The organism is Mesorhizobium sp. M6A.T.Cr.TU.014.01.1.1, from assembly GCF_004022765.1.
Classification (GTDB): Bacteria; Pseudomonadota; Alphaproteobacteria; order Rhizobiales; family Rhizobiaceae; genus Mesorhizobium; species Mesorhizobium mediterraneum.
On record NZ_RZPG01000008.1, the window covers coordinates 115,344 to 230,686 of the forward strand.

Sequence of the window (115,343 nt, forward strand, 5' to 3'; positions counted from 1 at the left end):
GGAAGTGAAGTTCATCGACTTCTACCGCTACTGGAGCGTCCCTCTGGAGGACATGCTCGACTTCCTGAAGACGCAGGCGGGATGGGATCGGCCTGCGGATACAGGACGCTCCACGAACTGCCTCATCAACGATGTCGGCATCTACGTTCATAAGAAGCAGCGGGGACATCACAACTACGCCCTTCCCTACAGCTGGGATGTACGTCTCGGCCAGAAAACGCGCGATGAAGCCATTGACGAACTCAACGACGAGTTGGACGTACCCCGCATCAAGGAGATTATGGCCCAAATCGGCTATGTCGAGCCGCCAGCGGCCGAAGACGGCATCACACGACTTGTGGCCTACTATGTCTCGTCGAAACCCCTGACCGTGGCGGACCTGCGCGCCCACCTCGCCGAAGAACTCTTGGAGTCTATGATTCCGACGCACTATGTTCGCCTCGAACGGATGCCGCTCACGTCCAACGGCAAGATCGACCGCTCCGCGCTTCCCGAGCCGACGGCGGAAAACATCCAGCCTGCACAAGACTTCGCCGCCCCCTCGACGGAGACCGAGAAGACGCTGGCCGCGCTGTGGTGCGATCTCCTGAAGGTCGAGTCGATCGGCCGTGACGACAACTTCTTCGGCCTGGGCGGGCACTCGCTCCTAGTGATGCGGGCGGTGTCGCGCATGCGGAAGACCTTCGGCGTCGACGTGCAGCTTCGCAACCTCTTCGAGCGCCCGACAGTGGCCGAACTGGCGGAAGTGATCGACGGAATGCTCTGGGTGGCCGATTCCAGAGCCCCTTCAGTCTCGGAAGGGCCGAGAGAGGAAATCGAACTCTAGCTTACCGGAAGGCCTCCGAATGGCCTTGGGGAACCAGCGTTGTATTGCATAGCAGAGCGGATGAAGATGATGGACAAAGCTTGGGTACCGGCGCGAGGATCGGGGCTGCCTTGGGCGGCGGGGGAGTATGAGCTCTTACGCGACCAGGTGCGCCGGTTCGTCGAGGAGGAGATCAAGCCCCGTGCGGATCGCTGGGAGGAGGACGGGTTCATTCCCCGTCCGATCCTGCGCCGCATGGGCGAACTCGGCTTCTTCGGCATCCGCTACCCGGCCGAGTATGGTGGTGCCGAGATGGACGCGGTCGCATCCACGATTTTCGCCGAGGAGCTCGGGCGCTCGACCTATGGCGGCGTCGCGATCGCGACGCTGGTCCATACCGACATGGCTTCCGTGCATGTCTTTCACGACGGGACCAAAGCCCAGCGGGCCCGCTGGATGCCGGGCATTATCAGCGGCGAGGTGATCACCGCGGTCGCCATAACGGAGCCGGATGCGGGCTCGGACGTGAAGGCCATCCGCACGCGCGCCCGCCGAGAGGGCGACTCTTACGTCCTCGACGGGACGAAGCTCTACATTACGAACGGCGCTCACGCGGATCTCTACTGCGTCGCCGCCAAGACCGATCCCTCGGCAGGAACCCATGGGATCACGATGTTCCTCGTCGAGAAGGGCACGCCAGGCTTCAGCGTCGCCCGCGAGCTGGACAAGCACGGCTGGCGCTCCTCCGATACGGCGGAGCTCGTCTTCGACGGTTGCCGTATCCCCGCCGAGAACGTACTCGGCGCGGAGGGACAGGGCTTCTACTCCATCATGCGCAACTTCCAGAACGAGCGCCTTGTCCTCGCCGGCATGGCGATAGGGGCGGCCGAGGCGGCGATCGATATGACCCTCGCCTGGGTGAAAGCTCGCCGCGCATTCGGGGGTGTCCTATGGGACATGCAGGCGATCCGTGAACGTCTCGCGATGCTCTCTGCGAAGGTGGAGGCAGGCCGCCAGTTTCTCTATGCCACCGCTTGGCGCATGGCGGCGGACGAAGATTGCCTGCGCGAGGTCTCGATGGTGAAGGCCATCTGCGGCGAACTCGTCAACGAGGTCGTGTATACGTGCGTGCAGTTCCACGGCGCTATGGGCCTCATGCGCGAGAGCCCGATCGAGCGCATAGCGCGTGACGCCCGCGTCCTGTCCATCGGCGGCGGCGCGACGGAGGTGATGCTGGAGGTGGTCGCGTCGATGTCGTAAGCCCAATGCGGCAGTGAGGACATCGCTCTGGCGTGGCTGCGTGAAGGGCTCTTCGCACGGCAGGTAGGGCTGGCTGAGGGGATCCTTCGGCTGTTCTTTTTTCCCCCCGCACCGCTCTCAGGCGGCGGCGCTGGAGGGTCGAAATCTACTTTGCCTGTGCTACCTGCGCCCGGGTGCTTCGGTCGCATTTACGGGCCGCAAAGCCCGCTCCTGGCCGCCTCAACCGCCAATTTCGCGCAGCGTGGCCCCCTGGCGGGCTTTCGCCGGATCGAGTTCCCGCTGGTCGCCGGATATTGGCTCACCACGCCGCCCTACCGGTTCCTGCACGGCATCGAACGGGCTCTGCAACGGCTTCCGGCTCGGTTGAGGCGCAATCAGTTGGCCGGCGTCCTGATGGGCATTACGGCAGTCGCCACCAAATAACAGCGCCGGACTTCAGGGTGCGGGCGCGGCCGGGGCCTTCAGGGCCTTGCCCTTCGACCTCACCTGCACTAGGGCGGGACTCTCGTCCAACAGGCGTTCCTTGAGCTTGAGTAGCGGCGACTCCATTAGGTACCAAGAGGTCGCTGGCACCGCGACGCTCAGAACCAGGACGCAGATGCCCTGAGCCCAGATCGGGCCGGATCCCACGCGCTCTATCACGGCGCTCGACTCGAAGATCCTCGGGAAGAACGCATGAGTAAGATAGATGCCGTAGCTGATCTTGCCGATGAAACGGACGAACGCGAACCCGCTGAACCACGCTAGCAGGCCCGGTAGCCCGGCATCGGCCCGCAACACCACCCAGGCAAAGAAGGTCCCCACGCTCGCGTTGAAGGTCACGTGACGAAGGATGCCGTTGCCGTAAAAATACCAGGCCACGGCCTGGAACAGCAGGCAGGCCAGCGCGAGGACGCCAAAGTTCCACCCGGCAACGAGGCGTCGGCCGCCACGCGACGCAGTATAGAACAGAGCGCCGATCAGCACGCCGATGCCCAGGATCTCGAACTTTCCGAAGATCGACAGCTCGAAGGCGAACGGGTCAATCGGCGTCGCTAGGACAGCGTTGCGCAACAGGAATCCGGTCGCGATCAGGAACAGCGCCACCCTCATCGCATTGCGGCCGGAGATGAGCAGCAGCACCGGCAGCATTAGGTAGAACTGCTCCTCCACGGCCAGGGACCAGAACACAAGGAGTGGGCCTCCGGTTGCCGCGAGGTAATTGCTCGTGTAGGTGAGATGCCAGCGAATGGAGTCGTGAACCTCGGGCACGCCCAGTACGAACAGGACCAGCAGGGTCAGATAGTAGGCCGGCATCAGCCGAACCGCGCGGCCGATGTAGAACCTGCGAATGACTTCGCCTGCAGGGGCTTGCTCTAGTCTGAACAGCAAGTTGCGCGTGATCAGGAAGCCACTCAGGACGAAGAACAGTTCGACCCCCAGCGCACCCGCCCCGATTGGGAAGTGCGTTCTGACCCACGGCCCGCCGAAGTGCTCGACGCCGACGAGTCCGATCGCGATGGCCCGTAGGCCATCCAATTGCGGTCGATAACCTTGCGTCATGACCGATATCTCCTCAAAGCCTCAGGTGGCGACGCAACCGGCGGCGCTCCGTGCACAGGGCCGGCGGCAGAATCCAGTTTCATCGCGAAACCCAAAGTCAGGGCCGCACATTCACCCTCGACGCTGACGGCGAGCGTCCAGCCTAGGACCAGGCCTTGAAGTCCGCCAAGCTTCGCCCCCGCGATCGCGGGAGATGTCGTGAAGCCATCCTGTCTCTCCAGTTCGTTTCAATTCGAATTCAATTCGTCATGGCTCGGCAGAGTAGAGCACCGGTCTCCGAAGCTGGGCGGCGCGAGTTAAGTATGGCCGACGGGGCGGGTCGCTACGACCAGGGTTGAAACGCCGAATTTCCGCAAAGGCGTTTTTCCGATCCGTGGCATGAGCCGCCGGTAGGTCGATATCACGCTAGCCGGCAGCCATTGATAAAGCTCGAATACCGGCAGCACATAGTCGACCTTCTGTATCTCGAAACCCGCCGCAGCCACAATATTGCGCAATTCATGGGGCCAGTAGTTCCGTGCCGCCATAACGCGAGCCGACCATGAACTCGGCAGCCAAGGAAGCAGTGGGATAGGGAAACCGAAATTGCGGCCTAGAAGCCGCATCCCATGGCCCTCGAATGGAAACCAGCGATTTGGACTCATCACGACCAGATGACCGCCAGGCCGCAGAACCCGCCGAATTTCGCGCAGCGTGGCCCCCTCGTTGGCGACGTGCTCAAGAACCTCATTCAACAATATCGCATCAACGGACGCATCCGGTAATGGGAAGTCGTCGGTGCAGCAGTGATATTCGATCGTATCTGGCCGCCGATTAAGCTTCTCATCATTCACCAGCTTACGAGCGATGGCCTCGTCGATCCTCGATCGTTCAGGATCGACACCAATGGCTTTCTGGGCACCCGAGGCGACCAGGGCCTCGGTGTAGCCGCCGTCGGCACAGCCGCAGTCGAGCCAGACTCCCTGCAGCAGTCCCAGGTCTCTCAACTTGCCGAGCCTGTATGCAACATTGATTCCGATCGCGGTCGAGCTGCCGGGATGGGGGTAGCGTGGCGCAGTACGCGCGCGCGACAAAGAATTCTTGCTTGTCGCGATGACCCGCAGGCCATCCAATTGTGGTCGATAACGTTGTGCCATGAGCGGTGTCTCCTCAAGTCTCAGATGGTGACGCAACAGACGGCCCTTCGTGCACAGGACCGCCGGCGGAATTCAGCTTCATTGCGAAGGCCAAAACGAGGGCCGCACATGCACCCTCGATGCTTATGGCGAGCGTCCAGCCTAGGACCAGGCCTTGAAGTCCATCAAGCTTCGCCCCCGCGACCACGAAGCACAGCTCCAGTAATCCGCCAAGCATGAACCAGCGAGATGCCTTGCGCATCGTATCGCTCAGCCGCGCCAGCGTGCAGGCATGAAATTTGAGCGTTAATCCCAGCAGGCTAAAGCCGAGAAAGCGCAGGCTCGAACCGGCGATCTCAGGATAGACCGGATTGAAGACCGCAAGGACCTCCTGCGAATAGGTGAAGACGAAGACGGCGCAGACCAGCGAGAAGAGCAATGACGCCATCAGCGACAAAAGGATGTTGTGTCTGGATTGTTTCGGGTTTGCTCTGACCGCGGGGAACAGGGCCGTAGCCATGGCTGCGGGAACGATCGAGGCCATAAATACCACCATCCACAACGATACGAAGGCGGCATTGATGGCGGGCGACAGGAGAATTAGCACAAGGTACGGCATGATGAGGCCCGGGGTCTGCAAGGCCACATCGAGCGTGTAGTGGTCAAAGACCTTGCGTCGAAGCGTATGCAGCAGCGGGAAATCGGGGGGCCCGACGAGGTGACGCGCGCCGCCCCGGGTCAAGAGATCGACGCCGATCCAGGACGCCAGCACACTGGCCACCCAGGTCAGAAGAATCGCGGCATTGGAGTAGTAGCCAGCGGCTGCGGCGGCGGCGATCAGCATCAGCTTGAACGTGGAGAACAGCACTTGCCGGATCATCCTGTCGGTGCTGCGCAAGTTGCCGACGAGCGCCTGATCGACCACCGCGCTGAGAACGGTCAGGCAGCAGCCGAGGACGAACGCAACGCCCACGAACCAACCGTCGATCGGCCCGGTCGAGCTGTTGAGATACGCCTCCCCGAAGACAAACAACAAGGCGAAGCCAACCGCTAGCGCCACCCCGACGGACGCTGCCGCGGCCACGAGGCCGCGCTCCTTGCCCGGGTGCCGAACGATTTCGCCCATCAGCAGGGTCCCGAGCCCGGCCTCCCCCAACAGACCGACGAGCCCCATCACGGACAGGAGGGCAGAGGCCTTGCCGATCACCTCCGGCGGAAATAGCCGGGCGGCGAGCAACCAATAGATTAACCCAAGACCGGCCGCTGCCATCGTTCCGATCGCCAGAGCGCCGGAATTCGTGACGAGCGTGGCGTTCTTTTGAAGCGCCCGGCGCACGCGAACAATGGCCGTCCCGGCGAGGCCTACCGGCATGAAGGCTCTCCCGACCCTTGGTGCACCGCCACCGCGGACCTGCTAGCGGCTGGCCGCATAACGTCCCGGTAGACCTGCTCGATTCGGGTCACAACCGCTCCGGCCTTGAGGCGCCCCACCCTGGCGAGGCTTGTCGCCTCCAGGCGGGCAAGCAGGCTGCGGTCCTCCAGAAGTGTTTGCATCGCGTGAGCCAGGGCATGCGCGTCCCCGGGCGGCACGAGAAGCCCTGTTTCGCCATGATCGACGAGATCAGGCATGCCGCCGACGTCGGATGCAACGACTGCCTTGCCGGACGCCATCGCTTCCATGACCACTGTCGCACAGGCTTCGGGCCCTAGCGATGGCAGCACGCCGAACAGTGAGCGCCGCCATGCATGCATGATGGCGGAATGCGGCCACATGCTGAAGACTCGAACGTTCGGCGGAAATTCGGTTGGCGTGTCGGCGACCCGGCGCCCGATCAGGACCAGCTGCGGCGCCCGCTCCAGGCCGGCATAGGCTTGCAGGAGAACGTCAATGCCCTTGAGGCGCATCATGTCACCGACGAACAGGATGAATCCATCCCCAGGTAGCTCCTCCCGCAGGCAGGGATCTTCCGGGCCAAGCACCCCGACATCGTCGGGCACGAAGTTGGGGATGACCTCATAGGGGGCGCCGCCTTGGGTGAGTCCTGTGTGACGCGCCACCGCGTGGCTCACCGCGATAAAGCGGTCCACCACGCGCCGAGCGGCGAAGCTCGATGCCCAGTTGCTCAAAGTGGTCGCGGCTGCCTTGACGACCCCGTAATGCCCAGTGGCGCAATGTAAGCATTTGGCCGGCGCTGGGCCACTGCAGAGATGAGCGCCCAAGTGCATGAAGTTCTTCTTGGCGCAGACAAGGCCGTAGTCGTGGAGTGTGACCACGAGGCGTGCCCCACTCAGACCTTTGAGCGGCAGGAAGGACGCGTAGATCCAGTTATGGGCGTGGACGATGTCCGGCCTCTCCTGGGCGACCAGCCGCTTCAGGGCTAGCACCAGTTCGGGATCCGGGAAGGGTGGTGCGTGGCGGCGCTCGGGATCGGTGTGGAGGCCTGACAAGCGCTGGAGCGTGCCGCGCAGGCGATGCACGCGGACCGTGCCGTCCAGCTCGGTTTCGGGCGATCCGGGATGCATCAAGGTCCCGACGCTGACATGATGGCCCCGCTGCGCCAACGCCGCGCCGAGGTTGCGGACGTGCCGCTCCTCTCCCCCGATCACCGGAGGATAGAACTGCGACAGCAGCAGGATGCGCATGGTCGAGCCTCGTTTCAGGTGCGCGGTACCAGCGTCGAAACGCTGCGGTAGAGTCGGTTGTCTACCGGTCGATAGAGCCGGGCCTCCGCCTTCTGCGGGGTGGCCAAAACGGGCACCGGGATCTCCCGCGCCCAGGTGTCGCCCGGCGCGATAGTGAGCGATCGGAAGACGGCGAACGGTTGCCCGTCGAGGGTGATTTCCAGGTCGAATCGCTGAGGTTGAGTCTCGGCGCTCCTGATGCCGACGGTGATCCGGCCGGACTCGCCACTGGCCGACGGCAACAGCCAGAACGCGGTGTATTTGAATTCCCGGAAGGCCGCTTCGTCCCGGACGGCCAGCGCATAGGCTCCGGTCGCTACAAGCAGCGCTAGCATGAGCGCGGCCCCCTGCCAGAGCCGGACCCGCGGCAGAGCCGGCCAAGCTGGCAGATCGGGAGTGTCGCGGCGGACGGCGGCCACCAGTGCCGCGGCGGCCGTCACCGTCCAGAACCACAGCGCCCAGCCGAGCGGCGTAAGGAAGCCTGCGGCGTTCAGGGCAAAGCCCCCGGCGATGCCGGCGGCGAGGCTTGCTCCGACCGCGTAGACGAAGTGTTGCAACGCGGAGGTTGTCCTGACGCCAATGGCCCGCAACACCGTGTGGCCCGAGACGAGGAACACCATGGACGCGCCCAGGGCAGTACGGATGAGCAAGCTGTCGCTGACCGCAACGGCCGCCACCGCGGCCCCCGCCCACAGGCACGCGGCCAGAAGGTCCAGCTTGCTACAAATTCTCATGCAATCCCCTCACGTCATAGATGACGATCCAGCCGTTGTCGTAGATGCGGGTGACGCCCTTGACGTCATTGAACTTGAGCAGCGCTGCACCCGAGAGCGGCGCTCCCTGCCGCGCTTCCCACGGCTGGAAGTAAAAGCCGAGCACCGGCGGAGCCGTAGTCAGGCGCAGGTCAATCAGCAGGAAATCGATGTCGCTTCGCGCCAAGGCCCAAAACTCGTAGGGCCCGAATGTCTCGGCCTCGAATATGCGCGAGGGATCGACGCCTTCGACGATGGTGGCCCTGACGTCCTGCCGGCCGTAGCCCGCAAGCAGAAGGCGGTTGATGCGGTCGGTGGTGAAGCGGTTGCCGGCACTGAGCCATTCCTTGGCCCAGCGTGCCGTTTCGATCCCCATCGGCTCGATCGATTCCTGATCCGCGGCCACTCTGTAGCGCCCATGGATGGGATTAATCGAAGAGCTCGTGACGCCGCCCAGGACGATGATCACCAGACCAACGGCCGGTGCGATGCGGCGCCACCCGCGTGGCGTGCGGCCCTGCCAGAAGTGGACGATGCTCACCGCGACGACCAGTCCGACGCCGATGAACATGAACGTTCCCATGCGGTTGCCGACTTCCCATCCGGCAACGGTCAGTCGGAAGGCTACCGAGACTGGGAGCCCGAAGGCCAGCAAGCTGAGGAGCACGAGGCGGCTATCGCGCCAGCGGCGTTCGAGAATGTCCTGGATCGGACGCCAACCGGACCGCGCACCACTCGGCGCTGCCATGGCCAGCGACCGAAAGAATCCCGTTGCCAGTCCGAGGGCCACGAGCAGGAGCGCCAGCAAGGTGGTCAGCCGCATGTAGAGGGCCTTGTCCGGCGTTCCAAGGTGCTCCGACCGCGGAGTGGGCGCGCCCAGGATGTACCCGAGCAATGTGTCGAAGCCGGACTCGATCACCGGGCCGAGGTAGCCTGTGAGAGGGATGCCACGGGCCTGCACCCACAGGGACGGCAGGGCTATGGCGAGGATCGCCGCGAGGCCCACTGCAATGCTGGTCTTGATCCGCAGGGGGTCGTGCCGGCGCAAAGCCTCGAGGGCCGCCAGCGCTCCGAAATAGATGGCGGCGAAGGCGGCCGAGACATGATGCGTGACCGCGAGGCTTGCCAACAGCAAGGCAATCAGCCCGAGCGACTTCAGCCTCGGTCCCCCAACGAGATCCTTGGACGCAGCTTCGACCGCGAAGGTCAGCACGCACAGCACGATGCCGAGGCTCCCGTAGGAGAACGCCGAGTCGAACAGGAAGAAGGTTGAGCTGCCCATATAGGCCAGACAGGCGATGGCCGAGATACGCGGCGATCCGGCGATGCTTTCGAGGAACAGAAACAGGGCACCGATGAACGTGCCCTTGAGGATGGCCAACAAGAGCGTCCCCGCCACAAACAAGGGCAGTCCCGTCAGATCGACTATCGCCGTCGTCAGGATTTCCAGGGCGGGATACGTTGGCCCGATCGGGAAAAGCGGGTTGGACAGGAACAGCCGGCGGGCCGTGATGAGATCCTCGGCCGATATCCAGTGCAAGACCTCGTCGTAACCGCTAAAGCTCGTCGGGGAATAGACTTTCTTGCAGTAGACCAGGGCTTCGGCAAGCAGGAACAGGAGGAACAGGCGCTCACCACGGGCTGTTGTCGGCCAGGCGATGCGAAGGCTGGTCGGAGCGACCAGGAGAACGACACCGGACCAGAAGAGCAGCGGCGCCACGTCATAGCCGCGGCGCCCGGCCGCGTGACCGGCCACGACCAGGAGTAGAGCCGCGGCGGTCGTCAGGCATAGAACCGCGATCCATCCGGAATTGGCGCGTTGCGACGGGGCATCGGCACTGCCGTCGCGAAGGTCGGGACCGACAACGGTCGAGACGAATCGTATCCCGGCCCGGAGCGGGTTGATCCTGGTTCCCGCAGTGAAATGAGCCGGCATCATCAGCCTTATGCCCCAGTCGCAGGAGGCCGCGACATTACGCCGTCGGGGGGCAAGCGGACTCTGGATCGGCTGCTCAGGACGTCACAATAAACATCGCTCAGCGCTTGCGCGCAGGCATCCCAGTCGGGCAGCGCCAAATCCGGGACCTCCCGATGGGCCTCCAGTTCCTCGGCCATGGCGGCGGCCAGCTCTCCCGGATCGGCGTTGCACGGAATCGCCCGGCACAGGCCATTGGCGGCGAGCTCCCGCAGACCGGACGTGTCGCTGACGAGGACCGGACGGCGCAGCGACAGGGCTTCCATCACGGCGACCGGATGGGCTTCGTATTCGCTGAACAGCACGAATAGCGCGGCGCTCGCCAGGAGGTCTGCCATTTTCTGCCGCTCGGATCCGGGGATACCCGCAATGGTGACCCGCTTCTCGAGGCCGAGCGTCGCGACGAGGCGCCGCAATTCTCCCTCGTACGGGCCTGTTCCGACGATGTGCAGTCGCACGTCCGGTACCCGGCGGATCAGTTCGGGCAAGGCCGCGATCGCCCGGTGATGGCCCTTGTAGCGCTCCAGCCTGCCGCCCGAGACGATCAGGTGCGGATCGACCTTGACGCCGGGACTCGCAACTGGCATCGCGGCGCCGTTCGGGATGACGACAAACCGTTCCCGCGGCACGCCCATCCTCACGCTGAAGAAGTCGGCTTCGAATTCGGAGACGCCGATCAGCCGCGCGGCCCGGGCCACCAGCGGCCGGAGCAGCGCGTGCTGTGTGCCGCGCACGGCGTTGCGCAGCCGGGAGGAATGCCCGCCGCTGTGGAAGGTCAGGATGAACGGCAGGTCCCCGCGGACGGCCGCGAGCAGCCCGATCGGCGCCACGAAGCTGCTGTAACCTTGGAAATGGATCAGATCCCAAACCCCGCGCCGGATCGCGGTATAAATGCCGGGCGCAGCATAGAGGTCCAGCTCCCTCGGCCAGGCCCGCACGCGCCGCACGCGCATGCCGCGCACCTCCTCCTCAACCGGCAACTCCCCCGAGGGATCGGTGGTGAGCACGTCGACCGCGTGGCTACGCGCCACCAAGCGGGGACCGACTTCCTGGATGTGAGTTTCGATGCCGCCTATGAGGGGATAGCAGCGGGCGGCAACCATCAGGATTCGCATCAGGTTTGTCCACTGACATCACAGGCTATCGCGCTCCGCCTGTGCTGTGGGTGCACCCTCTCGCGCAGGATGGTCTTGAGGATGCGCCAGCCGTCCGGGATGGCGCGCAGATGGCTCACTCCGCTGATGCGCGGAACCTCGAAACTCGCCACCTCGACGATATTGAGGTGGTTCTTCAAGGCCCGCACGTTGATGAGGGTCTCGATCTCGAACCCGTCGCAATCGCAGTCCAGCGTGGCGACGTGCTTGGTCCAGAAGGCTATGTATCCGTAGCATAGATCGGAGAACCAACCGCCATAGAGCAGCCGCACGAACAGGGTCAGCCCCTTGTTGCCGAACATCCGGAACAGCGACATGTCGTCGGTGCCGGCGCCCTGGATAAAGCGTGAACCCTTGACGAGATCCGCGCCGGCCATCAGCGCACTGACAAAGACGATCGCCTCCTCCGGGACCATGGAGCCGTCAGCGTCCAGCATGACGATGATGTCGCCTGTGGCGGCCAGGAATCCCGCTTGCAGTGCAGCGCCCTTGCCCCGCCGAGGCTCCATCACAACCTTCACGTCCTCTCGCAGGCGGCGCGCGACAGCGACCGTGTCGTCAGTCGAACGACCATCCACGATAATGATCTCATGCGCCCAGTTGGGGATGCGCGGCAGAAGCCAAGGGAGGTTCTCGGCTTCATTGAGCGTCGGGACGACGAAGCTGACCCGGGGCAGAGTCAGCGATCGCCGCAGCGCGAAATTGACCGGGTCAGGCGGCGATGTGGCACCGACGGGGGCGAGAATGCTGGAGAGACCGGCGTTCATGGCAGCGCTTTGAGGTCGTACGATGGGACCCATCCGGGGGGCAAATTGTGCTTCCATGACCCCATGAGCTCCCCGAAAATCCGGTGCTCCACATCGCGCGCACGCAAATGCGCGGCCAGCGACAAGCCGCAGCGGCCAGCTCCAATGACCGCCACATCCACGGATGTGCTTGATCCAACCATATGCGGACTCCCGGCCATAATGAAAGGAAGATGAAATGAAAGAAGATCGGTACTCTTGTCGCCCCCCTAATCTTAGTTTGTTATGCGACGATTACTGATGCAGATCTGAAATGGAAGGACGATAGATGGTTAGGAAAAGAAAATAGATGATTAGCTCTTTTGGGGTATCCCCTCAGGTTATTTCCAGCCATACGACCAGCGCGGATAGTACGGCAGCGGCACCGATCATCTTCAGCAGCTGTGTTGGCAGCATTGCCAAACCCGTTTAGACCTCTGGGCCCACCTTCAACGCCAGCGAGGACATCCATCGACCCGCGGCCGGCACTAGCTCACAAGCGACAATTTCTACCGAGCGAGCCGTGCAGAAGGCAGCGAAGGTCGCCGGCGCGAAGAAATGAAAGTCCAGCGCAACGCTGACATTGCCACTGGCCAGAAGCTGCGAAGTGCAGGAGGGCTCGCTCCTTCACTCGGCCGTGATTTCCGAGCTTATTCTGTGCCCGAGAAGGGTCGAGCGCGCGCGGCCCTTCGCAGGCGGGGTACCTTGCGCTCGACCACCTGGCTACGGGTAGCTAACCCGGACGAGACCGGCCAAGAGAGGGGCTGCCCACGCGGTCCCGAGACCTCACGCGGTCCCGAGACCGGCGCGTCGGGTACCAGCAAACGATACGAGGTCGTGACCTCTCGCAAACCCCGGATATGCCCGAACAGGTCGATCACCTCCAAGCCAGACCGGCGGTTGTAGGTGTGACAACCCAACGCTCCGGACCAAATGCGACCGACCGGGGTCTGGGCAAACTCCGACGCGCCGAGCGCATCGATCTGGCAGAACGTCACCGCGCCGCCATAACCGCGCGCGCAGTCTTGGACCGGGCGTAGCGTGCGTCCGCCGTGTCGGATGACGGCTCCTGCGGGGCGGCTGAGCCTGGCATCAAGCAGGACGGGGTTGGCGGCATGGGGCGTCCAAGACCCGGTCAGGCTCTCGGCACGGTAGAGGCTGAGGACATCCCAGGACGTGGACCTCCAAAGCCTTGGGCTGACGAAAAACCAAAAGCCGCCCTCATGGCAGAGCGGCGTGGTATCGTAGCCCTCAATGCCTTCCATGAGGCAGGCCTCCCGCGTCCACCGGTAAGGGAATTCCACTGCCCTGTAGAGGCTGACATTCCTGGCCGCTCCCGATTCGGGGATCATCCAGATCTGCCCATCCTGCTCGAACACGAACGGGTACGAGAGGTGATGCGGTTCCTCTACGACGATCCGGGATGCGCCGGCTGTCCCGTCCCGGTTCACTGTCACGACCGCAATGCACCCCCGGTTCTTCGAGTAGAGGTACTGTTCGACAAAGATGAAATCCTGCCCCTGGTGCCGGAACGGGAACGGGTCGGCAAGGTAGCTGTCGGCATTTCCGGTGAGCACCCGGAAGGCTGCTTCGCCTTTGTCGAGCAGGCTCGTCGATTCATCGAAGCGCCAGCCAATCCCCCACATCCTGCCGCCCCTCGCCAGGACGTCCAAAAGCCCGATCGCCTTCGATGCAACCGTGCCGGTCGCCCTTGCAACCGCCGAAAGCGCGCCAAACGAAGGCACTGCCATCCGTGGACCGGGGATAAAGGACGCAGCTGAACCGGTTTCCTCGCACAGGGCTTTGAGGATCAGCGGCACAGTGCAGGAAAGGGCGCTGTCGAGCCTCGCTGCCAACACTTCACGGTCTGCACTGGCCGGACGCGCCGTCCACGGCCGCAACGGGCGCGCCGTGTCATGCAGGTCGACGAGAAGATCCTGATGATCCACCCAGGCCGCCACGACTCCGATCTCGCCGGGTGCGCCGTTGAAGACCGGGGTGAGCACGCGCCGCGCCGCCGGGAGCGATTCTGCCCCGCTCAAATCGATCACTACATCCACTTGGTCGGCCGGAGGCGGCGGCAGGCACCGCAGCGCCGCCTCGACGGGGTCGATGGCGCCGTTCCCGCGAACGCCATAGACCAGTCGTTCGAGTTCAAGCAGCAGACGGCAGATTAACGGCAGCGGGCGGGTACCGGCCGCCAAAGCGCAGGAGACTTCGTTGCCGGGCACCTCAGCAAGCGCTTCTGCCAGCCAGAGGTGCCACCGCAGTAGCCGGGACGGGTCGAGACTCAGGCAAATGCGCATTGTTGTTCTCACGGCGGATTTCAAAAGGACGCCAGCCCACAGCTTCGACGAGAACCACAGGCGATCCGCCTACCCTGGACTCCGCCGCGGGCCGGCGAGCCAAAGGCGGCAGATGGAAAGCCGCAGCGCGAGGATAGTTTCCACCTACTGCGGTTGCGGGGACTCGCCATGTGGGGAGCCGAACACTTGATTGGGAGATGCCTGACAGCACGGGTCCATACTCGAGCGGCTGGAAGCGACCAAGCACCACTATGCCCGAACGACGCCGGGCTGTGCGAGGTCAGAGGAGGTAATCCTTCGGGGTTCTTGTGCCGTGCCTCCGGAAACGGTCATGTGGAGGGATGATTATCGAATGGAAACGGGCGAAATACGGACTGCGCAAGGCGTGGTTGTGTGCGCTCGTGTTCGCGTTCGTATCCGTTCCGGCAGTCGCGAGCGCCGCTGACGATCCGTCGGCAACGTCCTTCATCAAGACTTCCGGAACGAACTTTACGTTGGACGGCAGGCCGTTCTTCGTGACCGGCGTAAACAACCACTATCTGACCTACGGGTCGCAGGATGAGGTCACCCGCGTTCTCGACGACGCGGTGGCGATGGGCGCAAATGTGGTCCGCACCTTCCTTCAGCCGGTGATCGGGTCGCTCGACGGAAGTAAGCCTACGATCTGGGATTGGCGGCTTGAAGGCGAAACCAGCAAGCTCGCGGTCAAGGGCACATACCTGCTCCACTGGGATCCGAGTCAAAACAAGATGGCGATCAATGACGGCGCCAACGGCATGCAGAAGGTTGATTTCCTCATCGCCGAGGCCGGCAAGCGACACCTCAGGCTCATCATCGCCTTCCTGGATTTCTGGGCCTACACGGGTGGCGCCCAGCAGATGCGGGCTTGGTATGGGAGCCAAGACGAATCCACGTTTTTCTTTGATGACCCACGCACGAAGCGGGACTACAGGGCCTGGGTCCGCCACGTCGTGCAACGCGTCAACCCGCTCACCGGGCTTGCCTACCGGGACGACCCGACCATCATGGCTTGGGAGCTGATGAACGAAGGCAATGCGCAGCCCGAGGCTTTGCGGTTGGCCTGGACTGGCGAAATGTCGGCCTACTTGAAGTCCCTCGATTCCAATCACCTTGTCAGCTCAGGGAACGCCAACATTCTCGACCCGAAGTTAGCCGATTTGACCATCCCGACTCTCGATTTCGGGACCTGGCACGGCTACCCGCTCTACTACAAGCTGACGATCCAGCAATTCAACGACATGATCACCGAGTTCTGCCAGCTGGCGGCCCGCGCCAAGAAGCCGGTCCTTCTGGAGGAATTCGGCTATGCCCGCTCCAATCGGGACTCCGCCGAGGCTTACGCCATGTGGCTCGATACGCTTACCCGCGATCCCAGTTGCGCCGGCTGGATGGTGTGGCTGCTGGTATCCCGGCAGGACAGCGGACGTTATCCCGTCGACGAACACGAACAGTTCGATATCCGCAACGACGGAAGCGCGATTTGGAACATCCTCAAAGCCGCGACGGCCCGGGCGGCGCAGACCCGCGAGACCCGTCGGGCCTCAGAAACCCTCCAGGAGGCCCGATGACCGAAGCCTCCGTTGTGATCTGCGCGCATACTCTCGACCGCTGGGACGAGTTGAAGCGTGCGGTCGGGTCCGTCCGCGCCCAAACGCATGTCCCACGTGAAATCGTCGTGGTCGTGGACAACAACGAGGCCTTGCTAAAGCGCGCCGCGCGCGAGATTGCCGGCGTCACCGTCCTCGCCAATGCCAGGCAAGCGGGCTTGTCGGGCGGGCGCATGACAGGAGCGGAATACACCACGGCCCCGGTGATCGCCTTCCTCGATGATGACGCTGTCGCCGACCCGCACTGGCTCGAGGAGCTGTTGGAGGCTTATCGGGATCCAGCAGTGTTGGGGGCCGGCGGCCCGGTTGAGCCGCTGTGGCAAGTGCCGCCGCCCTCCTGGTTTCCCGGCGAGTTCCACTGGGTCGTCGGCTGCACCTACGCCGGCATGCACGTGCGGGACGGGCGCATCCGCAACCCGATCGGGGCCAACATGTCGGTGCGGGCCGACGTGCTGCGGCACGCCGGTGGCTTCGCGCCGGATCTCGGGCGCCGCAAGCTCGGGTTCTCCGTCAGCGGCCGCGCAAGGATCGGCGGCAAGGCTGAGAGCTGCGAGGAGACGGAGTTCTGCATCAGGGCCGCCGGTCTATACCCTGGGGGCTATTGGGCGTACCGGCCAGCGGCGCATGTGCTCCACACTGTGCCGGTCCAGCGCACCACGTGGAAATACTTCGTTCACCGCTGTCTGGTCGAGGGCACCGCCAAGGCAGTGTTGACGGGTCGCGCAGGGTCCAAAGACGGTCTTGGAGCCGAATGGCGATACGTCCGGGAGGTGCTGCCGCGCGCCGTGGCGAGCGATCTGAAGGCGGCCATGGGCGGCAAGGTCGGCGCCGCGCGACGGGCCGGAGCGATCATGGCGGGCTTGGCCCTTACTGCGTTCGCCTACGCCACGACGCGCCTCGGCGGGGCCGCCGAAGCTTTGTCACAGCATTTGCTATCGCGGGTCCGAGTCTGGAGAGCATAGCCGTCGCCGATTTAAGCATTGCAGGGAAGCCGGTTTGGCCGATACGGAAAGTCCCCGAGATGGCCTTGTTGACCGGCGGCGCTGGCTCCATCGAGAGCGTCGATCTGCCACCGCAAAGCGAATGGGCCAGCGATTTTCATGCACCCTCACTCCGCACACGGCCCATCGCAGGTAACTCGTAGGAACCAAAATCTCGCTGTTCCACAGCGAGGCTGACTGTTAGAATGTTGTCGCCGGTCGGGACAAGCGATGCCGCATTATCGTGTCTATGTTCTGGACGAACACGGCCAGTTTATGGGCGGGGTCAATCTTACCTGCACAGACGACGATGCGGCGAAAGAGCACGCCAGGCGGTTCGCAGACGGCCACGAGGTGGAGCTTTGGCGACTGGTTGCGCGGTTGAAATTTGACAATCCGCGGGGCCGTCCCGCGGCGACCCAGCGCCCTCGCGCCCTAGGGCCACGTTTCAGCCATTTCAACAAGCCGCTTAAGCGATCGTACTTCGCTTGGATGTTGATGCGGTTGCACGTCTTGACGCTGTTCAGATCTTGAAAGATTCGATCCCGATGCAGGCCCGTTGGCGTTGCGGTGAACGGCCTGTCCGGTGCTGAAGGGCTACGCTCGATAACGGTGCCAGCCTTCCACCTTCGATCATTGAAAGCGGATGGTGCGGACATCGCCGCCGTGCCGCCGGACACTGTTTTCGTAGGATGTCCGGAAGGCTGTCTCGGTGCGGCCGTTCGACACACTTCCTACATTAGAAGGTGTTAATAAGATTTCGCCTAGCCTCATTCTCGCCGCAAATGGCAGTAGGGTCGATTGGGTTACGCACATCGTCCTCAAGTGATCAATTCACGTAGGTACAAGAATTCACGTAGGTACAAGACGGTGTGCGTGAGTAAGTCATGAAGCAGAAAATGCCCGGCATTTTACTTAGTAATGCAGGTGGAACGAAAAAAACGTAACGAACTAAGGGTTTACTGTGCTTATTCTACACGGAAAGCTCGGCGGTACTTCCGCCGGAACGGCTGCGCTCGACTTCAATCCGGCTGCGGCTCGATCCGTTGAACCCCTTGCGCGCGTCGGCAGCGACACCGTTTATGGTTTCAAGGACGAGGGCTTGATGAACATTCCCGTCGACAAAACTCACCTTCGATGGCGAGTTCAACGTTAAGCTCGCTCGACAATAATGTCTGGGGCGAGGACTTCCAAATCTCCGCTACTTTGAAATCCGTTCGCGGTGCCTAGCTGCGAGCTGCGACATGTCGCGCGCCTTGGCGACGCGCGGCGGTGGAATTCCCTGTTTTCAACGCCAAAGAAGGATCACTGAATGGCTCTTTCCGCACCCGCAGGCTTTGCCTCTAGCGACCTCGTCTTCGAGGAAACCTTCTCCGGTACGGCGCTCGACAGCGACTGGCATCCCTACATCACCAGCAATGCCGCCAATGGCTGGCCGTGGAACGACAATGGATCGGGCGGAAGTGGGATGGGCGACCAGTTTAATGCCGAATACAATATGCCGAGCCAAGATACGGTGAGCAACGGGCTGTTGAATCTCACGGCAATCAAACAGCCCGTCAACGGCGTGGCTCAGGGGACGGCACAGACATTCCCTGTCACGTCCGGCGTCGTCAGCAGCTATGGCAACTTCGAATTCAACGGCGGCTATCTTCAGATCAGCATGAAGGCGCCGAGCGGCAACGGCGCATGGCCAGGCCTCTGGATGATGCCCGGCCAAGGCGCGGGCAGCAGCGGCGATAATTTCGAGATCGATATACAGGAGGGTGGATATACCGAAGGTTCGGGGCCGGCAGATCAAGCGTTGAATTGGCACGTTCACACACCGTCGGGGGTGTTCGGCGGTATCACCGACACGGGTGTTGATCTCACAGCCGGCTTCCACACATACGGCCTCGACTGGGAGCCTGGTCAATCGATCACCTGGTATTTGGACGGGAAACAGATCGGGCAAGTGACCAGCGCGCAGGCGCCGATTCCGGATCAACCGATGGAATTGATCTTGAGCAATCAGGTCGCGAATTCGAACGCGGCCGGATGGCATACGACTCTCGATAGCTCGACCCCTTCGTCGATGCAGATGCAGATCGACGAGGTGCAGCTCTATCAAAAGGCAGGCAGCGGCGACACTGTCACGGGCGCGAACGTCACTCCCCCGACCACTGGCACGACCGAGACTGGGACCGAGACTGGGTCTGGGACCGGGACTGTCCCTCCTTCCGGCGGCACCAGCGATGGCACCTTGGACGGCACCAGCGGCGCCGATGTATTCCACGGAACCACCGGTGCCGATACCATGATCGGCCATGGCGGCAACGACGAATACTATGTCGACAATGCCGGCGACAAGGTGGTCGAGTCCTCTGGCCAAGGTCAAGACAGGGTGTGGGCCTCTGTGAGCTATGCGCTCTCAGCCGGCTCGTCGATTGAAGTCCTTGGCACCACGAAGGACGCCGGCACCACGGCAATCAACCTGACCGGCAACGAGTTGGCCCAAACCATCCAGGGCAATGCCGGCGCCAACGTCATCAACGGCGGCGGCGGTACCGATAAGTTGAGCGGCTTTGGCGGCAACGACATTTTCGTCTTCAATAGCGACCTTGGTAACGGCAATGTCGACAGGATTACCGACTTCAACAAATCCCAGGACAAGATCCACCTCGACGACGCCGTTTTTGCCGGGCTTGAGTTGGGCACGCTCACATCCGACGCTTTCTTTACCGGCAAGGCCGCGCATGATAGTTCCGACCATATCGTCTACAACAGTTCGACTGGAGCGCTCTCCTTCGACAGCGACGGGATCGGCGGCGCAGCTCAAACACAGTTCGCCACCCTTTCCTCACATCCCTCGCTCACCGCAGACTCATTCTTTGTGACCTGAAGGAGCTACGAGGGGAAATAACATCCCGCGAGCGGCTGGTTCAAGCTGGGCAGCCGGTCGACCGTGACATTCACGCCGTGCCGCGCGAGATAGGCAGCGGCGTCGGCTCCGGGTTCCGCTCCATGGTCGTCCTCCACCGGATCGACCATGACAAGGTGCACCTCATCGGCGCCTGCCAGCATGTCGACAGACTCGCGGACGGCACGCGATGACTCCAGACGGGCGTCCCATGCAATCAGCACGCATTTCGGCTTCAGTGTCGGCCGCGATCCTTCGGGGATCAACAGCAAAGGCTTTCCCGACGAAAACAATGCGCCTTCGATCCCTTTGCTCTTCAGCGTCTCGTTGGCAAGCAACTCCGCTCCAATAACCGTGATGTCGGCGTAGCGGGCGCGGCGGCCGATGGTGTCGTCAGCCCAGCCGGCTTCCGGATATTCGCTGGAGACGTCGGCCGAAGGCGCCCTGCCGGCGAGAAAAGCCGACACGGCAGCGGCTCGCTTCTTCAACAGATTCTCGTCGGCCTGACGCGCCTCGAGCCAGGCTTCTGAAACCACTGCGGCATACTCTCCGACGGGTGGCGGCGCAGCGATGGCAACGACGAGAACAGCAAGATGCGCGCCGATTTCATTGCACAGGTCGGCGGCAAGTTTGAGATCGTTGTCTCCCGTGCTCGGCCCGATAACGGTAAGTATCGTCCTGAAAGCCATGGCGGCTGCTCCCGATTTTGCGTCAAAGTCCAATCGTCGTAATAGCGAGACGGCTCGGCGCGTTCCTTGCGCTGAGTCAAAGAACGTCGCCGCGCATCATTCGATCCGTATTAACGCGTCCACGTGTGCCGGAACATGCGATCAGCGCCGGGAGAGTCGCACTAGGGAACGCATCCGTGACTTGGCTGGTTATACCCAGACGCTGCGGCAGCAAGGCCCCGATGGCGCGGAATTTCAGCGAACACACTCGTCGGATTCCAAAGGTTCGATACAAACAAAGAGGCATGCGATGATCGTCGAGGATCAGGAATCCGTGACCGCGATTTTGATGGACCCTGCCACATATGGCGAGACCGGGCCGGTCGAAGCGATCGAAACCCACATCTCGCGCATCTTCCTGGTTGGCCAGCGCGCCTACAAGATCAAGCGAGCCGTGAAGCTGCCCTATGTCGACTTCTCGACCCCGGTGCTGCGGCTCGCCGCTTGCGAGAAAGAGGTGGAGCTCAACTCCAAGACCGCGCCCGGCCTCTATCTGGGTGTGCGGCGCATCACGCGAGAGACCGACGGCAAGCTCGCCTTCGACGGAAGCGGCAAACTGGTCGATGCGGCGATCGAGATGGTCCGCTTCGATCAGTCGAAGCTGCTCGATCGAATGGCAGTCGGTGGCGAGCTGACGCCTGCGCTGATGACAGCGGTCGCGTGTATGATCGTGCGCTATCATCGCGAGGCGCCGGAGGTCCACAAGGGCAGCGGATCCTCGAACCTGGCAGGCGTGCTCGCCATAAACGAAGCCGGCTTTGCCACCAGCAATGTTTTCGAACAAGCCGAGATCAAGACATTTACCGGGATTTTCCGCACCGCCCTCGCCCGTCATTGCGAACTGCTCGACCGGCGGGAATCCGCAGGCAAGATCCGGCGATGCCATGGCGATTTGCATCTGCGCAACATCTGTCTCTTCGATGGAGAGCCCCGCCTCTTCGATTGCATCGAATTCAACGACCAGATCGCCAGCATCGATGTGCTCTACGACCTGGCCTTCCTGCTGATGGACCTTTGGCATCGCGGCTTTCCGGAACTCGCCAACCTGGTGGTGAACCGCTATCTCGACGAAGCAGACGACGAGGACGGCTTCATTCTCTTGCCGTTCTTCATGGCGGTGCGGGCTGCCGTGCGCGCGCATGTCACCGCAACCCAGATCGAGGAAGGCGGTGCCGATTCCGGCGGGCTGATTGCCGAAGCCAGATCTTATTTCGAGCTTGCCCGAACACTTCTCCAGGCAAGGCCTCCTCGGCTGATCGCGATCGGCGGCTTGAGTGGTTCCGGCAAGACGGCCGTTGCCGAAGCACTCGCCGCACATGTCGGCGCGCCGCCCGGCGCGCGCATTGTCGAGAGCGACCGCATCCGCAAAGCCATGCATGGGGTGCCAGTCGAGACGAAACTGCCGGACAGGGCTTATCGACCGGAAGTGTCCGACCGCGTCTACCGCGAAATGGCATGGCGCGCCGACTTGATCCTTTCCGAAGGCGGTTCGGTGGTCGCCGATGCCGTCTTTGACAGGCCGGCCGATCGCGACCGCATCGAGAAGGCGGCAAGTGATAGAGGCGTCACTTTCGCCGGATTCTGGCTGGAGGCGGATCCGCTCGTTCTTTGGCAGCGGGTGAGCGAACGCAGGGGCGGTCCTTCCGACGCAACCGTCGACATCTTGTCGCGGCAATTGCAGCGAAATGCCACCCCGCCCGCCTGGCGCAAGGTCGACGCCGATCGAAAGCTCGCCGACATCGCCGCAGAGTTGGCGAGTGTTTCGGACGCGGCAGCTTCTGCGCAGCGTGCTTCACTCAAGACGGCATCCTGACGGCGGCGATCGACTTCAGCAGGTGAATGGCCATGGCGCAGGAAAATCTGGTGGTTTGCGGCAAATGCGGCGGGGTCAATCGCCTGCCGCCGGCACGCAATGCCAGGGACGCGAAATGCGGAAAGTGCGGCTCCAAGCTGTTCTCGGGTCACCCGGCAGACGTCGATGCACCGACTTTCGATCGCCAGGTCACGCGAAGCAGCCTCCCCGTCGTCGTCGACATCTGGGCACCGTGGTGCGGCCCCTGCAAGATGATGGCGCCGGCATATGAAGCGGCAGCAAACGAACTGGAGCCGCATGTTCGCCTGATCAAGCTCAATTCCGACAATGAGCAGGCGGTTGCAACCAGGCTCGGCATTCGCAGCATCCCGACCATGATCCTCTTCCATGGCGGACAGGAGGTTGCGCGCGCATCCGGCGCGATGACGGCGGGGCAGATCGTCAGGTGGGTCCGCGATCACCTGCCGACGGCCGCAGCCTGAAAGCCGCCACGCCATGGCTCCGCTCATCGCCGTGGCCGTATCAGCAAAGGTGCCGACGAAAACCGCTTTAGGCGACTTGACGGCCCACATGCGGAGCGCAGAAGCCATATGATGACCTAAGTACATTCGACCTCGGACTGGCAAATTTTCATATGATGACCTCGCTTTTGCCCTGCGCCGGGAGTATGCAATGTCTCGACCCGGCAAAAGTTTGGAGGACCCATGCAGCAGGCCGAACATCGAACGTCCCGCAGGTCGTTCGTCTCTCAGGTTGCAGATGCGCTGCGCGGGCAGATCGAAGCCGGCTTTTATGCACCTGGCGACAAATTGCCGACAGAACCTGCGCTGATTGACCGGTTCGGGTTCAGCCGCACTGTGGTCCGGGAGGCCATCGCCGCGCTTCGCGCCGACGGGCTGGTGGAATCGCGGCAAGGCGCCGGCGTCTTCGTTCTCGGCCCGAAACCTGTCGACGAGGGATTGAAGCTCTTCACCGACGAAACGAACAAGATCTCGGATATCATCGAAGAGCTCGAGCTTCGCATCGGCATCGAAGTCGAGGCAGCCGGCCTTGCCGCAGCCCGCAGTTCGCCGGCGCAGGAGGCCGAAATCGAGGCCCAGGTCGAAAGATTCGCCGACCTCATGGCGCAAGGGCAACCCACCGACGAGGCGGACTTCCAGTTCCACATGGCGATCGCCACCGCAACGAACAACGCCAGGTTCAAGGCATTCCTCGAACATGTCGGCCGGCGGATGATCCCGCGGGTGAAGTTCAAGACGATGATGGGCGGCGTCGACCCCTTGCCCAATCGCGACCATCCGATTCTGGAGGAGCACAGGGAAATCGCGGATGCGATTCTCGCCCGCGACCCGGAAAAGGCGCGTGAGGCGATGCGCCGCCATCTGGTGACGGGGATAAAGCGCTATCGCGCCCTCACCGTCCGACGCTCGGCAAACCAGGACAAAACCGGCGGTTGACTCGCCCCGATACTCATCATATGAATCTAGATGACATCATATCAATTGTGGGATGAGTTCTTTTGTCGCCAGATGAAATCAAGTCGCGTGTCGCTTCAGGGCTGCTGTCGTTTCCGGTCACACATTTCAACGAGGATTTCAGCCTCAATCTCGAAAGCTATCGCGCGCATGTGGCATGGCTCTCGGGGTTCGGTGCCGCTGCCCTGTTCGCGGCCGGCGGCACGGGCGAGTTCTTCTCCCTGTCGCCGGAAGAGGTCGCCGACGTTACCCGCGCGGCCAAGGATGCCTCGGGAGATGTGCCTATCATCGCCGGCTGTGGCTACGGCACGGCGCTCGCCACGGAAATTGCTCGCCGCGCCGAGGCTGCGGGAGCCGACGGTCTTTTGCTTCTGCCTCATTATCTGATGGAAGCCTCCCAAGAAGGGATATTCCGGCACGTCAAAGCCGTGTGCGAATCCACCGGCCTCGGCGTCATCATCTACAACCGTGCGAACTCGGTCGCCAATGCCGACACGGTTGCTCGCCTTGCCGACGCGTGCCCAAACCTCATCGGCTTCAAGGACGGCACGGGCAAGATCGATCTTGTCCGCCACGTCACCGCCAAACTTGGCGATCGGCTCTGCTACATCGGTGGCATGCCCACGCATGAGCTCTTTGCCGAAGGCTTCAACGGCGCCGGAGTGACGACTTATTCCTCTGCGGTCTTCAACTTCGTGCCGGAATTGGCACAGCGCTTCTACAGGGCCATGCGGACAAACGATCGCGCCGCAATGGAAGAAATCCTGCACAGCTTCTTCTTCCCCTTCGCGGCTTTGCGCGATCGCGAACAAGGTTATCCAGTGTCGATCATCAAGGCAGGCGTCGAGCTCATAGGACGGACCCCCGGCCCGCTCCGTCCGCCGCTGACGGATCTGAAGCCGCAGGAAAAAGACATGCTGCGCGGACTGATCGAGAGGATCGCCGCCTAGTCGCCGGGAGATCGGCAAATTGTCGGGCGAACGGGACGAGGAGGTTCGCCCTGCGCCCGACAGCCAAAACGGAATATCAAAGGGAGGAGAGACATGAATAGAAGCGCTCATACGATTGCAGCTGTCGTATTGATGACTGCTGCCGCGCCATCGGCTGTCGCACAAGATGCGGCGCAGGACATCCGTATCGTCCTGCCGGAGCAGCCGGCCAATCTGGAGCCCTGCGGCACCATCATCACAAATGTCGGCCAGATACTCAGCCAAAACGTCGTTGAATCGTTGACCGTCATCGATCCGATCACCGGACAACCTCAGCCGAAATTGGCGACCGAGTGGACCAGCGTGAACCCGACGACCTGGCGGATCAAGCTGCGCGAGGGCGTGAAGTTCCAGGACGGAACCGAGCTCAACGCGGATGCGGTTGCGTTCTCCATCAACAGGATGATCAGCGGCAAGATCACTTGCAGCAACATAGCGAAGTTCGGCGATGCCAAGCTAACGCTGACGCCGGTCGACGATCTAACCGTCGAGATAAAGTCGGACAGGCCCGAGCCCATCATGCCGACGCTGTTGAGCGTGGTCATGATCGTCTCGCCGAAGACACCGGTCGACAAGGCGGTGAACGATCCGGTCGGGACCGGCCCATTCAAGCTGTCGACCTTTTCCCCGCAAACCGTAGTGCTGGACGCGTTCGATGGCTATTGGGGCAAGAAGCCGGAGATCACGAAGGCAACCTATGTCTGGCGGCCCGAATCCTCGATCAGAGCTGCCATGGTGGAAACCGGGGAAGCTGACCTGACGCCGTCGATTGCCATCCAGGACGCCAGCAATCCGGAGACGGATTTCGCCTACCTGAACTCCGAAACCACCGCGATCCGTATCGATGCCGCCAAGCCGCCGCTCGATGACCTGCGCGTCCGCAAGGCGCTCAACCTCGCGATCGACTGGGAAGGGCTTGCGCAGCTGTTCGGCGACGACGTCAAGCGTGCGTCGCAGATGGTCGTCTCCGGGATCAACGGGCATGACGATGCGCTCGAGCCTTGGCCGTACGATCCGGAAGAGGCGAAAAAGCTCATCGAAGAGGCGCGCGCGGCGGGTGTCGCGGTCGATACCGAGATCAAGCTCATCGGGCGAAACGGCATCTATCCAAACGGCGCGGAAGCGATGGAGGCCATGATGACGATGTGGCAGGATGCCGGCCTCAACGTCAAGCTTACCATGCTCGATGTCGCCGACTGGCTGCGCTATCTGCAAAAGCCTTTCCCGCCGGAGCGCGGCCCCAATCTCCTGCAGATGATGCACGACAACAACAAGGGCGATGCGGCCTTCACGGTTCCGATCTTCTACCGATCGAGCGGGAGCTACTCGACCGTGGCCGATCCGGCGTTCGACAAGGAGATAGACGAGGCCCTGGCTGCGACCGGCGAAGCCCGCACCAACAGCTTCAAGGCGATCTTCGGCAAGGCCCGCAACGAAGTGGTGGCGGACATCCCGATGTTCCACATGATCGGCTATACCCGCGTTGGCACCAGGCTGGAATGGAAGCCCGATATCACCACCAACAGCGAAATACCGCTGGCCAATATCGCTATCAAAAAAGACTGAGTGATACGGGGGCGCTGGGTCCGATCGTGATCCTGCGCCCCTGACCCGTTGCCTCCGTCGATATCCGTCCAAGGGCATCCCAAATGATTACCTATCTTGGACGCCGGGCGTTCCACAGCATCCTGTCGGTCATAGGTCTGTTGACGCTGGTCTTTTTCCTGACACGGCTCACCGGCGACCCTTCCGCCTTGTACCTGCCTCTCGATTCGACTGCGGAAGCTCGGGCCGCGTTCGCGCGGTTGAACGGCCTCGATCAGCCGATCTATTGGCAGTTTCTGGAATATTTGCGCGATCTTCTGCAGCTGGATTTCGGTGAATCGCTACGCCAGAACCGCTCGGCGATGCAGGTCGCGCTTGAGGCGTTCCCGGAAACGCTGAAGCTTGCCGCCGTCGCGATCACGCTGTCGACCGCTTTGGCTATCCTTGTCGGCTCTCTTGCGGCCGCGCGGCCGGGCAGCATGTTCGACCGTGTCGCCAGCCTCGTCTCTCTGGCCGGCGCAAGCGCGCCGGATTTTTGGGTCGCCATCGTCGGCATCCTTGTCTTCGCTGTGGGGCTCGGGCTTTTGCCGACATCCGGCACCGGAACCTGGGCCCATTGGATCATGCCTACCTTCGTGCTGATGCTTCGGCCCTTCGGTCTCCTGGTGCAGGTCGTGCGTGGAACGATGCTGTCCGCGCTTGCCTCTCCATACATCAAGACCGCAAGGGCCAAAGGCCTGCCCCGACAGAAGATCATCTTCGGGCATGCGCTTCGCAACTCGCTGCTGCCCGTCGTCACGGTCGCCGGCGACCTGGCGACCAGTCTCGTCAACGGCGCCGTCGTCGTGGAGTCGATATTCGGCTGGCCCGGCATCGGCAAGCTGATGATCGACTCGATCATCCAGCGCGATTTTGCCGTCGTCCAATCGACGATTCTGGTGACGGCCACCGCCATCTTCATCCTGAACATCGCGATCGATCTGCTCTACGCGGTTCTCGATCCGCGCATCCGGTACTGAGCCATGACGATCATCACCCCCGACATCAAGCCAGCGGCGGTTCCAGGCAGCGGCAGCGTGCTTCTCGCCTATTTGAAGCGCGACAAGCTTGCGCTCGCCGCCGCTATTTTCCTGGCGATCGTCGTGATCGCTGCGGTCCTCGGCCCGTGGCTGGTGGGCGACGCCGCTTCGCGGCTTGGGCTGCGCCAGCGCAACCTCGCCCCCTTCTCGCTGGCCAGCGGCTGGATCTACGTCCTTGGCGCCGATACCCTTGGCCGGCCCATCCTCGCCAGGCTGATTGTCGGCGCGCAGAATACGTTCGGCATTGCCGCGGCGGCGGTATTCGCGTCCATGCTCGTTGGTGGAACACTGGGCCTGATAGCGGGCTATTCGGAGCGCTGGTACAGCCATCTCATTCTGCGCCTGGCCGATGTCGTCATGAGCTTTCCCTCGCTGCTGCTGGCGCTCATCGTGCTCTATACGCTCGGCCCGAGCATTACCAACCTGGTGATCGTTCTCGCCGTCACGCGCATGCCGATCTATCTCAGAACGGCGCGCGCAGAAGTACTGGAGTTGCGCGAGCGCATGTTTGTGAGCGCGGCGCGAGCCATGGGTGCGAAGCCGGCCCGGATCATCGTCCGGCATATCGCACCCCTCGTCCTGCCGACACTGGTGACGATTTCCGCCATTGATTTCGCAACCGTCATTCTCTCGGAATCGGCGCTGAGTTTCCTTGGCCTTGGCATTCAGCCGCCAGACTTTACCTGGGGTGCAATGGTGGCAAACGGCCGCGGCTATCTCGCCACCGCCTGGTGGATCGCATTCTGGCCGGGTCTTGCAATCATGCTGACGACGCTGTCGCTCAACATCCTCTCCAACTGGGCGCGCACCGTCGCTGATCCGCAGCAACGCTGGCGTCTTCAGACATTGCGAAAAGCCGCCCGATGAGCAACGCGACCAATCCCATTCTCAAAGTCGACGGACTGACCGTCGATTTCCTTTCGGACGATGAGCCGGTACGCGCGGTCGACGATGTCTCTTTCCACGTCAGCCGTGGCGAGACTCTCGTGATCCTCGGCGAAAGCGGTTCGGGAAAAAGCGTCAGCACCAGCACGGTGATGGATCTCATCGACTGTCCGCCAGGTGATATCGTGGCCGGCTCCTGCCTCTTCGATGGCGTCGAACTCTCGGGCCTTGGCGCGGAGGCGCGCAGAAGCATCAACGGCAGCAGGATTGCGATGATCTTTCAGGATCCGCTCGCCTACCTGAACCCCGTCTATACGGTGGGGCGCCAGATCGAGGAGGTCTATGAGAGCCACGGCGCGGGAGCCGGCAAGGACGCACGCGCCAAGACGATAGAACTGCTTCGGCGTGTGGGCATTCCAGAGCCGGAAAACCGCGTCGACTTCTATCCACATCAGTTCTCGGGCGGACAACGCCAGCGGGTGATGATCGCCATGGCGATCGCGTTGAAACCGGACATCCTGATCGCCGATGAGCCGACGACCGCTCTGGACGTCAGCGTGCAAGCGCAGATCCTCGATCTGCTGCGCGATCTCCAGCGCGAGACCGGCATGGCATTGATCATGATCACCCACGACCTCGAAGTCGCCTCGTCCATGGCGGACCGGATTATCGTCATGAACGGCGGGAAGGTGGTGGAGACAGGCATCGCCAAGGAGGTCTTCAGCAATCCGCAGCACGCCTACACGCGCCGCCTCATCTCCGCCCTGCCCCACGGCAACGCAGCGGAGGCGCCGAACAGGCGTTCGACGACGATCGCCGGCAAAACCCTGCTCAAGGTGGAACATCTCACCAAGCACTATGTGCTTGCTTCCGGAGCTTTCAGCAGCAAGCGGACGTTCAAGGCGGTGGATGACATAAGCTTCGAGGTCAGGAGAGGCGAAACGCTCGGCATCGTCGGCGAGTCCGGCTCCGGCAAATCGAGCGTCGCACGCATGCTGTTGGGGCTGAACGCGCCAAGCGCGGGCAAGGCCGTCTTCGCCGGCGAGAACATCTTCGAAATGAACGAGAAGCGTCTTATGGCGTTTCGGCGCAAGGTCCAGATGGTGTTCCAGGATCCGTACGGATCGATGAACCCGCGGATGCGCGTTTACTCCATCATTTCCGAACCCTGGGTAATCCACCGCGATATTCTGCCGAAGAACAGGTGGAAGGCTCGAGTGGCAGAGCTCCTGGAATTGGTGGGGCTGTTGCCGGAACACGCCGACCGCTACCCGCACCAGTTTTCCGGCGGCCAGCGACAGCGCATCGCCATTGCGCGCGCGCTCGCGAGCGAGCCGGAACTGATCGTCTGCGACGAGGCGGTTTCGGCGCTCGACGTCTCCATCCAGGCGCAGGTGATCGACCTTCTGGCCGACCTTAGGACGCGGCTTAGACTCTCATATATTTTCATCACACACGACTTGCCGATCGTCCGCCATTTCGCCGACCGGATCATGGTCATGAAAGATGGAAAGATTGTCGAGGAAGGTCAAACCTCGGCGCTGTTCGGGGCGCCTCGCCACGAATATACGCAAAGCCTGTTGCAGGCTGTGCCTAAGCCCAAATGGCTTACGCAAGCTCAATAGCTCTCATCCAAGCCTAGCGCGAGCAAAACCTTGCCGGTGCCACCCCCGCGTCGCGGTGCTCGGGCTCGATGCGAAGGGCGCCTAGAGCGGTTCAGCTTTTGATAGAACCGCTGACCCGCTCTAAGCATTTGTTTTTACGCAATTCCGGACGGAAACCGCTCCGCACTTTTCCTGGAATTGCTCTAGGGCGCTTTCTTCCGGTTCCGCCCCGGCCGGCGCTCGCAGAGCGGCTGGCGCGATCTCCGCGACCGATGGGAACTGTCTCACGTGATCCGCACAGTTTTCCGCCTGACAGCGCCAACCAATAGAAATCACGCCAAGGGATTAATCCGGCCAGCTTTAGGTTGGACCGGGATCATGGCAGCCTTTCCTGATGCTAGTCAGCCCAAACGTGAACAACTTGTCGCCCTTCCCTCTGGGGGTCCTCCAACACTCCCTGCGAGACCCGGGATTGGAAATGAAGGTCAGGGTGACCATCATCCGTTTCGAGCAATGGTTGTTGTAGTAGACACGCGCGGTCTGAATCCCGTTATTCCAGGAATAGTTGGCTTTGGCGCCTGTCTCAGGGCGTCCGGAGCAGTCGATTTTCTTCCGCTCGACAGCCCCAGCTGGAGTTGTGGCGCCCAACATTAGAGCGCCGGCGGCCGCAATGAGGATGCTCATGCCAGCCGTGGTCCGGTTGATTGATTTACCGCGCATTGTGCTGTCCTTTCACTCTTGGTTCACTCTTGGTCGCCCCAAGCAGGCCCTTCAGGGCGCTCAACCCGGGGCGGCGTTGAAGGTTTGCATCGACCAGTCAACGTCGCTCTCGTTATTCTCGACGAACTCGGCTACCTGCCTTGCTGGTCTTGTTGTTCTATCGACGATGAGGGTTGCACGTAGATTTCATGATCGGCGGAAACTGATTGCAATTGAAATACGAAGAAACCCTGGGGGCGCATCGCCGAAAGCGCCGCCGTCCGCGATGCCTACGAGGCAAGGCGCCCGGACGGGACGAGGTCGTTTGCGAATGTGACGTGGCCTTGTGGTGCCCTAGGGAGACTAACGACGCTGTTCTGCGCGCTGCGCCTCGCGCCGGCTTGCCTCAAGCGATGTCGTCGCGAATGCAGGCCTTCAGATGGCCATCTGACGTTGCCCGCAGCGGCGGGACGATGCCGGCACAAGCGTCTATGGCGACCGGGCAACGGGTTCGGAAAACACACCCGGTTGGCGGATTTGCGGGGCTTGGAATGTCGCCCTTCAGCACCTGCCGGCCTTGCTTGGCCAGTGGGTCGAGCGACGGAATAGCCGAGAGCAGCGCGCGCGTGTAGGGGTGCTGCGGCCGGGCATAAAGCGCGGCCGCCGGTGCAACTTCCATAATACGCCCGAGATAGAGAACGATCACCGTGTCGCAGATATATTCGACGACGGCCAGGTCATGCGAAATGAACAGCATGGTCAGGCCGAGCCGGACCTGCAGGTCGCGCAGAAGATTGATGATTTGCGCCTGAATGGAGACATCGAGAGCAGAGACCGGCTCATCGGCGACGATGAATTCGGGTTCGAGCGTAAGCGCGCGGGCGATGCCGATGCGCTGACGCTGCCCGCCTGAAAATTCGTGGGCGTAGCGGTCATAGGCATCGACTGGCAACTCGACCGCAGCAAGTGCTTTCTCCGCCCTCGCCCGCCGCTCGCGCCTGTTGCCGATGCCCTGAATATCCAGGCCTTCGGTCAGGATCTGCCCGATGGTCATGCGCGGCGACAGACTGGCGAACGGATCCTGGAAAATATACTGCATCTTGCGGCGCTGGCGAGCCAGCGGGCCGGCGCTCAACTTAGTGATATCGACGCCGTCAAATCTTATTTCGCCGGACGTCGGCTCGATGAGACGCAGCACCGAGCGGCCGATCGTGGTCTTGCCCGACCCGGATTCGCCGACGAGGCCGACGACCTGGCCGCGCGCAATATCGAAGGAAATATCATCCAGCGCCCTGACGATGGGACCGCGCGAGAACGCCGTCGGCGAAAAATGCTTGGTCAGGTTCCTGACCGAAAGGAAGGGGGCATCCATTGTCAGAGATCCTCCCAGCGCAAACAACGGCTTTTCTGGGTCGGCGTCGCCGCGAACAATGGCGGTACAGCAGCGCGGCAGGCATCGACGGCCAGGGCGCAACGCGGCGCGAAGGAGCAGCCCTTGGGCAGCAGGGCCAGCGACGGAACATTGCCGGCGATGGTCGGAAGTGGCGTTCCCGCTGCCTTCAGCGTGGTGGCCTGGCCAAGCCGCGGCACCGAACGCATCAGCCCGGCGGTGTAGGGATGACGCGGACGGGTGAACACCTCGCTCACCGGACCCGATTCCACGATGCGCCCGGCATACATCACCGCGACCCGGTCGGCGATCTCGGCAACGACGCCGAGATTGTGCGTGACGAACAGAATGCCCATGCCGCGCTGCGCTTGCAGTTCGGCCAGCAGGTCGAGAATCTGGGCCTGGATAGTGACGTCCAGCGCGGTGGTCGGCTCGTCGGCGATCAGCAAGGTCGGATTGCAGGACAGGGCCATGGCGATGGTGGCGCGCTGGCGCATCCCTCCCGACAGCTCATGCGGGTATTGCCGCGCCCGCCGATCGGGATCGGGAATGCCGACCTGAGCCAGCAGCCGCACGGCGTCGGCGGCCGCATCACGATGCGACTTGCCGAGATGGATGCGGATCGGCTCGGCGATCTGTTCGCCGATCGTGTAGACCGGATTGAGGCTGGTCATCGGCTCCTGGAACACCATGCCGATGTCGTTGCCGCGCACCTTGCGCAGCGACTCGGGATCGAGGCCGGTCAGCTCGGTGACAGTGCCATCCCTGCGCCGCAGCGCGATCGAGCCCTCGGCGATGTGTCCGATCTTCTTCGGCAGCAGGCCGATGATCGACAGGCTGGTGACGGATTTGCCCGATCCGGATTCGCCGACGAGCGCGACCGTTTCACCCGATCCGATCGTCAGATCGACGTCCTGCACGGCGGCGATGTCGCGTCCGGCGATACGGAACACGGCCCGCAGACCGGAAATCGAGAGAATCGGAGCGTCCACGGTCAGCGCATCAACCCGACGTCGCGAAGGATGATTTCGACCTTTGCGGTTTCCTCGTCGTTCAAGCTGCGTTGCGGCCGCGCCATGGTGTTGGAGGCGATGATGCCGAGGCTCTTCATCGCTGTCTTGAAGGCGCCTACGCCGGCCGAGCCGGCGCTTGTCCTGCCGAGCGAGATCCAGACGATCTCGAACAGCTTCAACAGCCGCTCCTGTTCCACGCGGGCTTCGACGTGCTGACCCGCCTGCATCAGGTTCCACAGCTTGACGTAGCCGTGCGGATCGACATTGGCGAGGCCCGGCACGACGCCATGCGCGCCCATGGCAAGCACGCTGTCGACCAGGATCTCGGATCCGGTCATGCCGAAGAAATTCGGATCGTTGGCCATGTCCTTGAGCACATAACGCAGATTGCCGTCATCGCCGCTGGAATCCTTGATCCCCGCGATAACCCCCTCGCTGGCAAGGCCGACGGTGGTCTTGCGCTCCAGCTTGACATGGACGCAGACCGGAATGTCGTAGGCGATAATGGGGATGTCGACCGCATCCTTGATATAACGGAAGTGATCGCCGATCTCGGGCTGGCTGGTGCGGGCATAAAAGGGCGCGGTGACCACGACGGCGTCGGCGCCGGCCGATCTGGCTATCTTGGCGTGATTGATGACACGATCGGTCGTCGGGTCGATGACCCCGGCGAAGATCGGAACGCGGCCATTGTTGACCTTGACGGCGTGCTCGATGATGGCCCTGCGGCCGGCCCCGTCATAAAAGACCACCTCGCTGGTCGAGCCGAGCACGAACAGCCCGTGAACGCCGCCGGCGAGCAGGTTCTCGATGGTCCGCGTGAACGACGGGAAGTCGACACTGAAATCGGAATGGAGCGGGGTGACGACAGGTGGCACGACACCGGTAAACAGGGGCATTTTGAAAACCTTCAGGTTCAGTTGAGATCGGAACGGGGATCGAATGCATCGCGCAGGCCGTCGCCGATGAAGTTGATGGCCAGAACGGTGAGCACGAGCACGGCGCCGGGAAACATCCATTGCCAGGGATATTGCTCGAGCACGACGGTGGAGCGGGCGAGATTGAGCATGTTGCCCCAGCTGGCTTCGGGCGGCGCGATGCCGAGGCCGAGGAAAGAGAGGCCGGCTTCGAGCAGAATGGCGTTGGCGATCTGCAAAGTGGCGTAGACGACAAGAATGTCGATGCAATTCGGCAGGCCGTGACGGAACAGGAGATGCGGCAGCCCCGCCCCCATGCCACGGGCGGCGACGACGAAGTCGCGCTCGCGCAGCTCGAGCAGCCGGGCGCGCACCATGCGCGACAGCACCGGCCATGAGAGCAGCGAGATCACCAGGATGGTCGGCGCGATGCCGGTGCCGGCAATCGAAGCGAGCACGAGCAGGAAGATCACCGGCGGCAGCGTCATTGCGAGATCGACGAAGCGCATCACCGTGCCGTCGACAACACGCCCGCCGAAGCTGGCAACGGCGCCGACTAGGAAGCCGATGACGATCGAGATGGCGACCGAGCAGACGGCGACCAGCAGCGAGATCCGCCCGCCTTGCAGCAACCGGGCCATGACGTCGCGGCCGACGCCGTCGCTGCCTAGCCAATGAATGGCCGACGGTCCCTTGTTGATCGCCCTGAGATCGATCGCGTTGGGGCTGAACGGCCACCATAAAGGATAGGTCGAAACCGCCAGCAGGATAGGGATAACGATAAACAGACCGGCGCGCGCCGCACGATTTTCAAAGAAGCGGTCGAGCGCGCGGCGGAGCGGTCCTTTGGTTTGCGGCACAGCTGTCGGATCTGGCGCGGTGATCGTCATCACGACACCTGAATGCGCGGATCGACGACGGCATAGACGATATCGGTCAGGAGATTGACCAGAATGACGCAGATGCCGATTACCAGGGTGGCGCCCATGATGACCGGGTAATCCCTTGTGCCGACGGCGTTGACCAGCAGCAGGCCCATGCCCGGCCAGTTGAACACGCTTTCGAGGAAGATGGCGCCACCGATCGCGATGCCGACCGTCGACCCGATCAGGGTGATGACAGGCAAAAGCGCATTGCGGGTCGCGTGCTTGATGATCACCCAGAATTCGCGCACTCCCTTGGCACGCGCGGTCCGCACATAGTCCTGGTTGAGCACTTCCAGCAGCGACGCGCGCATGTAGCGCATGATCAGCGCGGCGTGTCCGATGGACAGCAGGCAGGCGGGCAGGACGAGATGCGCGAGCACATCCGATACGGAAAACGGCGCGCCGGCGGTCTGCATGCCGCCTGATGGCGCCCAGCGCAGCAACACCGAGAAAAAGTACAGTCCAAGAAGCGCCGTCAGAAAAGCCGGGCTGGAGATGCCAACGAAAGAAACCACTGACAGCGCGATGTCGGGCAGCGCGTTACGGCGGACGGCGCTGAAGATGCCGGCGGAAATGCCGAGCACGATGGCGATTGCCAAGCCCGTGCCCATCAGGAGCGCGGTCGGGCCGATACGATCCATGACCAGCGGCAGCACGGCAACGCCGCTGCGCTGGATCGAATAGCCGAAGTCGCCGCTGAGCGCAGCGCGAAGCCAGGCGAGGTATTGCACGGGAAGCGGCTGGTCGAGCCCAAGCCGGTCACGCAGGACTTCGAGGTCAGAAGCAGACATCGGGCTGGATGGGTTGATATACGCGTCGATTGGATCGCCGGGCGCCAGCCGCAGAAGGATGAAGATGAGGACGCTCAGAGCGACCAGCATCAACAGTCCTGTAGCGCTGCGGCGGGCAATGAAACTCAGCATTGGCTTCCGTGGTGATGGTGAGCGGAGCCGGCATCAGGCCGGCTCCGTGCAAAGGTGGGCCTGGAGTGGCCCGCCAGGCGTTTTTTACTGGATGTCCCAGCGTTCCGGGTGAGCCGCGAAAGGACCGCCGGCAGGCGCCGGCGTCCAGACAAAGTCACGCAGTTTGTTGGAGGCGACGCCATAGCGATTGGCTACCCATAATGTCGCCCAGGGCAGATCCTTGTTCATCACCTTGCAGACTTCCTGCCAGGATTGATCGATCTTGGCCGGGTCGGTCTGGCCGAGCGCGGCGTCCAATGCAGCGCTCAGGTCGTCGAACTCGATGCGCATGGTGTTGAAGCCTGCCGGCGGAATCTGGGACTTGTTGAGACCCGGGCTGATGCCAGCCGGATTTGGACCGTTCTGCAGGCCGGCATAGACCATCGCAAACGCGTTCCAGTCCGGCGTGCCTTCCTTGTAGACGATGCCGTTATAGGTCGGCGTATCGACGACACGCGGCACAACATTGATCCCGACCTCGGCCAGCATCGACTGTATGGCGGCCATCACATTGGCCGCTTGCGGCGAGCCGTAATAGGTCAGCAAGGTGATGGGCTTATCGCCGTTGATCTTGTCCCAGCCCGCCTCAGCAAGCAGCGCCTTGGCCTTTGCCGGATCGTAAGCATAGGTCTCGAGGCCTTCGGGAAGCAGATGCGGCGCGACGTAGCCGCAATTGGCCGGTTTGGCCGCGCCGCCATAGAGGCTCTCGATGATGGCATTGCGATCGATCGCGTACATGATCGCCTGGCGGACGCGAACATCCCTGAAGAGCTCGACCTTCTGGTTGAGCCCGATGTAGTTGACTACATAAGAAGCGCCCTCGATCACCTTGAAATTGCTGTCGCTTTTGAAAGATACCGCGTCGTCGGGCTCGACATAGGTGAACTGGATCTCGCCGGCGCGCAGCGCGGCAACGGCCGCCGCCGGGCTCTCGAAATACCGGTTGATGAGCACGTCGGCCTTCGGCTTGCCGCCGCGATAGTCGTCATCCGCGGCCAGCTCGACATATTGATCGCTGACGTAGCGATTGAATTTGAAGGGGCCGGTGCCGACCGGCGTGGTGGACCACCAGGTGCTTGTGGCCAGCGTTTCCGGTGGCATCGCGGCCAGGGCATGCTCCGGCAGGATCATCACCTGCGAGAGAATGGACAGGAACGAGCCGTTGGGCTTCGACAGTTTGACGACGACGGTGCGGTCGTCCGGCGCGTCGACCGACGCGATATCGCCGAGACGCGCGGCAAACAGACTGCCGGACGCTTTGTTCCTGGCGAGCTCAAGCGTGAACTTGACGTCCTTGGATGTGAACGGCTTGCCGTCGTGCCAGGTCTCTTGGACAAGGTTGAACGTATAGGTCAGTTGGTCGTCGCTGACCCTGTAGCCCTTGGCCAGATCGCCTTCGAGTTCGGTCAGGTCGGCGTTGTAGATGACCAGCGGTTCAAAATAGGTGCTGAGCCAGGTAAAGCCGCCGGTCGCAGCCAGCGGATTGAAGTTCTTGGGAAAGCCGCCGGGGCCGACGTCGAAGCCCCCGGTTATGGTCTTGGCACTCTGTGCCTGGACGCTGGTGGCAAGGCTGATGCCGCCGAGCAGCAGCCCGGTGACGGCCAGATGACGAGCTATGGTCTTGATGCGCATGGTTTCCTCCCTTGGCATTGTCAGGTAGTTTGGCGTTGGGTCAGGTCGCTCGGTTTTTGGCGATGACTTGCTGAATCCCCCTGTAGTGGTCGTCGAGGCGCTGACGCGCCCGGTCGACATCCTTGGCGGCGACGGCCTCGACGATCTCGTGATGGTCGCGCCACGTCGCCAGCGGCGTCGGATTGTCGAGGCTGGTGAAGTTCGAGGCCTTGTTGAACGCCACCCAGAAGATGTCGATCAGCGCACTCAGCATGTGATTGTTCTGACAGCGAAACAGCAGCTGGTGGAATTGCTGGTCCTCTTCGGCAAAGCTCTCTTGGCGCTCGGCGCGCCGCCGCATGCTTTCGGTCAGTTGGCGCAGCGCGGCGATGTCTTCGGCGCTGATCATCTCGATGGTCTTGGCGATGAGGCCAGTTTCAAGGACGCGGCGGATCTCGCGCAGCTCTTCGACGTCGCGCAACGAATCCTGCAGGCCATATGCCAGATTATCCAGCAAGGGCTTGAACGAGAATTCCTTGACGAACACGCCGATGCCGCGACGCGTCTCCAGAATGCCGATCGACTCCAGCGCCTTGATCGCTTCGCGCACCGAGTTGCGGCCGACGCCGAGCCGCTGCGCCAGGAAGGTCTCCGGAGGCAAGGGATCGCCTGCCTTGAGCTTGTTGCTCTGGATGTAGGTCCTGAGGCTCTCCTGCACGCTGACGTGAAGCAGCGGCGGTCGAGCCAACGGTTCGATCGACTTAGATTCCGAGATCGGCTTGGGTTCTGAGATCAACTTGGGTTCCGGCATTTTGCTCCCAGCGCCGCTGCAATTGCGCCCGATGGCGCGTTGCAAAGCGGTCGATGCTTGTAGCATAGCGACTTGTAGGATATCCTGCAAGTGAGAGGATTCGTCACCGAAATGAAGATTGTCCTGGCCGGCTCAAGCCATTGGCACGCCGAAATGCATCTCGACGCCGCACACGCTTGTAGTGCCGAGATTGCCGGCATTTGGGATGAGGACGCGGAGCATGCGCGCGCCTTCGCGACGCGTCATCATTTGCCGTTCATTGCGGATTTCGCGAAAATCCTCTCCAGCCCGCCTGATGTGATCCTGCTGATGGGACATCCTTCGACGGTGCCCGCGCGGGCGCGAGCCGTCATCGAAGCCGGCATACCGCTAATCCTGGAAAAGCCGGCGGCGAGCAGCACTGGAGTGTTGGCCGCGCTGCGCGACCTGGCGAGGCAGCACCGGGCCTTTGTCAGTGTTCCCCTGCCCAACCGCTTTGGGCCGGCCGTCACTGCCTTTGAACGGCTACGCCGGCAAGGCCGCGCCGGTGCGGTTGCGCATTGCCAGTTCCGGCTGGTCAATGGCCCGCCGCAGCGCTACGCGGCCGACGGTGTCGCCTGGGTCGTGGATCCGGCGATCGGTGGCGGCGGCGCGCTGAGGAACCTCGGCATACACGGCATCGACGCCGCGCTCAGCCTGGCAACCGGCGGGCTTGGGCTGAAAGCCGTTTCGATCGAGAACCGCATTCACCGCGCCCCGGTCGAGGACCATGCGCTGCTTGTGCTGGAAGACGCTGCCGGAGCGTTGTTCGTCGTCGAGGCGGGATATACTTTCGCGTCGATGCGCCCCGGCGGCGACTTTGAATGGCGCATCGTCAGTGCGAATGCGACGCTCATCGACTATGGCGACCGCGCCATCTGTGCGACGCTCGACGATGGCGCTATCGTCGACCTGCCGATCGAATTGCCGGCGACGCGCTACCGGCTATGCATGAGCGACACGCTCGACCGGCTGGCTCGAAAAGCGCCGCCGGCGATTTCGATCGATGACTATGTTGCGGCGATGTCGCTGATCGACGCCGCGTATGAAAAGGCAGGACGATGATTGGAATAGGCATTATCGGAGCGGGCGATTTCGGCGGGGCCCATGCAAGGGCAATCAAGGAAGTGCACGGCCTGCGCCTCGTCGCATCGTGCCGCGGGAATAACGATGCCCTGGCCGGCTTCACCAGCGAACACGGTGGTCGCGGCTACACCGACTGGCGCAAGCTGCTGGACGATAAGGATGTCGACGCTGTCCTGATCGCCAGCCCTCACCATCTCCATGCCGAGATGGCCATCGGCGCAGCGGAGGCCGGCAAGCACATCATGCTCGAAAAGCCGATGGCGCCGACGGCGGCAGCCTGCGATGCGATAAACGCCGCCGTGGCCGCCGGCGGCGTCAAGCTGATGGTGGCCCATCTCATGCATTTCGCCCTGCCCTGCATGGCGGCCAGGCAAATGCTGGAGGAAGGAACGCTCGGCCGGCCGCTCATCGGATCGAGCTGGATCATCAAGCTGTGGATGGAGCACAATCGCCGCGACTGGCATCTGCGCAAGGCAACCGGCGGCGGCATGCTGTTGACGGCCGGCATTCATGCGCTCGACCGCCTGGTCTGGCTGATAGATGACGATGTCGTGTCGGTGAGCGCCATGCTCGGCGCCAAGTTCCATGACCAGGAAGCCGACGACACCGCCCTGCTCGGACTGCGTTTCGCCGGCGGCGGGCTCGGCCAGGTGCAGAGCATCGGCTACCGCAATGGCGCGACCAGCTACGCCATGGACCTGGTCTGCGAGCAGGGAACGCTGCGCATCGACATGGACCGCGGCACGATGCTCGGGCGCGATGCGGTCTGGACCGACCTGCCCGGCTCGTTCGAGCCAAACTGGATGCACAACGCGCTGGTGCGCGAATGGACGGCGATGGGCGATGCCCTTGCAAACGACAAGCCGGTGCCGGTCGATGGTGCCTATGGACGCAAGATCATCGGCATCATCGAGGCCGCCTTCTCGTCGAACGAAACCCGGCGCGAGCACGAGATCGCCGGTGCGCGCTGAGCTGGACGACCATCTGACCCATTTGCCTGCACAGGCGCCGCGCGGCGTCTGGGGCGCGGTGATGCTGGCCATCGACGACCGCGGTGCAATCGACTGGGAGGCGACGGAAGAGACGATCGCGCGGCTTTGCGCGGCCGGTGTCGACGGCATCTATTCCAACGGCACGGCCGGCGAGTTCCACTGCCAGACCGAGCCTGAGTTCGATTGGCTTTGCGACCTGGTGGCCGCGTCAGCGGCTCGCGCGCGCCTGCCCTTCCAGATCGGCATCAGCCAGTCCAATCCGCGCGTCGCGCGCGAGCGGCTGACGCGGGCATCGGCGCTCCGCCCGGCGGCGATGCAATTCACCTTGCCTGACTGGTGGCCGCCCAGCGACGATGAGGTCATGCGCTTCGTCGGCGGTCTTTGCGAGACTGCGCCTGACACGCCGCTGGTGCTCTACAATCCACCGCACGCCAAGCGCCGCCTGACACTCGAAGGCATCGCCAGGCTGCGTGCAGCGGTGCCGTCGCTGGCCGGCGCTAAGCTGCCGGGCGGCGACGCCAACTGGTACGCCGACATGCGCCGCGAACTGCCGGGATTTTCGGTCTTCGTGCCCGGCCATACGCTGGCGACGGGATTTGCCCAGGGCGCCCACGGCAGCTATTCCAACGTCGCCTGCCTCAACCCGAAGGGCGCGGTGACGTGGTGGCAGATGATCCGCACGGATGCGGCAGCCGCTGCCAAGGTCGAGACGCGCATACAGGCCTTTCTCGCCACGCACGTTCTGCCTTTTCGCGCTCGTTACGATGTCAGCGATGCGGCGCTCGACAAAGCGATGGCGGCAGCCGGCGGCTGGGCGCCGCTTGGCTCGCGACTGCTCTGGCCTTACAGCTCGGTTCCCGACGAGGCGACCGCGACGCTGGCCGAAGTCGCACGCACGGCCTTCCCCGAATGGTGGGAGTGAGCGGCGGTTAATCGAGTGCGCCTGCCCTGATCCAAAAGGAACAACCATGGCCTTGTTCCGGGTTTGACGCACGGCGGACTCGTGATCATGCTGCACCGATGACAAGAGGTGTACTGCTTGACCTCGCAGGCGTCATCTATGATGGCGAGACCGCCATATCAGGCGGAATCGACGCCGTTGCGCGTTTGCGCCAGGCCGGTTTGGCCGTACGCTTCGTAAGCAATACCACGCGCTCGTCGAAACAAGGGGTTCTCGAACGTCTGGAGGCGATGGGACTCACCGTTACCAAGGCAGATGTTTTCACGCCGGCGCACGCTGCTCGCGAATGGCTGCTTCGCAATGGCCGTGCGCCATACTTGTTGGTTCACCCCGGCCTTGCGCCGGATTTTGACGAGCTACCGGATCGCGACAAGCGCGCCGTCATCGTCGGCGATGCCGGAGACGCCTTCACATATGCGGCGTTGAATGACGCGTTTCGTGAGCTGAGTGCGGGGGCCGAATTGCTGGCCCTTGCCACCAACCGGACGTTTCGGGACGCCGACGGCGGACTCAGCCTCGATGCAGGGCCATTCGTCGCGGCATTGGAATTTGCCTCCCTGAAACGCGCAACTGTCCTCGGCAAGCCCTCGTCGGCATTCTTTCTGTCGGCGCTGGCAAGCATGGACTGTCCGCCGGATCAGGCGATCATGGTCGGCGACGACGCCGAGGCCGATATAGCTGGCGCCCTGCGCGCCGGAGTTTCGGGCGCATTGCTGGTGCGGACAGGCAAATACCGGCAGGGCGATGAAAAACGGTTTGATCCGCGCCCGACCGCAACCGTCGCCGATCTCGCGGCGGCAACCGACTGGATCATTGCGCGCCGAGACTGATTGCGCAGGCTGAACCGGCCGCACAGCGCCCGCAGCCCGGACCTTGTGCTGCGCGGAATGAACGAAGCGCAATTGAATGCTGAGCCACGGAAGGCGGATAACAGCGTGCGCCTCGCTAGAGCAGTTCAGCTTTTGATAGAATCGCTGACCCGCTCTAAGTATTTGTTTTTACGCAATTCCGGACGAAAAACCGCTCCGCGCTTTTCCCGGAATTGCTCTAGGTCATTTGACGCTCCATTTCCACCTCGGCCCCTAGACTTTCGATGTCGCGGAAGATCGAAGCGACAGCCAGCGTGCGCCCTTCGCGCTTGAAGCGGAGCAGGCAATCCTTGGCAAGGATGTCTCCATCGACCACGATCTCGTCCCATTGCGCGGCATGGCCAACGTAGTTGATGGGCACATCATAATGCTGGCTCCAGAAGAACGGCACGGCGACGAATTTCTCGCGATGGCCGAGCATGTTGAGGGCTGCTGTTCGCCCCTGCCTCTCCGCAACCACCCAATGCTCGATCCGAATGTTCTCGCCACTGTGAGGATCTGGCCACCGCGCAATGTCGCCAGCCGCGAAGATGCCTGGTGCGCTCGTCTCCAAAAAGGCGTTCACGACGACACCGCGGTCAAGGATGAGCCCCGCCGTTTCGGCAAGCCCCGTCCGCGGTCGCACGCCGATGCCGACGACGACGAAATCCGCCGCCAACGTATCGCCGCTGCTGAGTTTCACCTTGCTGCCGTCGATGCTGCTCGCGGTGTCCTCGAGATGGAATACGACACCATTCTCCTCATGGAGGGCGCGGATGAAGTCGCCCATTTGCGGCCCCAGGACCCGTTCCATGGGCCGTTTTTCCGGCGCCACGACATGAACTTCGATCTCGCGCGAGCGCAGGGCCGCGGCAACCTCCAGGCCAATGAAACTGGCGCCAAGCACGACGGCGCGGCGCGCAGTCGTGGCTCGCTCGATGATCGCCTTGCAATCTGCGAACGAGCGCAGCGTGTGAACGTGTGGCTGGTCGGCGCCTTGTATGGTCAGGCGAACCGGTTCGGCTCCGGTCGCAAGGAGCAGCCTGTCGTAAGGAGTCCGTGTCCCGTCCGCGAGCACAACTTCGCCAGAACGTGCATCGATGCTGGCGACGTTCGCGTTGAGACGCAGGTCGATGTCGTTCTTCGAGTAAAAGCTGTCTCCGCGGAGCGGAACCCAATCCTCCGGCGCTTTGCCGGCGAGATAGTCCTTGGAAAGATTGGGCCGATCAACGGGCGGCGCTTCGTCGTTGCTGAGCATGACAATGCTACCTTGATAGCGTTCGCGCCGCAGTTTTTCTGCCGCCGCGAAACCGGCCGCGCCGCCACCGACAATGACGATTTTCTCTGGAGCCTGGCCGGAGCCTCCATCGCGCTGCTTCGGTGCCGTCCGCTTGCGCTTTTCTCCCACGAATATCCGATCATCGCGTTGTTCCACCGACCAGCAAGCGAGTGGATTGAAAGCAGGGGCGCGCAAGGCCTCGCCTGTACGCAAATCGAAGCACGCGTGATGCCAAGGACACCGGACGGTGTCTTCCACCACAAGACCGTCGACGAGCGGCCCGCCATAATGTGTGCATGTCGCCCCGATGGCGAAGACCTCGGCCCCGCGGCGCACCAGCAGCACCTGCTCATCGCCGCAATGGCCGAGAAGCTTTCCGCCATCGGAAAGGTCGGATAACGCGATGCCCTCGACCAGATCCGGCCCGTTTGGTTTGGTATGACCTTCAGCCATTTTCCTCTCCCTTGGCGCGATCCGCTGACAAAATCGCCTGTACGCCGAGAAGCGGGAAATCTTCAGGTCACCAGCCTCGGAATACCTTCTGCTTGGCCAGCGCCTTCAGGTTCTCGGACACCGCTTGTGCCCAAACGTCCGGCCGCATCATTCGTTGCCAGTTGGGCAGTACGCGCCGTCGATTCCTGGCGTTTTGGGTTCGCTGCGATCAAGAACATTCGGCGCCTGCTGCCAAATTTGGGGGGGGCGATTCTCATCGGCGGTTTGTCGAAGGTGGCGCTCATCACTCGTTGCCGCGGCTGCAATGGTCGCTTGTCGAACGCATCGCGGACTGAAGAATGACGCCGTCGCGCAGCTTTTTCGCCGGACATGCGTTGTTCATCCTTCAAGCCAAGGAGGCAGCCATGCAGATGAAATCGGAAATCGCCGGCGAGGCCGCCAAGCAGCGCCATATCCAGCGTCGGATCGATGCCAAGGACAAATCGAAATCGAGCGGCAAGCAACAAGGCGCCATGCAGGCCGGAGCACGCAAATATCCCGAGCCGCCCTTTCCTGAGCAGCACCAGCCGAAGCCGGGGCACGAATGGGCGATCGAGCCAGCGCCGCTTTACGATGCGCCATTCTATATCGGATCGAAAAAGCTCGACGGCAAAGTGGCTGTCATTACCGGCGGCGATTCCGGCATCGGCCGCGCAGTGGCCGTGCTCTATGCGCGCGAAGGCGCGGATGTAGCGATCGTCTATCTGTCGGAGGACAAGGATGCCGAAGAGACAAAGAGGGCCGTCGAAGCCGAAGGCCGGCGCTGCATCCTGATCAAGGCTGACGTCAGCGAACGCGACCATTGCCACAATGCGGTGGCTGAAGTGGTGAAGGAATTCGGCCGGATCGACGTGCTGGTCAACAACGCCGCTTTCCAGATCCATTCCAGCGAATTCAGCGAGCTGACCGAAGAGCATTTCGACACAACGCTGAAGACCAACCTCTACGGCTATTTCCACATGGCGCAGGAGGCCGTGCCGCATATGAAGCCCGGCTCGGCGATGATCAACAGCGGCTCCATAACCGGCATCGAGGGCTCAAAGCAACTGGTCGACTATTCGATGACCAAGGGCGGCATTCATGCCTTCACGCGCGCGCTCTCGGGCAATCTTATCGAAAAGGGAATTCGGGTGAATGCCGTGGCGCCGGGCCCGGTATGGACGCCGCTTAACCCGTCGGACAAGCAGGCCGGTGACGTTTCGAAATTTGGCGCAGACACGCCGATGAAACGGCCGGCACAACCGGAGGAGATCGCGCCCGCCTATGTGTTCCTCGCCTCGCCGCACTGCTCGAGCTACATCACCGGCGAGATATTGCCGATCATCGGCGGTTATTGACCGTACGGGCACGCTCCCGCCCACGGCGCATGGCATGTTTGTCGTCCGATCCCTTCAAAAGATGACGGTAGGCGCGGCGACGCCGGAGATGAGGCAATGCCAGAGATGAAGCAATGCCAGAGATGAAAGGTCGACAGCATGTATTTCATGGCCTTGGCGACGGATTATGACGGCACGCTGGCGCATGAGGGGATCGTCTCCGGAAAGACGCTTGTGGCTCTCGAACGGTTCAAGAAAAGTGGTCGCAAACTCATTCTCGTCACAGGAAGAGAACTGCCCGACCTCAAGCGCGTTTTTCCCGATATCGGCCTGTTCGACAAGGTCGTCGCCGAGAATGGGGCGTTGATCTACACGCCTGCCAGCGAGGAAGAACGTGTGATTTCACCGGCACCGGCGCCCAAATTCGTCGCCAAGCTGAAGAAACACGGCGTCAAACCGCTTTCAGTCGGACGGTCGATCGTTGCGACCTGGGAACCACACGAAGCAACAGTTCTTGAGGTCATCAAGAAACTGGGGCTGGAACTGGAAATCATCTTCAACAAGGGCGCGGTGATGATCCTGCCGAGCGGCATCAACAAGGCAACCGGACTGGCCGCCGCCCTCGAGGACCTGCGGCTGTCGCCACACAATGTGGTCGGTATTGGCGATGCTGAAAACGATCATGCCTTCCTGCAGGCCTGCGGCTGCAGCGTCGCTGTCGACAATGCACTTGCGGCGGTCAAGGACACAGCGGACCTTGTGACGCGCGGCGCACGTGGAAAAGGCGTCGAGGAACTGATCGAGAAACTGGTAAAGCGTGATCGGGAACTTGTCCGAAAACGCCGCGACGGCATTCTTCTCGGCTCGGTCGGCGGCGACGAAGTCTATCTGACGCCGACCGACACGGTTCTGATCGCCGGAAGCTCCGGCATCGGCAAATCCACCTTGGCCACCGCGCTGACGGAACGCTTCGTCGAGAACGGCTTTCAGTTCTGCATTTTCGACCCGGAAGGCGATTATGATGGCCTCGAAGGTGCCGTCCGGATAGGCGATGGCTCGAGCGCACCAACAAAGGCACAAGTGCTCGACCTGATCGAGAAGCCGGACACCAGCGTGGTCGTCAATGGGCTGGCATTACGGGTCAATGAGCGACCGGACTTCTTTGCCGATCTGCTCCCCGGCCTTGGCAGTTTCCGCTTCCGTACAGCGAGGCCGCATTGGCTGGTCATCGATGAGGCGCATCATCTTCTGCCCAAGAGACGCGACGACACGCGCGCTGTCCTGTCGTTGGAATTGCCGGGCACCGTCCTGATCACCGTTCACCCGGAAGCGATTTCGACCGATGCCCTGCGTCTGGTCACTGCCGTCATTGCGCTCGGTCCCAAGGCCAAGAATGTCATCAAGGCTTTCTGTCATGAGACGGATATCAAGCCGCCAAAGGATATTCCATCGTCAAAAGGCGAGCGCGTGTTGTTCTGGCGGCCGCAAACCCGCAAGAAAATTGCCATGGTCAAAGCGATTGAGCCGCGCCAGTCGCTCAAGCGTCACAGCCGCAAATATGCAGAGGGTCAACTCGACGAGGCCGGCAGCTTCTATTTTAGAGGTCCCGACAACGCGATGAACCTGCGGGCCCACAACCTGATGATCTTCGCTCAGATCGCCGAAGGCATCGACGACGGGACTTGGGAGCATCACCTGCGCGCCGGCGACTATTCCGAATGGTTTCGCCATCAGATCAGGGACAAGGAGCTGGCGCGCGAAGCCGCCGAGGCAGAGAAGGACGAAATGCTCTCGGCGCAGGAAAGCCGCAAGCACGTTCTGGATGCAGTACGTCGCCGGTATACGGCACCTGCCACCGCCCCGGAGGAATAGGAAGCGAAAGGATCGGCCATGCACATCATTCTCGGAGGCACGGGCCATGTTGGTTCTGCTGCAGCCATGTCGCTGCTACAGCAGGGCGAAGCGGTCACCATCGTAACTCGCGACCCATCGAAAGGCGCTTACTGGACCCAGCGTGGCGCCGAAATCGCGGTGGCGGATGTCCACGACAGCGAGGTCCTTCGTCAGGTCTTTCGTCAAGGCGAGCGGCTGTTTCTGCTCAATCCGTCGGCCGACCCATCGACCGACACCGACGTTGAAGAGCGCAAGACCGTTGCCGCCATCATTGCGGCCCTTGAAGGATCTGGATTGCGAAAGATCGTCGCGCAATCAACCTACGGCGCTCAGCCCGGCGACCGGTGTGGCGACCTGAACATCCTTTACGGGTTGGAGCAGAAACTGCGCACCCAGCCGATCCCTGCCAGCATCATCCGGGCCGCATATTATATGAGCAACTGGGATTCTGCTCTTGAAACTGCGGAGCAGGATGGGGTGGTGAACACCTTTTTTCCGGCGGACTTTAGATTGCCGATGGTGGCCCCGGACGACCTTGGGCGCGCCGCCGCCCGTTTGCTGAAAGAGCCGATCGAGCAGACAGGTACCCACTATGTCGAAGGGCCGGCGCGCTATACTGCGTCTGATGTCGCGGCTTGTCTGAGCGACGAGTTACGAAAAGACATTCAGGTGGTGACGGCACCGCGTGAAAAATGGCAAGAGACCTTTGAGAGCATGGGCTTTTCCAGGGCGGCTGCCGAGTCGTATGCGCGCATGACCGCCCTCACTCTGGACGAGCTTGAACTGCCCGCCAATCCCGAGCGTGGCACTGTTTCCCTGCAACGCTACATTTCCGATTTGCTGGCCCGACGCAATTAGCGCCGCAAGGCAGCGGTGACTATCTCTGTGTTTTCAACCCGTTACCGGAGCAAATTATACTATTAAATTCTCTATTCTGATCGGCAGATCGCGGATACGCCTGCCGGTGGCGTGATACACCGCGCTTGCGACGGCGGCTGCCGTTCCGACATTGCCGAGTTCGCCCAATCCCTTGACGCCGGCCGGGTTGACCGCGTGATCGACTTCCGGGACGAGGATCACCTCAAGCTGCTTTATGTCGGCGTTGACCGGCACCAGATAGTCCTGCAGGTCGCGGTTGACGTAGCGGGCGTGGCGCCGGTCGATTTCGGTCGCCTCGTGCAGGGCCTGACCAATGCCCCAGATCATGCCGCCCATCAACTGGCTGCGCGCGGTGCGCGTATTCATGATGCGGCCGGCGGCAAAGGCGCCGACGATGCGGGGTACCCGGATCTCCCTCGTGTAGCTGTTGATGCGCACTTCAACCAATTCTGCGCCATAGGCGTATTTCACCGAATCCTCGTCCTGATCGCCGCCGTGGAATTCCGCCTGCCCGGCATAGAGCTTCTTCAAGGCCTCCGGCGACGAGCCTTTCGGCGCAAACTCGGCATATTCCTCGAGCGCGCCGATCTGCATCGCGTTGAAGACGTCGGACAGTCTGGCCGACTTGCCGCTATCGGTGACGACGGCCTCCTTTTCCATTTCCAGCTTTGCGTTGCCGGACCCCGCCAGTGGTCCGCCCTCCCCGACAGCCGCGGTGAAGAGTTTTTCGCGAATCGCGTCGCAGGCTTTCAGAACCGCCGAGCAGACACTTGCGGTCGAAATCGAGCCGCCAGAGACCGGCGCCGGCGGCAAGGTGCTGTCGCCCATCTCGACGCTCACCTTGTCGATATCGACGCCAAGCCGTTCGGCCGCCATCTGCCCCGCTACGGTGCGCACGCCGGTGCCGATCTCGTGCGAGCCGGATTGGACACGAACATGGCCGTCGTCGGTCAGGCGGACACGGGCTGCGCAGGGTGCTGCGGCGGTCGGGTAGATGGCGGTCGCACAGCCCATGCCGACCAGCCAGTCGCCATCACGCATCGAGCCTACTGCCGCTTCGCGCTTTGACCAGCCGAAGGCCTCCGCGGCCTGGTCATAGCACTTGATCAGCGATCTGCTGGAGAACGGCTTGCCGCCGATCGGTTCCTTTTCCGGCTCGTTGATGCGGCGGAATTCGACCGGATCCATGCCGAGTTCCACGGCCATTTCGTCCATGGCGTTCTCGAGCGCATAGACGTAGGGCGTCTCTGGCGGCGAACGCATGTAGCCGGGTGTGTTGCGGTCCGCATGGACCAGTGACACGCGCGTGAAAACCGCGCCGTAATTATACATGCGGCTGGTTGCCGAGGTGCCGCCGACGACATAGGGATCGGGTCGCGAGGTCACTTCCCAGCCTTCGTGACCGAAGGCGGTGATGCGGCCGTCCTTGTTCGCGCCGATACGGATGCGGTGACGGGTCTCCGCCCTGTAGGTTTGTGTGTCGTAAGCCTGCATGCGGCTGACCACGCAGCGCACCGGCCGGCCGACCCGGCGGGCCGCGACCGCCACGATCGCCGTGCGGGCGGTCATCGGCCCCTTGGAGCCGAAAGCACCGCCGATATAGGGACTGACGATCCGTACATTGGCCGGGTCGATCTTCAGTTGCCGTGCCAGTTCGGTCTTCCAGCCGGTGACGTTCTGACTTGGCTCGTGCACGGTGAGTTGGTCGCCCTGCCACCACGCCGTCGTGGAAAACAGCTCGATCGGATTGTGGTGCTGGGTCGGCGTCGAGTATTTCTGGTCGATCTTCACCGCAGCCGCAGCATAGGCCGCGTCGAAATCGCCGGCTTTAAGGTTCTCCTTGTACATCGGACTTTTGCCGGCGGCAGGCTCGATCCTGGTTCCCCGGGAATCGAAGCTGGCGCTGGGTGTTTCTTGCGCATAGTCGGCGCGGATCAGCATAGCCGCCTCCGCCGCCGCCTCGAATGTCTCGGCAACCACCAGAGCGATGATCTGGCCGTCATGGAAAATGGTCTTGTCGTGCAGCGGAGCGATCGAGCTTGCGCCGGTATTGCCGAATTCCGGCTTGTCGACCTGGTCCATGTCACCGACGCTGACGATATCGAGGACACCGGGCACCGCACGGGCCCTCTCGAGCCGGAGGGCGGAAATGCTGCCCTTGGCGATGGTGCTGGTGGCAAGCACGCCGTAGGCGACATTCGCGGTCGCAAGGTCGGCCGGGTAACCAGCCTGGCCGGTAACCTTCAGGCGGGCATCGATCCGGGGAACGGGATTTCCCATATTCTCTTTCGGCGTGGGGGCAGCTTGGTTCATGATGGGACCTTCATGTCGCGTGTTTCGAGCAAGGCTCGCACCAGAGTGCGTTTGCCGAGCGGGATCTTGAATGCGTTGTGTTCCCTTGGCTTCGCCTCGGCGAATGCGGCTTCGGCAGCAGCCTCGGCCGCATTGCGATCGAGCAACTTGTCTTGCAATGCCTCTTCAGCCGCCCTTGCACGCCAAGGTATGGTTGCCACGCCGCCAAGCGCTATGCGGGCCTGCCTGACCTTGTCGCCGTCCATATCGAGAGCGACGGCGGCGGAGGCCAGCGCAAACGCATAGGATTCGCGATCGCGTATCTTCAGGAAGCGCGAGCGGCGGCTCCAATCGCGGAAGGGCACATTGATGGCTACGATGACTTCGTCGGCTGCCAGATCTGTTTCTATGTTGGGCGTAACTCCGGGCAGGTGGTGCAGCTTGGCGAAAGGTATCCTGCGCAAGCCCTCCCTCCCCTCGGCTTCGACAACGGCGTCGAGCGCGATCAAGGCCTGGGCGAAATCGCCGTGATAAGTTGCGATACAGGCGTCGCTGGTACCGAGGACCGCATGTTGCCGGTTCAAGCCTTCCATGGCGGCGCAACCGGATCCCGGCTCGCGCTTGTTGCACGGCCAGGACGTCTCGCGAAAATACTCGCACCGCGTCCGCTGCAGCACATTGCCGGCCAGGCTTGCCATGTTGCGGATCTGGCCGCTGGCGGCGAGTTTCAGGCTTTCGGCAAGCAGCGGGCAACGGCGCTTGATCTCGGCCCTGTCTGCCGCCTCGCCCATGCGAACCAGCGCGCCGAAACGGATGGTGTCGTCGCTGATCCTGATCTGCCGCAAGGCTGGTTCGGCCAGACCGTTGAGATCGAGCAGCCGCTCGGGCTGCGCCACGCCAAGCTTCATGTAGTCGGCAAGATTGGTGCCGCCGGCGATGAATTGAGCGTTTGCCTGCGTCGGTGGAACGCGTGCGTTAGCAAAATTCGAGGCTGCGGCGACAGCCGCGGAGACATTGGTCGGTCTTTCGTAGAGGAAGGGGCGCATCTCAGGCCCTCCCTGTCTCGTCTCGCGCCTGGACGATGGCCGCGACAATGTTGGGATAGGCGGCGCACCGGCACAGATTGCCGCTCATATATTCGCGGATTTCGTCTTCCGAACCGGCGTGACCCTCGTTAACGCAGCCGATGGCAGACATGATCTGGCCCGGCGTGCAGTAGCCGCACTGGAAAGCATCGTTGTCGATGAACGCCTGCTGCATTGGGTGCAGGCTCCCGTCGACGGAAGCGATCCCCTCCACGGTCGTGATTTCACGACCTTCATTCATGATGGCGAAGCTCAGGCAGGAAAGCACACGCTTGCCATCGACAAGCACAGTGCAAGCCCCGCACTGGCCGTGGTCACAACCCTTCTTTGTGCCCGTCAGGCCGACATGATCGCGCAGCGCGTCAAGCAGGCTCGTGCGATTGTCGAGGGCGAGATTGTAGGCTTGCCTGTTGATGCGCATCGAAATCGTCGACAGATCGCGCGGCCCGGCCGAACTTGCGGTTGATTGTTCAGCCGCCTTCACCGACTTCGCCAGCAGCGGCGCAGCCGCGGCCGCCGAAACGGATCCGGTCATGAAGCCGCGTCGGCTGAGGACGGGCAATGTGGGTTTGCTGCGGGATTTGGCATCGGACATGGCTGGCTCCAGGCTGGCTGCGTCTCAAGCCGGCCAAACCATCCGCTGAAGCCAAGGTTCCCTCCCTCACGCGCCTGTGATCGCGTCTCCTCCAGACGCGCGGTCCAATCGCCAGCCTCGAACTGGCATTCGGAACTCTCCAGCCGTCATTTCGTTCAAAGTCAGTCGACTGAAAAGACGACAACGCAAAAGCCGACATGGCGTCTGGAGTGAAACCATGAAATCGCAGCTCGTCGCCGAAAGCGCCGGACAAAGGACATTCGTGGTGGTGCTTGATCCTGGCGAGGAAGCGTTCGCAGCGCTTACCTCTTTCGCTGTCGATCAGGACATCGGCGGCGCCTCGCTGACCGCGCTCGGCGCCTTCGAAAGGGCGACTGTCGGCTGGTTCGACCCCAGGGAAAAGACCTATCGGAAAATCCCGGTGCTGGAACAGTGCGAGGTGCTCAGCGCGATCGGCGATGTTGCGATTGGCGACGACGGCAAGCCCAGCCTTCACGTTCACGCAGTGCTCGGGTTGCGCGACGGCAGCACGAAGGGCGGACATCTGCTCGAAGGCATCGTTCAGCCGACACTCGAAGTCACTTTGGTGGAAGCGCCTGGGCATCTGCGCCGCAGGAAGCGCCCGGAACTCGGTATCGCCTTGATCGATCTGGATGCCTGAAGCCGAATGCGGATCAGGCCAGGTCCGCTGAATTGCGATCCGGCCCGATTATCCCTTTTGTTTGACTTGCCTGACGTCCGCGGGCGCCTCGGGTGCGGGCTCCCAGCCGAACACGCTGCGACCGCCGAGCAGATGCGATTGGTCGAACTCTCCGGCAACGATTTCCTTCAGGCTGGGGCCTGTGACATAGCGCTCAACCTGCCGCAATTGATCGTCCAGCCGCTTCAAGGCACCGATTTCTTCGTCGCGGCCGAGCCTGGCCTTGTGGACGGCGGACTTCAGCACGCCGATCGTCTCGTCATAGACCTTCAGCGGCACAGGGAATGGATGCCTGTCCTTGCCGCCATGCGCCAGCGAGAAACGGCCTGGATCGGAAAACCGGCACGGCGCGCCATGCAGAACCTCGGCCACCAGCGCCAGCGCCCGCACCGTGCGCGCGCCGACGCCGGGGACCAGGAGAAGCTCGGAGAAATCGGCAGGGCCACGCTCGGCAGCCGCGGCCATGTTCCCATGAAGACGGCGCATGACGACATCGCTTTCGCGAATGTCGTGGTGTGCCGGCATGACCAGGTGCGGCAGCATCAGCTGGTCGGGCTCCGGCGCGGCAGCCACGTCATGCTCAAGCGCGGCGAATTCCCTCAGGATGCGATCCGGTCCGAGATCCTGCAGCAGCTCCAGCTGTCCCTTGCGCGAAGCGTCGGCGCGGCGGTCGGTCAGGTTGACGATCTCGCCCTGGTTGGCGCCCTCGATGGCGGCATGCGGCTGGTCGACGAAGCTCTTCAGGCCCTCGGACAGCCAGTGATAGCGGCGCGCCACCTTGCTGTCGCCGTTCATGCCCTGCTGCACCACGACCCAGTCGCCGTCATCGGTCACGATGAAGCCGTGCAGATAAAGATCGAAGCCGTCCTGAACAGCGGCACTGTCAACCTTGGCGACGAGCCGGCTGGCCGTTGCCAAGCCTGTTCCGTCGAAGCCGACGCGCTCGCCGATGACGGCAAGCTCGTGCGGGGTCTTACGCGAATGCGCGCCGCGGCCGCCGCACACGTGAACACCGAGCTCGCCCGAGAGCGGAGCCAAACCACGTTTCAAGGCGCCGATGACGCTGGTCGTGATGCCGGATGAATGCCAGTCCATTCCCATGACGGCGCCAAACGACTGGAACCAGAAGGGATGCGCCAACCGGCGCAGCAGCTCCTCGCGACCGTAATGGTGTATGATCGCCTCGCACATGACCGCGCCAAGACGCGTCATGCGGTCGCCGAGCCATTTCGGCACGCGTCCGCCATGAAGTGGAAGGTCTGCGCTTCCCGATCGTTGTGCCAAATCTTGCCTATTCCCGATATACGCCTTGCACTCGACAGATAGGTATCGAAAGCAGCGTGAAGAAGCGATCATGCCCGTTTCGTGCAGCCGATGCTGCCGGCCTTGGTTCCCGGCCCGCTTGGCAATCAGTGTAGCGGTTATCAGGTAGATTCGCTGACGAGATTAAACTTCTCGATTTCGCAGTGCTCACCCACCAGTGTCAACAAATCCGTCGGCGGCGGTCCCTTGTCAGACCGTCTCCAGCTGATGTCGAACGACACCACGGGGCTGTCGCGATCCGGGCGCCGCTCCATTCCAACCAGGCGTGCTCGATAACCGGAAGGCCCGACGATCGTCTCAAGCTCTTCATGATCCGCCGCCCTCCAGGTGAGCGCCAACACAGCGTGGTGTTCGCGCGGTATCACCAGATCGACCCATTTCAACACGAGCAGAATGACCAGCGTCAGCACCGTCCCGGCTGCGCCCAAGGCGTATTGGCCACCCCCGAAAGCCAATCCGATCATCGTCATCATCCACAAGGTGGCTGCCGTGGTGACGCCGCTGACAAGACTGCCCCGGCGAAGAATGGCGCCACCGCCGATGAAGCCGACGCCGGTCAACACGCCCAGGGGAAAGCGCAGAACGTCCATCCGGACGAAGGAATCCGGATCTTTGCCGCCGACCCCCAGCAGAATAGTGGCCTGTGTCATGGCGATCGCGGCGGCCAGCCCGACCAGGATCGTTGTCCTGAGGCCGGCCGCCTGTCCGCGCGCCTCCCGGTCGAGGCCGATCAATGAACCGGCGAGCACGGTCAGAAGCAAGCGCGCGGCGATGTCTTCGTAGGCCGGGATAAGAGACATCGGTAAACCCTGATCGCCGCTGGTGTTTGGATTACGAACTGATCGCAATTCAATTCGGCTTGGGCCATTCGGGTTCCATCGGCGCCGTTTTGCCGGTTACCGATCGGAGGGATTTCCGATCGCCGGATCGCGCCGCCTTGAATATCTTTCCACACGCGGCAGATCGTCGGGAAATTCCACCCACGGCAGCTTCATGTCCCAATAGGCGTGAGCCTGCGGCGCAAAGCGTTCGGGGTGGTCGAAGAAGCCGATCGTCAGATAGAGTTCTTCGGGAAGCCCTTGGTCGAGATAGGCTATGGATGTGCCGCAATCGGCGCAGAAGGTGCGGAGCACGCCTTCAGTCCTTGAGAACGTCTTCGGCGCGCCGGTCAGCAATCTGAATTGCGCCGGTCGATAGCCGACCCAGACGGTCAGCGGGCTCCCTATGGCCTTGCGGCAATCGTCGTCGTGATCGGAGCAAATCCAGAACGGGTCGCCATGCATCTCAGCCGTTATCGAACCGCAAAAACAGGAGCCGGTCTCGATCCTTGTCATCGAACCACCCCTTTCGACGGAAGCGAACGTTGCGGCCGCAGGCTCCGCAAGGTGATCGAATAGCGGTGCGCGGCAACCGGAGGGATGCTGTGCTCCCATTCGGTGCGCGCCGGGCCCGTCATCAGGTAAGCAGACCTTGGCTCGACGATGATGGTCTCGCGATCCCATCTCGTGCCGTTCTTCCGGCGCAGCCGAAAGCTGCATGGCGCAAGAAGGGAAACGCCGGCCACGGCATCGAAATGCGGCTTGTCGCGATGCCATCCGATACCGGCGCCGGGTCGGTACTCGTTGATCAAGACCTGCACGAAAGCGTCGACGGGCAGCCGCGCAAATGCTGCCGCCTTCTCCCTAAGCGGCATCAGAAAAGCCGGGATCGGCGGCGCCGCGACGACTTTGCGTTGGTCGAAATCGTAGCGCAGGCCAAAACCGGCGACGCGCCGGTTTGCGAGGTGGCCATGAAAGTCGAAAGGCTGGAAGGCGAGACTTTCGAGCTGCCGCACCAGCTCAGCCTCTTCCTCCGCCGTGATCAACTCCGGCTGGTAGTGAAATCCCTCCGGCAGATCGTCGAGCGCACGAAAATCGGGCGCGCCAAACAGGTCGCCTTGGCCGGCGATTTCCGGTTGCTTGGTTTTGAGCGGTGGCATCAACCCTAATTGGTGAAGCCGCCCGGTGGCGGCAAGGTCTTGGAGGCGCCGAGCCGGCCGGATCATCGCCTCCTATCTTTACGAGGCGGAACCTGGATCGCCGGGGCGGGTTATTGCCCAGACGCGTCGAGTGTTGGGAAATGCCTTCAACTGCTATCCAAAGCATCAATTACGATCCGGCGACGAGGACCCTCTCCGTATGGTTTGTTCCAAGTGGGAATCGCTACGATTACGACGACGTGCCGCCGCAGACTTACACTGAATTCCGCAAAGCCCCGTCAAAAGGCCGCTTCTTCAACGCGTTCATTCGAGATCGGTATAGCTACCATTTGGTCGAGCAGAGCCGGTCGGGTTGAAACCCGGCGCCCTTGCGTCGAGAATGCATCCGGGAAGAGACGGCTTCCTCGTAGAACCGGTCGGTTGACCGCTTTCATTGCGCCGGCGGCGTACCGGGTTGATCGCCGCCCGTCGACGACTTGGGCGTAGGATCTTTGTCGACCTCGGGACTTTGCTCGACGGTGTTGGTGTTGCTCTGAGTCGGTTCAGTGCTGCTGGTGCTGCCCTGTGTCGGTTCGGCCTCGTTGCTGCAGCCCGCTAAAGCCAGAGCCGCAACCAGAGCCGACAAAAACGACAGTCTCGTCAATGATAGTCTCGTCATGGCCAACCGCTCCCTTCCTGCTCGACAACGGCGGGTCATGAATTTGGTTGCAGCGGAACGGTTTGTCTGTAGGCCAGGCATCCGATCATCGCCGTGTAGGCACCAAGGAACAAATCTGCGCGCCGCCACGTTGCATTTCCAGTGCAAACGCTTGTGACAGTGAGGCTGTTGTCTTGGCGCCGAGAGCAAATTGGAAGGGCTTCCTGAAAATTGGAGAACTTAGCTGTCCGGTGGCGCTCTATACGGCTGCCTCGACTTCAGAACGGATCGCCTTCCACACGGTAAACCGCGCCACGGGACATAGGGTGCATCGCGCGTTCGTCGACAGCGATAGCGGCAAATCCGTCGAGAAGGACGATCAGGTCAAAGGCTATGAGATCAGCGCGGGTGACTACGTCGTGCTCGAACCCGATGAGGTCGCAGCCGCCGTCCCCGAGAGCGACAAAACGTTGTCCGTCTCGGCCTTCATCGGCTGTTCCGATGTCGACGACGTGTATTTCGACAAGCCGTATTATCTGGCCCCGCCGGACAAACACGCGGAAGAAGCATTTGGGCTGATCCGCGAAGGCATGCGCAGGAAGAAAGTCGCCGCGATCGCCCAGACCGTCCTGTTCCGGCGCGTCCGGACCTTGCTCATCCGGGCCTATGACGAAGGGCTGGTCGCAACGACGCTGAATTTCGACTACGAGGTGCGCTCGGCAGAGGAGGCCTTCGACAACGTGCCCGACATGAAGATCACGGGTGAGATGCTCGAACTGGCCGAACACATCATCAAGACCAAGAAGGGCAAATTCGATCCGACCAAATTCGACGACCGTTATGAGGCAGCGCTGGCCGAGCTTGTGAAGGCAAAGCTCGAAGGCAAGAAGATCGCAGTTCCGAAGCAGCCCAAGCGGGAAAAGGTCGTCGATCTTATGGACGCGCTGCGCCAGAGTGCCGGCGGTGGCGGCAAGCCGCCCTCGACCAGAAAACCCGCGGCAAAATCAAAGCCGGCTCGTCACGCCAAGCCGAAGCAGACAGCGCCGCGTCGGAAGGCCGGCTGACCGATGGCGCTCGAGACCTACCGCAAGAAGCGCAATTTTTCGGTCACCCCGGAGCCCCAGGGCCGCAAGGCGCCGAGGACGGGGAACAGCTTCGTCATACAGAAGCATGATGCGACGCGGCTCCACTATGATTTTCGTTTGGAAATGGACGGCGTCCTGAAGAGCTGGGCCGTCACCAAAGGGCCGAGCCTGATCCCTGGCGAGAAGCGCCTTGCCGTCCATGTCGAGGACCATCCTTTGGAATATGGCGGTTTCGAAGGCACCATCCCGAAGGGCGAATATGGCGGCGGCACCGTCATTCTGTGGGACAAAGGCACTTGGACGCCGATCGGCGACGCGCATCGCGGCTATACGAAAGGCCATCTCGATTTCGAGCTTCACGGCGAGAAGCTTGGCGGCCGCTGGCATCTCGTGCGGATGGCCGGAAAGCCGCGGGAGAAGCGCGAGAACTGGCTGCTGATCAAGGGCGACGATGACGCCGCGCGCGCCGAAGACGATCCTGACATTCTGGACGAGCGGCCGGAATCCGTCGCGACCGGCCGCAAGATCGAGGATGTTGCCGGCGAAGAGCCCGGCTGGTCCTCCAAGACGGGGCGCATTGGCAAGCGCCGCGGCGGCCGCACGAGGGCCGCTCCCCCGGAAGAGCAGCCCGCCACCGTTGGCGTTCCGGAGCCGTCAAAGATCAAGGGTGCCAAGAAGGCAGCGCTTCCCGATTTCGTCGAGCCGACGCTGGCGACCCTCGTTTCGTCCGCGCCGTCCGGAGAACGCTGGCTGCACGAAATCAAATTCGACGGCTACCGGCTGCAGGCACGGATCGAAGCCGGGCGCGTCAAACTGTTGACGCGCAGCGGTCTCGACTGGACGAAGAAGTTCGGAAAGGCGGTCATTTCGGCGCTGGCCGATATACCTGTCGGGACGGCGCTGATCGATGGTGAACTCGTGGTCGAGACATCCGCCGGCGCGTCGGATTTTTCCGCGTTGCAAGCCGACCTCAGCGAGGGCCGCAGCGATCGCTTTCGCTTCTACGTCTTCGACCTGCTTCATCTCGACGGGTACGATCTGCGCGACGTTGCGTTGATCACGCGCAAGCAATTGCTGGAAAAGGTCATTGGTAGTGATAACGGCATCATCAGCTACAGCGGACATTTTGAGGAGGATGGCACGCTGGTCCTGCGACACGCCTGCCGGCTGAGCCTGGAAGGTGTTGTCTCCAAGCTTCGCGATGCGCCTTACCGCGCGGGCCGCAGCAAGAACTGGGTGAAATCGAAATGCTCGGCGCGACAGGAATTTGTCGTGGCCGGCTACGTCCCCTCGACAACCTCGCGCAATGCGATCGGCTCGCTCGTCCTGGGTGTCTATGACGATGGTAAGCTTCATCATGTCGGACGCGTCGGCACCGGCTACACGGCAGCAGTCGCACAGGACCTGTTCAAGAAGCTCGAGCGGATACGCATTCCGTCAAGCCCGTTCGACGAGCGGCTGAGCGCCGAGGAGGCTCGGCAAGCCCGCTATGTCAGGCCGGAACTCGTCGCCGAAATCGAGTTCCGGGCCTGGACCGCCGACGGCAATCTGCGCCACGCCTCGTTCCGCGGATTGCGCGAAGACAAGCCGGCGAAAGAGATCGTCCGCGAAACGCCGAAGACGAACAAGGCAGCGCCCAAACCTCAGCGCCGGACCGTCAAGCTCACTCATCCCGACCGCCTCTATTGGCCTGACCAGGGCGTGACCAAGGAAGGTCTCGCCGACTATTATGCCGAAGTCTGGCGCCATGCATCGCCCTACATCGTCGGCCGGGCGTTAGCGCTGGTGCGATGCCCAAGCGGCATTTCGGGCGAGCAGTTCTTCCAGAAGCATGCCTGGAAGGGTCTCAATCCCAACATCGTGCTGGTTCACGATCCCAAGGACCCGCCCGACGAGCGGCTGATCAGCATCAATGATCTCGATGGGCTGATCGGCCTTGTCCAGTCGGCGGCGCTGGAGATCCACCCCTGGGGCTCGTTGGTGAGCGATTGGGAGCGTCCAGACACGATCATCATGGACCTCGATCCTGGCGAGGGCGTGAGCTGGGAGGCGGTGATCGAAGCCGCCGTCGAGACGCGCGACCGGCTGAAGGATGCAGGGCTTGTCCCCTTCATCAAGACCTCCGGCGGCAAGGGCCTTCACGTCGTGGCGCCAGTGAAGCCGAAAGCGCAATGGCCTGTCGTAAAGGCCTTCACTAAGGCGATTGCCGACTCCATGGCGTCCGACAGCCCAGGCCGTTACGTCTCGACCATCACCAAGTCCAAACGACGCGGAAAAATTCTCGTCGACTATCTGCGCAACCAGCGCGGTGCGACCGCAGTCGCCCCCTATTCGACAAGAGCACGACCGGGTGCGTCGGTGTCGATGCCGCTTGCCTGGGACGAACTCGGCCCCGGCATCGGACCGGCCTATTTTACGGTCGAGAACACACCAACCCGGCTTGCCTCGCTGTCGTCGGATCCCTGGCAGGATTTTCGAGCAGCAGCAGCGCCGATCGAAGAACCGGGAAGCCGGCGCAAGAAAGCGGCTTGAAAACCGTATACGGAGAGCACGCGCCGCAGGGACTCAGGCGATCTGCTCAAACGTGCATTGCTCCGGAGCCTTGTCCGGCCGCCAGCGCAGGAACTTGGTGCCGTGCCGGAAACGGTCGCCGGTGACATGATCGAAGCGTACTTCGACCACCAATTCGGGCCGGACCGGCTCCCATTCGCCGCTGCGCTCGGTGCTCCAGCGGCTCGGCCCGCCCGGCGCCTTTCCGGTGAAGCCGGGTGGCTCGCGAATGGCTTCGAGTTTGCGGGTAAGTTCGGCCCTGTCGTCCTTGGCGATGGTCGAGGTGAAGCCGACGTGATCGAGCTTGCCGGCCTCGTTGTACAGACCCAGCAGGAGAGAGCCGACCTGCCGGCTGTTGCTGAGATAACGAAAGCCGCCGACCACGCAATCGGCCGACCGCAACCGCTTTACCTTCACCATCGCGCGCACCCCCGGTTGGTACGGACCGTCCAGCCGCTTGGCGACCACGCCGTCTGTCGCCCCATGTCCGGCAGCCCCTAGCCAGGAGCGGGCTTCTTTCACATCGCGCGTACAGTGCGAAAGCACGATGTTCCTGCGGTTTGCCGAAGCGACGAAAGCCTCAAGGATCGCTCGCCGTTTTTTCAGGGTCCGCGCCAACCAGACGGTTCCGTGCTCGTCGCAGAGCATATCGAACAGGACGATGTGCGCCGGGGTTTCCGCAGACAGCTTGCGGATCCTGCTCTCGGCGGGATGAAGCCGCATCTGGAGGGCGTCGAACGATGGCTTGCCGTCGACCGAGATGACGATTTCACCGTCGACGACAAAACGGCGCGACGGCAGTTCCTTCAATGTCGCGACTAGTTCGGGAAAATAGCGTCCGAGCGGCTTGCCTGACTTTGCGCGCAACTCCACCGCATCATCCTGCCGGAACGCCAGGCAGCGAAAACCGTCCCATTTGCGCTCGTATTGCCATCCGTCTCCTTCGGGAATCGCATCAGCCGCCTTGGCTTCCATCGGAGGCGTATCGAGCGGCAGGGGGAAGCCGCCGTCGCGGGGGATGACCTTCATTGTGCTGCCTTTGTCCCCCCCGACCAAGCCTGCTCCCAGGCACTATTTTCGCTTTCCGCCCTCCGAGCCGATGCTCTTGCGCAGCGCATCCATGATGTTGATCACGTTGCTGGGCGGTTGCTCGGCCTTGGCCTTGGCCGGACGCTTCTTGCCCTTCTTCTTCGAGGCAATGATCTCCAGCAGCCGCGCCTGGACGGGATCTCCGGTCATGGCGGGATCCCACTGCTTGGTTCGCTCATCGATCAGGGTCGAGACCAAATCCATCATTTTCGAGTCGGGTTTGGCTTCGCTGATCTTGCCAAAATAGTCCTCGGGATCGCGAACCTCGTCGCCATAGCGCAGTGTCCACAGCACGATGCCCTTGCCTCGTGGTTCAAGCATGACGGCGCGCTCGCGGCGATACATGACCAGTCGCGATATTCCGACTGTCCCTGTCGACTGCATGGCGTCGCGAATGACCGAGAATGCCTCCTCTCCGACCGGGTCGTCAGGAGTGAGATAATGGGGCTTGTCGTACCAAATCCAGCCGATGCTGTCGGCATTGACGAACATATCGATGTCGATGGTGCGCGTGCTCTCCAGCCCGACCGCGTCGATCTCATCGTCCTCGAGCAGCACGTATTCGTCCTCACCGCGCTGATACCCCTTCACCTCGTCGTCTTCAGCAACGGGCTTGCCGCTAACGGCGTCGACATATTGGCTGACGACCCGATGCCCGCTCTTGCGATTGAGCGTATGGAACCGGACCTTTTCGCTCTCGGTGGTAGCGGGTGTCATCGCGACCGGACAGGTCACGAGCGAAAGCTTCAGATAGCCTTTCCAGAACGGACGTGGCGCCATCAAGGGACCCCCGGGCAGGTGTAAAACAGTCGAACGCACCAGGGTGATCGATTGTTCCAGCAGCGTTTTTTTTCGCGCGCCCAAGGCTCGCCAGCAAGAATTCATCATTTTTCCGGTTCGGGACGGAACCGATGAGCGCAAGCGCAGTTCGGGACAACAGCTCGGCAGCAAGGACCATTTCAATGTCGGAAGCGATTCGGATCGCAATCGGCGCCCCATTGTCGGGAAACGCGGCAGCGCTCGGCGCCGAGATGAAGCAGGCGATCGAGCTCGCGGTCGAGGAGCAGAACGCGGACGGCGGCATTGCAGGCCTTCCCATCATGGTTGAGAGTGCGGACGATCAGGGAAAGGTCGAGACCGGGCGGCAAGTCGCGGACGACTTTTGCAACCAGCCGGATCTGCTTGGCGTCGTTGGTCACTACAACAGCAATGTCACCATCGCTGCAGCGGAGATCTATGCCGCCCACGACCTCCCGATGATCACGCCGATCGCTTCCGACACGGCGCTCACCGAGCGCTCTCTTCCGAATGTCTTTCGCTTCACCAACCGGGACGACCAGACCGGAGCAGCCATTGCCCGTCATCTCTACGACGTCTTGGGCAAGCGCCGCGCCGTCCTGGCCGAAACCGAAACCATGTACGGCCACAGCATGGGCATCGCTTTTTCGCGGGCATTTCTGTCGCTCGGAGGCCGCATCGCCGAGCGGCGAACGGTTCGCGAAGGCAGTCGCGATTTTGACCCGCTGGTCGCATCCCTGCGGGCCGATTTCGATCTGTTGTTCTACGGCGGGAGGTTTGCGGGGGCTTTCATTCTGCGAGCGATGCGGCGCGCGGGTCTCCATCAGCTTTTTGCGAGCGGTGACGGCTGTTGGGACGCGGTGAATTTCCTTGAGCCTGCGGGCGAAACGGCGACATTGGGTGAAGGCGTTCTCGTGCTGTCCGCCACGCCCGAAGTGGGTAGGGTCGCTGGTTCAAGCGATTTCGCCGCGCGCTATGCCGCGCGGTTTGGACCGATCGGCAACTATGCCGTGAATTCCTACGATTCAGCCCGCGTGCTGATCGCCGCAATCAAAAACGCGATCGCTGAATCCAAAGGAAATCCGAGCCGGCGCGACGTTCTGACTGCGATGCGAAAGCTACGCTTCAAAGGCATTGCGTATGGCGATCCCGTGCAGTGGGACAAAAAAGGCGACAACCTGGCCGCCGTCACGGCGCTCCATGTGGTGGAGAATGGCCGATTTCGACAAGTTGCCGAAATCCCGCAGATGCAAAGGGCCCGATAGACGCGGCTTCACGACGGCCGCGGCAATTTTTACCAAGGTGAGACGAAACAATTGCCTCCGATCGCCGTTTCGCCAGCAAGGTGAATTTTGGGCGAGGATGATGAGTGCAACCGGCCCGGATGTTTTCGACAAGACGCAGCAGACCGCGAACATCTAGACACGAGCTCTGCACTGATCCCAGGTCCCGTCCTTGGAAAGGTGAAGACAATGATCTTCGACGCGCCAAAATTCAGGGATCGAACGGATGCGGGGCGCCAGCTTGCCGCCGCTTTGACCGGGTTTGCGGCAAGCGATCCGCTGGTGCTGGCGCTGCCGCGCGGCGGAGTGCCGGTTGGCTTCGAAGTGGCGAAGGCACTCCGTGCCCGGCTCGACGTGCTGCTTGTGCGCAAGATCGGCGCGCCGGGCCATTCCGAATATGGCATCGGCGCGGTCGTCGACGGGGAGAATCCGCAGCTCGTCCTCAACGAGGAGGCGATGGCTCTGATCCAGCCGTCAGACGAATACGTCGAGGCGGAGAAACAACGGCAACTGCTTGAAATCGAGCGCCGCAGAAAGCTCTATCTCGGCAGCAGGCCCGCGGCTTCGGTGCTGGGCCGGACAGTCATCGTTGTCGATGACGGCATAGCGACCGGAGGAACGGTCCGAGTGGCGCTCAAGGCGCTAAGGAAGGATCGCGCCGCGCATGTTGTCTTGGCCGTTCCGGTAGCACCCCAGGACACGCTGGATCTGATAAATGCCGATGTCGACGAAGTGGTCTGTCTCGCCACGCCCGAGCCGTTCGGCGCCGTGAGCCAGTACTATGAGGATTTCGCGCAGACCACGGACGTGGAGGTGGTCCGGCTGCTGCAGCAGGCAGAGCAGTTCGAGAGGAAATCGTCGATGCGATCAGCCGGTTAGAGCGGGATGCCTTAGCTGGACCGGGCATCCCGCTCTAACCGTTTGTTTAGCCGCATTTCTGCGACGCCAGCCCTAGCTCATCGCCACCAGCCGAAGGAGCACGCCATGGCCAGCAAGGACCGACAACAGATGGAGATCGTCGAGCGCGGCGATATTTTCTTTCTCTACCGGCCCAGGGTGGGCCAAACCGATCCAGAAAGTCTTGCCGACGTGCAGCGCTTCTTCGTCATGCTGCGGCCGGAGCACGCGACGAAGGTGCGGCTTCTCGTTGTCGGGCGCAAGCGGCTGCCGGATGCGCATGAGCACGAGCGTAACTGGGGTTTCGTCGGCGCGATTGCAGGTTCCGCCGCCGCGTTGGAAAAGGACCTTCGCGAAGAGAGGTATGACACCAAGACGCGCGGCCGCCAGCGCCTGCCCGCAGCACGCCCGGCGGGCGAAGGCCGTTATCTTGTCGCGCTGCTCAATGGACAATTGCATCTCAGCTACGCACTCGAGCTTCCAGAGCGACCATCCGAGGTGCAACGCGCCTTCAAGATCGCACCGCAGGCAAGCTTCGCGCTTTCGGTGAAGAATCCCGAAAAGCCCAGCCCTCCCGGTTTTGGATTGGGACAGGCTCAGGAGCCGGACTATCCAGACAGGCTTCAGCGGGAATTCCGCGGCCGCAGATTCGCTCGCGAGGACATAACGCTGCTCGACGTGCAGGGCGCCGAATTCATACTTGTCGGCGCGCGAACCGATCCGGAAAAGGCATACAATGTCGAGCTCGACGTCGAGAAGGAGGACGAGCGCCATTCAGAGATGCTGCGCGAACTCAAAATGGCCAAATCTCGCCATCCGCTAGAGCCGCTTTTCAGTGGCGAATGGGCCTGAACCGCACGGTTACCGTGCCCTCCCCTGGAGGGCAGACGACCGCGCCACACGGCGGGTCAGCCGTCAGTCCCGCAAACGATTGGCAGCGTGATCCTGGCGCTGCTCAGTCGCGACCTGCTTGGAATCCAGACCGCGTTCCTTTGTGTGCTGGGCCTTGTCCCGGTTGGACAGGACTTGGTTTTCCTCGATCTTATCCTTGGGGGTCGTGGTCATGGCACCTGTACCAGAACCCTTCCCCTGCGAACCCACTCCGATGTGCTTCTTGCTACCTTTTGCCATGGGCTTTCTCCAATTCGTGTGAGACGACGCAGTGGCTAGCCGTCGGGGGTCAGTCCTCGGGACTCAGTCGTCGGGGCGGTTCTTGTGATGAACGCTCTCCTGATTTCTTCCGCGAAGGATGTTGCGGTCGTCAGGATCGACAAGATCGGGTGTGTCGGGCCTGATTTCCGATCCCTTGCGCAACGCTTCACGTTCTTCTGGCGATCGCTTCAGATCCGCCTCTGCGTCGAAATCCTTGTCGGCGCCCTTCGTGTTCTCCCGCTTTTCAATGATGCGCAATTGCTGCTCATGGGTTCTGCGTCCAGCCATTGGTTCCTCCAAAGTGCCTTGCGTTCGTTTTGATGCCCAGATCGCTGGCGGCAATCGTCGCTTTCCTGGTGATTACAGGCGCCACGGTCTTTGCCGAAGCGGACCAATCGGAGGCCGCCATAATCCGAGCCTGTCCTTATGGCGATAATGGCAGGGTGGCGGGATCGTTCCGAAATGGCGGTCAAATAAAACTGTCCATTGCATATCGGCTCCAGTTGCTTATCCGCACCTGCCATGGTCCGTCAGTCTTCCTCCTCGCGGTACAAGCGCTCGGTCGCCTGCTTGCTCTCCCTACGTTCTGCGGGACCGCGGCGGCGTCGCGTGACGAGTGCGTAGGCGAGCAGGATTGCCAGTATCAGGGGCCCGCCTGCAACGACGAGCAACCACATGCTGTTCTCAAACATGGACCATCTCCTTTCCCTCACAACCGAGAAGGCGCCATAACCGTTCCTGGGTTCTGTGAAATGGCACGATGTTCGCTGCGGACGACGCTCGACAGGCGCAAGCAGAGAACGTGCACTCGGCCAAGGATAAGATGAGGAACGGGCCAAAACCGAAGCGATTGCCTGCGTTGCGAGCTCGCGGTTCGTTGCTTTGTGACGGCAGTTATGCTAGTAATTTGGCCATGGTGCTGATTTGCGCCAGCGACCCGCCGCCGAGGCGGGTTTTTTGTTTCGGCGCCATCCCTCACAGTCTGCGAGTAGCCGTTGACGGCGCGACTTGGTCTCGCCGGGCAACTTCCGATCCGCTTCAGCTGCCCGGCTCGCAACGGCTGTCGTTCCGATGGAACAACAAGACATCTCCGTCGTTCGGCACTGATCGCCAATATCCACGTCTGACGCCCGACGCCGCAGCGAGAGCGTAAAGCCGCAGGCCCAGGACAAAAGCATACCAAACACAGGAGGCAACCATGCCCAACACTGCCGAGATCCTTGTCGACACATTGATCGCCTGGGACGTGCGCGTGATCTTCGGCCTGCCGGGGGACGGCATAAACGGCATTATGGAAGCGCTGCGGACAAGGCAGGACAAAATCCGCTTCGTACAGGTGCGGCACGAGGAATCCGCGGCCTTCATGGCGACAGCCTATGCCAAATGGACCGGCAAGCTCGGTGTCTGTCTCGCCACCTCGGGGCCAGGAGGCACGCACCTGCTCACCGGTCTCTACGACGCAAAGCTCGACCAGGCACCGGTCCTTGCCATAACCGGCATGCAATTCCACGACCTGATCGAGACGTTCACGCAGCAGGATGTCGATCTCACCCGCGTCTTCAACGACGTCGCCATCTTCAACACTCAGGTGACTGACGCAGCGCATATGGAAAACGTTGCCGGCCTCGCCTGTCGTTCCGCGCTTGCGGGACGCGGTGTTTCCCATCTCTCGATAGCCAGCGACGTGCAGGAACAGACATCGGCAAAGCGCTCGCCCCGCAACCTTCCAAGACACACGCCCGAACGGTGGTTCGAAGGGGACAAGCGACCCGACGAAGCCCAGCTCGCTCTTGCAGCGGACATCCTCAACACGGCCTCAAAGGTGGCGATACTCGCCGGGCGCGGCGCGCTCAATGCAAAGGCCGAGCTCGAGAGGACGGCGGAACTCCTTGCCGCACCCGTTGCCAAGGCTTTGCTCGGTAAAGCCGTCCTGCCGGACGATCACCCGCACGTCATGGGCGGAATAGGAATATTGGGCTCGCTGACCTCGCAGGAGATCATGGAGCAATGCGAGGCGCTGCTGATAGTCGGCTCGACCTTCCCCTACATCGAATACTACCCCAAGCCTGGCAAGGCACGTGGCGTGCAGATCGACCGCAATGCGCAGCGCATCGGCCTTCGCCATCCCGTCGAGGCCGGTCTCGTCGGTGATGCGGCCATCACGCTGCAATTGCTCAACGAAAGGCTGAAGCCAAAGCAGGACAGATCCTTTCTTGAAAGCGCGCAGCAGAGCTTACAGCGCTGGCGCAAGATGATGGCCGAGGCGGAAAGCAGGGACGATGTGCCGCTCAAGCCGCAGCGCGTCGTCAAGGCATTCGGCGACCGAATGCCGGCCAATGCCATCCTGGCTACCGATTCCGGTCAGAACACCGAACTCGCCGCCCGTCATATCAATATCACGGCAGGGCAGGATTTCGCCGTCTCCGGCTCGCTGGCATCGATGGCCTGCGGGCTGCCCTATGCGATTGCCGGCGGGATTGCCTTTCCCGGCCGGCCGGTTTTCGCGGTGGTGGGCGATGGCGGGCTGGCAATGCAGCTTGGCGAATTTTCCACTGCCGTGCGTTACAAGATTCCGCTCAAGCTTCTGGTGATCAAGAACAACATGCTCAACCAGATCGCCTGGGAGCAAATGATGTTCCTCGGCAACCCGCAATTTGCCTGCGAGCTCCAGCCAATCGACTTCGCCATGGCCGCCGAAGCTATGGGAGGCATCGGCTACAGCGTCACCCGGCCTGAGGACGTCGATGGGGTTCTTGACGCCGCCTTTGCCGCGGAAGGTCCGGTGATCATAGAGGCGGTCGTCGACGCGTATGAACCTATGCTACCGCCGCGCATGCCGGACGAATATCGCAAGAACATGCGCACAGCGCTGCGGCAAACGCCGGGCCGCAAGGAGATCGAGGCGAACCTCGCTCAGGAGCCGCTGAAGACGATGATGGGCTGACTGCAGGTTCCCTGGCCGGTCAGTCCTTGACGTAGGCGCCTGGCTGGCGGCCGCTCTTCGGAGCCTTGGCATCCTTGGAACGCTCGGCGATCGATGGCCCGGCGCCGGACGTCTTTTCTGTCGAGGCACTGGGGGTGGACTGTCCGGGCGGATTTTTCCCTTCGGACTGATGGGTTTTGTCCTCCACCTCGTCCCTTGACCGTGTCAGGCCCATCCCGCCGGCAGGTTTCTTGTTGCCGGCCGCCTCCTGGGAGAATTGATCCGACGCGTCCGCATCTTTCTTGGCCGGGTACTTGGTTGCGCCATGTTCATAACGGGTCTCGTTTTCAGTCATAGCGTCTCTCCGATTGCCTCATGCATGGCGGTTAAACATTCCTGCGACGGTGCGGTTCCAACCGCCGCTAGCGCTCCAGACGGACGCCATATGCGACGCGCGCGGCACCGTGCCGTCAAACGGATGCCGCGCCCGCTGGCGCGGCAACGCTCAGGCGTCTCGCCAGTCAGGCCTCTTGCCATGGCGTGTGCAGGATGTCGGCGCCCGGCTGCTCGTCGAACAGGACCGCGCAGCCGCGCCCTAGCGCCACCGGCGACAGGGCATTGGCCACGGTTTCGTCCGGCGAGATGAAATCACCGGTCAGCACCCGCAACTCTTCCACGGCTTTGGCCATCGACACCAATCGCCCTGCGGCGCGGCCGGTCGTGCAGGCGTCGATGACAGAAATGAGATCGATCATATCGAAGTGGCCCATCATAGGCCTCCGCAAACAGCGTCCCTTCCCGGCTATGAACGCCGCAGCGATCGACAATGTTCCCGGCCGGGCCGAATAGAGTGAGCATTCCGAACTTGCCGTCAACCATTTGGCTTCAAGCGCGGTGCATCACATCGCCTTTCAGAATTGCCCACCGGTGTTGCGCGCATACGCGCTAGATCTGGTCTATCCCGTCCTTGAGCTTGCTCAGGAATGCCACCAGGGCATCCTCCGGCCGATCGGCCTGCTCGGTCAGCATGTCGATGCCCCAGCGTCCGAGGACCGCTTCCTGGACGACGCTCGGTTGCGGCATGAACACGAACGATTTCGGACGGTTCTTCTCATAGCCGGACCGGCGCCAGGTTTCCCAAAGCCGATACAGCAACAGACGGATGTTCATATCGGACATGCTGTAGCCGATGAACAGGATGGTGCGCCCCAGTGCGTCGGCGCGAAATTTTACATCCAGCGGGGAATCGAACGACAGCCGCTCGAAATACTCGGACTCCGCCAGAACCAGCGATGCGTCGTCGTCGAAATCGCCGTGGTATTTGATGATCTGGGTCACCTCGTCGCTCGCCTTGGCGACGTCCTTGGCATTGGCCACTTTTACGAACGGGCGGTCGTGGATTTCGAACGCCACCTCAAGATTCCGATCATAATTGGTGGTGTAGATGATCGGGAAATCGAGCGCCACGATCAGCTTGTGGATCGCCGAACCCTTCACTTTGTCCCGCGAGACGCTCCATTCGCGATCCATCCAGCTGCGCAAGCGGCCGAGACTGCCATGCTTTAGCCGGTAATATTCGGCAAGCGCCTGGTAGCTGGATTCAGGCGTGTCGACCGTGTCGCGGTCGAGGCCGAGTTCATCCACCATATGTTCGATGAGCTTCTCCCAGGATGGCAGGCCGACGCTCATCGATACTCCCGCCCCAACGAACAAGATCGCTCGTCGCTCTTTCACGGATTGAGCCAGTTGCTCGAGGGCAGACGGCATGGCCAACTCACCAGGCAATGATCCAACACAACTGTCAAAAGCGTCCTCCGTTCCGGAGAGGCCAGGATCACCGCCAAATGTGTTCAGCAAATCAGGTGTGAGTTCAACAAATCGGGCGCAGACTGGAACCGCTGAGGCAGATCGAAGTTTGGTTGCCAGGGAGACCCGTGATGGCCGCACAACCAGATCAGACGCCTGCTAAGGCGAGAGGCGATATCCAGGCCGGGGCGACGCAGGATAAAACCCCGGGGTTCGACCCTGCCGCCGCACCTGAAGAGACCGACGCCGAAGCGGCAGATGTGCCAAATCCTGTCGCCGAGGCTCGTTCTCGTCGACAGCCAGAGTTCACGAATGAAGCCAGCTTCGCCGACGCAATGCGGCCGGTAGAAAGCGAGCCTGATCTTCAGCCTCGCAGGAGCTGGCCACTGTTGGTGATTGCCGCAGTCGTTCTCGTAGCGGCCGCGGTCTTTGTGATAGCGGCCATGCTGCGCTAACGAGGCACGTTTCCAGAGCTTATCGGCCCTCGAACAGCGCCGAGGCCATCACATGGATGGCACTCAAATAAATCGACTCGGCGCTTCACACGCCACTCATAATCATTTTCCCGACCGCCAACTCGCTGGCGAGATAGCCGCTGTATTTGGGCACGCTATCGGGCATGTCCAGCACGCGACGATGATAGAATATGTCGATCCGAACCGGCGGCAGCCGGGCCTCGGGCTCGAAATTGCTGGCCGGGATGAACATCACTTTGAACGGCCCGAAGCCGGCAACCTCCACAACCGGCTTGCCGCAGGTCCGGCAGACCCCGCGATTGAAGTTCGGCGGCGGGCGGTATTTCTTGAATGAGATGTTGCCGGCGTTTTTCAGCACGACATCCTTGCCACGAACGGCGACCACATCCGCGAACGGTTTGCCGTTGAACGCCTGGCAGATCAGACAGTGGCACCGGAATCTGCCCTTTGGCGCAGTATGCACCTCGAACGAGCAGGCGCCGCATTCGCAGGAGCCGCGTAGCGGCAACGACGTGTCAGTGGTCATGTGCTGATGCTCCTGAGCTGGATTTGATGACGGCATGCCGATCACCGGAGCATCACGTTGAGGATGGTATCGATCGGCTGTCTGAACGGGGCGTGGAGCAGGTTGGAGAGGTTCCAGCGACCCTGCTCATAGATCCCCTTGGCATGGCTGAGGGTACGGAAACCCTCGACGCCGTGGTAAGCGCCCATGCCGCTGGCCCCGACGCCGCCGAAGGGCAAGTCATCCTGGGCGATGTGCATGATCGTCCCGTTGATAGTGACGTTGCCGGAGATCGTTCGGCTCAGCACCTTGCGTCGGTCTTCGTCATCGGCGCCGAAGTAGTAGAGCGCGAGCGGCCGGGGCCGGGCGTTCACATAGGCGATCGCTTCTTCAACCTCGCGGTAGGGAAAAATCGGCAGGATCGGGCCGAAGATCTCCTCATGAGCGATGCGCATGTCTTCTGTGACGCCGAGGACGACGGTTGGCGGCAGCGTGTTGGCGCGCATAGACGCCTCACCGGGCCGATTGCCGACCTCGATGATCCGCGCTCCTTTGGAACGGGCATCGTCGATCAGGCCCTGGAGCCGGGCATAATGCCGCTCGTTGATGATGGAAGTATAGTGTTCACTCCTCGGCCCGTCCGCATAGAAGGACGCCACTTTCCGATCATACGCCCCGACAAACGAGTCGACGTCGTTTTCGTGGACGAGTGCGTAATCGGGGGCGATGCACGTTTGACCGGCGTTGAGCAGCTTACCGAAAGCAATGGACGCCGCCGCCTGGTCAAGGGAGTGACCTTTGGCGACGATGACCGGTGATTTGCCGCCCAGTTCAAGGGTGACCGGTACAAGGTTCTCGCTAGCGGCCTTCATCACCGACCGCCCCACCGCGGTGCTGCCCGTGAAGACGAGATGGTCGAACGGCAAGGCAGAGAATGCCGCCCCCGCGGCCGCATCGCCGGTCACGATCGCGAACTGGTCCTCGGGGAAGACCTCGGCCAGCATCTTCGCGAGCAGCGAATTGGTGACCGGTGTAAACTCCGAAGGTTTCAGCATCACGCGGTTTCCGGCGGCGATGGCCGTTACGACCGGCATCAGCGCGAGGTTCACCGGATAGTTCCACGGCGACATCACGCCGACGACGCCAAGCGGCTGATATTCGATGCGGGCGTTGCCGATCCGCATGTGCAGAGCAACGTGGCGGCGGGTCGGCGCCATGAATTTGCGGAGATTGCGGATCAGATACTTCGTGCCCTCGGCGACCGCTGCAACCTCCATGATCGCCGTTTCGTGCCTCGAGCGATGCCCGAAATCGGTATTGATGGCATCTTCGATCGCTTTGCGGTGCCCGATTATCGAGGCCCTGAACTTGGCCAGATCAGCGCGTCGCTGCGCCAGCGAAGGCGCTCCGTCATGCAGGAAGGCAGCGCGCTGGGCCGCGAGGAGACTGCCCAGCCGATCAGCGTCGGCAATTTTTGCGATTGCGTTCATGGTCCACTCCGATGTAGACAGGAGAAACTTACGCCCTCGACATAGCCCCTTAAGTAGCCACTGTCAACAATGTATTCACAAGAAACTTTGAGGTACCATGCAGGATGCACCCAACCGCCCCTATCACCACGGTGATCTCCGTCGTGCGGTTATCGAGACGGCGTTGGATATGCTTCGGGAGGAGAAAGGCTGGCAGTTCACGCTGCGGGAAGTCGCCCGCCGGGCTGGCGTAAGCCACGCGGCACCCTACAAGCACTTCCCCGATAAGGCGGCGCTGCTTGCGGAGATCGCCATGATTGGGTTCGACCGGTTGCGCGCGTCCCTAGCGGCTGCGACGCCAAAGGCGGCCAAAACCCTGCGCGACGAAATTGCTCCGATAGCTCGTGCCTACGTCGCGTTCGGAACGGACAACCCCGCTCTCTACCGCCTGATGTTTAGCGCGGACGAGGGGAAAGCGGTGGGAATGCATCTCAATGAGCGGGCGCTGGCGGTATTCGATATTCTCCTCGAAATCCTCCGACGCGGCCAGGCCGCGGGGAGCATTCGCAAGCGGCCTATAGAAGGTCAGGCGGCAGCCGGCTGGGGGCTCATCCACGGCAAGACCATGCTTGCGATCGATGGGCTCCTGGTGCCCGAGAAGGTGGGATCGGCCCCCTTGGATGCGGCATTGAGCACGCTGGTGGAAGGGCTAGGGAACCCAGCAACATGACACTAGCTGGCGCCATCCCGTTCGACCTATAATCCGCCTACCATACATCTGTGCCCCTTTATTCGTACCCGAGGGCAAAATCATTGTGAGCATCGGTCGCGGCTATCGCAGCCTGGCCGAAAGCCACTGCGATCTGGTTCAGGGCCTTGACGAGGTCGCCGATGGCATACACCCCCTCGACCGAGGTCCGCTGATGCTTGTCGACGACGACGTAGCCGTCGTCGCAGCATTTGACGCCCATTGCCAGCGCGAGTTCGGAACGCACTTGGCATCCCATCGCCGGATAGATGACGTCAAAATGGCGCACCTCGCCATCCTCGAGGAGGGCGTCGTAGCCGCTGTCGGCAGGAACAAACCTTTCGAACGCATCGCAAATGGCAATGTGTTCTTCCATCGCCACGCGCCGTGTGCTGACGGAAAAATCGGGAAGGTAGCGAGCGAGCATTGTGACGTGCTGCGTATACTGCTTGAGGAACATGGCCTCTCGCAGTGCCTTCGCCTCCTCTCCGATGACAGCGATCCGGTGATCGATCACCTCGTAGCCGTCGCAAACCGGGCATAGGCGTACGCTGCCTCCGGCGATGGCCTCGCGCAGACCCGGAATTGCAGGCACAAGGTCGACGATACCCGTCGCCAGGAATATCTTGCGGGCGACGATCCGCCCTGTGTTTGTCTCGGCGCCAAACCCGCCTACGGTCGGCTCGATCGACGACACCTGACCCTGCACCAGTGTCGCTCCGTATTTGTCGGCCTGCGCACGAAGCCGGTGCAGAAGATCGGCGCCGCTGATGCCTTCCGGAAATCCCGGACAGTTGCGGCTTTCCGCAATCAGCATGGCGCGCGCCTCATTCGCGTCCACCACGACGACCCGATGGCGGAACCTGCCGAGATAGATCGCGGCCGCCAGTCCGGCAGGTCCGCCGCCAACGATGAGAACATCCGCGTCAGTCACGGATGAGGCTGAATGTCGGCGTTTTCGCACGGATTGATCCATCCGCGCCGAACGGACTCATGGGAAAGAAGTTCCAGCGCCGAAAATCGAAAGCTGCGCGACATGTGCCGCGGCAAGGCGTTACCACTCGATCGTCGGTCGCGCGATCATCAGCCAGAAAATCCCGAGAACGGCAGCAAAGGCGGGAAAGCCAAAGGCGAACCACAGCCAGAAAAGCCTGATATACCGGGCCGGCAGCGGGTCCCCTGCTTTGGCGGCTTCGGACGCCAGATTGCCCATCTCCATCTGCATCCATACCACCGGCAGCCAGAACACACCGGTGAGGATGTAGAGCGCGATGGAAAGCACGATCCAGCCTTCGGAGAGCGAGTAACCCGCCAGCCAGGCGAGCGCGACGCCGGTGATCGGCTGCGCCACGACGGCGGTCGCCGTGAAGAGAAAATCGGCGATCACCACAATGCGCGCCACTGCCGCTATTGTTGCGGTGTTGCCGGTCCTGTGGGCGAGAAGCATGAAGAAGGCGATGCCGGCGCCGGTGCCAAGCAGCACGCTGGCTCCGATGACATGCAGGTACTTCAGCACGAAATAGAGCATCAGCGCTCCTCCAGGATCGCCAGGGCAACAAAATGAAGGACGATGATCGGCAAGACCTTCAGGAATGGCCCAAGCGGTTCGTTCCACAGGTCCGGGCGCAGGAAAGTGCCCACGATCAGATAGAACAGCGAGAGCGCAATACCAGCGTAGATGCCTTTTCGCGCCGTTGGCCGCCAGGCTATGAGTGCGCCGACGACGATGTCGGCGAGAGCGCCGGCGACCACGGTTGGCACCGACAACATACCAGCCCCTGTGCTTTGCATGAGGCTGATGCCGTTGCCGAAGCCAGTGGTCAGCGACACAATCCCCGTCATGATCCAGAAGAAGGGCAGGACGACAAAGATCGCAGGCTTGGTAAAATAAAGCCCGGCAAACCATTTTTCCTGCACTGTTGCCGGATTGAGCGCGAGGAATTGCGCCAAGCTCTGTGGCTGTATGCCGGTCAAGGAAATCCAGTCCGAGGGATCTCCGAGCGCCCCTCGTGTGATCTCCCTGGCGGCATTGGTGCGCATTGGAGGTCGCCAGCCGAGCATCGCGGCAAGATCGCCGAGGCGGTATAGAAGCCGCGCAACCCATCCCGGCAAGACAAATCTGGCTGCAGGAGCCCAGCCGAGCCAGCGGCGGAAAGTGCCGACAATCTCGTCCATGGTCAGCTGTTGGGGACCTGCAAGTTCCAGCGCCATACGAGACCGACTGCTGGGATTGAGAAAGAAGAGGACCGTCGAGACCACATCCTCGAGCTGCACGACCTGTAGCCGGCCGGTATCGGGCATTGACGGCAGAACCGGCAGCGAGGCCAGACCGCGAAACAACGCACTGGCCCCAAACACAGGCTGGCCAAGCACCACGGAAGGGCGAAGGATTATCCAGTCCAGATCAAGTGCCATCAGGGCCTGATCGCCGGCATATTTCGTCGCCGAGAATGACGACGGCTGTGCCCGATCCACACCCATTGCCGAGAAGTGGATCACCTTGGCAACGCCGGCCCGCGCGCAGGCGAGAAAAAGAGCCGCCGCCGCATCGCGATGAACTTGCCCCGTTTTTTCGCGAGGGCTGTCCTGCAAAACGCCGGCACAGTTCACGATGGCATCGATGCCGGCCAGATGCGGCAACCAATCTTCAGGGCGGAGCGCGGTCGCCACGTCCAGCACCAATGTCTGGCAATTGCGGGCCTCATTTGCCCGAGGGGTACGGACGACGCCGACCACCTCATGTCCTTCGGAAACGATGCGGGCGCAGACCGAAGCGCCGATCAGGCCGGTGGCGCCAACAACAAGGACTCTCATGGGATTCCGATCTCGGGTGCTGGAGGCATATTGTTCATTCTACTGTCCGAGAGCGCGGAACAAACCATCGATAGCGGGATTAGGACAGCACCAGGAGGTCTATCGTGGACAGGGAAGAGCGTATCAGGCGGCGAGCCCATGAAATCTGGGAGCGTGAAGGCCGGCCGCAAGGGCGGGAGCGCGAGCATTGGGATCAGGCCGTGCAAGAGATCGAGGCAGAGGGTTCCGAAGCAGAACGTGGTCCGGTCGTTCCCGACCCGACCGTTGGAGCCGGCTCCGATCCTGCACGGGCGACGCCAATTCCCGGAGCTAACGGCAAGCCGAAATCTTGACCGGCTGCTCGGTACGGAAAGGAAAATGCCCATGCCTCGTCTTATCGCCTTGGGCGTGATCGTAGTGGCGGTACTCTTCATCGTTTGGCTATGGGTCGACCAGACCGGCCGGACCAGCGACGGAACACAGCCTGCGCCCCATGCAATAGACCAAGACGGATGACGACGGTACTCCATTCCGAACAGGACCTGCTAGGTTCGCAATTAACGCGATCCTCGCCTAGTTCGAGGGCGCTGGATCCTCATTCCTGTACTCGTGAATGAGGCCAAGGATTTGCGACCGGACCAACTCACGAGCCTCGGGCTGAACGAACGGCATCAAGAGTTCGACCCGCTCCTCGATCTTCTCGGGAAGATCCGCAGCAGGATCGATGAGATCGTTACCGTGCGCGTAAAGATTGTCCGTCAGCTTTTTGTCGAGATCGGAAAAAATGCCCATTCATCTGCTCCAAGCAGCTTCTCTGCGTCAATTGATAGGCTGACGATTTGTTCCCGGGGTGGCCGGTAACAAAGCTGTTTCTCCGACCGAAACGCTGGGGCTAGAGCGACAGAATTGCTCCTGAGCTATTCGAAGGAATAGGTGAAACCTCCTTCGGAGGCTCCGACAGTCACCTTCGTCATCTTTTCGCCCTCGAGCGACCGGTTCAGCACCCCGCGGCTCAATTCCGGCAGAAGCGTGTTTGCCAAAATGGCGTCAATCATTCGCCCGCCGGATTCGATCTCGGTGCAGCGGGCCTTGACGAGATCCATGACACCGTCACCTATCACCAACTCGGCATCGTTGCTTGAACGCAGCCGGCGGGCGATCTTGGCGAACTGATGGCGGGTGATCGCTTCGATCATCGTGTCCGAGAGCGGGTAGTAGGGGATGGTTACCACCCGGCCAAGGAAAGCCGCGGGGAAAACCTTCAACAGCGGGGAGCGTAACGCTGTGTCCAGATCGTCGAGCCCCGCCCGTACGGTGCCGCTTTTGGTCCGGTCCATGATGACTTCGGAGCCGACATTCGAAGTAAGCAGGATCAGTGTGTTTTTGAAATCGATCCGTCGGCCCTCGCTGTCGTCCATCATCCCCTTGTCGAAAACCTGGAAGAAAATCTCGTGCACGTCCGGATGCGCCTTTTCGACCTCGTCGAGCAGGATCACCGAATAGGGCTTGCGCCGGACCGCCTCGGTCAGGATGCCGCCCTTGCCGTAGCCGACATATCCGGGTGGCGCGCCCTTCAAGGTAGAAACCGTATGCGCCTCCTGGAACTCGGACATATTGATCGAAATGAGGTTCTGCTCGCCACCGTAGAGCGTCTCGGCCAAGGCCAGCGCGGTTTCGGTCTTGCCTACCCCGGAGGGACCGCAGAGCAGAAAGACGCCCACTGGTTTTTCGGGCGCGCCGAGCCCGGCCCGGCTGGTCTGCACGCGCTTGGCAATCATTTCCATGGCGTGATCCTGACCGACTACCCGTTCGGACAGAGTGGCAGCGAGCCGCAGCGCTTTTTCGGTCTGGCTCGACAGCATCCGGCCAGTGGGAATGCCGGTCCAGTCCTGTACCACGGCGGCCACGGCGTTGCGGTCGACTGACGGCAGGATCAGCGGCGTCTCGCCCTGCGCTTCGGCCAGTTCGGCCATCAGTTCCCGCAGCCGAGCGAGATCCGCAGCCGGATCGAGTGGAGGAGGATCGGCAGTGGCGGTTGCATCCGCATCGGTTTCATGCGTTTCGATCTCGGGCACATCGGCGCCTGCGGGTTTGGCGACCGCCTGCGGAGTCTCCACCGCATCGAGCGGCACACCCTCGCCGCGCAGCCTGGCGCGCAATTCCAGTATCTCGCCAACCAGCGCCTTTTCCCGATCCCAGCGTTCCTGCGCGGCAGTAAGCGTGAGTTCGGTCTCGGCGAGCCCCGCCTCGACCCGAGCCTTCCGGTCGGTCACGCCGATGCCGATCGCTGCTTCGCGGCCGATGATGGCGCGCTCGACTTCCAGCGCTTGGCGGCGGCGCAGAATGTCCTCGACCTCGGCAGGGGTGGCATGCTGCGAAATGGCGACACGGGCGCAGGCGGTGTCGAGAAGGCTCACGGCCTTGTCGGGCAGTTGCCGCGCCGGGATGTAGCGGTGGGACAGGCTGACCGCCGCCTCGATCGCCTCATCGAGTATCTGCACCTTGTGGTGCTGCTCGAGGACACCGGCCACACCACGCAACATGAGAACAGCCACCGCTTCCGACGGCTCATCTATCTTGACCACCTGGAAACGGCGAGTCAGCGCAGGATCTTTCTCGATGTGCTGCTTGTATTCGGCCCAGGTCGTTGCGGCGATCGTGCGAAGCTCACCGCGCGCCAGCGCCGGTTTCAGCAGATTGGCCGCGTCACCGGTTCCAGCCGCGCCGCCGGCGCCGATCAAGGTGTGAGCTTCGTCAATGAAGAGGATGACTGGCGTTTCGGAGGATTGAACCTCATCAATGACCGCCTTCAGCCTTTTTTCGAATTCACCCTTTACGCTCGCGCCCGCCTGCATCAGGCCGACATCGAGCATGCGCACGCTGACGCCCTGCAGCGTCGGCGGCACGTCGCCCTCGGCGAGGCGCAAGGCAAAGCCCTCGACGACCGCGGTCTTGCCGACCCCGGCCTCGCCGGTCAGGATCGGGTTGTTTTGCCGGCGTCGCATCAGGATATCGACGATCTGCCTAATCTCGGGATCGCGCCCGACGACCGGATCGATCTTGCCGTCGCGGGCGCGCTGGGTCAGGTCGGTCGCATACTTCGCCAGCGCCGAATCTCCGCCCGGAGCCCGCCGCGGTGTGTCGGCGGCGGGAACCGCAGTCGAGGCGCCGGCTTCGAGTGAACCCTCCACGACATCTGCGAACCGCGCGATGATGGCCTGCGCATCGATCTTGTCGAATTCGCCGCTGATCTTTGACAGCAGGCCCTCCAGCGCCGGCGTCTTCAGGCAGGCGAGCAGAATATGCGCACTGCGGACTTCCTCGACGCTGAATTCCAGCCCCGCCAGGCTCCAGGCTTCCTGGATGGCGTGAAAGATATGATCGGAAAATTCCTCGATTGAAGTGGCGCCATAAGGCAGCTTGTCGACGGCGCGGGTCATATCGGCCGTGACCCGGCTCGCATCCACCCCTGCGTCTGCCAGTATCAGTTGCACATCGGAGCGCTCGGAAAGCACCAGTTGCTCGACGAAATGAACGAGCTCGACGTAAGGATTGCCGCGCAGTTTGGCGGTGTCGGCCGCAGCCTTGAAGGCGCGCAAACAGACGTGGTTTAGCTTGCCGACCAGTTCCTTGCGTTTGAAGCTCTGCGACGACCGGCGCTGTTCCATCGAACTTGCTCCTGCGATCTGCCAGTCAATAACCTGCCACATAAGCAGCAACTTGACAAAGCGCGTTATCGACGGGGCGAGTGGGTGTTCGATTCAGTGGACTTCTTCCGTCCCAGCAACAGCCCACGCCATCGGCTACAAACAGCCCTGGAATGCCCACTTCTTTGCGATGCATCCAGATAAACGGTTCGATAACTGCGCCACCGATTTCGAGCTCAGGACCCGGCTTGCGAGCTCCCATTATGATTGAGCAGCAACTAAATTGTGGTAAAGTGTCGCAGTGTGATAACGTGGGCACGCACGGCCGAAAGAGCCGCTCGCTGGGGGTTGGTGTGATTGATCTCGCACTCTGGCTGAATCCGCTGGACGGTGAAAATCCGTCAGGGGAGGATTTGCGCAACGATCCAGCCTTTCATGAGCTGGAACGTCTCACGGAACCCCAGGTCAAGGTCATCCATGACGGGCATAACAAGCCCTCGTCGCAAAGCACTATTCCGGTCGACTGGCCTGCCGTCCTCGACAAGGCGGAGGAGTTGCGTGCACACGGCCGGGATCTGCGCCTGCTTGTCATTGTCACACGTGCGCTGGCCAATGAGCAGGGGCTCGCCGGGCTCGCGCATGGTCTGACCCTTATTGCGCGGACCTTCGATCAGCATTGGGAGACCTTGCATCCGGCCCTGCGGCCCAATGCTGCACCACGCGACGCCGCCTTGCGTCGTATCAACGCCCTGCTCGACCTCCAGAATGGCCAAGACGGGCTGTTAGCCAATTTGCGGCAACTGACGTTCTTCGCACCGCGCACGATCGGAGCGATCAGCGGGCGCGATCTGGAACAAGGCGCGCTCGACGAACGTGTCATGCTTCTGGAAGCGGCTTCAGGATTGAATGCAGCCGAAAAGGCAGCGCTGGTCAGCGCCCACGGTCAACTTCTGAACCGGGTGCATAGTGGATGCAAGGCGCAGGCCGATCAGGCCAATGCGGAGATGATGGCGCTCATCGCCGATGCCCAAGCGGCGATCTCGGCTCTTGATGCGGTCGAGACGGCTCTCAACGTTCGTCTAGAGGGCGGCGGCACCGCTGTCCCGGAATTGAAACGGTTTCTGCAGCGTTTGCTGTCGACCCTCGAACGGAATTCGGTAATCGAGGCTGCGACGAACGGCGCGGCGAACCCCGCCCCCACGACTGCCGATCCAGAAATGCCTGCCCGAAACGGTCATGCAGCCGAGGCTATGGCAGGCACGACAAGTTACGCGGAACCGAGCACCGGGCTCCCTGATCGGATTTCCTCGCGCGACGACGTCGTCAAATGCCTCGACCTCGTCGTCGCCTTCTACGACCGCACCGAACCGTCGAGCCCGATCCCGCACCTCGCCCGCCGCGTGCGCCGCATGGTGCATATGGATTTTGTTGAACTGATGGAAGATCTCGCCCCGTCGGGGCTGAAGGAATTTCGGCTTCTTGCCGGCGTTCCCGATGCCAAGAAGACGGCCCAGAAGGATGAAAGGTAACGAGCCATGGCAGCCGAAAGTAAAGCGAAGGTCATCGAACGGAATCGCGCACCGCGCGTGCAGATCGCCTATGACGTGGAAACCTACGGCAGCCCGACGACGATCGAATTGCCGTTCGTCATGGGCGTGATGGCCGACCTTTCCGGCGCTTCACAGACCAGGGAAGCGATGAAGTCGGTACTGGATCGCTCCTTTGTCGAGACCGACGCGAACCGCTTTCCCCGTTTCATGGAGGCGCTCGGACCGCGCGTCAAAGCCCGCGTGAAGAATACGCTGCCTCAGGCCGAGGGTGCCGAGCGCGACGAGGAACTTGCCCTTGATCTCACCTTCACCAAGATGGGCGATTTCGCCCCGGACAAGATTGCCGAGCAGGTTCCGCAATTGGCCGAAATCCTCAAGATGCGTCGTCAGCTCGAGGAACTGCTTGGCTTCATGGATGGCCGTGTCGACGCCGAAAAGCGCATCGCGCAACTTCTGAACAACGAGCCGCTGCTCGGCAAGATCGCCAACCAGGCATTATCCGACGACGATAAGGTTGAGGAGTAAGTCATGGCCGAACAGCAAAAGACCGCAGCCGTCACCGCCGAGGCGGAAGCCATCGACCTCGGAGAATTCAGCGGGCTCCTCGAGAAGGATTTCAAGGTCAAGAAGGACGACAGCGAGAAGCTGCAGCAACTCGTCCGCAATCTCGCGCTGGCGGCGCAGTCCCGTTCCGACACCACGACCATCTCGTCCAACGCGATCAAGTCGATCAAGTCGCTGATCGCAGGTATCGACAAGATGCTGACGACGCAGGTCAACGAGATCCTGCACGCGCCGGAAGTGCGCGAAATGGAAGGTACGTGGCGCGGCCTCTGGTATCTCGTCAACAACACCGAAACGGATCAGAAGCTGAAGATCCGGGTGATGAACATTTCCAAGGAGCAGCTCGCCGACACGCTTGAAGACTATGAAGGCCAGATGTGGGATCAAAGCCCGATCTTCAAGAAGGTCTATACGGACGAGTATTCGATGCTGGGCGGCGAGCCGATCGGCTGCCTGGTCGGCGCCTACGAATTCTCGAACCATCCGCGCGACGTCGGCCTGCTGCGCAATATGTCGGGTGTCTGCGCCTCCGCGCATACGCCGTTCATTGCCGCCGCTTCGCCGCGCCTGTTCCGCATGGACAGCTGGCAGGAACTGCCGAACCCGCAGGACCTGCAGATGATCGTATCGAACCCGGCCTATGCCTCGTGGCAATCGCTGCGCGAGAGCGAGGACGCGCGCTATATCGGCCTCACCATGCCGCGCGTGCTGGCCCGGCTGCCCTACGGCACCGACACCGTTCCGGTGAAGGGCTTCACCTTCGAGGAGGAGGTGGAGGGCGATCACAACAAATATGTCTGGATGAATGCCGCCTTCCCGATGGGCGTCAACATCAACCGCAGCCATAAGCTCTACGGCTGGGGCACGCAGATCCGCGGCGTCGAGAACGGCGGCACGGTGCTCAACCTGCCGGTGCACAGCTTCCCGACCGATGACGGATCGATCGCGATGAAATGCCCGACGGAGGTCGCCATCGACGACCGGCGCGAGGCGGAGCTCGCCAAGCTCGGCCTGATGCCCATCCTGCACCGGAAAAATACGGATCTCGCGGCGTTCATCGGCGCGCATTCGTTGCAGGACGACGAGACACGTGCCGGGCGGCTGGTCGATCCAGACGCACAGTCAAACGAGCGGCTAAGCGCCAACCTGCCCTATCTGTTCCCGGTTTCGCGCTTTGCGCATTACCTCAAGGCCATTGCGCGCGACAAGATAGGGTCGTTCAAGGAGCGGTCGGACATGCAGATCTGGTTGACCGAGTGGATCAACCGATACGTGCTGGCCAACCCGGCCTTTGCCGACGACAAGGCGCGCGCCAAGCGCCCGCTCGCTGCCGCTGAGGTCCAGGTGGACAGCGTGGAGGGGCGGCCGGGCTACTACAATGCTCGCTTCTATCTGCGCCCGCATTACCAACTGGAGGGCATCAACGCGTCGCTCCGGCTGGTGTCGGAACTACCGTCCGTAAAGTCTTAATTTGCAGCAACATCATCTGTTTTGTTTGAAAGCGCTGGAGAAAGACAATGCCAACATCAGTGAAAATCGACGGCTTTCTAAAGGTTCCGGACATCAAAGGGCCAAGCGTTCGAGACGGCCACGAAGATGAAATCGAAGTCCATGGGGTCGATTACAAGATTGTCGCGCCATACGATCCGAATTCGCTCTCACGCCGCGGTCGTGTGTCCCTCGGCATGATCAAGTTCACCAAGCACTATGACAAGTCGTCGCCCTATCTGAAGAAGGCGCTATTCGACAACAAGGCGCTGGACGAAGTTGTGTTCTCCGCACGCCGGACCATCGATGGGGAAACCAGCGACTACCTAGTCGTTACCCTGACTGACGCCTCGATCATGGAGTACGACATGACGCAGGCCGAGGACGAGGAAGACCTGATCCAGGAGGAGGTCAGCTTCGCCTACAAGAAGATCAAGTTCGTCTATGACAAGGATGACGAAATCGAAATGGATGTCTATGTCGGCAAGTGAGGCTCGGCGGCCCGGCGCGGACAAGCTGCAGGTTACCGGCAGTTCGCGAGCGAAACGCGAAGCGGTCCAGCCCTCTCTTTGGGACCGCCTCGTCAATGACCTGCCGGGCGTGGCCTCGGAAATAGACGGGCTGCGCCAGGTCTTGCTCGACGAGCTTGGCGCGGACCGGCTGGACATCCTCATCGCAAGTACCACGCGGATCATCGACGCCGACGCCGAGCTCACATCCGATCAGAAGCGGCGTCTGCACCGCCTGATCTTTCAAACCCAACACCGCGCGGAGATCGAAAGCCGCGGCGTGGTCGTATCGGCCCGCGTCCTCAGGGAGGCCGTGCGACGTGACATCGAAGCTCTCTTCAATACCGAGCGCTTCGAAGCCGTTCCGCTTCTTTCAGATCTTGAAAACGAACAGTCCGCGGACAATCCGCCGTCGCTTGCCGATTTTCCGGAAGTGCGTCGAAGTGTGGTCAATTACGGCGTGCCCTCCTTCTCGGGCCGTTCGTCCCGCGACTTTGATCGCGAAACCCTGGCGCGCGAGATCCGTTCCATCCTTGCCACGTTCGAGCCACGTCTCAAGGAAAGCGCAACAAAGGTAACGGTGACCCTTGGTGACAAAAGTGTGGGCCTGAAGATCGAGATAGACGCTGTGCTGATCATGACGCCGACGCCGGAACGCATGCGCCTGCGCACCACAATCAATCTCGATAACGGCTTGGCCCGGACCGAATTTAGGGAAAGCTGAGATGGATCGCGTCTTCGTAGAATATTACGAGGGGGAACTGTCCCATATTCGCGGACTCGCGGCAGAATTTGCCGACATGCATCCGGCGGTGGCGCGCAATCTCTCGCTCGATACGGTCCCCTGCCCGGATCCGTATGTGGAGCGGCTGCTTGACGGCGTCGCCTTTCTCGCTGCGCGCACCCGGTTGAAAGTCGATGCCGAGCGCTCGAGGTTTTCACGCAGCGTCCTGGATGTCCTTTATCCCGATCTGGTTACGCCGGCGCCGGCAACGGCGATGGCAGTGCTGAAACCCGGACAGCAGGTCCAGTCGATGGTTGCCGGCCATGTCGTCAGGCGGAACACGCGGCTGGTGTCCGGTCTGCAACCCGGCCTGTCGACGCGCTGCACCTTCACCACAGCGCAGGAAATGACGCTGTGGCCGATAACCATCAAGTCGGTTAGTTATTTCCAGGATCGCAGCGGGTTGGCAGCGGCCGGCATAACACCGATCGGCGGCGTAGGCGGCGAGGCGGCGCTGCGTATCACGCTTGGTCGGGCCGGAAAAGGCAAGCTCGACGAACTGGCGCTTGACCGGCTCGATTTCTATTTTGCTGGGCGCACCAAAGCGCCATTGCTGTTTGACGCAATTTTCGGCGTCTGCTCGGCCGTTGGTGCACGAGCCGAAGGCAAGGCCAACCCCCTATCGCCGTTGCCGGCACCCGAAATGGTCGGCATCAGCGACGACGAGGCGTTGATGCCTCGTACCCGGCCGACATTCGAAGGGTACCGTCTGCTGCGTGAATATTTCATGATGCCCGAGCGCTTTCACTACGTGCGGGTTTCAGGACTGCAACCGGTCGTGCGCAGATGCGACGCCGGGATCGAAATCATCTTCATGTTCCGGCGTCCAGCACCCGAACTTGCCGATGTGACGCCGGCGGATTTCGAACTTTTTGCGACGCCGATCATCAACCTCTTCGAGCGTGACTGCAACGTCATCGAGCTTGATCCCCGCAGAACGCGGCAAGTGCTGCATGCCGACCGCACGCGGGCGCGGGACTTCGAAATCTATCGGGTGACCCGCGTCGAGGACGCCGATTCCGAGGGCACCGACGCCGAAATTCCGGAGCTCTTCAGCCTGGGGCAAAATCGCAACAATGGCTGGGTCTTTTCCACCGAACGGCGCCCTCGCCGGGCCACCGAAGATGAACGGCGCGACGGGTTGACCCGCACCTCATACACTGGAGACGACGTTTTTCTATCGATTTCACGGCCGGTCGGAAGCCCGGCGAACCGACCGCTGAAGCGTGTCGACATCATGGCGCTTTGCACCAACCGCGATCTGCCGATCCTCGACGACAACCCTACCTTGACGCTGGAGACAGGCGATCCGGTCGAAACGGTCCGGCTTCTCGGTGCGCTGCGTCCGCCCCAGCCGGCTATCCCGGCCGCCCTGCCCGCGGGCGCCGAAGGCGAATCCCGAGCCGACAATCTCGCCTGGCGGCTCGTGGCGCAGCTGGCGCTCAACTTTCTCAGCCTTGCCAAGGAAGGTCGTGGTGTCGATCCGCTGCATGCGCTGCTCGATCTTTATGCCGACCGGGGAGATCCGAGCCTCGCACGCAATGTGCACTCGATCGTTCGTATAGACTCGCGGTCCGTCATCGAACGGCTGCAGATCGATGGGCCGATGTGCTTCGGAAGGGGCACGGAAGTGACATTGCATGTGGACCAGTCGGTCCTGGCAGGGCAAAGCACATTGCTGCTTTCAGCCTTGCTCGCGCGGCTGTTTGCCCGCCACGCAGGAATAAACGGCTTTGTGCGGACCCGCACGCGGCTGCTGCAGAAGCAGGAGGATGTGCCATGGCCGATGACGCCCGGCAATCGCCACCTGATCTAGGCGAACTCGACCTGAACCGGGTCGAGGGGCTGTCTGATACGTTCGACTTTTTCGAGCTTTTGCGCCGGCTCGAACGCAGGGGTGGGCTGTTCGGCTATTCCGGCCACGCGGATCGCGAGCCGGCAAGGCTCGGGCAGCACGTGCGTCTGAGCTTTTCCGCCAAGGACGTGGTTGAATTCCGCGAAGCGAAGGACAAGACGCCGGCCCGGGTCACGATCGCGAATCTCGGGCTGATGGGACCGGAAGGCCCCATGCCGCTTCATTTGACACGCTGGGTACTCGATCGTCTGTCGCAGCGCTGGTTCACCGGCGCTGACGCACGGCAGACCAGCGACACGACGTTCGTGGACTTCGTCAATATTCTCCAGCACCGCATGATCGCCCTGTACTATCGGGCCTGGGCGGATGCGCATCCGGCGGTACAGGTCGAACGTGCGGTCGGCGGCCGGGTAAGGGCCATGCTTGAAGCCATGGCGGGAATCGGACTGCCCGGCACCCACAATCCCGATCTCGACGCCGTGAAGCTTCGCCAGGCAGCATCGCTCGCCGGCCAGGTCGACGGCCCGGAGCGGCTGACGCTGTTCCTGGCGGAAGCGTTCAAGGTGCCGGTGCAGATCAAGGAGTTCGTTGCCACCTGGATGACCATCCCAGCATCGCTCCAGACCCGCCTTGCACAAGCTTATGCAGTGCTGGGTCGCGGGGCGACGATCGGCCCGCGCGTTTTCAGCCGCCAAAGCAGGATCGAACTCCGCGTCGGCCCGCTCGGGTATGAGGAGTTCAAAACGTTCCTGCCGGGCGGTCAACGTCTGAAAATGTTCAAACAGGCCGTTCGCGACATGGTTGGGGAATCGCTCGACGTCGATCTGCGGATCGTGCTCGCGCGTGAAGCCGTGCCGCAGCCCCGCATCGGAGCGGTACAGCTCGGCCGAACCACCTGGCTTGTGCGGCCTGCTGAAAGGGGCGATGCTGACGATATGCGGCTGCGGACAATTGTCGGATGGCGGCCGGAAATGGCGGGGGTCGCGGCATGAGTCTGCTGCTGACTCTGGAGCAAGGACCACGGACCCAGGCGGTACGGCAGACCCGACTGGACGAGGGTGAGCTGGTGATCGGCCGCAGCGCGGACGCAGGCTGGCAGATCGACGATCCCGACATGTTCGTTTCACGCGCCCATTGCAAGATCACCGGCGGGCGGGATGGATATTTCGTCACCGACACATCAAGCAGCGGGTTGTTCATAAACGACTCTGACAGTCCGCTCGGCGCTGGCACGTCGGTCCGTCTTCAAAACGGCATGCGGCTGAGACTGGGCGATTACATCGTATGCGTCGATCTGCAGACGCCGGTCGCTCAAGCACCAGCAACCAGCCAATCGGTCCCGGAACGGTCGCCGCCAGCATCACGAGCGCCGGTAAGCATCGGCCGCGATGATTTCTTTTCAGCCACGGTCGAAGAAGAGCCGCGACGACCGCGTCCCGCCGATCTGCCGAACCCGTTCGAGCAGCCGATTCCAGGAGCGTTTGAGCGCGCCAACCAGCGCAGTTCGCAGGCCTTCGACGACCCGTTCAGCCTCGACCCGGTATCAACGCCCGCGCCGAATGGCGCCGTCTATTCTGAACCAAGTGGTGCGCCAGGCCCCGCAGACCCATTCAGCCTCGATTCGGTGCCGTCCGGCGCAACCGAGGCCGCTTCAAAAAGGTCATCCGAATTTGATGACGATTTCGGTTTCGGGCCGGCCGCGTCGCCCGATTTGAGAAACGGCGCCAGCTCGACCGGTCAACGCAAACATCTCGCCGGAAGACCGCAATCGGCCGATCCCTGGGATTTGCCTGGCCAGGCGGCAGATATCCCTTCTCCGCCACGTGCTGGCGTTGCTCCCAAACCCGCCCCCTCCCTGGCAGCGGCACAACAGGCGAATACGGCCCTTCGCACCGCGTTCTTGCGCGGCATGGGCATTGAGGAAGCCGATTTTCCCGGACGCGACAGCGTCGCGGAAATGGAGAAGTTCGGTCGCGAGTATCGGCTCATGATGGAAGGCCTGATGCAGCTGCTGCGCAAGCGGGCCGAGGAAAAGGGAAACGCTCGCGTCGCCCAGACGGTGGTGGGAGCCTCTGAAGTCAATCCGCTCAAGTTTCTGCCGACGGTCGACGACGCCATCGTGACCATCATAGCGGAGCGCAGCCCCGGATTTCTGGCCGGCGAAGCGGCAATCGCGGATGCGGTCCGCGATCTCGCGCAACATCACGTGCGCGCCTGGCGAGGCGTGCAGTCGGCCTTGCGGCGGATGATTGACCGTTTTGACCCGGCAGCGATCGAGGAAGAGTTGAAATCAAGTTCAGCGATCGGCACCCTGCTTTCTGGCGGGCGCAGCGCCAAGCTGTGGGAGCTATACCAGAAACGCCATCGTGAAATCGCCCAGAGTGCGGAATCGAGCTTCCTCGGCGAAATCGGCGCTGATTTTCGGGATGCATATGAGGAGGAGTGAAAAATGATCGATCGACGCGAATTTATCGTTGCCCTGGGCGCAACCGGGCTGCTTGCGGCTTGTCAGAGCGGTCCGCCAAAACCATCCGCGGTCACCGTCAACCTGACCGGCGCGGCCGGCATGAACCCGGGACCAGGTGGCGGCGACCGGCCCGTGACGGTCCTCGTGATGCGGCTGCGCAGCACCGGTAAATTCAACTCGGCCGATTATTTCGCGCTGCAGGGGGATGCCGGCTCCGCACTCGCAGGCGATCTCATTGGATCCGACCAGATCTCCGTCGGGCCGGGAAAGACCGCATCCAAAACCATCACCGTAGAGCCGGACGCGGCTGCGCTGGGCTTCGTTGCCCTCGTTCGCGAGCCCGGCGGCCGGAGCTGGCGCACAACCAAGTCGGTGTCGCCGGGATCAACAGTTACCGTCAACGTCACGCTTGGCAGTGGCGGCATTTCCGCCTAGCGGCCAAGGAAGGGGTGCTCAATGCAGGAAGTAGCGGCATGAGCGATGCAAACAGGGTGCTGTGGTCTGAAGGCCTGTTTCTTCGGACCCAGCATTTTCAGCAGCAGGATCGCTTTTTCGAAGCGACCGTGCGCGGCGCGTTGCAGGCCGGGCAGCTCCATACGTTCGGCTTTCAACAGCTGACACTGGACCAGGCAATGCTCGATGCCGGCCAGGTCTCCATCCTGTCGGCCAAGGGTATCTTTCCGGATGGTACCCCCTTCTCCATCCCAGACATGATGGACGCGCCACGACCGCTGCCGGTCACCGCCGACACTGGCGCCGGACCGGTGCTGGTCGCGCTGCCGCTCGAGCCTGCTGGCGGTGTCGGCTTCGATCCGGCACACGCCGCATCCACTGGAGCACGCTATCATGGGCGCATCGTTTCGGTCCGCGACGCCGTCCAAGGCGGTTCAGATCCTGAAGAAATCGAAATCGCCCGTCCGCAGGCGCTGCTGCTTGCACCGGGAAAATCGGTCGGTGGCTACACCGCCCTGCCCATAGCCGACATCAAAGGGGTTCGAGCCGACGGTGGCGTCTCCCTGGATGAGACGTTCCTGCCGCCGACACTGGTTACCGGAGCGGTGGCCTGGTACCGGCAGTTGCTTTTGGAAGTTGTCACCGGCCTCGACCAAATCGCCGAGGCGCATGGCAAAATGGTCATGGGCGGGCCAGGGCGCAGCGTCGAAGACCTGTTGATGCTCAATCTCGCCAATGCGGCGCGTCCGCGATTGGCGCACATGCTGGCGCAGGATGTTTTCCATCCGGCCGAGCTTTACCTGGAGCTTGCCGGTCTTGCCGGTTCGATGGCGACCTATGGCTCGAGCGCGCGACGGCTGAGCGAGTTGCCCGCCTACGATCACATGGCGCCCGGCCCCGCATATTCGGCGCTGGCCGACGCCTTGCGCTCGCTCATCCTGAGCCTGCGTTACATCGAGCCTAAATCACGCGCACTGCCCGTTATGCGGCATTCGACCAACGTCTGGAAAATCCGTATCGACAACCCGAAGCTGCTGGTGGCCAGCCGGATCGTCATCCGGGTCGGCTCCGAACTGTCGGAAGATGCCTTGCGAAAGATTTTCGTCAACCAGGCGACTGTCGGTTCGGCCGATCAGTTCGAGGGCCTATGGAAATCACGTCTACCTGGCATTCCACTGAAACCGCTTCATTCCCAGCCTCGCGAAATCCCCTACGATGGCGATCGGCTGTGCCTTGAGCTGGATCAGAAAAGCGAGCACTGGGCCTCGCTGCTCGATGCCCCCGGCTTCGTTATTGGCGTGTCGGGTGTGCTGCCGAGCGAGCCGCAGGTGGACTGCTATTCGGTAAACAGGTGAGATCATGAGCCGGGATGATCCTTTCGGACTGTCGGAGGATCGCGAACGCACTCGCATACGGCTGACCGGCGCGCCGATGCCGCGACCGATGACGCCACTCCTGTCGGGCGCGCCAATGAAACGGTCGCGTACGCATCCGAACACCCTTGTCAACGCATTCGCGCCCTTGCTCGAGTTCGCGCCGGAGCTTGAAAGCGCGCTGCCCCCGGAAAACCCGGAGGCGATGCGCACCCGGTTGCTCGAAGAGCTGGTTCGGGCACGCGACGCGGCAATGTCGGCGGGATCCTCGCTGGAGCGCGCCGACCAGGCAGCCTGGGTGGTGGCGGCGTTGCTCGATGATCTGGCCTTGAACACGCCATGGGGCGGTGCCAGCGCATGGCCGCGCCAGCCGCTTGTGGTGATGCTTCGAGGCGATGTCGATGCCGGCACGCAGTTCTTCACGCGTCTCGACGAACTGGAGCGCCACCCGAACCGGGATCGTGAACTGCTGGAATTGCAATATCATTGCCTGGCGCTCGGCTTCCGCGGCAAATATCGTGTGCCCGGCCGGTCGGGCGACCGCTCGCTCAATGCCGTTCGCGTTGCTGCGGCGCGCTTCCTGCGCGATGCCGACGCCGACGGCGCGCCACTGTCGCCGAACTGGAAAGGCGTGATCGCATCCGACGAGCCGCAGCGCTTCATCGTTCCGATCTGGGTGATGGCGCTCGGTGCGGCGGTTGTCGCCACGGCAATCTATCTCGGGCTGTCGATGGGACTGAGCAGTCAGGCAGTCGAGCTTTCCACGCTCGTTCGTGCTCTGCCGCCACCCACGCGCGGCGATATCAGCCGCACATCGCCTCAGGTCGAAGCGCCGCCGCCGGAGGCCGTGGATTTCGCGCTGGTGCCGGAGTTTCAGGCCGGAGCGCCGGCGAATCTCAGGGCCGCGCTAAGCGGCACCGAGAGCGTTTCGCTGGCCAGGCTGATCATTCAGGCCTCCAACCCCGAACTGTTCCAGTCGTCGCGGCCGAAACTGACGGAAGGCTTCGAGCCGCTGATTGGTTCGATCGCCAAAGTGATCTTGGCCAATCAAGAACTGATCGGAAACATCACCGTGGTCGGCCATACCGACAGTATTCCTTTGCAACGGTCCAATCCGCTTTCCACCAACCAGCGGCTGTCGGAAGCGCGCGCAGCAACCATTACCGAGATGCTGGTCCAGAACGGTGTGCCGCAGGACCGCATTCGCTTCGAAGGACGTGCAGCTACCGATCCAGTGGCCGACGACAGCACGCGCGCGGGACGGGCCTTGAACCGCCGCGTCGAGGTGCTGGTCGAAAAGAGGCTATGAGATGTTCATCCTGCGCTTCCTCTGGGCGGTTCTGACATCGCGCTGGCTGTGGACGCTGATCGGCATCACGCTGCTTTCCCTGGTTATCTGGGTGTTCGGCCCGATCGTGAAGGTTGGTGCTTACGAACCCTTCGCCTCGGAAAATGTGCGCATCGTCATCATTGCGCTGCTGGTCATCTTCTGGCTGATCTGGCTGATCGTCGCGCAGCGCCGGGCGATTCGAGCCAACCGCATGTTCGTCGCCGAAATCGCTGCGCCAGCGGTTGAAAAACCGCTGAGCCCCGGCGAAGAGAACGTCGCCGCAGTCGGTGCGAAGTTCGCCGAGGTGATGGCCGAATTGAAGCGTCGCAGGCTGGGCGGACGCAAGTTCCTGCGCGAGATGCCTTGGTACGTGATCGTTGGGCCACCGGCCACCGGCAAGACCACGGCTTTGCGCCAGTCCGGTCTGAACTTTCCGATCGATCTCACCGACGACCTGCAGGGGGTTGGCGGCACGCGCAACTGCGACTGGTTTTTCTCTGAGAACGCCGTTCTGATCGACACGGCGGGCCGCTACGTGCAGCAGGAGAGCCAGCCCGACGTCGATGCGGCTGAATGGCTGGGCTTCCTCGACCTCTTGAAAAAGCACCGCGGCCGCCGGGCGCTCAACGGCGTGATCGTCGCGCTGTCGATCGACGCGCTTTCAGAGGGCGACGAAGCCATCAAGGCTCATGGCCGCAAGATCCGTCGTCGTCTGGCCGAGCTCAACGACCGGCTCGAAATCCGCCTTCCAGTCTATCTGATGCTGACCAAGGCCGATCTGATCAAGGGTTTCGAGGCTTTCTTCGGGGGGTTATCGACGGCCTCGCGCGAACAGGTGTGGGGGACAACCTTTGCTTTGGATGCGCGTGTGGATGCAAAGACCATAGAGCGGGAAATCGCCATCCTTGCCACGGAACTCGAGCGGCGGCTGGTGCCGCGCCTGGAGGACGAGGACAAACTTGCCGTCCGCGCCGAGATCTTCAGGTTTCCCGCTCAGCTCACAAGCCTTTCCGAGCCGATCCAGGTGCTGATCGAGGCAATGTTCGGTGAAAGCCGATACGAAGAAGCCGCCTGGCTGCGCGGTTTGTATCTGACGTCAGCGACCCAGGAAGGGGCGCCCATCGACCGGCTGACCGCGGCGCTGTCTTCATCCTTCGGTCTTCCGCCGCGGCGGGCCATGCCGGCGCCGCGCATTGAAAAACGGAGCTTTTTCCTGAAGAACCTGCTGACCGAGGTCATTTTCAGGGAAGCCGGCCTGGGGACGTTCGATCCGCTGGCGCAGCGCCGCCGCGCCTGGATCTGGCGTGGCGCCGCGGCCGCCTGTGCCGCCGCCGCCCTGCTGGCCGGTGCGATGTTCACCTGGTCCTACTATGACAACCGCAATGCGATCGCAGCGCAGGCGGGCCAGTTCGAAGCGCTGCAGGCGCCGCTGACCGCGGCAGCCGCGAGCCCGGCATCGGTGGAGCAGCCCGCCATCGACAGCGCGCTCAATGCGATGGCCGAGGTCGCAAATGCCCGTACCGCACCGCCGAGCAGCGCCCAGGACCTGCTGGGGCCATCGGCGTCGGCGGAGCTGCTGCGGGCGCAGGCCGACACTTACGAGCACGCTTTGCGCAACGTCCTCGAGCCGCACATGGTCGCTCTGCTAGAGGCGACCATGTGGCGGCAGATCCGCGATCCGGATTTCATGCTGGGGGCGCTGAAGACCTATCGCATGATGACGGGCCTGTCGCAGATGGACGCCGATTACGTCCAGAGCTGGTGGGTCAACGACTTGCCGGAATTTGCACCTGCGGCGCCGTTTCCGACAGCCGACGCGGAAGAGCACCAGCTTGCCGCGATCCGTCGCATGGCGGTCGACGACAGCTACATCGCGCCGGATCAGGCGCTGGTTGCCGAGGCGCTGAAAACGGTTTGCACGATTTCGCTGCCGGCGCGTGCCTACAGACAGTTGCTGGCCGATCCGGCGGTGGCCGGCCTCAAGGAATGGATCCCGGCGAATTTCGCCGGCCCCAACGGCGCCAAGGTTTTTGCACGGCGTTCCGACAAGACGCTGCGCGTCGGCATTTCGGGCGCGTTCACCTATTCCGGCTTCCACGATGCCATTCTCGACCGGATCGAGGATGTCGCCGCCCAGGCCGCACTCGATCGGGCGGTCTTCGCCGGAGGCTGTTCGGAAAATTCCGAAACCTCGGTCTCGGCACTGTCGGAGGATATTCTGAAACTCTATTACGAAGACTACATCGCGCAATGGGACAGCATCCTGCGCGATATCAGGCTCGCGCCATTGGCCGACCTGAATGTCGCCAGCGAGAACCTCAAGGACCTTTCGAGTGCTGACTCCGCGCTGAAGCGGCTGCTTACGGCGGTCGTCCAGGAGACCGAGCTTACCCGATCCGATGAAGCAGCGCCGGCCGACAACAAGGCGGCAGCCAAGGGCGGCTCGAAACTGCTCAGCAAGCTGGGGAAGCTTGGAAAGATCGTGAAGACAGGGGCAAAACTGCTGCCACGCGCGGGTTCCGCCGACGAGGTGGATCTTACCGGCAATCTCGTGGCCGAACATTTCAAGCCGCTCAAGGGGGCGATTGCCGAGGTCGACGGCCAGCCGCCGGCACTCGACGCCGCGGTGGTGGCGCTGACCGCACTTTCGAACGTGCTGCAGACGGTCACGGCCAATCCCGACCCGCAGGACGCCATCAAGAAGCAGGGTGGGCTGGCCGAACTGACGGGAGCGGTCGCCAGGCAAGCGCAGATCCTGCCCGATCCGATCGACGACTGGCTCGGCGGCATCGCCGGCGACACCAGCGGCCTGACACAGAAGGCGGTCACCTCGGAGCTTAACGCCATTTGGCGCGCCGACATCCTGCCATTCTGCCAAGCAGCGCTGAACGACCGCTATCCGTTCAGCCCCGAAAGCGCCGTGGACGTCAATGTCCGCGATTTCGCTCGCCTGTTCGGGCCGGCCGGGATGATCGACGCCTTCATCAACGACCATTTGATCAGCTATGTCGATACCGCCAGCCAGCCATGGAAATGGCGCGCCGACTTCGGCCTGGACCCAGCGGCTCTGGCGGCATTCGAACAGGCCAGGCGGATCCGCGACGATCTCTTTCCAGGCGGTACGGGCCCGGTGATGAGCTTCACGCTCGAACCGAAGGATCTGTCTCCCAACGTCACGCGGGTGACGCTCAATCTCGATGGCCAGAACCTCGTCTACTACAACAACGCGACGCGACCGCAGCCAATGACCTGGCCCGGCAAGGACGGCACCGGGGTCATCTCGCTCGCCTTCCAGCCGATCGACGGCTCGCCCGAGATCCTGCTCAATGAGACCGGCAGCTGGGCGTGGCTGAGGCTGCTGCGCAGCGGCCGCTTCACCGGTACCTCGCTGTCCGACGTCTACAGCCTGCGACTGGGTACGCAAGGCATGTACGCCGATTTCGAGCTCAAGGCGGCAAGCGTCGAAAATCCCTACAATTTGCAGATGTTCAAGAAATTCTCATGTCCGCCGCAGATATGATCCTGCCAGGCTTTTACGGCAAGATGCCCGCCACCGGCGATTTCGTCACGCGGCGGCTGCCGGGGGACTTTGTGCGCAGCTGGGACCGCTGGCTGGCGCAGCACATCGTCCCGCTGATGGGCTTGGAAAATTGGCCGAATACCACCGCGCTACGCTTCCTGGCCGGCCCGGCTTCCTTTGGCGCATCGGCAGGCATTATTCTGCAGAGCGCCGACAGGGTCGGCAGGCAATTCCCTTTGAGCATCGTTGCGCAGCTTCCTGACGCTTCCGTTCGACTGGCTCGGGCCGATGCGTGGTTTTTCGGGATCGAAGAAGCGGCCATCGCCGCCCAGCATGGCGAGCTGACGCCTGACGAACTGGATACCGCTTTGGCCGCACTGCCGGTGCCGCCGGTCGAGTCGGGTGAAGAGGTCATCAGCGATATGGTGATGTGGACCGCGCACTCCGACATTTTCGATGTTGATCCGCAAGCTCCGCAAGCGACGCTGGAGCAAATCCTCGCCGCCAGCTGGGAGACCAGCTGATGCAGATCTGGAACCAGATGGGCTATCCGCACCAATTCACCATGGGCACGGACAAGGCCGGCCATGAGTGGATCGTCGTGGTGGTAAAAGGCACATTCGACTTTCCTACGACACCCGGCGGACCGGTGCGCAAATCTGCCGAGCAGGTGCCACTCGTCTTTGCCGACACCCAGACGGGCGAGCCCGGCTATTCGGCCACGCTGTGGGAAACCGATTTCGCCTTCCGCAAGCCGCGCTGCGACGTTGTCGCCAATGGCTGTGCTTACGCACCAAACGGCAGACCGGCCGAGCGCGTGCCGGTCGGTATCAAAGTAGGCAATTGGTCGAAACTCTTCGAGGTCGTCGGCCACCGCGAATGGCGCTCAGTCGGCCCGGTCTTTACCGCCACGTCGCCGCAGCCCTTCCTGAAACTGCCCATCTCCTACGACGTCGCTTGGGGCGGCGTCGACAGACTGGACCCGGAGGACCAGCTTCCCGCCAGCTATAGATACAACCCGGTCGGAACCGGCTGGTCGCGGACCAAAAACCAGCGCCTCATTCCCGGCCTGCGGCTACCGAATACGCAAGCTGTCGGCGAAGAAATCCGCTCGCCCTTCAGCGACTACAAGCCGATGAGCTTTGGTCCGATGGGCCGTGGCTGGCCGGGACGCATCGAATATGGCGGCACTTACGACCAGAACTGGATCGACAATATTTTTCCGTTCCTGCCGCCAGACTTCGACGAGCGCTATTTTCAGATGGCGCCGCCGGACCAGCAGATCGACAATCCAAGGGGCGGAGAGGACGTGCAGTTGATCAACCTGACGCCGGCTGGAAAGGAAAGCTTCCGCCTGCCCAACACGGCGCTGCCGCTGACGCTGTTCAAAGGGCGCGAAAAAGCGTTTGAGGGCGAGCCTCTGCCAGATACGGTGTTGTTTGATCCGGAGAAGCGGCGGTTTTCGTTGGTCTGGCGGGTGCAGCAGCGCCTCCAGCGCACGATCCTCGATTTTTCGGAATGCTGGATCGGTCCGCCAACACGCGGCATGCAACTCGCCTTTGCCAAGCGCAAACGTTACATCCGCAAGTTCAACACTCCGCTTCGCTATGAAGAGGGCGAAGCTGCATGAACGCTGACCTCGACATCGTCTCGGCGGGCATGGTAACGGCAGTCGGCCTCGACACGCCCTCGAGTTGCGCCGCGATGCGCGCCCGTCTTGACGGTTTCCAGGAGACGCGTTTTCTTGGCGCCGCCGGCGAGTGGCTGATCGGTGCGCCCGTTCCGCTGCCGCGCAACTGGATGGGCGCAAAGCGCCTTGCCCATATGGCCGCCGCAGCCATTGTCGAAGCGTTCGAAGGGATGCCCGAGGCCCGGGGCCGCACGGCCCTCGTTCTTTGCCTGGCTGAGGAGGATCGCCCCGGGCGTCTGGCGCCTGACAGCCGACACCTGCTTGCTCAGATCGAGCAAATCACAGAAATCGCCGGTCCTACTGCCTCCCGCGTCGTCGCCTATGGCCGCCCATCAGGCCACGTTGCATTAGACGCGGCCCGTCGCCTGCTCGCCTCCAATGCGGCTCCTTTTGTGATAATTGTCGGGGTGGACAGCTATCTGACCTCCCAAACTATCAACCATTATCTCGCCCGGCAGCGGTTGCTCACACCCCGGAACTCGAACGGATTCATTCCGGGAGAGGCCGCTGCTGCGATTCTCTGCGCGCGCAGGGGCGGCACCATGCACCTCACAGGGCTCGGTCTGGCACGGGAGAAAGCTCATATTTACAACGAGATGGATATTCCTTTCCGAGGGGAAGCGATGGCAACGGCCTACAAGGAAGCATTTGCCGGTTCAGGGCGCCTCCATTCAGATATCACTCTCAAGATTGGAGATCTCATCGGCGAAGCGTATTGGTTCCAGCAGTCCGCCCTCGCCATGCTGCGCACTCAGCGCGAGCACTCGGAGGTGCGGCCAATATGGGCGTTGGGCGCGAGCTTGGGGAATATCGGGGCGGCCGCTGTACCGGTCATGCTGGGCTGGGCGCTGTCGGCGATACAACGTGGCTACGCGCCATCTGGACCGATCCTGATCGAAGCCTCGGGCGATGACGGCGCATGCGGCGCGGCCGTGGTGGAGGCAAGATGACTGTCTTCGCGAACGGGCGAGAAATCTCGGCAGAGGCGCAAGGATGCAAGGTCATTGCAGACTTTCCCGACACATGTTTCACCCCGCCCGAGAATCCGGCAACCCCGCCAGGCGTACCCGTCCCGTACCCTGATTTCGGCTTCGACTCCGACCTGACGTCAGGTAGCGGAACCGTGAAGATCGGCAACAAGCCTATCAGCCAAGAAAATAGCAGCTACTATAAGAAATGTAGTGGCGATGAGGCTGGGGCGGCGGCAAAAAAAGGGCTGATCACTTCAACAAATACGGGCAAGGTTTACGCTCACGGCTGGTCGTCGGACGTCAAGGTCGAGAGCAAGGGCGTCGTTCGACTCGGCGACATGGCCACCAGCAATCACGGAACCGATCCCGGCGATACGCCTCCAATGGTGATCGTCGGAAAGCCGGCATTCGGAATTCCTGGCGATGCAGACTGCATGGTCGGCAGCTTCGAGGACATCCACGACAAATGTAACCAAAAAAAGGACCCTACTGATCCATTGGCTAAGCCGGGGACAAATGGTGTAGCGTACCAAGCTCACCATATCGTCCCAGACCGCTGTTTTCGCGTCAATAGTGAGGATCGAATGGGGAACCCACCGTTTCCCAGCCGGGACCAAGGCATTTGCATCTGCATCCCTCGCGTGAACCACTCGGCCGCTCGACCGCCGACCGGCGAGGACGTTACTGTGCACCATCACCTGGACAATGCTTTGACCGAACTCGGCGAGCAAGTCGCAACAAGAGCCAACCCACGCGGCGTCGAGAAGGTAGATAAAATAAGAAACCAATGTTTGGATGCTCTTGCTGAGCTGGTCGATGATCCTGTGTCCGCCGACTGCTTCGAAGTGGCATCTGAAAAGGTGACCGAGCAAACAGAGGCAATCAAGGACAAGTATGCTCGTGCGGAGAAGAGTTCCAGCAATATGAGTTCCGCCGCCAAGGGCGTGCTGAACAGGCAGCATTTGCCCGCGTGAGATCGATGCCAAGGGAGTATTGAACAACCAATGAAGCGAAAACCAGAGATAACAGGAGGTGTCGTGAGCGTGGACAGGACCCTTTATATCCTGTTCAAAGCGACACCGGGAGAAGACGATGACCGGCTCGTCGCCTCCGGCCGCGTTGCCGATGATTCGGTTGTGCTTCGGCGTCGGGAGGAGGTCGCGGACCTGATCTCTTTCACGGCCTTGCAACCGCCCTTCAAGGCCCAAGCCGTTGGACTGACTGGAGAGGGGGAGGTGGCATATTTTTCCGAAGCCGTCAGTCAACGTGAGCAGATACCCGGAGCTGGATTCGCCTCCAAAGGTGCGATGAAGTTCGGCCGCATGACAAAGATACTGCAGATCGGCAATCGACTATTGGCGCTCGGCTATGGGGGGCAAGTCTACATGCGGACGCCGTCGGAGGGCTGGAGGTTTCTCGCGGGCCCGAAAGGCAGCGATGATGGGTCAACGAACCTGGTCTACTTCTGCGCTGTCGAACACAAAGGCCGACTGTATTTTGGCGGAACGGAGACGAAGCGATTCAAGAGTACAGCAGAGATTGATGCTGCGAGCCAAGCCGGCGATGGCCGACGTCTCGCGCGCGCGATATTGGCGGCGAAGGTACCGGATAAAGCTGTGGTTTGGGCATACGACGGTTCGTGGAGCCAAGCGGACTTTGATCATCCTGGAACTGTCGTCGAGATGCTGGAGGCAGGCAGATCCATCGAGATTTTCACAACCAATGGACGGATTGTCTCGACACCCGATTTCCAGGAATTCAGCGACGTATTCGCATTCGGCAAGAAGAAGTCGTTCTGGGACATCAAAAGAACAGAACAAGGGAACCTTGTGTACTTCGACGGCACACTTTTCCGGTGGACCGGCGTGATGGAGCCGTTCGAACCGTCGCTGCCTAGCGTCGACGAAAGTTTCATAAACGTCTCGAGCTATGCCGGATTGCTGGTGGCGTTCGCCCCGCATCAAATCTACAAGCTGGATGGAGGCGATTGGGTCGAGGTTACTTACACTTTGTCGTAAGTGGCAGAGGGAAGGCCGCACAAACGTTCTTCAGATACCAGCCACTGGCAACTTGGCAGTCAGGTATTTGCGCACTTGTTCGAGGTTCAACTGCTTGAGAGGGAGAGGACTCGTCGCTTCCAGCATCCGGATCACAAAAAGTTCCCCTGCTTCGGAAAACTCGTCGAAACGTTCCTTTGCGATACGCTTGCCGTCGACACCCGCAATACGCAGCCCAAGCAAATGTGCCTCCAGTCGCTCTATGAGCCGCTCCACGCGCTCCTCGTCGACCTCGGGGTTTTCGCCGGGATGGAGTAGATGGTGGTCGTAGACTGTCCAGAGGAAAGCCGCCATTTCCGCGTGCTGACGTACAATGTGTTCGAGAATAGGCGGCCTTAGCATCAGTTCAGATTCACCGAGCCGCCACGGATGCGGTTGGAGGCGCTGGCGTGGCTGACCAGATTGGTGCCCCGTATGGTGAGATGGCCATCCTTTTCCATAATGATGACCGACTTGCCGCACCTCAGCTCAAGCCGCTCGCTCGAACTGATCTTCACCGTTTCACCGTCGCGCACCACATGACTGTCGCTCCGGCGGCTGTTTGCCTGTCGTTTTGCGGGATCGACAATTCGCCCAACGATTAGCGGCTTACGCGGATTGGCGTTTTCGAACAACAGCGCCACTTCCATCCCGATCATGTCAGACGACAGTTCGGTCAGACTATTTGCCGGTAAGGCTGCTTCTACTGGATTGCCGGGAAATACCACGAGCGGTATGCCTCGGTCGAACCCAAGCAGCAGACCAATCACCACTCCATTGATCCGTTCGTCGATGTCGTTCATGGGCGCGTCCTCAGTTCTGCTTTATCTCCGAGCCTTTCATGATGATGTCGCTCGAAGCATTGACGTTTATCTTTCCCGAACCCTTAACAGTGATATCCTTACCCTTGATGGTAATCGTTCCGTCCTTTTTCATAATGATCTCGGCGCTGCCGGTTTTTATGGTGACGGAATCCTTGGCCTCAATGGTGAGGTTCTTGCCGACCACGATGCCCGCGTCCTCGCCGACCTGGGTGAGGCTCTTTTTACCGATCTTGAGCTCGTGCGCCCCATTGACCTGAGTCGAAGCGTCCTCGCCGACCTTGATGATATGCGTCTTACTGATCTGCGTGTTCTGGGCACCGCCGATCTTGACGCCCTGATCGGAACCGATCTGTATGCTTTGGCTTGCTCCGACTTTCCAACTGTCCGACGCGCCGATATCGTGGCTTTGACCGATGCCGACAGTCACCGAGCGCGACGCGCCGATGGTATTGGTCTGAACCGCACCCACGGTCCTCGTCTCCGCAGCGCCGACACTGTCGATACGCGCCGCGCCAACGGTCACCGTCTGAACGAGCGCGACGGTCTGCGTGTGGTTGGCGCCGATCGTCTCCGTAGAGTTCGACCCAATACCGATCGTCTCGTTCGACCCCACCGTCAGCGAGCGATCCACCCCCACGGTCTCGGTATCGTTGTTGCCGATATCAGTTGTCTGGTCGACGCCGACCTTGACCGTCTTGTTGTTGCCGACGTCCTCGTCGAGGTTGTGGCCGACGGAGTGCTTGGCGTCGTGGTCGATGCGGTCGGACTGGTCGTGCTGCACCAATTTGGTGCGGTCGTTCTTGATCAGAAGGTTGTGGTCCTTCTGCGCCTGGAAATTGACCAGTTCAGAGCCGGCCTTGTCCTCGAACATCAGCTCGTTGTAACCGCCGCCGCCTTTTGACGAGTCGGACTTCCAGCCGGATTGCGTGGCGCTGCCCGGCAATCCGTAGGGCGGCATCTGCGAGGCGTTGTAGACGCGGCCGGTGATGATCGGCAGATCCGGGTCGCCTTCGATGAAGTCGACGATCACCTCCTGGCCGATGCGCGGTATCTGGATGAAACCCCAGCCACTGCCGGCCCAGGTCTGCGACACCCGCACGAAACAAGAACTGTTCTGGTCCTTCTTGCCGAGACGGTCCCAGTGAAACTGGACTTTTACCCGTGCATATTTGTCGGTAAAAATTTCCTCGCCGGACGGACCGACCACCGTCGCCGTCTGCGGGCCGCGCATGATCGGCCGTGTCGTGACCCGCGGCGGGCGATAGGCCAAGGCGGTCGGCGCCACGCCGAGGATCACCTTGAAGTTCTCGCTTTCGACGTCGGCAAGGGCTCTGTAGCCGGGATCAAACAGCCGGTATTCGGCGCTGACCACCAGATACTCCTGGTTCTGGTCTTCGCGCGGGAAGCCGTCCAGCTCGAACGTGCAGCCCGAATATAGCCCGCGCACGGTGCCGACAGCGGCAATGCGCTGGTGCACGGCCTGGATTTCCTCGCGCCGGATCGCGGCCAGGCTGTCGCCGCGACCGACGTCGAGATGCGCGCCGGGCTGGCGGTAATTCTCGCCCGCGGCCAGCTTGTGACTGAACGGCTGGGCGGATTTGGCCATCAGGTCGGCGCCCGGCTTCTTGAAATCATAGTCGGTATGGACATAGGCGCCCGGCCGCACCGAACTGCCCGGAATCCATTCGGTGATGTATTCGACATCGCGCCGGGAGCCCTGCCCTTCAAAGTGATAAGGCACCTTCTCATAGCCCGGCGCCGGCTTGAGCTTGCTCATGGCGTCGGCCAGCACAAGCGTGTGCTTGCCCTCGTCATGCTCGAAGAAATACAGGATGCCCTCGTGCTCGAGCAGCCGCTGCACGAAATCGAGATCGGTCTCGTCGTACTGGACGCAGTACTCGCGCGGCGGATAAGACCCTTGCAAGCGCTTCTCGTACTTTGCCGTGCTGTATTTCGAGAAAATCTCTTCGACGATTTCGATGACGCTCATGTTCTGGAAAATGCGGCAGTCGGTCGTATTGCCGAGAAACCAGAGCCATGGCCTGATGGCTGCTTCGTAGTACGCCAGACGGTCCTCGATCCGGGTCAGCCGAAATTCGGACACAAGGCCGCTAAACCAGCGTTTCGGATCGGATTCACCTTCGATCGAAACCGCACCGCCCAGCATCTTCAGCGGATCGATATCGGGGCTGCTGCTCACGAACCCGACCGTATAGGCCAGACAACGACTGATCTCATCGCGCCCGACAAGATGCGTGAAGGTCAACAGCTCAGCGCCAACCGGCGTCTGCACAACCGTGGCACGTTCGTTCGGCATGGGTCTTGCCCCTCCCGCCGCTCGTTTCTGCTTGAGCCTAGCACATGTCTTCCAGCGACCAAAGGGGACCGGACCGGTGCTGCGGCCTGGTTACCTTTCGAATCATCGTCTTGAAAGCTTCTGTGCCGCCGCGCTCACAAATTGCTGGTATAATGGGATGTCCCGAGTGAGTTTCGCGACAGGCGATCGACGGCGATTTTTGAATGTTCATCAGGCTGCAGATTAACAATGCCGACTCCCTGCCCGCCGGTATTTCGACCGGCTACTCAGCACGTGATCGCAGCTTCGAAATCGGCCGCGAGGCCTGTGACTGGACCTTGCCCGACCCTGACAAGTTCATCTCCGGCCGACACTGCGACGTTCGATACGAGGCAGGCGCGTTTTGGCTGCACGATGTCTCGCGCAACGGGACCTTCATCAACGGATCGACCCATCGCATGGCCGGCCCGCATCGGCTTGACCATGGAGATCGGTTGTTGATCGGCCGCTACGTCATCTTGGTATCGATTGACGAGGAGCGCACCACGGAGGGTCATCCTCAAAGCAGGCACGGTTCGACGCAACGAGAAATGCCAGTCACCTCCGGTCGGCCGCTGGACTTCGGAGGCGAGCCTTTCTTCAATCCGGTAGATCAACGGCCCGGACAGCGAGCACCGGTGCCGACGTCATCGCCGCCCGCGCCTCTCCCTTCGACGAGAGACGAGGTGCTGCGGGAAATCGCGATCGGAGCCGGGATCGCGCCGGACTTGCTTCAATCGCGTGATCCGCATGAAGTAGCTGCCGAAATCGGCGCGGTGCTTCGAACGGTCGTCGAGGAACTGGCCTTGCTGCTGAAGGCACGTGCGGCTGCGAAAATACTGGCCAAGAGCACACATCGGACGATGATAAGTGCTGCGGATAACAATCCCTTGAAGTTCGTCCCGGGAACCGACGACATCCTTGAAATCATGTTTGCACGACGCAGAGCCGGCTATCTTGATGCCAAGCATAGTATCGAAGATGCATTCCGCGACCTCAAGACGCACGAATTTGCCACCTACGCAGCCATGCAAGCTGCGCTCTCCCGACTGCTTGACGACCTCTCTCCCGAGGCGATCGGCAAGAAACTTCCGCCAGCGTCATTCACTTCGAAGAAGAGCTTGGCTTGGGACGCCTTTGTCGCCAAATGGCGGACCATGGAAGAAACACACGAAAACGGAATGCTGGACATATTCCTGGCCTATTTCAGCGAAGCCTATGCCAAAGCCGACAAGCAAAAATAGACCGGGAAGACTAAACCTGGCAGATGCCCCGGAAATCGGATCGGTTTGCTGCGTTGACCTTCGGCTGCGGAACGCATCATGCGGCAAGCGGAAACTATTAGAGCGTCCTTTGCGAGCCCGAAGGACGCAGCGCTGTAATTGGCGAAGAAAATCCTTTCGCAGCCCTGCATCTGGTTCCAATCGACCGTTTCTGAGCTTACGATCACTTACGACAGTTCGCCAGCGGGTAAGGCTGATTAACCTGGGGGTCTGCGGCACATGTCATGTTACGGCGGGATAGAATTTTGTAGCCGATATCCCTCCAGACGCTGCCCTCGTCAGCAGCGCCTGCATTTCCTGCGCCTGACCAGGGACCGTTTTGCCACCCTGTGGCGCAAACGCAGGAACCGGGCGTGGACGGACGTCTGGCGATGAACTCGAAGGACAAGCCGTTCGGTCCAGCGGGCAAGACCGTCATTCGCGCGCCGCGCCGCGCGGAAGGATCAGCGCCAACTCCTCAGGGGCCTATTCCTGACAGTGGGCGGCCCGGTCCCTCGCGGGCTAAGGATTCAACTGTTTTCGATCCGGGTGTCGGTCAGCACACGCCGCCGGGCTGGACATCCGGAACCGTGATTTATCAGGGTGCAGATTCCGGCGCCGCGACGGGAACCGGTTCCTTTGCGGCGATGCCGAAGCCAGCCATCCAGCAGGAAATCCTGCTGAATGCTACGGACGGCGTCAGATATTCCGCAGCAAACCAGATCCTCGCCGCGGCCGCGCCTTTGCTGATGCTGTTTGGCCAGCTCAGGCTCATGCCCGTCGAAAGACAGGCGGAACAACTAGCGGAACATGTCGCCGAGGCGATCGAAAAATTCGACCGGACAATGCAGAAAGCCGGCGTTCCCGAAGAAGATGCGCGGATCGCAAAATTTGCCCTCTGCGGAACCGCTGACGACCTCATCGGCAACCTGCCTTGGCCCAAGAGAGACGCCTGGGAGCAGCACAGCATGCTGTCGCAGTTCTTTCACGCTGTGCCCACCGGCGCGGGCTTCTACGAAGCACTGAACAAGATATTGGCCGCGCCGGAGGCACACTACGACCTGCTTGAATTGATGCATGCCTGCCTGTCGCTTGGGTTCGAAGGCCAGTATCGGGGCCTCGCACGCGAGGACACTAATCTCGAGCGCGTTCGACGCGACGTATACGAAACGCTTCGCTATTTCAGGGCGCGCGCCGACGAAGACATCTCGCCCCACTGGCAGAGCTTGGCGGTGTCAAGCGTACAGTCGTCGGCCCGGTTGCCGCTCTGGGTCATTGCGGCCGCAGCGTCGGCGCTGCTGACAGCGACATTCTTCGCTTTGCGGGTCCTCATCACGAACGAGGGCGACGCCCTTGCCGGCGGGTTGCTGGCGCTCAATCCATCGACGCCGATCGCCATCGAACGCGCCAGCGTGGTGCCGTTGGCTGAGCCGATGAAAGTTACCCAGCCCGCCGCCACCAACCAGATCGATCGCATCCGTGCCGCACTGGCCAAGGATATCGCACGCGGTGGGCTGGCCGTCGGCACGCAGGGTATGTTCATTGTGGTGGAGATCAACAACGTCCTGTTGTTCCAGTCCGGCAGGGCCGAGATAAACCCGGAGTTTCAGCCGATTGCCGCAGACATCGCCGCCGCGCTGGAACCCGAGCCCGGACCGATCAGGATCGTCGGCCATACGGACAATGTGAAGCCGCGAAAATCGAGCGCATTCAAATCCAACTTCGACCTTTCGGTCGCCCGGGCGAAGGCTGTCGAAGCGATGATGGCGCCGAGGTTCAGCAAGCCTTCGCGGATCACGGTCGAGGGCAAGGGTGAGGACGAGCCGATCGCCGACAATGCGACGCCGGAAGGCCGCGCCCAGAATCGCCGCGTCGATGTGATGATCCCCAAGGAGGAGACATTGTGAGCACGGCCATTTGGAAGCGCCCATGACGCGTTGGCTGCTGCGGATATTCAGCGTCATCGCGTCGGCCGGTTTCGCGGCAGCCGTCTGGTTTGCCGGCCCCTTGATCCGCTTTGCCGATACCCGCCCGCTGGCACCCGTCTGGCTGCGCGTGACGATCATCGGCGTGATCGTTGCGACCGTGACGCTCTTCTATGGATTTCGTTTCTGGCAAATGCGAAAGGCGCAAAAAGCGATCGAGACTATAGTTGCCCGCAACGACGACAAGGATGACGATTCGCAGGTGCTCGAGGCTCGTATGAATGAGGCCATCGCTGCGCTCAAGCGGTCGAGCGGCAAGCGCAATTTCCTGTACGAGGTCCCCTGGTACGTCGTCATCGGCCCGCCTGGTGCCGGCAAAACAACGGCGTTGGTCAATTCGGGTCTGAATTTTCCGCTTGCCGGTTCGGGGGACGCCCAGCCGGTCGCCGGCGTTGGCGGCACGCGATCCTGCGACTGGTGGTTCACCGACCAGGCGGTGCTGATCGACACCGCCGGACGCTACACGACGCAGGATTCCAACGCGCAGAGCGACAAGAAGAGCTGGCTCGCCTTCTTGTCGGTGCTCAAGAGATACCGCGCCAGGCAACCGATAAACGGCGTTATTCTGGCCATCAGCCTTGCCGATCTCATGAGCCTCGATGATCAGCAGCTTGGTGTTCATGTCGTTGAGATACGCAGCCGTCTACGCGAAATTCACGAAACACTGAAAATCCGGTTCCCGGTGTACCTGCTCTTCACCAAGGCCGACCTTGTCTCCGGTTTCATGGATTATTTTGGCGGTTTCGACGAGCAGCACCGCCGCAAAGTATGGGGCGCGACATTCCAGACTGCCGATCGCAGCAAGAACATGGTCGGTGAGTCACCAGCCGAATTCGACGCATTGGCAAAACGCCTGGCAGACGAGATGGCCGACCGCCTGCAGGAAGAGGCCGATCCGGTCGTGCGCATATCCATCTTTGGCTTTCCAGCCCAGTTTGGCGCGTTGAAAGGCCGTATCGCCAGTTTCATCGCAACCATATTCGATCCGGCCCGCAGCCAGGTGAACGTCAGCCTGCGTGGACTCTATTTTTCGTCAGGCACGCAGGAGGGTACGCCGATCGACCAGGTGCTGGGCGCAATCGGTCGCAGTTTCGGCAGCGCTTCTCGCGCCCATCTTTCCGGCACGGGCAAAAGCTTCTTTTTGCATGATCTTCTGACCGGCGTCATTTTCGCGGAATCCGGGTGGGTTTCATACGACAAGTCGGCCGAAAGGCGTGCAGCGATCGCCAGATATGGCGGCCTAGGCGCAATAACATTGATCGCGGCAGCGGCTCTGGGCACCTTAGCCTTGAGCTTTACGGTCAACAGATCGCTGATCGCCTCTACCGCACAAGCTATAAGCCAGTATCGCGAGACGGCAGACCCGCTACTCAAAAGCACGACGGTCGCCGATGTCGACCTCGAAAACGTCATTGGCCCGCTCGACCAGTTGCGCGATCTGCCGGCTGGGTTCGGCACCAGTGAATTGCCGACACCGATCGAGGAAACGTTCGGCCTCAGTCAGCGGGAAAGAGTTCTTTCGGCATCAAAAACAGCTTACCGGCAAGCGCTGGAGCGCATGTTCCGCTCGCGCCTGCTGCTTCAGGCCGAACGGACGATCCAGGCCAAGATGGCTGATCCCGCCGCACTCTACGAACCGCTGAAGATCTACCTGATGCTTGGCGGCAAGGCGCCGAAGATCGACGACGAGTTGATCGTGTCCTGGATGAGGCAGGATTGGGAGCAGAACCGGTATCCGGGCGAAAACAACCGCGCGGGACGGGCGCAACTCGAAAAGCATCTGCGCGCCATGCTTGCGTTGGATGACGCCTATGATCCGGTTTTCGAACTCAACCAGCCACTTGTCGAATCCGCTCAACGCTCGCTCGGACGCATGAGCCTTGCCGATCGTGCCTCAGCCTTGGTCAAGTCGGCGGTATACGCGGCAGCGCTGGACGATTTTTCCGTCTCCGTGAAAGGCGGCCCGGAAGCGCAGCTGCTGTTCGAGCGTGTCGATGGTGGCGATCTGTCAGGCCTTCGCGTTCCCGGTATCTACACCTATGGCGGTTTCAACAACTTCTATCTCGGACAACTCTCGCGCATTGCTCAGATGCTGGTCGACGACCAGTGGGTTCTCGGCGGCGGCGGCGAGCAAGGCGGCATCGATCAGGAGTTGCTCAAGCTCGGTCCCGAACTTCTCGAGCGCTATGGAAGGGAGTTCGCCGCGGCATGGAACGGCGTTCTCGATAAGTTGAAGTTCAAGGCGATGCTGAAGGACAAGCCGCACTATATCGCGCTCTCCGCCGCCGCGTCACCGACCTCGCCAATCGACCAGCTTTTTACAGCGATCGCCGACGAAACAGCTCTGACGCGAGGAGCTGGTTCCGAAGCCGACGCGCTTCAAGACCAGACGCAGAACCCTGCAGATGTCGCCAGGGGATTAGCCCGCATCGGCATTCAAATCGCCATCGGCAAATCGCAAAGCCGGGCCGGTACAGGGTCCGCTAGCGCGCAAAACCCTGGGGCGAATATCGAAGCGCAATTCAGATCGTTCCAGGCCTTGGTGAACGGTCCGGCCGGACGCCGCCCAATCGATGCGTTGACCCAGAATTTCCGCGACATCTACCAGAGCCTGCAACTGGCGGCCGATGTCCCTTCGCAAACGGAACGCGTCAACATGAATCTACAGCTGCAGATATCCACCCTGCGCGCCAATGTCTCGCGTCTGCCCAAGCAACTCGCCCGAATGGTCACCGCGACCGCCGACGAGTTTGACGGCAATGTCGCAGAAACCTCCTTAGCGAATTTGAACCAGATGCTCGACCAGACGGTCACGCGCACTTGCGAGGAGGTGGTTGCGGGCCGTTATCCTTTCGCCGGCAATGGCCCGGAGGATATTGCGATGGCGGATTTTGCGAAACTGTTCGCTCCAGGCGGGCTGATGGACCGGTTCTTTGCACAGAATCTCGCATCGCTAATCGACATGACCGGCCAGGACTGGAGCTGGAAACAGGATGCGCGGTTTGGGCGCGACCTGTCGAAGTCGACCTTGAAAAACTTCCAGCTGGCCGCGGAAATCCGCAACGCCTTTTTTCCTTCAGGTGGTTCGGTGCCGTTGGTCAACATCACCTTTACGCCGTTTTCACTGCATGGCGACGCCGATACGGCGGTCCTCGACGTCGATGGCCAGATTGTCCAAAGCAACCAGGCGGGTAACGCGCCAAGCACAGTGACCTGGCCAAGCGGCATGGCTTCCGCGTCAGCGAGCCTGAGCCTTGCGCCGGAAATGCCGGGCCGTGAGTCCGCGATCAAGTTCGACGGTCCGTGGGCACTGAAGCGTCTGCTGGACAAGGCTGATATCACCAGCACCGGCGGCAACACGGAAGCCCGCTTCGTGATAGGCGGGCGCGATGTTGCCTATACGATCCAGACCAATTCGGACCCCAACCCTCTCTTCCTTGCCGCGCTTACTGGGTTCAGCTGTCCAAAGGCGTTTTGAGATGACCATTGAGCTTCCCGACAGGGTGACGCTGTCCTTCGGCAACAGAGGCGCGGACGTTGATTTCGATACTCTAATGTTCGAGCCTGTGGCAAACTGGCGCGAGCGAGCGCCTGACAGTGCGCCGCAGAGGACGCCTGAGAAGCGCTTGGGGGCAAATTGAACAATGTCGCCCTTCCCTTTGAAAGCTTCGGCGTTAGCCACAGAGGCTGTGTCCGTGAGCTCAATGAAGACAGCTATCTGGTCGAGCCCGAAACGGGCCTGTGGGTGGTGGCCGATGGAATGGGTGGACATGATGCCGGGGAAGTCGCTTCGGCCAGCATCGTCGATCATCTGGCAACGATCGGCATTGCAAGCTCGGCACCGGATCTTCGCGCGCGCTTCGAGGACAGGCTGAGCCGGGCCAACGCCGAAATCCGCAGGATATCGGAATCTCGCGGAATAACCATTGGCTCCACCGTCGCCGCCTTGCTGGCGATGGGTGGGCGGTTTGCCTGCCTGTGGGCGGGCGACAGCCGCGTCTATCTGATCCGCAACGCCTCGATCTCCCAGATTTCGAAGGACCACACCGAGGTTCAGGAACTTCTCGACAGAGGCATGATCAGCGCAGCCGAAGCGCTCACCTGGCCGCGCCGCAATGTGATCACGCATGCAGTCGGTGTCAGCGACGAGATCGTCATCGATTTCCAGCAAGGCGAAATCATGCCGGGGGACATATTTGTGTTGAGCACCGACGGGCTGACAGCGCATGTCACAGACGCCGAGATCGAGGCGGCTGCGGTGTCCGCGACACCGCAGGCGGCATGCGAAAACCTGCTACAAACGGTGCTGGCGCGCGGGGGAACCGACAATGTCACCATCGTACTCGTGAAGATCGGAGACGGGCGCCATGAGGCTCGTCCCGATCCTTCCAGAGCGGTAGGTTGAGGCAGATGAGCGCCGACGACAAGACGCGGATATCGCCTAACGTGGCCAACACCGCCGTAGGCACGCAACTCAGCGGGATCTATGAACTAGACGAGCGGATCGCATTCGGTGGCATGGGCGAAGTCTACCGTGGCCATAACATCCAGACCGGCGACCACGTCGCGATCAAGATCGTCTTGCCCGAGTTCGCCCGCGATCAGACGATCCTGTCCCTGTTCCGCAAGGAAGCGTCGATCCTCAATCACCTGTCGCACGACGCGGTCGTGCGATATCACGTCTTCACCATCGATCCGGGGATCGGACGCCCCTACCTTGCTATGGAATTCGTCGACGGCCAATCGCTGTTCGATATCATGCGACGTGGCCCGATGCCTACGGAAGACGTGCGCAAGCTCTGCCATCGTCTGGCTTCCGGCTTGAGCGCCGTGCACCAGGCGGGAGCAATACACCGCGACCTCTCCCCGGATAACATCATCCTGCCAGGAGGCCGGGTCGAAAGCGCAAAGATCATCGATTTTGGCATCGCGCGATCGGCGACCGTCGGCGGCGAGACCCTGATCGGCGGAAAATTCGCGGGAAAGTACAACTACGTTTCTCCCGAACAACTCGGGCTCTACAGTGGCGATGTCAGCGAGCAATCCGACATCTACAGCCTGGGGTTGGTGCTGGCTGCTGCTCTACGCGGCAAACCGATCGACATGGGCGGCTCCCAGTTCGAGATCGTGGAAAAACGCCGAACTGTCCCGGACCTATCCGACATCGACGCCGATTTTCGTGGAATTGTTGAAGCCATGCTGCAGCCGGATCCACAAGACCGGCCGATCAGCATGGCGGACATCGCCAGGATGACACGCGACGACACGGATGAGGAGACAACGCCGCCAGCGTCGATCACACCCCGAGACCGGACGGGTTTGCCGCGAAGGGGGGGAACCGTCGCGCCTGGCCCCAAGCTCCAAAGTCAGCCTCCGGCGGCTCCCGGCGAGCGGGTCTTCGTTCCGCATGTCCGGCCGGCGCATCTGTCCGAACCGAGGCCTTCGGCAGTTGCCGGTCCTCCTCGGGCGGTTTTGCCTAATGTCCCTGGAAAGTCCGCCAAGACCCGATCCATCGCGATCGCTGCCTTGGCGACGTTAGCTGTAGCGTCCGGTGCAGGCATTTATCTGACTGGCTTGATGACGCCTTCCACACCGACCGCCGCCGATACATCGCTTTTGGCACCAAAAGTTCCGGCCCCATCGGAAGAAGCTGCGAATCCGCCGGGCGATGAGCCGGCAAAAGTAGCTCCACCTCAGCAGTCGCAAACCGAGGCCGCTGCGCCGCCAACTGAAAATCAGGCTGATACCGCAGCGGATCGAATGCCGGGGCCGACGCAGCACGCCGAGGTCCCCTTGCCAACCGAGGAAACCCTGGAGCCGTCGGCAGCCGAGGCGCAGCCGTCAGCTGAAAATCAGACAGATGCTGCGGCGGATCAAATACCGGAGCCGACACAGCCCGCCGAAGTCCTCTCACCAACCGAGCAAACCCCGGAGCCGTCGGCAACCGAGGCACAACCGACACTCGAAAAGCCACCGCCGGCAATTCGGCCGGATACCGCGATCAGCGACAGCCAGCAAGTGGCCTCGCCGCTCGCCGAGGTCGTGCCAGTGCCGCCGGCCGAGAAAGCCTCGCCGCCCCCAGCGGTCCAGCCCGAGGTGATGGAGAGCCGGAAGCCCGAGCGACCGGCCAGCCCGCCGGCAGAGTCCAAGGCCGCGCAAGGGCCAGAACCCACTGAAAGCGAGACGGAAGCCGCGAACGCACCGGCGCAGCAGGCCGAACCGCGGGCAGGCAAGCCGCCGGGCGACGCCGCCGTCGCCTTGAATTTGCCCAAACCGGAAGCTCCGCCGGTCCCTCCCGTCGATGCGATGGCGCAACGGGTCTCCTGGGTGCGCAACTTCAATGGCGGCGACTGTTTCTATGCGACGTTGACATCGGCAACCGAGGCCACGGCCGCGATCGAAGGGTTTGGCACAGGCGTCCAGCCATTCGAACGAATGTTGTCCGATTTCCAGGCAAGATTCCATGTCGAACCGGACATCAGCGTCCGCCTCATTGAACCGGCCCAATGCGAAGTCACCAACTTTCTGCGCTTTCTGGACCAGATGCCGGCTGACAAGCCGCAGCTTGTTCTCGATCGAACGACGGTGCCGAGCGGGTCGCCGATCGGCGGCACTTTGGTGACGCATGGTGGCCTGATTTCCAGCGTGCTGCTGATCGACCACAGGGGCATGGCATTCAACCTCGACGATCGTATCTTGGCGCAAGCGGACAAGGCCACCTTCAACATTCCGATCGATCTCGGTGCAGCCGACAAGGCGGCCGGCAAGGTCGTGCCGCAGATCATAATGGTCATCACGGGTCCACAGGATATTCAGGCTGCGGTGTTCTCCACGCCGACACCATCCGCGCTGCTGTTGCCCAAGATTCTCGAAGAGATCGAGACCAATCGGGCTGAGTTCTCCGCGACTGCAGAGTATTTTCGGCTCGGCGGATAGCATGCACGCCGATGGACCTCCGCCGCTCGCGTTTTTCATTACTGACCGCTGTCCCGCCCAAAAATCAGCGTGACCGGCTTCGCGGCCTGCTTGCCCGGAGAGGCCGTATCAAACTTGTGGTCATGTCGGGCGCGACCTTGCTGGCTCTCCTGTCGTCTCACGAAGCGCGCGCCGAATTCACCGTCTGCAATCAGACGCTCGACGTCGTCAATCTCGCTGTCGGCCAAAAGATCGACAACAGGGACCAGACCGATGGCTGGTGGACCATTGGCGCAAATCAGTGCGTGAACGTCATCCGCGAGGAACTCACGAACCGCTACATATACATTTATGCGACGGACGTTTTTGGTCATGCGACCTTAACCGGGTCGACCGAAATGTGCATCGACCGGCGGCGTTTCTCGATACGTGGCATCGATGAATGCTGGCAGCGCGGCCATATCGCCGCACGATTCCTCGAAGTCGATACGCTTGAACAGGTGCGGTGGACCTTTTTCCTGACCGGAAGCAATCCGTGACGCACAGTATCGACACAAGCTTCAGGTTGAAAAAGCAGGCGCGCGCGGCGCTGCGCAGACGTAGGCTCTGGCGCAGACTCCTTGCCGGTCTTGCTGTGGTTGTCCTGTTGTCGATCGCTGCCGGCTTCTATCTCACCGCGGACTATTGGTCGTTTGGCGATGAAGATGAGGAGTTGCAGGCCGTCGAGGGAACCGACGATGTGCCAGCCGATGCATCGGTCTATGTGCCTGCCATCATCGATCTCGCAGGCGACCCGATGTGGATCACCCTTGCGCCCGACACCGGCTCCGCAACAAAAGGCCAAGTTATCCCGCGCCCGGCAGAACTCGATAAGGCTGGAGTTTCTCCCCAGATCGAAATTCTGTCCGACGTGATGCTTAGCGCCAGCGAAAAGTTCATGACAACGATACCATCCACGCAAGAAGATTTCGCATTCTTCCAGGCACAGCGACAAACCGCGGCAGCGCCATCCAACGACCTGCAAAACGATCTTCAGCCACCGCCCGTTGCAAACGAGGCTCCGGTTGCTTCGGACCCGCAGTTGGGCGCCGATGATCCTGAAGCAGGTTGGGGTGAAACAATCGATGCAGGCGAGGCTGCCCTTCCCGCGTTCCGGAAGACCCAGATCGAAAACAACACAAGCGTTGCAAATGTCACGAGCGAATATCAACGATTCAAGGCTACCGAGGACACGTTCGTAAAGGTTCTCAACGATCGCAGCTTGGACAGCGTGGCCCTGGATGCGCATTTCTCCGCCGAAGATGCCAAGCTGGCAGGTGAAGCCCTGAAGGCGCTTTTCCATCGGGAAAACCTCGAGCCAGGTCATGTCGTCGCCATGCGCGGTTTCAGGCCGACGCGCGAAACGACAACCATGTCCCTCATGCAGGTCTCGATCTACGCCAAGAACGTGTTTGTCGGTACCCTGACGCGCAATGCCGCTGGTGTGTTTGTGTCTGGTGTGGACCCC

101 protein-coding genes and 1 pseudogene (2 of these 102 cut by a window edge) are annotated in these 115,343 nt (G+C 61.8%); 56 read left to right on the forward strand and 46 right to left on the reverse strand.

The features are described 5' to 3' along the window. A protein-coding gene (locus EN885_RS34170; RefSeq protein ID WP_245493056.1) for an amino acid adenylation domain-containing protein crosses the window boundary here: on the forward strand, positions 1-826 show its final stretch. It extends 2,150 nt beyond the left edge of the window; the window shows 826 of its 2,976 coding nt (coding positions 2,151-2,976); the start codon falls outside the window, past its left edge; its stop codon occupies positions 824-826. A gap of 60 nt (positions 827-886) precedes the next feature. Then, positions 887-2,065, forward strand: coding sequence for an acyl-CoA dehydrogenase family protein (locus EN885_RS11305; RefSeq protein WP_128241993.1), 1,179 nt, complete (start codon positions 887-889; stop codon positions 2,063-2,065). A 435-nt stretch (positions 2,066-2,500) separates the two neighbouring features. On the opposite strand, the gene EN885_RS11310 is transcribed toward EN885_RS11305, so the two are convergent. The 9 genes from EN885_RS11310 to EN885_RS11350 form a co-directional block, all read right to left on the reverse strand. Next, the gene (locus EN885_RS11310; RefSeq protein WP_128241994.1) at positions 2,501-3,607 is read right to left on the reverse strand and encodes an acyltransferase; all 1,107 of its coding nucleotides are present in this window, start codon (positions 3,605-3,607) and stop codon (positions 2,501-2,503) included. 296 nt (positions 3,608-3,903) lie between these two features. After that, positions 3,904-4,743 carry a class I SAM-dependent methyltransferase gene (locus EN885_RS11315; RefSeq protein WP_128241995.1) on the reverse strand — a complete coding sequence of 280 codons (840 nt, stop codon included), beginning with the start codon at positions 4,741-4,743 and terminating at the stop codon, positions 3,904-3,906. A gap of 13 nt (positions 4,744-4,756) precedes the next feature. After that, positions 4,757-6,094: an oligosaccharide flippase family protein gene (locus tag EN885_RS11320; protein WP_128241996.1), complete on the reverse strand. Its 1,338-nt coding sequence runs from the start codon at positions 6,092-6,094 to the stop codon at positions 4,757-4,759. Further along, positions 6,085-7,365, reverse strand: coding sequence for a glycosyltransferase family 4 protein (locus EN885_RS11325; RefSeq protein ID WP_128241997.1), 1,281 nt, complete (start codon positions 7,363-7,365; stop codon positions 6,085-6,087). Before EN885_RS11325 ends, EN885_RS11320 begins: the two co-directional genes overlap by 10 nt. A 14-nt stretch (positions 7,366-7,379) precedes the next feature. Then, positions 7,380-8,138 carry a hypothetical protein gene (locus EN885_RS11330; RefSeq protein WP_128241998.1) on the reverse strand — a complete coding sequence of 253 codons (759 nt, stop codon included), beginning with the start codon at positions 8,136-8,138 and terminating at the stop codon, positions 7,380-7,382. Next, on the reverse strand, positions 8,125-10,095 hold the full coding sequence (locus tag EN885_RS11335) for a hypothetical protein (protein WP_128241999.1): 1,971 nt from the start codon (positions 10,093-10,095) through the stop codon (positions 8,125-8,127). The genes EN885_RS11330 and EN885_RS11335 overlap by 14 nt, the downstream gene beginning before the upstream one ends. Positions 10,096-10,100: 5 nt before the next feature. Then, positions 10,101-11,246 carry a glycosyltransferase family 4 protein gene (locus EN885_RS11340; protein WP_128242000.1) on the reverse strand — a complete coding sequence of 382 codons (1,146 nt, stop codon included), beginning with the start codon at positions 11,244-11,246 and terminating at the stop codon, positions 10,101-10,103. Next, a complete protein-coding gene (locus EN885_RS11345) occupies positions 11,246-12,052 on the reverse strand; it encodes a glycosyltransferase family 2 protein (RefSeq protein WP_128242001.1) in 807 nt (268 codons plus the stop codon). The genes EN885_RS11340 and EN885_RS11345 overlap by 1 nt, the downstream gene beginning before the upstream one ends. 668 nt (positions 12,053-12,720) lie before the next feature. Then, a complete protein-coding gene (locus EN885_RS11350; RefSeq protein WP_128242002.1) occupies positions 12,721-14,376 on the reverse strand; it encodes a hypothetical protein in 1,656 nt (551 codons plus the stop codon). Positions 14,377-14,717: 341 nt separating this feature from the next. Between EN885_RS11350 and EN885_RS11355 the strand changes: the two genes are divergently transcribed. Both EN885_RS11355 and EN885_RS11360 read left to right on the forward strand, forming a co-directional pair. Continuing rightward, positions 14,718-15,965, forward strand: coding sequence for a cellulase family glycosylhydrolase (locus EN885_RS11355; protein WP_128242003.1), 1,248 nt, complete (start codon positions 14,718-14,720; stop codon positions 15,963-15,965). Then, on the forward strand, positions 15,962-16,966 hold the full coding sequence (locus EN885_RS11360) for a glycosyltransferase family 2 protein (RefSeq protein WP_128242004.1): 1,005 nt from the start codon (positions 15,962-15,964) through the stop codon (positions 16,964-16,966). Before EN885_RS11355 ends, EN885_RS11360 begins: the two co-directional genes overlap by 4 nt. Before the next feature lie 991 nt (positions 16,967-17,957). Here EN885_RS11360 and EN885_RS33550 read toward each other — a convergent pair. Then, a complete protein-coding gene (locus tag EN885_RS33550) occupies positions 17,958-18,134 on the reverse strand; it encodes a hypothetical protein (RefSeq protein ID WP_164897822.1) in 177 nt (58 codons plus the stop codon). A gap of 162 nt (positions 18,135-18,296) precedes the next feature. Between EN885_RS33550 and EN885_RS34175 the strand changes: the two genes are divergently transcribed. After that, entirely contained in the window at positions 18,297-19,865 is a 1,569-nt protein-coding gene (locus tag EN885_RS34175; protein ID WP_128242005.1) for a family 16 glycosylhydrolase, read from the forward strand. 5 nt (positions 19,866-19,870) lie between these two features. On the opposite strand, the gene EN885_RS11370 is transcribed toward EN885_RS34175, so the two are convergent. Next, positions 19,871-20,572 (reverse strand): universal stress protein, encoded by a 702-nt coding sequence (locus EN885_RS11370; RefSeq protein WP_245493057.1) that lies wholly within the window; start codon positions 20,570-20,572, stop codon positions 19,871-19,873. A gap of 328 nt (positions 20,573-20,900) precedes the next feature. Between EN885_RS11370 and EN885_RS11375 the strand changes: the two genes are divergently transcribed. The 9 genes and pseudogenes from EN885_RS11375 to EN885_RS34830 form a co-directional block, all read left to right on the forward strand. Then, positions 20,901-22,424 carry a bifunctional aminoglycoside phosphotransferase/ATP-binding protein gene (locus tag EN885_RS11375; RefSeq protein ID WP_245493062.1) on the forward strand — a complete coding sequence of 508 codons (1,524 nt, stop codon included), beginning with the start codon at positions 20,901-20,903 and terminating at the stop codon, positions 22,422-22,424. Between the two features lie 32 nt (positions 22,425-22,456). Next, positions 22,457-22,906 (forward strand): thioredoxin TrxC, encoded by a 450-nt coding sequence (gene trxC / locus EN885_RS11380; RefSeq protein ID WP_128242007.1) that lies wholly within the window; start codon positions 22,457-22,459, stop codon positions 22,904-22,906. 222 nt (positions 22,907-23,128) lie between these two features. Then, positions 23,129-23,881, forward strand: coding sequence for a FadR/GntR family transcriptional regulator (locus EN885_RS11385; protein ID WP_126102967.1), 753 nt, complete (start codon positions 23,129-23,131; stop codon positions 23,879-23,881). Positions 23,882-23,943: 62 nt separating this feature from the next. Beyond that, positions 23,944-24,849, forward strand: a complete 906-nt coding sequence (gene kdgD / locus EN885_RS11390; RefSeq protein WP_126102968.1) for a 5-dehydro-4-deoxyglucarate dehydratase — start codon at positions 23,944-23,946, stop codon at positions 24,847-24,849. A gap of 132 nt (positions 24,850-24,981) precedes the next feature. Next, positions 24,982-26,454, forward strand: a complete 1,473-nt coding sequence (locus EN885_RS11395) for an ABC transporter substrate-binding protein (protein ID WP_348627386.1) — start codon at positions 24,982-24,984, stop codon at positions 26,452-26,454. Between the two features lie 83 nt (positions 26,455-26,537). Beyond that, positions 26,538-27,452: an ABC transporter permease gene (locus EN885_RS11400; RefSeq protein ID WP_095486481.1), complete on the forward strand. Its 915-nt coding sequence runs from the start codon at positions 26,538-26,540 to the stop codon at positions 27,450-27,452. A gap of 3 nt (positions 27,453-27,455) precedes the next feature. Continuing rightward, entirely contained in the window at positions 27,456-28,379 is a 924-nt protein-coding gene (locus EN885_RS11405) for an ABC transporter permease (protein ID WP_128242008.1), read from the forward strand. After that, entirely contained in the window at positions 28,376-30,022 is a 1,647-nt protein-coding gene (locus EN885_RS11410; RefSeq protein WP_095486479.1) for an ABC transporter ATP-binding protein, read from the forward strand. Before EN885_RS11405 ends, EN885_RS11410 begins: the two co-directional genes overlap by 4 nt. Before the next feature lie 951 nt (positions 30,023-30,973). Beyond that, positions 30,974-31,048: pseudogene (locus EN885_RS34830) on the forward strand (SAM-dependent methyltransferase); the annotation flags it as partial. Between the two features lie 58 nt (positions 31,049-31,106). Here EN885_RS34830 and EN885_RS11415 read toward each other — a convergent pair. The 7 genes from EN885_RS11415 to EN885_RS11445 all read right to left on the reverse strand — a co-directional run bounded on the left by EN885_RS11415 (position 31,107) and on the right by EN885_RS11445 (position 38,312). Continuing rightward, the gene (locus EN885_RS11415; RefSeq protein WP_128242009.1) at positions 31,107-32,072 is read right to left on the reverse strand and encodes an ABC transporter ATP-binding protein; all 966 of its coding nucleotides are present in this window, start codon (positions 32,070-32,072) and stop codon (positions 31,107-31,109) included. Positions 32,073-32,074: 2 nt separating this feature from the next. Further along, positions 32,075-33,082 (reverse strand): ABC transporter ATP-binding protein, encoded by a 1,008-nt coding sequence (locus EN885_RS11420; protein WP_128242010.1) that lies wholly within the window; start codon positions 33,080-33,082, stop codon positions 32,075-32,077. A gap of 2 nt (positions 33,083-33,084) precedes the next feature. Continuing rightward, a complete protein-coding gene (locus EN885_RS11425; protein WP_126102976.1) occupies positions 33,085-34,002 on the reverse strand; it encodes a dihydrodipicolinate synthase family protein in 918 nt (305 codons plus the stop codon). Between the two features lie 17 nt (positions 34,003-34,019). Beyond that, complete coding sequence (locus EN885_RS11430; RefSeq protein ID WP_128242011.1) at positions 34,020-34,910, reverse strand: ABC transporter permease; 891 nt, start codon at positions 34,908-34,910, stop codon at positions 34,020-34,022. After that, positions 34,910-35,869 carry an ABC transporter permease gene (locus EN885_RS11435; protein WP_128242012.1) on the reverse strand — a complete coding sequence of 320 codons (960 nt, stop codon included), beginning with the start codon at positions 35,867-35,869 and terminating at the stop codon, positions 34,910-34,912. Before EN885_RS11435 ends, EN885_RS11430 begins: the two co-directional genes overlap by 1 nt. An 84-nt stretch (positions 35,870-35,953) precedes the next feature. After that, positions 35,954-37,540, reverse strand: coding sequence for an ABC transporter substrate-binding protein (locus EN885_RS11440; RefSeq protein ID WP_128242013.1), 1,587 nt, complete (start codon positions 37,538-37,540; stop codon positions 35,954-35,956). A gap of 40 nt (positions 37,541-37,580) precedes the next feature. Then, a complete protein-coding gene (locus EN885_RS11445) occupies positions 37,581-38,312 on the reverse strand; it encodes a FadR/GntR family transcriptional regulator (RefSeq protein WP_245493063.1) in 732 nt (243 codons plus the stop codon). 129 nt (positions 38,313-38,441) lie between these two features. Between EN885_RS11445 and EN885_RS11450 the strand changes: the two genes are divergently transcribed. The 4 genes from EN885_RS11450 (at position 38,442) to EN885_RS11465 (ending at position 42,217) form a co-directional block, all read left to right on the forward strand. After that, complete coding sequence (locus tag EN885_RS11450) at positions 38,442-39,413, forward strand: Gfo/Idh/MocA family oxidoreductase (RefSeq protein WP_128242015.1); 972 nt, start codon at positions 38,442-38,444, stop codon at positions 39,411-39,413. After that, on the forward strand, positions 39,410-40,405 hold the full coding sequence (locus EN885_RS11455; RefSeq protein WP_128242016.1) for a Gfo/Idh/MocA family oxidoreductase: 996 nt from the start codon (positions 39,410-39,412) through the stop codon (positions 40,403-40,405). Before EN885_RS11450 ends, EN885_RS11455 begins: the two co-directional genes overlap by 4 nt. Next, positions 40,395-41,348 carry a dihydrodipicolinate synthase family protein gene (locus EN885_RS11460; protein ID WP_245493058.1) on the forward strand — a complete coding sequence of 318 codons (954 nt, stop codon included), beginning with the start codon at positions 40,395-40,397 and terminating at the stop codon, positions 41,346-41,348. Before EN885_RS11455 ends, EN885_RS11460 begins: the two co-directional genes overlap by 11 nt. A gap of 98 nt (positions 41,349-41,446) precedes the next feature. Then, positions 41,447-42,217 carry a TIGR01458 family HAD-type hydrolase gene (locus EN885_RS11465; RefSeq protein ID WP_127289017.1) on the forward strand — a complete coding sequence of 257 codons (771 nt, stop codon included), beginning with the start codon at positions 41,447-41,449 and terminating at the stop codon, positions 42,215-42,217. 217 nt (positions 42,218-42,434) lie between these two features. On the opposite strand, the gene EN885_RS11470 is transcribed toward EN885_RS11465, so the two are convergent. Together EN885_RS11470 and EN885_RS11475 are read right to left on the reverse strand one after the other, a co-directional pair. Beyond that, a complete protein-coding gene (locus EN885_RS11470; RefSeq protein WP_128242017.1) occupies positions 42,435-43,967 on the reverse strand; it encodes an FAD-dependent oxidoreductase in 1,533 nt (510 codons plus the stop codon). Positions 43,968-44,029: 62 nt separating this feature from the next. Then, positions 44,030-44,338 (reverse strand): hypothetical protein, encoded by a 309-nt coding sequence (locus EN885_RS11475; protein WP_128242018.1) that lies wholly within the window; start codon positions 44,336-44,338, stop codon positions 44,030-44,032. A gap of 33 nt (positions 44,339-44,371) precedes the next feature. Between EN885_RS11475 and EN885_RS11480 the strand changes: the two genes are divergently transcribed. The 3 genes from EN885_RS11480 to EN885_RS11490 all read left to right on the forward strand — a co-directional run bounded on the left by EN885_RS11480 (position 44,372) and on the right by EN885_RS11490 (position 48,073). Beyond that, on the forward strand, positions 44,372-45,343 hold the full coding sequence (locus tag EN885_RS11480; RefSeq protein WP_095486618.1) for an SDR family oxidoreductase: 972 nt from the start codon (positions 44,372-44,374) through the stop codon (positions 45,341-45,343). Positions 45,344-45,481: 138 nt separating this feature from the next. After that, positions 45,482-47,194 carry an HAD family hydrolase gene (locus EN885_RS11485; protein ID WP_127289011.1) on the forward strand — a complete coding sequence of 571 codons (1,713 nt, stop codon included), beginning with the start codon at positions 45,482-45,484 and terminating at the stop codon, positions 47,192-47,194. A gap of 18 nt (positions 47,195-47,212) precedes the next feature. Further along, complete coding sequence (locus EN885_RS11490; RefSeq protein WP_128242019.1) at positions 47,213-48,073, forward strand: NmrA family NAD(P)-binding protein; 861 nt, start codon at positions 47,213-47,215, stop codon at positions 48,071-48,073. Positions 48,074-48,127: 54 nt separating this feature from the next. Here EN885_RS11490 and EN885_RS11495 read toward each other — a convergent pair whose 3' ends face one another. From EN885_RS11495 to EN885_RS11505, 3 genes are read right to left on the reverse strand one after another with little or no spacing between them, the layout of a single operon-like run. Next, the gene (locus tag EN885_RS11495) at positions 48,128-50,407 is read right to left on the reverse strand and encodes a xanthine dehydrogenase family protein molybdopterin-binding subunit (protein WP_128242020.1); all 2,280 of its coding nucleotides are present in this window, start codon (positions 50,405-50,407) and stop codon (positions 48,128-48,130) included. Next, on the reverse strand, positions 50,404-51,432 hold the full coding sequence (locus tag EN885_RS11500) for a xanthine dehydrogenase family protein subunit M (RefSeq protein WP_128242021.1): 1,029 nt from the start codon (positions 51,430-51,432) through the stop codon (positions 50,404-50,406). Before EN885_RS11500 ends, EN885_RS11495 begins: the two co-directional genes overlap by 4 nt. Position 51,433: 1 nt before the next feature. Beyond that, positions 51,434-52,066, reverse strand: a complete 633-nt coding sequence (locus EN885_RS11505; protein ID WP_128242022.1) for a (2Fe-2S)-binding protein — start codon at positions 52,064-52,066, stop codon at positions 51,434-51,436. Between the two features lie 217 nt (positions 52,067-52,283). Between EN885_RS11505 and EN885_RS11510 the strand changes: the two genes are divergently transcribed. Beyond that, complete coding sequence (locus EN885_RS11510; protein ID WP_128242023.1) at positions 52,284-52,727, forward strand: PPC domain-containing DNA-binding protein; 444 nt, start codon at positions 52,284-52,286, stop codon at positions 52,725-52,727. 48 nt (positions 52,728-52,775) lie between these two features. On the opposite strand, the gene EN885_RS11515 is transcribed toward EN885_RS11510, so the two are convergent. From EN885_RS11515 to EN885_RS11530, 4 genes are all read right to left on the reverse strand, one after another. Continuing rightward, positions 52,776-54,050, reverse strand: a complete 1,275-nt coding sequence (locus tag EN885_RS11515) for a DUF763 domain-containing protein (RefSeq protein WP_128242024.1) — start codon at positions 54,048-54,050, stop codon at positions 52,776-52,778. Positions 54,051-54,190: 140 nt separating this feature from the next. Next, positions 54,191-54,889 carry an MgtC/SapB family protein gene (locus tag EN885_RS11520; protein ID WP_128242025.1) on the reverse strand — a complete coding sequence of 233 codons (699 nt, stop codon included), beginning with the start codon at positions 54,887-54,889 and terminating at the stop codon, positions 54,191-54,193. A gap of 96 nt (positions 54,890-54,985) precedes the next feature. Continuing rightward, the gene (locus EN885_RS11525; RefSeq protein ID WP_128242026.1) at positions 54,986-55,423 is read right to left on the reverse strand and encodes a GFA family protein; all 438 of its coding nucleotides are present in this window, start codon (positions 55,421-55,423) and stop codon (positions 54,986-54,988) included. Next, positions 55,420-56,067 (reverse strand): alpha-ketoglutarate-dependent dioxygenase AlkB, encoded by a 648-nt coding sequence (locus EN885_RS11530; RefSeq protein WP_095486457.1) that lies wholly within the window; start codon positions 56,065-56,067, stop codon positions 55,420-55,422. The genes EN885_RS11525 and EN885_RS11530 overlap by 4 nt, the downstream gene beginning before the upstream one ends. A gap of 140 nt (positions 56,068-56,207) precedes the next feature. On the opposite strand from EN885_RS11530, the gene EN885_RS11535 reads away from it, so the two are divergent. Further along, a complete protein-coding gene (locus EN885_RS11535; RefSeq protein WP_095486456.1) occupies positions 56,208-56,423 on the forward strand; it encodes a KTSC domain-containing protein in 216 nt (71 codons plus the stop codon). A 74-nt stretch (positions 56,424-56,497) separates the two neighbouring features. On the opposite strand, the gene EN885_RS11540 is transcribed toward EN885_RS11535, so the two are convergent. Continuing rightward, positions 56,498-56,725: a hypothetical protein gene (locus EN885_RS11540; protein WP_095486617.1), complete on the reverse strand. Its 228-nt coding sequence runs from the start codon at positions 56,723-56,725 to the stop codon at positions 56,498-56,500. A 173-nt stretch (positions 56,726-56,898) separates the two neighbouring features. Between EN885_RS11540 and EN885_RS11545 the strand changes: the two genes are divergently transcribed. Both EN885_RS11545 and ligD read left to right on the forward strand, forming a co-directional pair. Beyond that, positions 56,899-57,768 (forward strand): Ku protein, encoded by an 870-nt coding sequence (locus tag EN885_RS11545; protein ID WP_095486455.1) that lies wholly within the window; start codon positions 56,899-56,901, stop codon positions 57,766-57,768. A gap of 3 nt (positions 57,769-57,771) precedes the next feature. Next, complete coding sequence (gene ligD, locus EN885_RS11550) at positions 57,772-60,321, forward strand: DNA ligase D (protein ID WP_128242027.1); 2,550 nt, start codon at positions 57,772-57,774, stop codon at positions 60,319-60,321. A 33-nt stretch (positions 60,322-60,354) separates the two neighbouring features. On the opposite strand, the gene EN885_RS11555 is transcribed toward ligD, so the two are convergent. After that, positions 60,355-61,368, reverse strand: a complete 1,014-nt coding sequence (locus tag EN885_RS11555) for an ATP-dependent DNA ligase (protein WP_128242028.1) — start codon at positions 61,366-61,368, stop codon at positions 60,355-60,357. 42 nt (positions 61,369-61,410) lie between these two features. Then, positions 61,411-62,208, reverse strand: coding sequence for a Ku protein (locus EN885_RS11560; RefSeq protein WP_095486452.1), 798 nt, complete (start codon positions 62,206-62,208; stop codon positions 61,411-61,413). Positions 62,209-62,390: 182 nt separating this feature from the next. Here EN885_RS11560 and EN885_RS11565 point away from each other — a divergent pair, with 182 nt between their 5' ends. The 3 genes from EN885_RS11565 (at position 62,391) to EN885_RS11575 (ending at position 65,258) form a co-directional block, all read left to right on the forward strand. Then, positions 62,391-63,491: a branched-chain amino acid ABC transporter substrate-binding protein gene (locus EN885_RS11565; protein WP_128335179.1), complete on the forward strand. Its 1,101-nt coding sequence runs from the start codon at positions 62,391-62,393 to the stop codon at positions 63,489-63,491. 207 nt (positions 63,492-63,698) lie between these two features. Continuing rightward, positions 63,699-64,388: a phosphoribosyltransferase gene (locus EN885_RS11570; protein WP_095486450.1), complete on the forward strand. Its 690-nt coding sequence runs from the start codon at positions 63,699-63,701 to the stop codon at positions 64,386-64,388. Positions 64,389-64,493: 105 nt separating this feature from the next. Further along, positions 64,494-65,258 carry a hypothetical protein gene (locus EN885_RS11575; RefSeq protein ID WP_128242029.1) on the forward strand — a complete coding sequence of 255 codons (765 nt, stop codon included), beginning with the start codon at positions 64,494-64,496 and terminating at the stop codon, positions 65,256-65,258. Positions 65,259-65,321: 63 nt separating this feature from the next. On the opposite strand, the gene EN885_RS11580 is transcribed toward EN885_RS11575, so the two are convergent. The 3 genes from EN885_RS11580 to EN885_RS33560 form a co-directional block, all read right to left on the reverse strand. Continuing rightward, a complete protein-coding gene (locus tag EN885_RS11580; protein WP_095486448.1) occupies positions 65,322-65,537 on the reverse strand; it encodes a hypothetical protein in 216 nt (71 codons plus the stop codon). Between the two features lie 63 nt (positions 65,538-65,600). After that, the gene (locus EN885_RS11585; protein WP_095486447.1) at positions 65,601-65,846 is read right to left on the reverse strand and encodes a hypothetical protein; all 246 of its coding nucleotides are present in this window, start codon (positions 65,844-65,846) and stop codon (positions 65,601-65,603) included. 242 nt (positions 65,847-66,088) lie between these two features. Next, the gene (locus EN885_RS33560; protein ID WP_095486446.1) at positions 66,089-66,250 is read right to left on the reverse strand and encodes a hypothetical protein; all 162 of its coding nucleotides are present in this window, start codon (positions 66,248-66,250) and stop codon (positions 66,089-66,091) included. 506 nt (positions 66,251-66,756) lie between these two features. On the opposite strand from EN885_RS33560, the gene EN885_RS11590 reads away from it, so the two are divergent. Further along, a complete protein-coding gene (locus EN885_RS11590) occupies positions 66,757-68,502 on the forward strand; it encodes a thiamine pyrophosphate-dependent enzyme (RefSeq protein ID WP_128242030.1) in 1,746 nt (581 codons plus the stop codon). Positions 68,503-68,521: 19 nt separating this feature from the next. Here EN885_RS11590 and EN885_RS11595 read toward each other — a convergent pair whose 3' ends face one another. From EN885_RS11595 to EN885_RS11605, 3 genes are all read right to left on the reverse strand, one after another. Next, positions 68,522-68,836, reverse strand: a complete 315-nt coding sequence (locus EN885_RS11595) for a hypothetical protein (RefSeq protein ID WP_095486444.1) — start codon at positions 68,834-68,836, stop codon at positions 68,522-68,524. Between the two features lie 166 nt (positions 68,837-69,002). Then, entirely contained in the window at positions 69,003-69,251 is a 249-nt protein-coding gene (locus tag EN885_RS11600) for a hypothetical protein (RefSeq protein ID WP_126107189.1), read from the reverse strand. A 175-nt stretch (positions 69,252-69,426) separates the two neighbouring features. Continuing rightward, positions 69,427-70,248 (reverse strand): SIR2 family protein, encoded by an 822-nt coding sequence (locus tag EN885_RS11605; RefSeq protein ID WP_128242031.1) that lies wholly within the window; start codon positions 70,246-70,248, stop codon positions 69,427-69,429. Positions 70,249-70,418: 170 nt separating this feature from the next. Here EN885_RS11605 and EN885_RS11610 point away from each other — a divergent pair, with 170 nt between their 5' ends. After that, positions 70,419-70,742: a hypothetical protein gene (locus tag EN885_RS11610; RefSeq protein ID WP_128242032.1), complete on the forward strand. Its 324-nt coding sequence runs from the start codon at positions 70,419-70,421 to the stop codon at positions 70,740-70,742. Positions 70,743-70,827: 85 nt separating this feature from the next. Here the strand turns inward: EN885_RS11610 and EN885_RS11615 are convergent, their stop codons facing one another. Together EN885_RS11615 and EN885_RS11620 are read right to left on the reverse strand one after the other, a co-directional pair. Further along, positions 70,828-71,325 carry a GFA family protein gene (locus EN885_RS11615; RefSeq protein ID WP_245458251.1) on the reverse strand — a complete coding sequence of 166 codons (498 nt, stop codon included), beginning with the start codon at positions 71,323-71,325 and terminating at the stop codon, positions 70,828-70,830. A gap of 5 nt (positions 71,326-71,330) precedes the next feature. Further along, complete coding sequence (locus EN885_RS11620; protein ID WP_095486440.1) at positions 71,331-72,758, reverse strand: coniferyl aldehyde dehydrogenase; 1,428 nt, start codon at positions 72,756-72,758, stop codon at positions 71,331-71,333. 97 nt (positions 72,759-72,855) lie between these two features. On the opposite strand from EN885_RS11620, the gene EN885_RS11625 reads away from it, so the two are divergent. Next, positions 72,856-73,467, forward strand: a complete 612-nt coding sequence (locus tag EN885_RS11625; protein ID WP_128335180.1) for a TetR/AcrR family transcriptional regulator — start codon at positions 72,856-72,858, stop codon at positions 73,465-73,467. 58 nt (positions 73,468-73,525) lie between these two features. On the opposite strand, the gene EN885_RS11630 is transcribed toward EN885_RS11625, so the two are convergent. The 3 genes from EN885_RS11630 to EN885_RS11640 form a co-directional block, all read right to left on the reverse strand. Next, the gene (locus EN885_RS11630; RefSeq protein WP_245329927.1) at positions 73,526-74,419 is read right to left on the reverse strand and encodes an NAD(P)/FAD-dependent oxidoreductase; all 894 of its coding nucleotides are present in this window, start codon (positions 74,417-74,419) and stop codon (positions 73,526-73,528) included. A gap of 120 nt (positions 74,420-74,539) precedes the next feature. Next, positions 74,540-75,013, reverse strand: a complete 474-nt coding sequence (locus EN885_RS11635) for a DUF2269 family protein (protein ID WP_095486437.1) — start codon at positions 75,011-75,013, stop codon at positions 74,540-74,542. After that, positions 75,013-76,299 carry an SDR family oxidoreductase gene (locus tag EN885_RS11640; RefSeq protein WP_095486436.1) on the reverse strand — a complete coding sequence of 429 codons (1,287 nt, stop codon included), beginning with the start codon at positions 76,297-76,299 and terminating at the stop codon, positions 75,013-75,015. Before EN885_RS11640 ends, EN885_RS11635 begins: the two co-directional genes overlap by 1 nt. A 104-nt stretch (positions 76,300-76,403) precedes the next feature. On the opposite strand from EN885_RS11640, the gene EN885_RS11645 reads away from it, so the two are divergent. Further along, positions 76,404-76,631 carry a DUF2934 domain-containing protein gene (locus tag EN885_RS11645; protein ID WP_245329926.1) on the forward strand — a complete coding sequence of 76 codons (228 nt, stop codon included), beginning with the start codon at positions 76,404-76,406 and terminating at the stop codon, positions 76,629-76,631. Positions 76,632-76,851: 220 nt separating this feature from the next. Here EN885_RS11645 and EN885_RS11650 read toward each other — a convergent pair whose 3' ends face one another. Both EN885_RS11650 and tssH read right to left on the reverse strand, forming a co-directional pair. After that, positions 76,852-77,070 (reverse strand): hypothetical protein, encoded by a 219-nt coding sequence (locus EN885_RS11650; RefSeq protein ID WP_095486434.1) that lies wholly within the window; start codon positions 77,068-77,070, stop codon positions 76,852-76,854. 125 nt (positions 77,071-77,195) lie between these two features. Then, positions 77,196-79,946 (reverse strand): type VI secretion system ATPase TssH, encoded by a 2,751-nt coding sequence (gene tssH, locus EN885_RS11655; protein ID WP_095486615.1) that lies wholly within the window; start codon positions 79,944-79,946, stop codon positions 77,196-77,198. A gap of 332 nt (positions 79,947-80,278) precedes the next feature. On the opposite strand from tssH, the gene tssA reads away from it, so the two are divergent. From tssA to EN885_RS11740, 17 genes are all read left to right on the forward strand, one after another. Continuing rightward, on the forward strand, positions 80,279-81,454 hold the full coding sequence (tssA, locus tag EN885_RS11660; RefSeq protein WP_095486614.1) for a type VI secretion system protein TssA: 1,176 nt from the start codon (positions 80,279-80,281) through the stop codon (positions 81,452-81,454). Positions 81,455-81,460: 6 nt separating this feature from the next. After that, a complete protein-coding gene (gene tssB / locus EN885_RS11665; RefSeq protein WP_095486433.1) occupies positions 81,461-82,000 on the forward strand; it encodes a type VI secretion system contractile sheath small subunit in 540 nt (179 codons plus the stop codon). Between the two features lie 3 nt (positions 82,001-82,003). After that, a complete protein-coding gene (gene tssC, locus EN885_RS11670; RefSeq protein ID WP_095486432.1) occupies positions 82,004-83,509 on the forward strand; it encodes a type VI secretion system contractile sheath large subunit in 1,506 nt (501 codons plus the stop codon). Positions 83,510-83,556: 47 nt separating this feature from the next. Beyond that, positions 83,557-84,018, forward strand: a complete 462-nt coding sequence (locus EN885_RS11675) for an Hcp family type VI secretion system effector (RefSeq protein ID WP_095486431.1) — start codon at positions 83,557-83,559, stop codon at positions 84,016-84,018. Then, on the forward strand, positions 84,005-84,760 hold the full coding sequence (gene tssE, locus EN885_RS11680) for a type VI secretion system baseplate subunit TssE (protein WP_095486430.1): 756 nt from the start codon (positions 84,005-84,007) through the stop codon (positions 84,758-84,760). Before EN885_RS11675 ends, tssE begins: the two co-directional genes overlap by 14 nt. Before the next feature lies 1 nt (position 84,761). Further along, positions 84,762-86,636 (forward strand): type VI secretion system baseplate subunit TssF, encoded by a 1,875-nt coding sequence (gene tssF, locus EN885_RS11685; protein ID WP_128242033.1) that lies wholly within the window; start codon positions 84,762-84,764, stop codon positions 86,634-86,636. Then, positions 86,600-87,667 (forward strand): type VI secretion system baseplate subunit TssG, encoded by a 1,068-nt coding sequence (gene tssG / locus EN885_RS11690; RefSeq protein WP_095486428.1) that lies wholly within the window; start codon positions 86,600-86,602, stop codon positions 87,665-87,667. Before tssF ends, tssG begins: the two co-directional genes overlap by 37 nt. Continuing rightward, entirely contained in the window at positions 87,664-89,121 is a 1,458-nt protein-coding gene (tagH, locus tag EN885_RS11695) for a type VI secretion system-associated FHA domain protein TagH (protein ID WP_127288977.1), read from the forward strand. The genes tssG and tagH (EN885_RS11695) overlap by 4 nt, the downstream gene beginning before the upstream one ends. A gap of 3 nt (positions 89,122-89,124) precedes the next feature. Beyond that, positions 89,125-89,577 (forward strand): type VI secretion system lipoprotein TssJ, encoded by a 453-nt coding sequence (tssJ, locus tag EN885_RS11700; protein WP_127288975.1) that lies wholly within the window; start codon positions 89,125-89,127, stop codon positions 89,575-89,577. A 38-nt stretch (positions 89,578-89,615) separates the two neighbouring features. Next, entirely contained in the window at positions 89,616-90,950 is a 1,335-nt protein-coding gene (gene tssK / locus EN885_RS11705; RefSeq protein WP_127288973.1) for a type VI secretion system baseplate subunit TssK, read from the forward strand. Positions 90,951-90,954: 4 nt separating this feature from the next. Further along, positions 90,955-92,277, forward strand: coding sequence for a type IVB secretion system protein IcmH/DotU (gene icmH, locus EN885_RS11710; protein ID WP_128242034.1), 1,323 nt, complete (start codon positions 90,955-90,957; stop codon positions 92,275-92,277). 1 nt (position 92,278) lies between these two features. Next, a complete protein-coding gene (gene tssM, locus EN885_RS11715) occupies positions 92,279-95,818 on the forward strand; it encodes a type VI secretion system membrane subunit TssM (RefSeq protein WP_128242035.1) in 3,540 nt (1,179 codons plus the stop codon). After that, positions 95,815-96,342 (forward strand): type VI secretion system-associated protein TagF, encoded by a 528-nt coding sequence (tagF, locus tag EN885_RS11720; RefSeq protein ID WP_128242036.1) that lies wholly within the window; start codon positions 95,815-95,817, stop codon positions 96,340-96,342. Before tssM (EN885_RS11715) ends, tagF begins: the two co-directional genes overlap by 4 nt. Beyond that, the gene (locus EN885_RS11725; protein ID WP_128242037.1) at positions 96,342-97,448 is read left to right on the forward strand and encodes a DUF2169 domain-containing protein; all 1,107 of its coding nucleotides are present in this window, start codon (positions 96,342-96,344) and stop codon (positions 97,446-97,448) included. The genes tagF and EN885_RS11725 overlap by 1 nt, the downstream gene beginning before the upstream one ends. After that, positions 97,445-98,458, forward strand: coding sequence for a beta-ketoacyl synthase N-terminal-like domain-containing protein (locus tag EN885_RS11730; RefSeq protein WP_128242038.1), 1,014 nt, complete (start codon positions 97,445-97,447; stop codon positions 98,456-98,458). Before EN885_RS11725 ends, EN885_RS11730 begins: the two co-directional genes overlap by 4 nt. Continuing rightward, complete coding sequence (locus EN885_RS11735) at positions 98,455-99,453, forward strand: DUF4150 domain-containing protein (RefSeq protein ID WP_077382191.1); 999 nt, start codon at positions 98,455-98,457, stop codon at positions 99,451-99,453. Before EN885_RS11730 ends, EN885_RS11735 begins: the two co-directional genes overlap by 4 nt. 63 nt (positions 99,454-99,516) lie before the next feature. Continuing rightward, a complete protein-coding gene (locus tag EN885_RS11740; protein ID WP_128242039.1) occupies positions 99,517-100,497 on the forward strand; it encodes a hypothetical protein in 981 nt (326 codons plus the stop codon). A gap of 30 nt (positions 100,498-100,527) precedes the next feature. Here EN885_RS11740 and EN885_RS11745 read toward each other — a convergent pair whose 3' ends face one another. The 3 genes from EN885_RS11745 to tssI are packed head-to-tail and all read right to left on the reverse strand — an operon-like array spanning position 100,528 to position 103,656. Next, the gene (locus EN885_RS11745) at positions 100,528-100,878 is read right to left on the reverse strand and encodes a hypothetical protein (protein ID WP_128242040.1); all 351 of its coding nucleotides are present in this window, start codon (positions 100,876-100,878) and stop codon (positions 100,528-100,530) included. Continuing rightward, complete coding sequence (locus tag EN885_RS11750) at positions 100,878-101,318, reverse strand: DUF6484 domain-containing protein (RefSeq protein ID WP_128242041.1); 441 nt, start codon at positions 101,316-101,318, stop codon at positions 100,878-100,880. The genes EN885_RS11745 and EN885_RS11750 overlap by 1 nt, the downstream gene beginning before the upstream one ends. Before the next feature lie 10 nt (positions 101,319-101,328). Then, complete coding sequence (gene tssI / locus EN885_RS11755; protein WP_128242042.1) at positions 101,329-103,656, reverse strand: type VI secretion system tip protein VgrG; 2,328 nt, start codon at positions 103,654-103,656, stop codon at positions 101,329-101,331. 203 nt (positions 103,657-103,859) lie between these two features. On the opposite strand from tssI, the gene tagH (EN885_RS11760) reads away from it, so the two are divergent. From tagH (EN885_RS11760) to EN885_RS11790, 7 genes are all read left to right on the forward strand, one after another. Beyond that, positions 103,860-104,918: a type VI secretion system-associated FHA domain protein TagH gene (gene tagH, locus EN885_RS11760; protein ID WP_128242043.1), complete on the forward strand. Its 1,059-nt coding sequence runs from the start codon at positions 103,860-103,862 to the stop codon at positions 104,916-104,918. Between the two features lie 410 nt (positions 104,919-105,328). After that, positions 105,329-106,843: a type VI secretion system protein TssL, long form gene (gene tssL / locus EN885_RS11765; protein WP_128242052.1), complete on the forward strand. Its 1,515-nt coding sequence runs from the start codon at positions 105,329-105,331 to the stop codon at positions 106,841-106,843. 22 nt (positions 106,844-106,865) lie between these two features. Beyond that, positions 106,866-110,399, forward strand: a complete 3,534-nt coding sequence (tssM, locus tag EN885_RS11770; RefSeq protein WP_128242044.1) for a type VI secretion system membrane subunit TssM — start codon at positions 106,866-106,868, stop codon at positions 110,397-110,399. A 159-nt stretch (positions 110,400-110,558) separates the two neighbouring features. After that, positions 110,559-111,326, forward strand: a complete 768-nt coding sequence (locus EN885_RS11775) for a protein phosphatase 2C domain-containing protein (protein ID WP_128242045.1) — start codon at positions 110,559-110,561, stop codon at positions 111,324-111,326. Between the two features lie 5 nt (positions 111,327-111,331). Then, positions 111,332-113,857: a serine/threonine-protein kinase gene (locus tag EN885_RS11780; protein ID WP_128242046.1), complete on the forward strand. Its 2,526-nt coding sequence runs from the start codon at positions 111,332-111,334 to the stop codon at positions 113,855-113,857. An 11-nt stretch (positions 113,858-113,868) separates the two neighbouring features. Continuing rightward, positions 113,869-114,375, forward strand: coding sequence for a DUF1036 domain-containing protein (locus EN885_RS11785; protein ID WP_164897824.1), 507 nt, complete (start codon positions 113,869-113,871; stop codon positions 114,373-114,375). Beyond that, a protein-coding gene (locus EN885_RS11790; RefSeq protein WP_128242047.1) for a M23 family metallopeptidase crosses the window boundary here: on the forward strand, positions 114,372-115,343 show its start. 1,362 nt of this gene lie beyond the right edge of the window; 972 of the gene's 2,334 nt are visible here — the first part of the coding sequence; it begins with the start codon at positions 114,372-114,374; its stop codon lies off the right edge, out of view. Before EN885_RS11785 ends, EN885_RS11790 begins: the two co-directional genes overlap by 4 nt.

Excerpts from the sequence above, each read along its gene's own strand:
- EN885_RS11625 (WP_128335180.1), top strand. The coding sequence starts at position 72,856 with ATGCAGGATGCACCCAACCGCCCCTATCACCACGGTGATCTCCGTCGT.
- EN885_RS11635 (WP_095486437.1), bottom strand. The coding sequence starts at position 75,013 with ATGCTCTATTTCGTGCTGAAGTACCTGCATGTCATCGGAGCCAGCGTG.
- EN885_RS11575 (WP_128242029.1), top strand. The coding sequence starts at position 64,494 with ATGGCCAGCAAGGACCGACAACAGATGGAGATCGTCGAGCGCGGCGAT.
- EN885_RS11530 (WP_095486457.1), bottom strand. The coding sequence starts at position 56,067 with ATGCCACCGCTCAAAACCAAGCAACCGGAAATCGCCGGCCAAGGCGAC.
- EN885_RS11450 (WP_128242015.1), top strand. The coding sequence starts at position 38,442 with ATGAAGATTGTCCTGGCCGGCTCAAGCCATTGGCACGCCGAAATGCAT.
- EN885_RS11590 (WP_128242030.1), top strand. The coding sequence starts at position 66,757 with ATGCCCAACACTGCCGAGATCCTTGTCGACACATTGATCGCCTGGGAC.
- EN885_RS11615 (WP_245458251.1), bottom strand. The coding sequence starts at position 71,325 with ATGCCGTCATCAAATCCAGCTCAGGAGCATCAGCACATGACCACTGAC.
- EN885_RS11345 (WP_128242001.1), bottom strand. The coding sequence starts at position 12,052 with ATGAACGCCGGTCTCTCCAGCATTCTCGCCCCCGTCGGTGCCACATCG.
- EN885_RS11585 (WP_095486447.1), bottom strand. The coding sequence starts at position 65,846 with ATGGCTGGACGCAGAACCCATGAGCAGCAATTGCGCATCATTGAAAAG.
- ligD (WP_128242027.1), top strand. The coding sequence starts at position 57,772 with ATGGCGCTCGAGACCTACCGCAAGAAGCGCAATTTTTCGGTCACCCCG.
- EN885_RS11330 (WP_128241998.1), bottom strand. The coding sequence starts at position 8,138 with ATGAGAATTTGTAGCAAGCTGGACCTTCTGGCCGCGTGCCTGTGGGCG.
- EN885_RS11510 (WP_128242023.1), top strand. The coding sequence starts at position 52,284 with ATGAAATCGCAGCTCGTCGCCGAAAGCGCCGGACAAAGGACATTCGTG.
- EN885_RS11410 (WP_095486479.1), top strand. The coding sequence starts at position 28,376 with ATGAGCAACGCGACCAATCCCATTCTCAAAGTCGACGGACTGACCGTC.
- EN885_RS11370 (WP_245493057.1), bottom strand. The coding sequence starts at position 20,572 with ATGGCTTTCAGGACGATACTTACCGTTATCGGGCCGAGCACGGGAGAC.
- EN885_RS11425 (WP_126102976.1), bottom strand. The coding sequence starts at position 34,002 with ATGCCCCTGTTTACCGGTGTCGTGCCACCTGTCGTCACCCCGCTCCAT.
- EN885_RS11470 (WP_128242017.1), bottom strand. The coding sequence starts at position 43,967 with ATGGCTGAAGGTCATACCAAACCAAACGGGCCGGATCTGGTCGAGGGC.
- EN885_RS11610 (WP_128242032.1), top strand. The coding sequence starts at position 70,419 with ATGGCCGCACAACCAGATCAGACGCCTGCTAAGGCGAGAGGCGATATC.
- tssM (WP_128242044.1), top strand. The coding sequence starts at position 106,866 with ATGACGCGTTGGCTGCTGCGGATATTCAGCGTCATCGCGTCGGCCGGT.
- EN885_RS11325 (WP_128241997.1), bottom strand. The coding sequence starts at position 7,365 with ATGCGCATCCTGCTGCTGTCGCAGTTCTATCCTCCGGTGATCGGGGGA.
- EN885_RS11440 (WP_128242013.1), bottom strand. The coding sequence starts at position 37,540 with ATGCGCATCAAGACCATAGCTCGTCATCTGGCCGTCACCGGGCTGCTG.
- EN885_RS11465 (WP_127289017.1), top strand. The coding sequence starts at position 41,447 with ATGACAAGAGGTGTACTGCTTGACCTCGCAGGCGTCATCTATGATGGC.
- tssK (WP_127288973.1), top strand. The coding sequence starts at position 89,616 with ATGAGCGATGCAAACAGGGTGCTGTGGTCTGAAGGCCTGTTTCTTCGG.
- EN885_RS11580 (WP_095486448.1), bottom strand. The coding sequence starts at position 65,537 with ATGGCAAAAGGTAGCAAGAAGCACATCGGAGTGGGTTCGCAGGGGAAG.
- tssH (WP_095486615.1), bottom strand. The coding sequence starts at position 79,946 with ATGGAACAGCGCCGGTCGTCGCAGAGCTTCAAACGCAAGGAACTGGTC.
- EN885_RS11375 (WP_245493062.1), top strand. The coding sequence starts at position 20,901 with ATGGACCCTGCCACATATGGCGAGACCGGGCCGGTCGAAGCGATCGAA.
- tssF (WP_128242033.1), top strand. The coding sequence starts at position 84,762 with ATGGATCGCGTCTTCGTAGAATATTACGAGGGGGAACTGTCCCATATT.
- EN885_RS11640 (WP_095486436.1), bottom strand. The coding sequence starts at position 76,299 with ATGAGAGTCCTTGTTGTTGGCGCCACCGGCCTGATCGGCGCTTCGGTC.
- EN885_RS11405 (WP_128242008.1), top strand. The coding sequence starts at position 27,456 with ATGACGATCATCACCCCCGACATCAAGCCAGCGGCGGTTCCAGGCAGC.
- EN885_RS11675 (WP_095486431.1), top strand. The coding sequence starts at position 83,557 with ATGCCAACATCAGTGAAAATCGACGGCTTTCTAAAGGTTCCGGACATC.
- EN885_RS11350 (WP_128242002.1), bottom strand. The coding sequence starts at position 14,376 with ATGCGCATTTGCCTGAGTCTCGACCCGTCCCGGCTACTGCGGTGGCAC.
- EN885_RS11555 (WP_128242028.1), bottom strand. The coding sequence starts at position 61,368 with ATGAAGGTCATCCCCCGCGACGGCGGCTTCCCCCTGCCGCTCGATACG.
- trxC (WP_128242007.1), top strand. The coding sequence starts at position 22,457 with ATGGCGCAGGAAAATCTGGTGGTTTGCGGCAAATGCGGCGGGGTCAAT.
- EN885_RS11430 (WP_128242011.1), bottom strand. The coding sequence starts at position 34,910 with ATGACGATCACCGCGCCAGATCCGACAGCTGTGCCGCAAACCAAAGGA.
- EN885_RS11595 (WP_095486444.1), bottom strand. The coding sequence starts at position 68,836 with ATGACTGAAAACGAGACCCGTTATGAACATGGCGCAACCAAGTACCCG.
- EN885_RS11385 (WP_126102967.1), top strand. The coding sequence starts at position 23,129 with ATGCAGCAGGCCGAACATCGAACGTCCCGCAGGTCGTTCGTCTCTCAG.
- EN885_RS11780 (WP_128242046.1), top strand. The coding sequence starts at position 111,332 with ATGAGCGCCGACGACAAGACGCGGATATCGCCTAACGTGGCCAACACC.
- EN885_RS11745 (WP_128242040.1), bottom strand. The coding sequence starts at position 100,878 with ATGCTAAGGCCGCCTATTCTCGAACACATTGTACGTCAGCACGCGGAA.
- EN885_RS11360 (WP_128242004.1), top strand. The coding sequence starts at position 15,962 with ATGACCGAAGCCTCCGTTGTGATCTGCGCGCATACTCTCGACCGCTGG.
- EN885_RS11605 (WP_128242031.1), bottom strand. The coding sequence starts at position 70,248 with ATGCCGTCTGCCCTCGAGCAACTGGCTCAATCCGTGAAAGAGCGACGA.
- EN885_RS11565 (WP_128335179.1), top strand. The coding sequence starts at position 62,391 with ATGTCGGAAGCGATTCGGATCGCAATCGGCGCCCCATTGTCGGGAAAC.
- tssL (WP_128242052.1), top strand. The coding sequence starts at position 105,329 with ATGAACTCGAAGGACAAGCCGTTCGGTCCAGCGGGCAAGACCGTCATT.
- EN885_RS11725 (WP_128242037.1), top strand. The coding sequence starts at position 96,342 with ATGCAGATCTGGAACCAGATGGGCTATCCGCACCAATTCACCATGGGC.
- EN885_RS11730 (WP_128242038.1), top strand. The coding sequence starts at position 97,445 with ATGAACGCTGACCTCGACATCGTCTCGGCGGGCATGGTAACGGCAGTC.
- EN885_RS11485 (WP_127289011.1), top strand. The coding sequence starts at position 45,482 with ATGTATTTCATGGCCTTGGCGACGGATTATGACGGCACGCTGGCGCAT.
- EN885_RS11490 (WP_128242019.1), top strand. The coding sequence starts at position 47,213 with ATGCACATCATTCTCGGAGGCACGGGCCATGTTGGTTCTGCTGCAGCC.
- EN885_RS11520 (WP_128242025.1), bottom strand. The coding sequence starts at position 54,889 with ATGTCTCTTATCCCGGCCTACGAAGACATCGCCGCGCGCTTGCTTCTG.
- tssM (WP_128242035.1), top strand. The coding sequence starts at position 92,279 with ATGTTCATCCTGCGCTTCCTCTGGGCGGTTCTGACATCGCGCTGGCTG.
- tssC (WP_095486432.1), top strand. The coding sequence starts at position 82,004 with ATGGCCGAACAGCAAAAGACCGCAGCCGTCACCGCCGAGGCGGAAGCC.
- EN885_RS34175 (WP_128242005.1), top strand. The coding sequence starts at position 18,297 with ATGGCTCTTTCCGCACCCGCAGGCTTTGCCTCTAGCGACCTCGTCTTC.
- EN885_RS11480 (WP_095486618.1), top strand. The coding sequence starts at position 44,372 with ATGCAGATGAAATCGGAAATCGCCGGCGAGGCCGCCAAGCAGCGCCAT.
- EN885_RS11650 (WP_095486434.1), bottom strand. The coding sequence starts at position 77,070 with ATGGGCATTTTTTCCGATCTCGACAAAAAGCTGACGGACAATCTTTAC.
- EN885_RS11785 (WP_164897824.1), top strand. The coding sequence starts at position 113,869 with ATGGACCTCCGCCGCTCGCGTTTTTCATTACTGACCGCTGTCCCGCCC.
- EN885_RS11455 (WP_128242016.1), top strand. The coding sequence starts at position 39,410 with ATGATTGGAATAGGCATTATCGGAGCGGGCGATTTCGGCGGGGCCCAT.
- EN885_RS11495 (WP_128242020.1), bottom strand. The coding sequence starts at position 50,407 with ATGAACCAAGCTGCCCCCACGCCGAAAGAGAATATGGGAAATCCCGTT.
- icmH (WP_128242034.1), top strand. The coding sequence starts at position 90,955 with ATGAGCCGGGATGATCCTTTCGGACTGTCGGAGGATCGCGAACGCACT.
- tagH (WP_127288977.1), top strand. The coding sequence starts at position 87,664 with ATGAGTCTGCTGCTGACTCTGGAGCAAGGACCACGGACCCAGGCGGTA.
- EN885_RS11750 (WP_128242041.1), bottom strand. The coding sequence starts at position 101,318 with ATGAACGACATCGACGAACGGATCAATGGAGTGGTGATTGGTCTGCTG.
- tssG (WP_095486428.1), top strand. The coding sequence starts at position 86,600 with ATGGCCGATGACGCCCGGCAATCGCCACCTGATCTAGGCGAACTCGAC.
- tagH (WP_128242043.1), top strand. The coding sequence starts at position 103,860 with ATGTTCATCAGGCTGCAGATTAACAATGCCGACTCCCTGCCCGCCGGT.
- tssI (WP_128242042.1), bottom strand. The coding sequence starts at position 103,656 with ATGCCGAACGAACGTGCCACGGTTGTGCAGACGCCGGTTGGCGCTGAG.
- EN885_RS11500 (WP_128242021.1), bottom strand. The coding sequence starts at position 51,432 with ATGCGCCCCTTCCTCTACGAAAGACCGACCAATGTCTCCGCGGCTGTC.
- EN885_RS11320 (WP_128241996.1), bottom strand. The coding sequence starts at position 6,094 with ATGCCGGTAGGCCTCGCCGGGACGGCCATTGTTCGCGTGCGCCGGGCG.
- EN885_RS11560 (WP_095486452.1), bottom strand. The coding sequence starts at position 62,208 with ATGGCGCCACGTCCGTTCTGGAAAGGCTATCTGAAGCTTTCGCTCGTG.
- EN885_RS11620 (WP_095486440.1), bottom strand. The coding sequence starts at position 72,758 with ATGAACGCAATCGCAAAAATTGCCGACGCTGATCGGCTGGGCAGTCTC.
- EN885_RS11315 (WP_128241995.1), bottom strand. The coding sequence starts at position 4,743 with ATGGCACAACGTTATCGACCACAATTGGATGGCCTGCGGGTCATCGCG.
- EN885_RS33560 (WP_095486446.1), bottom strand. The coding sequence starts at position 66,250 with ATGTTTGAGAACAGCATGTGGTTGCTCGTCGTTGCAGGCGGGCCCCTG.
- EN885_RS11475 (WP_128242018.1), bottom strand. The coding sequence starts at position 44,338 with ATGTCCGGCGAAAAAGCTGCGCGACGGCGTCATTCTTCAGTCCGCGAT.
- tssB (WP_095486433.1), top strand. The coding sequence starts at position 81,461 with ATGGCAGCCGAAAGTAAAGCGAAGGTCATCGAACGGAATCGCGCACCG.
- EN885_RS11540 (WP_095486617.1), bottom strand. The coding sequence starts at position 56,725 with ATGACGAGACTATCATTGACGAGACTGTCGTTTTTGTCGGCTCTGGTT.
- EN885_RS11335 (WP_128241999.1), bottom strand. The coding sequence starts at position 10,095 with ATGATGCCGGCTCATTTCACTGCGGGAACCAGGATCAACCCGCTCCGG.
- tagF (WP_128242036.1), top strand. The coding sequence starts at position 95,815 with ATGATCCTGCCAGGCTTTTACGGCAAGATGCCCGCCACCGGCGATTTC.
- EN885_RS11435 (WP_128242012.1), bottom strand. The coding sequence starts at position 35,869 with ATGCTGAGTTTCATTGCCCGCCGCAGCGCTACAGGACTGTTGATGCTG.
- EN885_RS11340 (WP_128242000.1), bottom strand. The coding sequence starts at position 11,246 with ATGCGAATCCTGATGGTTGCCGCCCGCTGCTATCCCCTCATAGGCGGC.
- tssJ (WP_127288975.1), top strand. The coding sequence starts at position 89,125 with ATGATCGATCGACGCGAATTTATCGTTGCCCTGGGCGCAACCGGGCTG.
- EN885_RS11355 (WP_128242003.1), top strand. The coding sequence starts at position 14,718 with ATGATTATCGAATGGAAACGGGCGAAATACGGACTGCGCAAGGCGTGG.
- EN885_RS11305 (WP_128241993.1), top strand. The coding sequence starts at position 887 with ATGAAGATGATGGACAAAGCTTGGGTACCGGCGCGAGGATCGGGGCTG.
- EN885_RS11310 (WP_128241994.1), bottom strand. The coding sequence starts at position 3,607 with ATGACGCAAGGTTATCGACCGCAATTGGATGGCCTACGGGCCATCGCG.
- EN885_RS11395 (WP_348627386.1), top strand. The coding sequence starts at position 24,982 with ATGACTGCTGCCGCGCCATCGGCTGTCGCACAAGATGCGGCGCAGGAC.
- EN885_RS11535 (WP_095486456.1), top strand. The coding sequence starts at position 56,208 with ATGCCTTCAACTGCTATCCAAAGCATCAATTACGATCCGGCGACGAGG.
- EN885_RS11415 (WP_128242009.1), bottom strand. The coding sequence starts at position 32,072 with ATGGATGCCCCCTTCCTTTCGGTCAGGAACCTGACCAAGCATTTTTCG.
- EN885_RS11400 (WP_095486481.1), top strand. The coding sequence starts at position 26,538 with ATGATTACCTATCTTGGACGCCGGGCGTTCCACAGCATCCTGTCGGTC.
- tssE (WP_095486430.1), top strand. The coding sequence starts at position 84,005 with ATGTCGGCAAGTGAGGCTCGGCGGCCCGGCGCGGACAAGCTGCAGGTT.
- EN885_RS11525 (WP_128242026.1), bottom strand. The coding sequence starts at position 55,423 with ATGACAAGGATCGAGACCGGCTCCTGTTTTTGCGGTTCGATAACGGCT.
- EN885_RS11505 (WP_128242022.1), bottom strand. The coding sequence starts at position 52,066 with ATGTCCGATGCCAAATCCCGCAGCAAACCCACATTGCCCGTCCTCAGC.
- EN885_RS11600 (WP_126107189.1), bottom strand. The coding sequence starts at position 69,251 with ATGGGCCACTTCGATATGATCGATCTCATTTCTGTCATCGACGCCTGC.
- EN885_RS11735 (WP_077382191.1), top strand. The coding sequence starts at position 98,455 with ATGACTGTCTTCGCGAACGGGCGAGAAATCTCGGCAGAGGCGCAAGGA.
- EN885_RS11570 (WP_095486450.1), top strand. The coding sequence starts at position 63,699 with ATGATCTTCGACGCGCCAAAATTCAGGGATCGAACGGATGCGGGGCGC.